Source organism: Pseudarthrobacter ribosi (assembly GCF_055412865.1).
Genome location: NZ_JBVAYZ010000006.1, coordinates 1 through 111,764 on the forward strand (window position 1 = coordinate 1; position 111,764 = coordinate 111,764).

The window sequence follows — 111,764 nt, forward strand, 5'->3', positions numbered from 1 at the left end:
CGTGGAGTTCGGACACGAGCGCCTGGAGCGGGTGGGACTGGATGGGGAGCCGGAACCCGGCCATTTCCGCGAGGACCGAGCTGTGCCCGGCGGCGCAGAGGCCGACCTTTTCGGTGTTGATGGTGCCGCGGTTGGTCTTGACCCCCACCACCTTGTTTCCGTCCTTGAGGAAGCCGGTGACTTCGCAGTTCTGGATGATATCCACGCCGAGCTCATCGCATTTGCGGGCGAACGCCCAGGCGACGTGGTCGTGCTTGGCGATGCCGGCGCGCGGCTGGTAGGTGCCGCCCATGACGGGGTAGCGGATGTTGTCGTTGATGTTCAGGATGGGGCAGAGTTCCTTGACCTGTTGCGGGTCCAGCCACTCGGCGTCGACGCCGTTGAGCTTGTTGGCCCCGACCCGGCGGACACTTTCCCGGACGTCGCCCAGGGTGTGGGCGAGGTTCATGACCCCGCGCTGGCTGAACAGGAAGTCGTACTCGAGTTCCTCCGGCAGGATCTCCCAGAGCTTCAGGGCGTGCTCGTAGATCGCCGCGCTCTCGTCCCAGAGGTAGTTGGAACGGATGATCGTGGTGTTCCGGGCCATGTTGCCGCCGGCCAGCCAGCCCTTTTCCAGGNGACGGCGTCATAGCTCTTCTTCGGGTCCGGATTGTGCCAGAGGAATTCCGGGTGTTCCGGAAGCTGTTCCGTGCTCATTGTGCTGCTCCAATCAGTTCTGCCTCAAGCGCCGGTGCCGCCGTCGTGCTGCCAAGGTGCGGGTACAGGGGGAACCTTCCCGCCAGGGCGCTGACGCGCCGGCGGAGGCCGGCGGTGGTTTCCTCGCTCAGTTCGTTGTCGATGGCCGGCGAAGTGAGGGCGGAGGCGATGATGTCCGCCACCTCCGTGAAGTCCGGGGCGCCGAAACCACGCGTGGCAAGGGCCGGGGTGCCGATCCTCAGCCCGGAGGAGACCATCGGCGGGCGGGGGTCAAACGGAACGGCGTTGCGGTTGACCGTGATGCCGATCTGGTGCAGACGGTCTTCGGCCTGCTGTCCGTCCAGCTCCGAGTGCCGCAGGTCCACCAGGACCAGGTGGACGTCCGTGCCGCCGTTGACCACCGAGATCCCGGCGGCGGCGACGTCATCCTTCAGGAGCCGGGACGCGAGAAGTCGGGCTCCTTCGAGGGTGCGTTCCTGGCGTTCCTTGAACTCGGCCGAAGCCGCGATCTTGAACGCAACGGCCTTGGCCGCGATCACGTGTTCCAGCGGGCCGCCCTGCTGGCCGGGGAAGACGGCGCTGTTGATCTTGCGGGCATACTCCTCCTTGCTCAGGATCACGCCGCCGCGCGGGCCGCCGAGGGTCTTGTGCGTGGTGGTGGTGACGACGTCGGCGAAGGGCACCGGGTTCGGGTGCAGCCCGGCGGCGACGAGGCCGGCGAAGTGTGCCATATCCACCATAAGGTAGGCGCCCACGAGGTCCGCGATCCGGCGGAATTCGGCGAAGTCCAGCTGCCGGGAGTAGGCCGACCAGCCGGCGACGATCATTTTGGGGCGGTGTTCGAGGGCCAAGGCCTCGACTTCGGCCATATCGACCAGGTGACTGTGCTCGCTCACGTGGTACGGGACCACGTTGTAGAGCTTGCCGGAAAAGTTGATGCGCATGCCGTGGGTGAGGTGTCCGCCGTGCGCCAGCGAGAGTCCCATGATCGTGTCGCCCGGTTCCAGCAGGGCAAACATCGCGGCGGCGTTGGCCTGGGCGCCAGAGTGTGGCTGCACGTTCGCGGCTTCCGCGCCGAACAGGGCCTTGACCCGGTCGATGGCCAGCTGTTCGATCACGTCAATGTGCTCGCAGCCGCCGTAGTAGCGCTTGCCCGGGTAGCCCTCGGCGTACTTGTTCGTCAGGACCGACCCCTGCGCCTCCATGACCGAAGAGGGGGCGAAATTCTCGGACGCGATCATCTCGAGCGTCGACTGCTGGCGGCCCAGCTCATTGGCGATGGCTTGGGCGACGTCGGCGTCGACGCTGGCCAGGGGTTCGTTCAGGGTGCCCGTCATGACGGCCTCTTTCGGTTCAAGGAAACTGATAGACGAATGCAACAGTGTTGCGTTGAATGCAACTATAGATCGCCGCCCGTGTTGCGTCAATCACTTTTCGCATATGACCCGAATGTCAGCGCCTTCCTCTGAATGCTAACCCCGGGACCCTTGACTGTGCTTCAGGTCACGCATAGCCTGATGCAACAGTGTTGCGCCGAACGCAACCCGGGTTCCCACCGAAGAAAGGCATCACCACCATGACGATCACCACATCAGCCAACGCCTCGTCGATTTCCGAACTGGAGCGACTGAAAATCCTGCACAACGGACAAAAGGAAAAGCTGACCTTTTCAGACGCCGAGTTTGAGCGCCGGCTGTCCGGCCTGCGCCGGATCATGGCGGAGAAGAGCCTGGACGCCGTCGTCCTGACGAGCTACCACTCCATCAAGTACTATTCCGACTTCCTGTTCACCTACTTCGGCCGCTCCTACGCCATGGTGGTCACCAAGGACGACACCGTGACCGTCACGGCCAACATCGACGCCGGCATGCCGTGGCGCCGCGGCTACGGTGACAACGTGGTCTACACGGACTGGCGCCGGGACAACTACATCTTCGCCATCCAGGAGGTGCTGCGCACCCGCGGCATTTCCCCGCGCCGGATCGGCGTGGAAGACGATTCCCTCCCGCTGGACAACCGCAACAAGATCCAGGCCGCCTTTGAATCGGCCACCCTGGTGGACGTTGCCCAGGCAGCCATGCGCCAGCGGATGATCAAGTCAGCCGAAGAGATCGAGGTCATCAAGCACGGGGCCCGCATCGGTGACCTGGGCGGCGAGGCCATCCGCAACGCCATCACCGGCGGGATCACCGAATACGAGGTCGCCCTGATCGGCACCGAAGCCATGGTCCATGAGATCGCCCGGACCTTCCCGGATTCCGAAATCCGGGACACCTGGGTGTGGTTCCAGTCCGGCATCAACACCGACGGCGCCCACAATTGGGCGACCACCCGCAAGATCCAGGAACACGACATCCTGTCCCTGAACTGCTTCCCGATGACCTCCGGGTACTACACGGCCCTGGAACGCACCCTGTTCTACGGCGAACCCGACGCCCGTTCCCTGGAGCTGTGGAACATCAACGTGGAAGTCCACAAACGCGGCCTCGAACTCATCAAGCCGGGCGCGGTTTGCAAGGACATCGCCGCTGAGCTGAACGAGATCTACGTGGGCCACGGACTGCTGGCCAACCGGACCTTCGGCTACGGGCACTCCTTCGGCGTCCTCAGCCACTACTACGGCCGGGAGGCGGGACTAGAGCTCCGCGAGGACATCGACACCGTGCTGGAACCGGGCATGGTGGTCTCCATGGAACCGATGATCACGGTCCTGGACGGACAGCCCGGCGCGGGCGGCTACCGTGAGCACGACATCCTGGTGGTCGGCGAGGACGGCGCGGAGAACATCACCAAGTTCCCGTTCGGCCCCGAATACAACATCGTGGGCGCCTGACATCCCCTGACCCGCAATGAAGCGGCGCCACGTCCGACGTGGCGCCGCTTTTCGGCCTCCGTACGGAATGATGGGAGTCACCATGAGTCCAGAAGAATCTGCTGACACCACCGGAAACGGCGACACCAAGGGCACCTCCGTCATCGTCAACGCCATCGCTGTGCTGCGGACTTTCACCGCCGACGAACCGCTGCTCGGGGTCACCGAGATCGCCAACCGCGTCGGCCTGCACAAAAGCACCGTGTCCCGGATCCTGGCCACGTTCGAACAGGAACACCTGGTCGAACGTGACCCGGAAACGCGCCGGTTCCGTCTGGGGCTGGGGCTGATCGCCGTTGCCGGTCCGTTGCTCGCGGAACTTGAGGAACGGCGCGTGGCGTACCCGGTCCTGCGGGAACTCACCGAACAGACCGGCGAAACCAGCGCCCTGATGGTCTGGAACGGGTCCGAATCGATGTGCGTGGAACAGATCGCCAGCCACCACCAGATCAAGCACACCACCCCGCTGGGCGCCCGGTACCAGGACGCCATGAGCGCCTCCGTGCAGGTTTTCCTGTCCGCCGCGCCCGCCGAGCGGGTCAAGGCTCTGCTGCGCAGCGGAGCCATCAGCTACCCGGGGCTGGACGATGCCAGCCTCGACGGTTACCAGACCAAGCTCCACGACGTCGTCCTCCGCGGGTGGGCCATCAACTACGGTGAATCATCCATCGACGAAGTCGGCGTGGCCGCGCCGGTCCATGACCACCGCGGCGACATCGTAGCCGCCGTCCTCATCCCGGCCCCCCGGTTCCGCGTGTCCCGCGAGCGGCTGCAAAGCCTGGGCGAGGCGTGCGCGGCTGCTGCAGGCCGGGTCACCACGCGCCTCGGCGGACGTCCGCCGAGGCTGCAGGAGCAGGCTGGCCCCGGGTAGGACTCAGTCCCGCCTGGCTAGCCAGTTTGACCACTCAGGCGAGCCGGGCCAGCCGGGCGGCCAAATGCAGGGCCGCCAGCCGGCCAGAATCCCGCGGGTCACCGCCGCACAGCTCGAAGATCCGCCGCAGCCGCTGGTGCATCGACTGCCGCTCCAGATGCAGCTCCCTGGCGGCTTGGGCGGTGTTGCAGCCGCAGTCCAGCCACGCGGCCAGGGTGTCGAGCAGCCGAGAATTTCGCTGCGCATCGTGGTCCAGGAGCGCGCCCAGTTGCTGGCGCACGAAGTTCCGTCTCTGGTACGGGTCCAGGGACTGAACGGCGAGACGTTCCACTGCGAAGGCCTCCGCGTCGATCACGGACCGGTGCCCGCCGCCGCTTCCCGGACGGGCCTGTTCCGGGGAGACCGCCAATTCCAGCGTGAGCTTGGCTTCGGACAGCGACCAGGGCGCGTCCGAAATTCCGGCCACCAGAGGACCCGCGGCGGCGAGCATTCTGTCCATGGCGGGCAGCTCCGAGAGGTCTGCCAGGAGCCGCTGCCGGCTCTCTTCCGTGGCATCCCCGGCCAGGCTGGCGATGGCGAGAAGCTCGGCGTTGTCGACATAGGTGGCATGGGACTGCGCCGCCCGGGACAGATGCTGCTCCAGGGATGTCCGCAGCTCCTGGGAGATATCCGAGCGCACCACCACGGCCACGAGCGGGGCGGAGACCGGAATCCCGGCGGCTGACGCCAACTGCTGCAGCCGCCAGGGCTGGCTGCCCGAATCGATCGCGCGGATCAGCGCCGCTCCGGCGACCTCCCGCAGTCCGGGCGACATCCGCTGCAGCATGGCCAGGGCCAGAATGTCCACGGAGCGTTTTCCGGCCGTCCGGGCAAGGTTCTCGTCCTCGTCCGCCGGAACGCGGAGCAACAGCCGCGCGGCAAGGATGCCGCGAACCGGAACGTCGATGTGGATCAGCCGTGCATGGTCCTGCGCTGCGGGGGCAGAGATGGTGGCATCGTCGTCGGACTCCACGTTCACGGGCGTTGCACTGGCCAGCGTCGCACCCGTCAGCGACACCAGGGTCACCTCGGAGTGGGTGATGCCGGCGAGCACGGCCAGGATCCGGTCCAGGCTGCCGCTGTGCGCCAGCTCAACGGCCATCGCGTGGCTGGCCTCATCCGCCCGCCGCAACTGGGAAACCGATTCGCTGACCAGCATCGAGTTGATCGCCTGCATGACGCCGACAAACGGCACCACCTTGCGCAGTTCGATCAGGGGGAGGCCGGCTTCCTCGGCAGCGGACACCATCGACGACGGGAGTGAGGGAAGGGCGACGCCGGTTTCGACGGCCAGCGCCGCCACGCCCCGCTCGGCCAGTTGGCGGACGTAAGTGATCCGCCGCTCCTCAGAGGCCAGAGCCAGGGCTTCGCCTCCCGTCAGCAGTAGCTCCCCGCCGTCGAGTAACGGCGCGATGTCCAGAATCTCGCTGGAGTGGATCCAGCGGAGCTGGGTCCTTGCCGCCGTGTCGGCCCCGGCCCGGACCACGGGATCAGCAGCCGCCAGCGTCGGGTGCTTGAGAACTTCGTGAAGACGTATTGGCATGACACTCCGTCGCTTGAAGCCGATATTGACTGGACACATTATATGTAGGCAGATGTGGTGTATGCCACATAGCCTTGAAGGACCAAATCTCTCACGGAGGCTCCAATGCGTGAACAATCCCCAGCGATTCCCGCCGGTCCAGTGGTCAACGACGACCATGTAGACCATGAGGCCTGGCTCCAGCCCATTCCCGAATCCCAGCGGACCCGGAAAGTCTCCGGCCAGTTCTGGATCTGGGCCGGCGCCAACCTCGCCCCGATTAACTGGGTGCTCGGCGCCCTCGGCATCCACCTCGGCCTCGGATTCTCCGATACAGTCATCGTCCTGGTTTTGGGGAACCTGATCGGGATGCTGCTCTTCGGCTGCTTTGTGCTCCTCGGCCAGAAAACCGGGGCCACCGGCATGGTCCTGGCCCGGGCCGCCTTCGGCCGGCAGGGGAACTACCTTCCGGCAGCCATCCAGGCGCTGCTGGTCATCGGCTGGTGCGCGGTCAACACCTGGATCATCCTGGACCTGGTCATGGCACTCTTCGGCACCCTCGGCTGGGTGGACCCGACAGCCCACAACTATGCTTGGAAGATCGGCGTGGCCACCGCCATTATGGCCGCGCAGGTCGCCATTGCGTGGTTCGGCTACAAGGCCATCGCGGCGTTCGAAAAGTGGACGGTCCCGCCGACCATCATCATCCTCGCGGTGATGTCCGTCGTCGCCTGGTTCGGCATGAAGATCAACTGGACCTACGCCGGCCCCGCCGGCAACATCCTCGAAGGCTCTGAGCGGATCGCCGCGATGAGCGCCGTCATGACGGCCATCGGCATCGGCTGGGGCATCACCTGGTTCACCTACGCCGCCGACTACTCCCGCTTCGTCAGCACGGAAGTCCCCAAGCGAAAGCTCTACCTGGCCTCGGTGCTGGGCCAGTTCATTCCCGTCGTCTGGCTCGGAATCCTGGGCGCCAGCCTGGCCACCAACAGCGGTGAGATCGACCCCGGCAAGCTGATCGTGCAGAACTTCGGAGTCATGGCACTCCCGGTGCTGCTCATGGTCCTGCACGGGCCCATCGCCACCAACATCCTGAACATCTACACCTTCTCCGTGGCCACGCAGGCGCTGGACATCAGCATCAGCCGCCGCAAGCTCAACCTGTTCGTGGGAGTCTTCTCCCTCGCAGCCGTCGTCTTCTTCATCTTCCAGGAGGACTTCGCCGCCGTCCTGGACGCCTGGCTGATCGGACTCGTCGCCTGGGTAGCGGCCTGGGGCGGCGTCATGCTGGTCCACTACTTCTGGCTTGACAAGCGCTGGCCCGGCGACCCGGCCCGGCTCTTCGACGCCGTGGGCACCAAGCGCCTCCCGGCCGTGAACCCCGCAGGCATCGCATCCCTGCTCCTCGGAATCTTCGCCACCTGGCTGTTCATGTACGGGTTGGTACCGGCGATGCAGGGACCCATCGCCGTCGCCCTCGGCGGATGGGACCTCTCCTGGCTCGCCGGCGGCCTGACCAGCGCCACGGCCTACGCCATCATGGGCCCGCGCTTCCACCGGCGCTACCTGAACCTCCGCAGCGACGTCGAATCCGTCCCCGAGGAATCCGCCGTCGGGACCGCCAACCTCCCCGCCGTGCTCGCTCCCCCCACCGGCCTCTGACCAGGCGATCACTCCGGTGGTGCCGAAAAACATCACCAGATTCCCCTTCGGTCAGGCCACAACATCATCAGCGCCACCGGCACCGAACTTAACGAGGAGCACCACCAGCATGGACAAGTCAGTATTTCTGGAAGACCTGGATGCCTTTGCCTACCGCGAAGTTTTGGCATCCGGGGAGGCAATCGTCCTCATTCCCGTCGGGTCCTTGGAGCAGCACGGTCCACACCTGCCGCTGGGAACGGATACCATCCTGTCCTCCCACTTCGCGGAGGGTGTCGCCCGGCGGCTGGGTGCACTGGTTGCCCAGCCGATCGCCTACGGGTACAAGTCGCAGCAGAAGTCCGGCGGCGGCAACCACCTCTCGGGTACCGTCAGCCTCGATGGCGCCACCCTCATCGGCGTGGCGCGCAACCTGGTCAAGTCCTTCCTCAACCAGGGCGTCCTGCACGTGGTATTCATCAACGGCCACTTCGAGAACTACCAGTTCCTGTACGAGGGAATCGACCTGGCCCTCGACGAGCTTGGGATCAAGCCCGGGGCAAAGCAGAGTGTGCTGCTGCTGTCCTACTGGGATTTTGTCAGCGAGGACACCCTGGGCAAGGTCTACCCCGATGGCTTCCCGGGCTGGGACATCGAGCACGGCGGGGTTCTGGAAACCTCGCTCATGCTCCACCTCGAACCGGCCCGGGTAGCCATGGGCCGCCTGGTCGACGGTCCTGCCGCGGTTCTGCCCCGCTTCGACAGGCTCCCGGTGGTGCCGGAGCGGACACCCGCCACCGGTTGCCTGTCATCGGCCGCTGGCTCCAGCGCAGCCAAGGGCGGACTGCTGTACGGACAGGTCGTCGGAGATCTGGCCGTCGACCTCGGAAGTGAACTGGTCCGTGAACCAGCGCCTGAAGTTGTTCCGGCGTAGGGGACAACGAGCCCACAGGGCAGCACGATTCACTCAGTAAACTCAGGCGCCGCGGGGAGACTTTCCCGCGGCGCCTTTGCTGCGGGCAGACACTAACTGAACGCGGTTATGTCAATCAGCATGACGGACCACCCGGTCGCGACCGGCAAGCACACCCGTCACGGCGAGAACCGCCATGAGACCCGCTGTGACGAGGAGCGGAAGCGTCCAGCCTCCGCTTGCGTCGCGAAGACCACCAAACATTACCGGCCCCACCGCACCCAGACCGTAGCCGACAGATTGCGCCATGCCGGACAATGACGCTGCCTGCGGGTAATTCACGGTCCGGAGGCTGAACAGCGACAGGGCGATGACAATGAGGCTCCCGCACCCGATTGCCCCAAGAAGGACCCACAGCAAGATGAGGTCCGGCGCAAGTGCCAGCCCGAGAAACGTCACGAACATGAGCGCGCTGCTCGTGAAAGATACAAGCCGTTGGTCCGAACCGCGGTGCAGGATTCCCCCTGCGGCCAGGCTGGCGAACACGCTGATGAGCAGGAACACGGACAGATGGACGCCCGCAGTGGTGGCGGGGACTCCGCGGCTTTGTTCGATCGTGGGCAACCAAGCCATCAGGACGTAGAAGGCGATCGATTGCAGTCCCATGAAGATCGTCACCTGCCAGCCCAAGGCTGAGGCCCAGGGAGACCGGTGGGAGACCTCCGGCGTGGTGGCGTGCGCGGTGCCCACCTCATGCCGGCGCAGCCACGGCAGGAGCACCGCCATGGCGATGAGGGCCAATCCCACCCAGATTCCGAGGGCAAGCCGCCATCCCGCCGGGGACGTTTGCGCAACCGGAACGACGACGGCTGCCCCGATCGCGGCGAAGGCGGCCTGTGTGGCGGTGTAGCTTCCGGTGACCTGACTGACCCTCATCGGAAAGTCCCGCTTAACAAGGGAGGGCACGAGGACATTGAGAAACGCAATCGCCAAGCCGATCAGTGCGGTGCCCGCGCAGATGACGCCGGGCACGGGTATGGAGCGAAGCATGATGCCCGCAGCGAGGATCAGCAGCGACACCCACAGTGCCCGGTCCAGACCCAGCCGGGAAGCGAAGCCGGGCGCCGCGGGGGAGAAAACTGCGAAAGCGATAAGCGGAAGACCTGTGAGGAAACCCGCTGCGGCACTGGATAACTCAAGGTCGCTGCTGATGTTCCCAAGTACCGGTCCCACGCTGACAAAGGACACCCGAAGGTTGACTGCGATGAGCAGAACGCCGATGAAGGCGAAGCCAAACCTGGCGGTGCGGTCCGGCGCGTTCCGGGTGGCAGCGGGCATCATGCGTTTTTCCATCCTTCGAGGGGTGGGGAGCGCTGTTGCACCCTCCGATTCCACCCCCGTCAGACAAAAGCCGGCTCTGACTGGGCATGTCAGTTTGACGATAACTTACCTCATGTCGAACGGGTTGCCTTCCTTTGCGTCCGTCTGAAACTCCAGGGCGCCCCCACCCCGCGGTGCGGCTAGGCGAAGTAGACGCCGATCCGGTTGCCGTCGATTTCCTCGATCCGGATGTCGATGTCGTAGATGTCCCGCAGCACCTCCGGCTGCATGATGTCCGCCGGGGTTCCCTGGTGCAGCATGCGGCCGTCCTTCATGGCCAGCACGGTGTCCGAGTAGCAGGAGGCGAAGTTGATGTCGTGGACCACCAGCACCACTGTCTTGTCCAGTTCATCGGCGAGCCGGCGCAGCAGCTGCATCATCTCCACCGAGTGCTTCATGTCCAGGTTGTTCAGCGGCTCGTCCAGCAGGAGGTAATCCGTGTCCTGTGCCAGCACCATTGCGATGAAAGCCCGCTGGCGCTGTCCGCCGGAGAGTTCGTCCACGAACTTGTCCGCCATCGGGGACAGGTCCAGCTGGGCCATCGCCTCCTCCACTTTGGCCTTGTCCTCCAGGGTGGGCCGGCCGCCGGTGTGCGGGAACCTGCCGAAGGCCACCAGGTCACGGACGCGCAGCCGCATGGTCACGTGGTTCTCCTGCCGCAGGATCGCCATGGTCTTGGCGAGATCGCGGCTGGCGGTCCGTTCCACATCCAGCCCGGCGACGGCAACGGACCCGGACCCGATGGGCTGAAGCCGGCTGACCAGCGAGAGCAGGGTGGATTTCCCGGCGCCGTTGGGACCGATGATGGAGGTAATGCCCCCGCGCGGAATGACGCAGCTGACGTCGTCGAGCACGGTTTGGGCCCCGTAGCTTTTGGATACGTTGCGGACCTCAATCACTGGAAGAACTCCATTACTTCAGCGAGCCTTTCAGCAGCAGGGACAGGAACAGGATGCCGCCGGTGAACTCGATGATGACGCTCAACGCCGTATCAAAGCCGAATACCCGCTCCAGGACCAGCTGACCGCCCACCAGCGCGACGACTCCCAGCAGCGAGACCATTGGCAGGAGCCAGCGGTGGCTGTAGCCGCGGCAGGCCTGGTAGCCCAGGCTGACCACAAGCAGTCCGAAGAACGTGACCGGCCCGACCAGGGCGGTGGAGACGGCCACCAGCAGCGAGCAGACCAGCAGGACGCCCATCACAGACCGGCGGTGGTCCACGCCGACGTTGATGGCCAGGTCCCGGCCAAGCGCCAGCACGTCGAGTTTATGCCGCTGCTGCCAGGCGAAGAGGCTGCCCGCGGCCACCACCAGGGCTGAGATGCCCAGGATGGCGGGTTCCACCGAGTTGAAGCTCGCGAAGAACAGGTCCTGCAGGATGATGAATTCGCTGGGTTCCATCAGCCGCTGCAGCAGCGAGGAAATGCCCCGGAATAGCGTTCCCAGCACGATCCCCACCAGCAGCAGCAGGTGCAGCGAGCGGGTCGCGCCGGTGAACATCCAGCGGTAGAGCAGCGCACTGAACGCCACCATCAGGAAAATTTCGACGCCGAACCGCAGCAGCGGCGGTGCGGTCACGAGGGTGGTGGCGCCGAGCGAGAAGGTCAGGCCGGTCTGGATCAGGATGTACAGCGAGTCGAAGCCCATGATCGCCGGCGTCAGGATGCGGTTTGCCGTGACGGTCTGAAACAGCAGGGTGGAAACTCCCACCGCCGTCGCCACCACCACCATCGCGCCGACCTTGGTGCCCCGCCGGGACAGCGCGTAGCCAGCGTTCCCTTTCAGGTCCAGGAACAGGAAGAGGGCCACAGCGGCCAGGGCTGCTGCGGCCAGGACCATCAGGACGGCCGACGGCGGCAGGCGGCGCGCGCTGAACCGCGGCTTCGCCGGGGCGGGGGCGGGAGGGCCGGCGAACGTGATGCTAGGCATTGCGTTTCCTCAGCAGCAGGACCAGGAACAGTACGGCGCCGATGACGGACATGACCATGCCGACCGGGACCTCGTACGGGTAGCGGATGGTGCGGCCAATGATGTCGCAGATCAGCACAAAAGCGGCGCCGAAGACGGCAGTCCATGGGACGGAACGCCTCAGGTTGTCGCCGAAAATCAGCGACACGATGTTCGGCACCACAAGGCCGAGGAAGGGAACGGCCCCCACGGACGTGACCACAACGGCAGAGATCAGCGAGACGATGACCAAGCCGAGGCGCATGGTGGCGGCGTAGTTGAGGCCCAAGTTGGTGGTGAAGTCCTGGCCCATGCCGGCCACGGTGAAACGGTCCGCGGCAATGAACCCGATCAAGGTCAGGAGCGCGACGATCCAGAGAAGTTCGTACGTGCCGCGCAGCACACCGGAGAAGTCACCCACCATCCAGTTGCTCAGGGTCTGCAGCAGGTCAAAGCGGTAGGCGAAGAAGGTGGTCACGGCCGCGATGACGCCGCCGAGCATGATTCCCACAAGTGGAATCAGGAGAGTGTTGCGGGTGGGCAGCTGCCGCAGAATCACCAGGAAAAGCGCCGTACCCAGCACGGCGAAGACACTCGCGACGCCCATCTTGGCCAGCAGGGGCGCTCCCGGAGCCAGGACCGTGACCACCAGGATGCCGAGGGTGGCCGATTCCGTCGTGCCCACGGTGGACGGCTCCACGAAGCGGTTCCTGGCCATGAGCTGCATGATCAGCCCGGCGACCGCCACGGCCACCCCCGCCAGCACCACGGCCACCGTGCGGGGCACGCGGGAGATCCAGAAGATGTCCCAGGCGGTCGGGTCGCCGCTGAGCAGCCGGGGGAGGGAGATGTCGCTGACGCCGACGAACATGCTGACGGCGGCGAGGACGAGGACGGCGACGGCGCCCGCGGCCAGTGCGGCGGATTCGCCGGCAAGGCCGCAGATACGGTGTGTGCGGGGCTCGGGAGCCAGTGGCGGCAGGGCGCGGGCGCGCTCCGCCGTCGGCGTCGTCATTTTTGCCTTGCCAGGTCTCAGGCTACGGAGCCGGCGACCGCGTCGATCATGGCCTGGATGTTGTTCAGCCCGTAGCCCACGAGGTACCAGCCGGCCGGGTCAAGGTTGACGATCTTGCCGTTCGTCCCTGCGTTCGTGGACTTCACCAGGTCGTTGTCCAGGACGGCGTTGGAGGCTGTGGCGTCGGATCCCGTGGCGCTGTCGCGGTTGACGACGTAGAGGATGTCCGGGTTGGTTTCCTTGATGAATTCGAAGGAGACGGCTTCGCCATGGGCGGCGTCAGCCTTGATGTCGGCGGCGGGCTTGACGCCGAGGACATCGTGGATGATGCCGAAGCGGGAACCCGCACCGTAGGCGGTCACTTCGCCTCCGGAGGTCAGTACGATCAGGCCCTTGCCGGCGTCGGCGGCCTTGGACTGGGTCTCGCTGATCTTCGACTCAATGGCGGCGAGCTTTTCGGCGACCAGGGCTTCCTTGCCGAAGATCTTGCCGAGTGTGGCCGTCTGGGACTTGAAGCTCACCATCGGCTCGGCCGCGTCCAGCGTCAGATCGATGGTGGGGGCGATTTTGCTCAGTTCCTCATAGGCTCCGGCGGTGCGGCCCGAAATGATGATGAGGTCCGGGGCTCCCGCGCTGATGGCCTCGAAGTCCGGCTCTTTCATGGAGCCGATCTTGCTGAACCGCTCTTCGGAGTACTTTTGCAGCGCCGCCGGGTAGGTGGCCTTCGGCACGCCGTCAGGCTCCACGCCCAGCGCATCCATGGTGTCCAGCACGCCGAGATCGAAGGTGAAGACAGTCTCAGGATTGACGGGGACGTCGGCAGTGGACCCTTGCGCGTGCTCCACGGTGATCGTTGCGGCCTGCTCGGCAGCCGCCGTTCCGACCGTCGCGGCCTGGCCGCACCCGGTGAGGGAAAACACCAGGGTAGCCGCGAGTGCTAGGAGGCCTGACTTGAGGCTGGTATTCACTTCTGTTCTCCGCGCTGCTAATACATCACACAAATGTTTGCTAATAGGTCAGCCTTGACTATATAGGGAAGGCTTGCCTTATTTCCAACTATGAACAGCGGGTTGGGTCAGGCCCATGAGCGAGGCACGTACCCTGGTCTGGACCGCTTCCTGGGCCAGTAACCGGGCGGGACCGCGGGATCCTCCGCTCACTCTGAGATGGTTGCCCGGCCGCCCGGCCGCCCGGTTGTCCGGCTGGCGGTCTGCCCGGGGTGGGGTGAATACTGCACTAATCTGGGGGAGTGGCAAGCATTCGAGAAGCTCAAAAGCAGATGACCCGCCGATTGTTGCTCGAGAAAGGGCTGGAGCTTTTTGAGGAGAAGGGGTTCGCCGCCACCACGGTGGATGACATCGCTGCTGCCGTAGGCACCACCAGGGCCACGTTCTATGCCCATTTCCCGTCGAAGGCCCAGCTCATGCGGTCGCTGGTCGAGCGGTCCAACGAGATGCTGACCGAGGCGGATGTCCCGCCGCTGCCTTCCGTGGTCGAATCCGGGGACCGTGAGCTGATCAGGGTCTGGCTCGCCCGCAAATTTGAGCAGTGGGCCGAAATCCGCCCCTACGTGGTGGCGGCGCACCAGGCCGCGGCCAGTGAACCGGATATCCAGGCGGCCTTGGATCAGTGGTTCGACACGGCGATCGACGACATGCAGGCCGGCCTTGACCGGGCCGGGCGGTTCGACCCGGCCAGCCGCCGCGTGCGGTGCGCGCTGGCCTTCGGGGAACTGGAGTTCTTTTCCCGGCGCTGGATGCGGCTCGGCTGGACCGTGGACCGCGAGACGTCGCTGGATCTGATGGTCGACAACTGGTGCTTCCTGCTGGCTGAGTGAGCAGGAAGCACCAGAACGCAGGCCGCGCAGAGGGGGGTCAGCCCGCCTGGTCTTCCGCCGCCTTGCGCGTGGTGAACGGCAGGACAATCCGGGACTGGTGGGCGGCGTCGCGGTAGATCTTGTGGGTGACGGGCCGGCCCACCGGCAGGTGGAAGGCGTCCGGCGGGAGCAGCGCGTTGTGCTCGTCGGCCAGCGGCTCGCCGTTGGACAGTTCCACCGTCAGGACGTGGCCAGGTTTGAAAGTGTTCGCGAACGGGTAGAGGCGCAGCACGTACTCCTCGATCTGCCCGGGCTCCACCGGCACGGCACGGGTATGGGGATGGACCGGGCTCCCCTCTGTAGTCCGCTCGTCGAGCTCGCGGTGTGAGGCCTTGAGGTAGCCGCTGGTGATGAGCTGGCGCTTGCCGTTCGGGGCGTAGTCCCAGAGGCGCAGGATGAAGTTGGTGTCCGGCTGGTCGATCTCGGCGTAGATGTGCGCGGCGCCGGTGCCGATCATCTCCGTGTCCTCTTCGAAGGCTGGGGTGGACCAGCTGATGATCTCCACCTTGTCGGTCACCGTCAGCGGCGCCTGGTAGAAGCCGTCCGGGGCGGCGTACTCCGCACCCATCAGCTCGGGCTCGGTCGACAACCTGTGGCGCGGGCGCAGGTAGAGGGACTTGTACTCGACGTCCTTCGGCGGCCATGCCGCCCCGGTCACCAGCTCGCGGGAGCCTTCCACAAAGACACTGACGGCCGGCTCGTCCATGACGCCGTTATCGATGCCCTTGATCCAGTAGTCGTACCACCGGAACATCTTGTCGTGTTCCTCGATGAAGGGGCGCGACTGCATCGGCGGGTAGGGGCCGATGTCCAGTTTCTTGGGGCCCTTCAGCGAGTCGAACAGCTCGATGGTGCCGTCCATGGTCCAGCCGCGGCCCTGGTCGATCTGCAGCCACACCGGGATGTCGATGTTCGGGGCCAGCGTGATGGGGTTGCGCTCCTCGTACCAGTCGCCGTCGAGCTCGTTCATCACGATGTCGAACCAGGCTTCGTGGTTTTTCGGGTAGTTCAGGACGTGGACCAGGTTCGGCCAGGCGGCAACGTCCGGATCCTCCAGGCGCTTGGCGACCAGCTTCTTCAGCTCTTCCGGGGGGTACTTCTCGATCATGCGGGACTTGACGCCGTCGGTGAAGGCCCAGCCGGAGTCGCCGCCGCGGCCCTCACGGGCGGCCCGTGGCATGAACCACATGATGCCGCCGTGGTAGGTGGTTTCGTAGAAGTCGTAGTGGCCGCCGCTGACGAAGATCGCCTTCAGGTGCGGCGGGCGCTCGGCCGCGGCCAGCACCTGCATGGAGCCGAAGTAGGAGATACCGACCATGCCGACATTGCCGTCGCACCAGGGCTGCTCGGCGACCCACTCGATGAAGTCGTACGCGTCCTGGCCCAGCGAGACGCCGCCGGCGTTGTAGTTGCCGATGTGCTCGCCGCCGGAGTGGCCGGAGCCGCGCAGATCACCGATGACGTGGACGTAGTCCTCCTTGACGATGCGGGCGATGTCGCCCGCCTCGATGCAGCCGTCCCACATCGGGCTGGGGCGCCGCTGCGGCGGGGTGGTCAGTGCCAGTGCCTGCAGTTCCTTGCCGTACGGGCTCAGCGCCACTAGCGCCGGGCGCGGCTTGTCCTCAGTGCCCTGGTAAGCGTCCGCAGCGAGCTCGACGCCGTCGCGCATGGGGACGCGGAGGTCCTTGCGGACGGCAATTTTCTCCCCGCCGGCGTCGATTGTCTGGTTCTTATTCATGATTGCGAAGGCTCCTCTGTGAAGGCATCAGGTTGAACTGCGTGCGGTAGCCATGCAGCGTGGTGAAGAACGGGGACGGCTCCAGCGTGGGGTCGCCCGTGTAGCCGAGCTCCTCGGCCACGGGGGCGAACGGGGAGTACACCGAGTCCGTCTCCTGCAGGCCCCCGTGCAGGTACCGGCGCGCGGCGTCAGCGATCCTGGCCTCAAGGTCCAGGCTGCCCTGCAGGGCGTTCCGGGCCGCCTCTTGGTCGAGCTCGACGCCGTACGGCACCCCGTCCGGGCCACGGTAGGGGTGGCCGAGGTACAGGTGCTCGGGCTGGACCACGTCGCGCAGGTACTGCAGGCTCGCACGGTAGGCGCCCGTATCCTCGTAGCCGGGGAAGCCGTTGGCGGCTCCGTGGATCTGCACTGCGTCGCCGACGAAGACCGACTGCTGGCCGTCCACGACGTAGGCGACGGATCCGGCGGTGTGGCCCGGGATGTGGTGCACGGAGACGGTGACGTCCCCGCCCAGCGAGAGCGTCTCGCCGCCCTTCACCAGCATGGCCGGCTCCATCTCACCGGAGATGACCTGGTTTGCTGCCTTCAACTGCTCCTCGACGGCGTTCGGATTGTCGAGGTACTGCTGGCGCACGTCCACGTACTGGTCAACGTGCGCGCGCCGGGAACGCAGCAGGGGCGCGTCGGCCACATGGATCACGACTTTGGCGCGCCGGCCCGTGAGCTCCCACAGCGCGTGCGCGCCGCCGAGGTGGTCGATGTGGCCGTGGGTCAGCAGGATCCAGCGCACGTCCTCGATGCGCCGGCCCAGCTTCTCCAGCGCGGGGACCATGCCTTCGGCGGGCGAAGAGGCGATTCCGGTGTCGACGATGGCCGGTTCGGGGGCGTCGATGAAGAAGCTGTACAGGCCGAACCGGCCCCAGGGCGAGACCAGCGGATGGACAGCGACCGGCTCCGTCATTCCGCAGCCCCTGCGTTCAGGAAGTCTGCCGTCTCCTGGAAGGCCCGGTGGAACTCCGGGATCCAGCCGAAGTTCTGGACGAAGCCGTGGTTCGCCCCCGCGTAGCGGCTGACTGTCGTCTGGACGCCGGACCCCGTCAGGCGCCGGCCGTAAAGCTCACCCTCGTCCCGCAGGGGGTCGAACTCGGCCGTGATGACCAGCGCGGGCGGCAGCCCGGCGAGGTTCTCGCGTTTGATGGGGGAGACGAGGGGATCTGTCGGGTCCGCCCCGCTCTCGAGGTAGAACGAGTTGAACGGCAGCAGGCCCGCCGTCTCCAGCCCGTAGCCTTCAGCGTTCTCCCGCAGTGAGGCGTAGCGGTCGACGTCGAAGTCCAGGTCCAGGGACGGGTAGAACAGGATCTGGTGCGTGACCGCGAAGAACTCGTCATCGTGGGCCTTCGCGGCGACTGCGGCGACGAAGTTGCCGCCGGAGCTGTCGCCGGCGGTGGCGAGGTTTTTCCCGTCCCATTTGGGGGTGTTGCCGTTCTCCGCGGCCCAGCGGACGACTCCGTAGCAGTCCTCGAGGCCGGCCGGGAAGGCTGCCTCGGGGGCCAGGCGGTAGCCGACCGAGATGACTTTGTAGCCTGTTTGCTTGGCCAGCGCGCGGGCCACGTGGTCGTGGCTGTCCAGGCTGCCCAGGAAGAACGCCCCGCCGTGGAAGTACACCAGCACGCCGTAGGTGTCCGCCTCGACCGGGGTGTAGATCCGCACGGGAACGTCCCCGGATGGCGTCGCCGCAGTCAGGTCTTCGACCTTGTGCAGCGGCAGCCGGTCCTCGAGCGGGGCGACCTGGGCGGCCTCGCCGGCGCGCATGGCTGCCGGATCCAGCGGCGAACCGTCCGGTGCCGGCAGGGTGCTGAGGATTTCGGCGATCTGCGGGTGAATAGACATCGTTAGCCTCTGCTTTACTGGTTGGCCGGGAACGCTGAGTCCACGGCGTCGGCGTGCCAGCCCTGGCGCGACACACGCTGCAGCTCATCCGTCAGCGGCTTGCGGGTGGCCTCGTAGATGGACAGGGCGTCCTTCACGGAGTCGCCCTGCAGGAGCGCGTCGGCGAGTCCGCCGGCGTCCAGGATCGCCGAGTTCGCGCCCTGACCCTGGTGGTGGAGCATCGCGTGGGCGGCATCGCCGAGCAGCGCGACCGAGCCGGTGTGCCATGAGTCGATGGAGTCGATGTCGAAGACCGAACGGCTCGTCACCTGGTTCAGGTCAAGTTCCTTGGCGACCTGGACGATCCGCTCGTCGAAGCCGTCCAGGATCTTCACCAGATACTCGGTCGTGATCTCCGGCGCCCACGAGCCGTCAGCGGACGGGGCGGTGATGTCGAATGAGAGCTGCCCGCGGTGGCGCAGCGGCAGGTTGTAGGCGATCGTGCCGTTCTCGCCCATGTAGAAGCGGGGGTTGTCGTCCGTCACGAGCCCGTGGGCGTCCTCGATCGAAATGACCGCGCGGTAGGCGTGTTCGCCGGAGAAGACCGGCTCCTTCTGTGAGAACAGCTGGCTGCGCACCGTCGAGCGGATGCCGTCGGCGCCGACGACGAGGTCGGCGGTGACGACCTCGCCGTTCTCGAAGGTCAGTGTCGCGTGGTCGCCGTTGTCCTCGATGGCTTCCAGCTTGTGGCCGAGGTGCACCATGCCCTCGGGGAGCACGCTCAGCAGGGCCTCGATGAAGTCGCCGCGGTGGATCATGCGGTTGTGGTTGACCTGCTCGTAGGCGTGCAGGAAGGGCCACTCCTCGTTCGCGAGGATGTGCTTTCCATCGGCACTGAGGATCTCGAGGTGGTCGCTGGGCGAGCTCACCGCGGCGATCGTGTCGAAGATGCCCCACTGGCGGAACAGCTCGACCGACGGCGGGCGCAGCCCGATGCCGGCGCCGACCTGGGCGAGTGCGGACGCCTGCTCGTAAACGTGGACGTTCTCTGCGCCGATGTTCTGCAGGGCCTTGGCCAGTGAGGCGCCGCCGTAGCCGCCGCCGATGATGGCAATTTTGAGGTTCTTGATCTCTGAAGTCTTCATTTGTTGGTTCGCTTTCTTGACCCAGGGCGGACCTGGAAAATTCTTGTGGGGGTGGTCGGGGGTCAGGCCTGGAGTGACAGGAAGTCGGCCGGGTTGTCCTCGAGGAGGAGTTTGATGGTGGCGTCGTCGATGCCGGCAGCGCGCATGTCGGGGATCATGTCCTCGAAGATGTAGTTGATGGTGTGGCCCTTCACCCCCGGCCAGCCCAGCGGGCTGCAGTTGGCGTCGGCCGAGACGAGGAGCTTGTCCGCGTAGCCCTTGTTGACGAGGTTGACGAAGTGCTCCATGCGTTCGGCGCGCTTGCGGCCCCAAAACGGCGGATCGGGCAGCTCGAGATCGTAGCCGAAGGTGTCGAAGCCGATGCGGCCGCCCTGGTCGTAGATCCAATCGTGCGGGGTAATGGGAGCGTTCAGGCCGTCGTCGGCGTGGCCGAAGAGTACGCGGTCCAGCGAGAGGCCCTCTTCATTGAAGATGTTCACTGCCGGTTCGGGGTCGATGGCCAGGTGGGTCAGGATCGGCGCTCCGGTGACGACGGCGGCGCGGGCCGCGGCCCGGTAGATGCGCTTGTCCAAATCGGTCATGCGTCCGCCGCGGCTCACACCAACCTTGATGATGCCGGCCTTGGCGCCCGTGTTGCCGATGCCGACGGTGATCTCGTGGATGAAGACCTTCGCGAGGTAGTCCACGGTGGCGCGGGAGAAGTGCGGCAGGGCGGTGTCGCCGCCGACGAAGCCGGTGCAGGCCACGATGTGCACGCCCGTCTTGGCGGACAGGGACTTGTAGTAGTCCACGTCGCGGCCGTTGCAGATGCCCGTGGCGTCCACGAAGGTCCCGCCGCCGTATTCTCGGAACTTCCGCAGCTTCGGCACGGTCTCCTCGTAGGCCTGTTCCGGGGTCTTCCACCACTTGGTGTCCAGTTCGGACCCAGGCATGCCGTACCCGATATGTTCGTGGACCGCCACGATTTCCAGTTCTTCGGCCGGGATGGTTCCCAGCACGGTGTTGACCTTTGTCATTCGTTCACTCACCTCAGGGGTTCGAAAGCTTGTTGTGTGTGGGCCGACGCGTGCTTAGCGCACGGTCAGCAGGTTGCGCGGGTTGTCCACGAGGATGCGCCGGGCGTCTTCTTCGCTCAGGCGGCCTTGCGCCTTGAGGAAAGGCACGAACGTGGACACGAGGTGGCTGAAAGGCAGGTCGTAGTCCGGCTGTCCCTTGGCCACGCCGATCGAGTTGCCCGACAGGATGATCTTGTCGCTGTGGCCGGCCGCGACCAGCTTGAGCACCAGTTCGGCGCGGTCGTTATCGGTGAGGTAGTCCGCATCGTCGTTCCGGCCCACGTGGTCCAGGCCGACGAACGCTCCCCGCCCGGCCACCTCGAGGGCGGCACCGCCGGCGTCCTTGCGGTCGAGGCCGCCGACGAGCACCCGGTCGCCCGGGAGCTTTTCGTCCAGCACGACGTCGAGGTCGTGCAGCGCGTCGGCTCCAAAACGGATGGACAGCGGGACACCGGTGTTCAGCGCGGTTCGCGCTGCGCCCCGGAACAGGCTCTCCTCGGTCGGCGTCATGCCCGCCCGGTCGGCCGTGGTGGTCACGAGCCCGGCGGCGCCGCGACGTTCGACGCGCGGCACGACCATGCCTTCCGTGACCTCCTTGGAGAAAAGGTCGGCGAACTTCTCGGCGGGCCACGGTGTCGGCGGGTTGGTTTGCGGGGTCAGGAAGTAGCCGCCGAGTGTCTCCTCGGGTCCCATGCCTGTGGTGGCGACGATGTGCACCCCGGTGGAGCGTGAGAGGGCTTCGTACAGTTTCAGGTCGCGGCCGTGGAACATGCCCGTGCTGTCCACGATCGTCTTTCCGCCGTGCTCGCGGAAGGCCGTCAGCTTTCCGGCCAGGACCTCGAAGATCTCCGCCCGGTCCATGTTGATGTCCGGGGCGTACTGGGCCCCGGGAATGACCGACAGCAGCGCCTCATGGACCGCAACCACGCCCAGTTCAGAGGCCGGGATGGGCCCAAGGACCGTATTGACGGTTTGTCCGGTCGGGGCAGGAAACGTATCCACGGTAACGACGGGTGCGGTGTAACTCACTGGCTTCTCCCTTGAAGATCGGTACTGAATGCAGGGGGCCGCGGAGCTTGATCGTGCCGTCGTCGCCCCGTTGCGGTGTAGCCAGCGTCACATATTTCTATACATGATGTCAAGTGAATAGTCATAACGTACATCCAAATGCCGTCAGAATGCCTACCAAGCAAACAGGTGGTTAATTCTCTTGACATCGTGTAAACCTAATGGGAACAATGTGGGGAGCGCCACACACATACCTCCGGCTTCGGCCAGTGCGTGCCCGGTAGGGGCACCAGGCCTGGCGCAACGCCGGAGGATCGACCGGAAACAAAGGAGTTTCATCGATGAGTCAAACCATTCAGGTCTCGAGCCGAGGCTCGGTACGAGCGACCTTCGTCGCCGCCTACAGCGCTGTCACCCTCGCGCAGATCACCAACGCACTGCCGGGCGCCCTGAGCGGCACCTTTGCCGCGGAATTCCATACTTCGGGGGCGGGCCTGACGTGGATTGCGGGCATGTTCTTGATGGGTATCGTGGTGTTCGAGCTGAGCTGGGGGCTCCTGGGTGACCTGTTCGGACGCAAGAAGCTGCTGTATGCCGGCGCGGCGTTAAGTGTCGTCGGCTCAGTCCTGGCTGCGCTGGCTCCGACGACCGAGATGATGATCTTCGCGCAGGCGGTCGGCGGCATCGCGGCGGGCATCCTCTTTCCCATCTCGCTGTCCATGATCGCGGCGATCACTCCGGACCACCGGGCGCGTGCCCGGGTTATCGCTACGTGGGCCGGGTTCCTGTCGCTCGGCGCGGTCATCTCACCCGTGCTCGCCGGCCTCACCGCCCAGTTATTCACGGTGCCGGGTGCTGCGGCTGGTGCGCCGAACGAGTTCAGCGGCTGGCGGGTGGCCTATCTCGTTGCGGCCGCGGTCGCCGTCGTTGTTCTCCTCGTCGCGCTCCGGGCGAAGGACTCCGCGGCCGCCCAGGGACGCACCCTCGACCTGCCCGGCCAGTTCACCCTCGCGCTCGGCCTCATCGCTGTGCTCTTCGCGACCGTTCAGGCGGTCGATGCGGGCTTTGGTGCCCGGGATGTCATCGTGAGCTACGCGATCGGCGTTGTGCTCCTGGTCGCCTTCGTGATGATCGAGACGCGCACCAGCGAGCCGCTCATCCACCTTTCGTTGTTCAAGAACAGCGCCTACTCGATCACCGGCGTCGTCGCGGTCACCGGCATGTTCGCCTTCCTTGCGATCTGCTTCAGCACCAGCGTCGCCGTCGGCGGTCTCGCTCTGGCCGAGACGTGGAAGGTCGGGGTGCTGTTCGTCTTCATCCAGGGTCCGGCGTTCGCCTTCATCCCGGTGGTGGGCTGGCTCATCCACCACGTAGCGCCGCGCTGGGTGCTGACCGCGGGCTTCGCCTTCATGGCGGTCTCGGGCTATTGGCTCTCGACGTTCTCCCTGGGCGCGCCGGAGGCCTTCGGCGGCACCCCGTGGACGGCCTTCATTCCGCCGCTTCTGCTGCTGGGTATCGGCTTCGCGCTCACCGTTGGCTCCGTCACATCGGTGGCGATCAACACCGTCCCGCCGCAGCACATCGGGATGGCCTCGGCGACGACGAACCTCCTGCGCGACCTTGGTTTCGCCCTCGGACCGGTCATCGGCTCGGCCATCGCGTTCGGCATTGGCGCCTCGATCTTCGCGGGCCCGCTCGGCGGGATCCTCGGCGGGGCGGGGCTGCCCGCCAACGCCGTCGCCGGGCTCTCCCAGGTGCCGCCCCTGGGCTATCTCTCGGGCTGGGACGGCGTCATCGCGCAATTCTCCGGGCAGGCACTGGCCGGCGGCGCGCCCGCCCCGGCTGTCGACGGCATGGTCCAGGCGCTCACCGCCGCGCAGCAGCAGATCCAGGGCGTGGCTGGGGCCTCGCTTGGCCAGGGCTTCCAAATGGTTTACCTCGTGGCTGCCATCGCGGCGACGGCCTCCGCCATCCTCACCCTCTTCATCTCCGCTCGTTCCTCGGCGCCCGCGCCCGAGGCCGTCGCGGAGACGACAGAGGATAACGCCGAAGTGGCCGTCTGAGACTGACGGCTTCACTTCACCGACCACCACCCACCATCCGCAAGGAGAGCACCGTGACTGCACCCATCGAATCAGACATCGACATCTGGGACGACGACATCCTCGTCGACCCCTACCCGGCCTACGCCGCGCTCCGCGAGCAGGCCGGCGTCGTGTACCTGCCGAAGAACGACCTATACGTGCTGACGCGTTACGACATCATCCGCGACGTGCTCGGTGATCCGGCGACGTTCTCGTCCACCACGCTCGGCTTCAACCCCATGGTGAACGAGGCGCTGCAGGGCACCTCGCTGGCCTCCGATCCGCCAGTGCACACCCAGCTGCGCGCGACGCTGTCAGAGAACCTCACGCCCCGCGCCCTGCGCGGCCTGAAGGTCACCATCGACGAGAAGGCGGACAAGCTCGTCGCCGAGCTCGTCGCCAGCGGCAGCTTCGAGGCCATCGACTCCCTGGCCCGCGCCTTCCCGCTTGAGATCGTCGCCGATCTCATCGGCTTCAGCGGACACGTCAAGGACAACATGTTGCGCTGGGGGCAGGCCGCGATGCAGGTCCTCGGGCCGCTGAACCAACGCACCCAGGAGAGCTTCCCGATCGCCGGCGAGCTCTACGGCTGGTGCTCCTCGGTCACCGGTGACGACCTCACCCCCGGCTCGATCGGCCGCGGAATCTTCGACGCCGAGACCCGTGGCGACATCCCCGAAGGCACCGCAGGGCACATCATCCACCAGTACCTCGGGGCCGGCGTCGACACAACCATCGCCTCGATCGGGAACATCGTCGCGCTGTTCGGCCGCCACCCGGAGCAGCTTCAGCTCGTCCGCGAGAACCCGGAGCTCGTCCCCGCAGCCTTCGCCGAGGTGCTGCGCTTTTGGACTCCGCTGCACATCTGGGGCCGCACGGCGACCCGGGACGTGGAGATCGACGGCGTAACGGTACCCGCCGGCGCCCAGCTGGGCATTCTCATCGGTGCCGGCAACCGCGACGCCCGCCACTACGAAAACCCCGATATCTTCGACGTGACACGCAACCCCGTGGACCACCTCTCCTTCGGCTACGGGCCGCACGGCTGCGCCGGCCAGGGCCTGGCCAAGCTCGAGGGCCACGCCATCGTCGGCGCCCTCGCGCGCCAGGTGAAGTCGATCACGGTCACCGACGAGGTCCGGGTGCCCAGCAACATGACCCGGAGCATCGACCAGCTCCAAGTTGTTAAGGTCGTGGCCGCATGAGGATCGAACTCGACCGGCCGCGCTGCGAGGGGCACGGCCTCTGCGAGGAAGCCGCGCCCAAGCTCATGCACCTCGACGACGACGGCGAACTCCTCATCGATGTCCCGGAGGTGGACGGGGCCGACCTCGACGCCGCCAAGGCGGCGGTAAGGGTCTGCCCGGTCGCCGCGCTCCGGTTGGAGGCGGCATGACGATGCGCCGGATCGTCGTCGTCGGCAACGGCATCGCCGGGCTCACGGCCTGCGATACACTGCGCTCGGCCGGCTTCGACGGCGAGCTCACGGTCGTAGGTGCCGAGCGCCACCACCCCTACAGCCGCCCGGCCCTGTCGAAGGCGCTGCTGCACGGCGACGATGGCCTGCAGGCCCACGAGCTGCCCGAGCCGACTCACGAAGCGGCCGAGCTGCTCGGCGTCAGTGTTTCAGGCCTGGACATCGACGCCCGGGTCGTACGGCTCGACGGGGGCGGCGAACTGCCGTATGACGGCCTTGTCATCGCCTCAGGTTCCCGGGCGAAGCGCCTCGCCCCCACGGAGGGAGCACGTGAGCCGCGGGACGACGGCTTTGCCCGGGAGCTCACCCTGCGCACGATCGAGGACGCGATCACGCTTAAACAGCGCGTCGCGGCGCGCCCGTCGGTCATTGTGGTCGGCGGCGGACCGCTCGGCATGGAGGTCGCGTCAGGCTGCCTGCAGGCTGGCTGCGAAGTCACGCTCGTCTCCGACGGTCAACCCCTCTCGCGCCAGCTGGGCGGGCATTTATCCGGGATATTCACCACCGCCGCCGCCCGGCGCGGACTGCGGGTCGTTGGCGGCGGGAAGGCGCGCCTCATCGACTCCGATGCCGGGACGCGGGTCGCCCTGGCCGACGGCACTCAACTGGAGGCAGACCTCGTCGTCACCGCCATCGGCGACGAGCCAAACACCAGCTGGCTGGCCGGCTCCAAACTCCTGGTCGACGGGTCGCTTCGGGTGGACACCCGCGGCCGGCTCCGGCCGGAGATTGTTGCCGCCGGTGACGTGGCGTTCTTCCCAACGAGCCGCGGGGTGCAACGTATTCCCTTGTGGACCAGCGCCATCGACCAGGCCAAGGTCGCCGCCGTCGGCCTGCTCCAAGGCGATGCGGCCCCCGAGCTCAACTTCCAGCCGTATTTCTGGACGGAGGGCTTCGGTCTGTCACTCAAGTCGGTCGGCTTCACTCCCGTGGCCGGCGCCCCCGACTACTGCGAGCCGGGCAAAGACCCGGAGTCGATGCTCCTGCGCTGGGAGAACAAGGACGGCTCTGGAACCGCCGCAGCGGTTAACTACCGGATCCCCATCCCGAAACTGCGCCGACTGGCCGACGTCGGCCCTGGGGCACTCCGCCCGGCAGCGCCCGTGAACGTCTGAGGCGAGGCCTCGCGCCGCTTACTTTGTGGCATGTCGGGCCGCTTGCCTTAGCGCAGCTTTGCTCTCCGGCCGGGTAACTACCGCACACCATGGATAGGATCGACACATGTCGTCGTTGCGAGAGGCCCAGAAGCAGCTGACCCGCGACAGGATTGTCGACCGCGCGCTCGAACTCTTCACAGCGAAGGGCTACGCTGCGACGACGATCGACGAGATCGCCGTGGCGGCCGGGACGACCCGGGCGACCTTCTACACGCACTATCCCTCGCGTGCTGACCTGATGAGGGACTTCATGGGGCGCGTCAACGCCGTGCTCGACCGCGCGGATGGCCCGGACCGGGCGACAACCGCTGCCGGACTCGTGGATGTGGTCCGGAGGGGCGGGCTCGAAGGAATCCTTGCCTGGCTCGAGTCGCGCGCTGCGCTCTGGCCGGTCTTCCGCCCCTACCTCGACGTGCTCGACGAGGCCGCCGCCGTCGATCCCGAGGTGCGGGCTTTGGTCCGGGGTTGGCATGAGGAGGTCATCTCCGACATCGTCCGCGGCATGCAACTGGCCGGCCGCTTCTCTCAAGAAACGCACAACATCCGGGGAACGCTCGCCTTCACCCAGCTCGACTACGTCGCGACGCTCTGGACGCGGCGCAAACTCGAGCCAAACCGCGACCACGCGCTCGAGGTGCTCGCCGACAGCTGGTACCACCTGCTCTGCGACGAAGGCTAGTCAGGGCGCAGGGCTTGTCGTTTCTCCCCGGGCACTTCCCAGCCCGGCGAACGCGTGATCAGTACAGGAAAACCGGCAGCCAGTCGCGGTTGTGTGCGTGCACCAGCGCGAGGAACAGCACGAAGTCGAAGGTCAGGTGCACCGTCACGACGTACGTGAGGGACTTCGTCAGCTTGAAGGTGTAGCCCTGCAGCAGGGCGAACGGGAAGGTCAAAAGCGGCCCCCAGGCCTGGTAGCCGATCTCCCACAGAAAGGACGAGAAGATCACGGCTTGCAGGATGTTGGCCAGCCAGTCCGGAAAGTGCCGCCGCAGCAGTGCGAACGTGGTGCAGATGAAAAACAGCTCGTCCCAGATGCCTACGGCGTTCACACCGAGAAAGAGCCGCCAGAAGATGGCCGGGTCGGAGGCGTCGGGCCAGTTTTGGTAGACCCCGGTCCTGGTCAGGTAGACGGGCAGAATGAAGTATCCGAGCAGGACCACGCCGATCAGGTACAACCTCGCGGTCAACGGCCATTTACGGCCGGTATTCACGGGAAATTTGATGATCTCCTCGCGGTAGACGAACCGTGACACCAGCCACGGAATCAGCACGGCCAGGGCGAGGGCGCCGCCCATGATGACCACGTGCTGGGTGCTCAAGTCAGCGTTCAGCGGAACCACGCTGATGATGACCATTCCCGCCGCGATCAGCGCGAGGTGCCGCATCAATAGGCGGTCGATGAAAGCCGCGGTGGCCAGGCCCATGGCAAGCACGCCGTAGCCAAGGTCATTCTCGGCGCCAAACAGCAACACGCCGGACACCGAGACAAGCCCCGCCGGCACCAGCTTCCAGCTGAGCGCGGTACGGTGACTTGCCGTCGAAATCGATGTCACCCCACCAGCATGCCAGTGCCATCCGTGGCGCGAAACGGTTCAGGGGCAGTCACTTTGGGGCGGGCGTCGGACAGGCTGGTCCGGCCCGACGCCTATGCTTATGGAATGGAAAGTGTTGGCGCAGAGGACGGACCGGCGAAGGCTGTGGACCACCGCGCCCTGGCCGTGTCGGTGATCGACATTTCCTCCGATATCCGCCGTAAATCGCTCAATGACACCGGCGTCCGGCCGCTGTCCAACGGCGTGCTGGAAATCCTCCGGGTCATCGAAAGCCAACCCGGCATCACGGTCGCGGAAGTCGCCTCGCGCCTCGGCCGGCAGTTCAGCAACGTCAGTGTCCAGCTCCGCGAACTGGTCGCCGCGGGCCTCGTCACGCGCACCCGTGACGCAGCGGACAAGCGCTATGTCGTCCTCCATTCCACCGCTGAATCCCAGCGGATCAAGGCGCTCCTTGAAGGGGCCTGGGCGGACGCGCTGGCCTCGGCAAGTTCCCGGCTGCTGCCCGAAGAGTGCGAGCAAATCGCGGCCAGCCTGCCCGCCCTGCAACGGCTCGCCTCGATCCTCGCGGAACCCGAGTAACCCACATCACCCCCAAAACGGTCCTGAAGCACGCCCGAATAATAGTTATACTTGCATAACTATTATTAATTCGAAGGGTGGACCTGGGGTGGCAACACAGTTAGCAGATGCGGGTATTCAACAGGGGAGCAGGCCCAAAAGCCGCTGGTGGGCGCTGGTGTTCCTGGCTCTCGCGCAATTCATGGTGGTGCTGGACGGCACCATCGTGAACCTGGCACTGCCGCGTCTCCAGATCGAGATGAGCATCAGTGACTCGACGCGTTCCTGGGTGGTCACGGCCTACGCCCTGGCCTTCGGCGCCTTCCTGTTGCTCGGCGGACGGATAGCGGACTTCTGGGGCCGCAAGCGGACCTTCATCGTGGCCGCCGTCGGCTTTGCCGTCGCGTCCCTGCTCGGCGGCACGGCGCAGCAGCCGTGGGAGCTGATCGGTGCCCGCGCCCTCCAGGGTGTCTTCGCTGCACTGCTGGCCCCCGCTGCCCTGGCCCTCCTGACCGTCGCCTTTCCGGGCGGCAAGGACCGCGGCACGGCGTTCGCAATCTTCGGCTCCATCACCGGTGTCGGTGCCGCCGTCGGCGTCCTGCTGGGCGGGTTCCTGACCGAACACGTGAGCTGGCGCTGGTGCTTCTTCGTGAACGTGCCGATCGCCATCATCGCGCTCGTCGGCGTGTGGGCGCTCGTCAGCGAAAGCAAGGCCCAAGGGTCCACCAAGTACGACTGGCCCGGTGTCATTCTGGCCGCTCTGGGCCTGGGGTCCCTCGTGTACGGCTTCACCAACGCGGAGCACGGCTGGGACGCACCGGAAGCCTGGGGTTTCATCGCCGCCGGCGCCGTGCTCCTGGTGCTATTCGTCGTCGTCGAACGGAAGGTCAAGCACCCCCTCCTGCCAATGCGTGTGGCCACCGAGCGCAACCGCGCAGCGGCCTTTCTGGCCTCGTTCCTGTCTGGAGCGGTGCTCATTGGCGGCATCCTGTTCATCAACTTCTACATCCAGATCGTGCTGCGCTTCGCCCCGTTCCTCGCCGGCCTCGCGTCGCTGCCCATGACCGCGGCGGTGATCATCATGGCAGGGCTCGTGGCGAAGAACTTGCCCAAGCTGGGGGCAAGGATCCCGACGGCCACGGGTCCGGTCTTCCTGGCGGCCGCCATGCTGTGGCTCACCCAGGTGTCCGCCGAGGGCAGCTACCTCGTCAACATGCTGCCCGCGCTGCTCCTGATGGGTGTCGGTCTGGGCATGATCTTCGTGCCGATGCAGAACCTCGCCCTGTTCGGCGTGGACACGGACGACGCCGGTGTGGCCAGCGCCTTGGTCAACGCCTCGCAGCAGATCGGCGGCTCCCTGGGTATCGCCCTGTTCAGCACCATCGCCGCGGCGGCCTCGGCCGGAGGCGCGTCGCTGGCCGCGCTCTCGAGCGGCTACTCCATGGTCTTCCTCTGGGCCGCGGGCGTGGCGATCCTGATCACCCCGATCGCCCTGCTGCTCATCAACATCGACCGCAGGAAGTTCACCGGAACCGAAGCTGACGCCCCGGTGGTCCATCTGGGCTGACCCCGGCCTTCGACGACGTGGATTCGCGGACAGCGAGCTCGGTGACCCACATGACCTATCGCGTGCAGTCCTGAACCGAAGAGCGGTGCTGCAGGTAGCCGCCTCTTTATGGCATGGCGTGCTCACGCACGCGGGCGAGCCATTCGACAACTAGGGCCCGCGTGAGGGTGGGTTGCTCGTGTAGCAGAGCGTGGCCGGCGCGATCGAGTACAGCAAAGGTAGCGCGAGGGTAGTGCTCGATCAGCTCCCATGGGCTTGAGTACCCGGCCGTGGCATCCTGTCGCCCTGCAAGAATCAACACGGGATGAGGATAGGTTTTCGCAGCTTCCGGGCGATCCGCTAGCTCCCAGTTCGAAAAGATTCGCAGCAGGCTCGAGTCGTCGACGAGTGACGCTGAGGGAGCCACAAACTCCAGGAACCGGCGTAACGTTTCTGGCGTCTGCACAACGAAGTAGCTTCGGAAGGAAGCCTCGACCTCCGGGCCCAGTTCGCCGGTCAGATCGGCCGACGAAGCGAGAACCTCGTGCTGGGGCACGTCCCGAGTGTGCGCGCCAACCGGGCAGATTAACGCCAGCCCGACAACCTGGTCAGGTCTCCGATTTGCAATCGCACGGGCTAAGTACCCACCGTACGACTGACCCACGACAAGAAACGGGTCAGCACCAATGGTGCTGTCGATCAGGCCGAGCAGAACGTCCAGGACGTCATCGTTGCTCGTGATCGACGCCGGCGCCGGAGTGCGGCCCATCCCCGGCAGGTCCGGATACAGGCGCCGAAAGCCGGGAGCGTCGTAGAATATCGGTTCCAGGGCGCCGGCCATCTCGCGATGATCCGCACCGGCGCCGTGCAGAGCCAGAACCGGCGTGCCGCTGCCGTGCTGGGCGTAATGCACAGCCACTCCGCCGACCGTAGCCTCCATCCAGACAGTGTAGATCGCGTCGGGACTTCGTGGCGGCGCTCATCGGTGCGGTTGGCTGCGGGTGGCTGCCCCGGTCTTTAGTCCATCTTCTCCGCGAAATACCTTGGGTTGTGACGGGCTCAGATCCACTTCGGTGCGGCCGGAACCGTCCCGTTGGTTGTTTCAGTGCCGGGTGCGGCGGCGGTGACGCCGCTGTGGCCGCGGCCGGCGGCCCATTCGACCACGGCGGCCAGCGGTCCGGCGACCACGGTCGGGGCCGCCGACGCGGTGTCCCCGAAGGTGAGGTCCTGGTCCGTTACCTTGACCACGAGCCCCGCGTCGGTGCCGCGGGTGTGCCAGGCGCCGGTGATGTCCCTCAGGAGCCGTTCCAGCACGGGCGCCGGGATGTCCCCAAAGACGGCGCCGTTGTCCAGGTCCACGGCGTGGATCCATACTTCGCGGGTGCGCATCCAGACCGTTTCGGTGGCGGGCACTTCCCGGCCCTGGATGGTACGGACTTTGTGGTGCCACGCGTCCCCGGGCAGGTCCCGCCATTCGACGTTCAGGTGCACGGCGGAGTGGTCGAACAGGTGCCGCAGCGCGATCGGGCTCAGCGTGGCGCCGAAGTCGATCTCGTGGTCACGGACCGCGGTGGAGGCATACATCGGGGTTTCCACCCCGGTGGCCGCCCACTCGACTAGCCGGGCGATGGCCCGGGCGTTGTAGCCGATGTGCGCGGTGATGTGGCGGCGGGTCCAGCCGGGCAGCAGCGAATCGCCGTCGAGCTCCGCGTCGGTGAGTTCGTTGAGCTTGCGGGCGAAGAACGCCGTGCCCCGGCGCGCCTGCAGCAGGGCCGCCAGCAGCTCCGGGTCCGTCGTCTGGTCGTGGCGGGCAACCATCAGGCTTCCTTGACCACGCGGTTCTTCAGCTGTCCCAGGCCCTCGATGGTGGTGACCAGGAGCTGGCCTTCCTGCAGGTAGCGCTTCGGGTCCTGGGCGTGGCCCACCCCTCCCGGCGTTCCGGTGGCGATGACGTCGCCCGGGTTCAGGGTAATGATGGTGGAGATGTAGGAGATCAGGAACTCCGGCGTGAAGACAACGTCGTTCGTCGGGGTCTGCTGCTGGATATCGCCGTCGACCGCGGTGGTCATCAGGCCGCCGCTGAACTCGTCCTTTGTGACCAGGGCAGGGCCGAACGGGGTGGACTTCTCCCAGGTCTTGCCCTGCAGCCACTGGACGGTGCGGAACTGGTAGTCGCGCATGGACACATCGTTGAGCACCGCGTACCCGGCGATGTGGTCCGCGGCGTCGGCTTCGGCGATCCGGCGGCCCTTCTTGCCGATCACGACGGCGAGTTCGGACTCCCAGTCGACCGTGTCAGATTCCTGCGGGAGGGCCAGGTCATCGTTCGGGCCGATCAGGGATTCCTGGTACTTCGCGAACAGGGTGGGGAACTCGGGGACTTCCCGGCCCATCTCCTTGATGTGGTTGCGGTAGTTGTGGCCCACGCAGATGATCTTCCCGGGGGAGGGGACGACGGCGTCGAGGTCGGCTCCCTCGAGCGGGTGCGTGGCGCCGGATGCGTTCTGCGCGGTCGTTTCCCAGTCCGCGGTGCGCAGCAGGGCTCCGACGTCGGCGAAGCCGTCGATCTCGGTCAGGGTGTCGCCGTCCTGGCGCACGGCCTTCGTGACAGTTTTTTCCCCTTGGGCGAGGCGGAGGGTGAGGAGTCTCATTATTTGTTGCGTCCTTCGATGTAGGTGCGGTTGAAGTTCAGCCGTTCGAAAATGGGGGCGTCGCTGAAGCGGAAGAGATCAAAGCCGGTCTGAGCGTGCAGGGACCATTCGGCCCAGGACGGGATGACGAACAGGTCGCCCTTCTCCAAGGTCCTGACCTCGCCGTTCAGGGTGGCGGTGCCGGAGCCTTCGAAGACCTGCCAGACGCTCGAGCCGACCTCGCGGAGGGCTTCGGTGGAGGCGCCGGCGCGGAGGCGGTGGAATTCGGCCCGGATGGTCGGCATCACGTCCCCGCCGGTGGTGGGGTTGGTGTAGCGGACGGCGGCGTGGCCCTGGGACACGGTGGCCGGATGGCCCTCGTCCTCGAGCAGCAGCTGCTCGGTGAGGGCCCGGTCCGTGTATTCCCAGCGGTACGCCGCGATCGGGGAGCTCGTGGTGTCGTCCAGGCCGGAGAGCGGGCGCAGGCCGGGGTGAGCCCAGAGCCGCTCGGAGCGGGAGATGTCCGGGGTGGCCTCGTCGGTGACGCGCTCGGTGCCGAACTCGAAGAAGCCGGCGTCGGCGTAGTGCACGAACGGGATGTCCAGGCCGTCGATCCAGGCCATCGGCTCATCGGTGTCGTTGTGGTGGCCGTGGAAGTTCCAGCCCGGGGTCAGCAGGAAATCCCCGCGCGACATCCGGACCGGATCACCGTTCACGACCGTCCAGACGCCTTCGCCCTCGACCACGAAGCGGAACGCGTTCTGCGAGTGGCGGTGTTCCGGGGCGGTCTCGCGGGCACCGAGGTACTGGATGGCCGCCCACAGGGTCGGGGTGGCGTACGGCGTCCCGGCCAGGCCCGGGTTGGCCAGGGCGATGGCGCGGCGTTCCCCGCCGCGGCCCACGGGAACCAGGTCACCGGCGCGGGCGGCCAGCGGGTACAGGTCGCTCCACCGCCACACGTGCGGCACCGCCTTCGGCGTCGGGACCATCGGCATCAGGTCCCCGATCTCGGTCCAGAGCGGGATCAGGTTCTCGCGGTCAAAATCCCGGTACAGCTCTTTCAGCTGCGCAGCTTCTTCGGGCGTCGGCTCCGCAGCGACGTGCTGCGCGGCCACTGATTCGTGAGTCGTGTTCTCGGCGCTGATGGACACGTGGGCCTCCTCGGTAGGTCAGAACAGTTCTTGGGCGTAGTTCGACTCTACGGACGCGGCTGTGTGACCCCCAACATATTCTGCCAGTCAGAATTGCTGGACTGGCACTGCCGGCGCCGGGTGCCCGACGGCGTGCCCGCCGGACGTCAGTCCGGCTCCGCCGGATTGGCCGCGATGTCGATCTGCAGCTGGCGGCAGGTTTCCCGCAGGGCGGGGACGAGCCCGGCGTCGAACACTCTGCGGAAGCGGGTCGAGGGAGTCGCGACGCTGAGCGCGCCGACGACATGCCCGTGACGGTTGTGCAGGGCCATCCCGAGGGCGCTCACGCCATCTTCGGTGCCTTCGAAATTGGCCGCGAAGCCGTTGCTGCGGATGGATTCCAGCTCGCGCAGGAACGCGGGGTAATCCGCCGCCGGAATCGTGTCCCCGCCGATTTCGGCGTTGTTGCTGCGGAAGAGCTGATCGATCATGTGGGGCTCCAGTTCGGCGAGCATGGCCTTGCCCCCGGAGGTTTTGTTTGCCGGCATCACGGTCCCCTGCCGGTCACCAACCCGCAACACATTGGTTCCCTCCACCGTGGCCAGGAAACGCACTTTTGTCCCCACCCGCACCATGAGGTTGACGGTCTCGTTGAGCTGCGCGGAGAGCAGTTCCATGTGCGGCTGGGCGAGCGAGCGGAGCAGCCTGGTCCAGCCCAGTCCGGCCGGCCCAACGCCCATGGCTGGACCGGGCACGTAGCGGCGGGTCTCGTCCTGCACAGCGAACCCCCGGTAGACCAGCATGGCGAGGAGGCGGTGCGCGGTGGACGGGGCAACCCCCAGCTCCTCGGCGGCGTCCTTGAGCCGCAACGTCCCGACGTCGCGGAGCAGCTGCAGGAGCTGCAACGCGTTGTCGACCGCCTCAATGGAATAGGTCGGCCGCTTCTGGACCGGCTTCCGGGCCGCCTTGGACGCTGGCTTGTTCTGCACATCAGAATTGTATTGTGGTTCACCTGCGACGGCTAGGACAGTGAGTGGCATGAATCACACACCTTCCGCTGCAGCGCCGCACCGGTCTGCGCCCGGGGCTCCGGCCCCCATCGCCGATGGGCCCGCGTCACGGTTCTCCAAAGGCTCGGCACTCGCCGTCTTCGTCTGCTGGCTTTTGGTGGTCTTCGATGGCTACGACCTCATTGTCTACGGCACCGTCCAGTCCTCCCTGATCTCCGAGACCGGTTGGGGCCTGACCAAGGCCACCGCCGGAACCATCGGGTCCATGGCCTTCCTCGGCATGATGATCGGGGCGATCTTCGCCGGCCGTATGGCCGACTCATGGGGCCGGCGCCGCACCATTCTGGGCTGCGCCATCGTCTTCTCAATCTTCACCGTCCTCTGCGCCTTCGCCCCCAACGCGGCCGTCTTCGGGGCCCTGCGTCTCCTCGCCGGCATCGGGCTCGGCGGACTGGTGCCCTCGGCGAACGCCCTCGTTGCCGAACTGGTCCCCACCAAATGGCGGTCCACCATCGCCACCCTGATGATGTCCGGTGTTCCGATCGGCGGATCCATTGCCGCGCTCGTCGGCATCCAGCTGATCCCCGCCTACGGCTGGAAGTCCATGTTCCTTGTGGCCGTGCTGGCCCTGGTGATCGTGGTGCCGCTCGGACTGAAGTACCTTCCCGAGACGCTGGCTCCGGTCAGCGCCACAGACAAGGCCGCCCGCAAGGCAGCCGCTAAAGCCGGCGGGATCAAGGAGCCGTCAGGCTTCTCCTCGCTGCTCCGCGCCCCGTACCTGGGGGTCAGCGTCCTGTTCGCCCTGGCGACGATCGCCACCCTGTTCGCCTGGTACGGGCTGGGAACCTGGCTGCCGAACCTCATGCAGCTGGCCGGTTACAACCTGGGGTCCGCGCTGACCTTCGCCCTGGCCCTCAACCTGGGGGCCGTGGCCGGTTCGGTCATCACGGCCTGGGCCGGGACCCGGTTCGGGCCGGTGCCGACCGCGATCGCGGCAGCCGCCGTCGCCGCCGTCGCGCTGATGGTCCTGGTGACCGGACCGTCAGTGACGGTCGTGTACCTCATGCTGGTCCTCGCCGGCGTCGGCACCCACGGCACCCAGTGCCTGATCATCGCCGCAGTCGCGAGCCACTATCCCGGACACCTGCGGGGGACCGCGCTGGGCTGGGCGCTGGGCACGGGCCGCATCGGCGCCGTCGCCGCACCCCAGGTAGGCGGCCTGCTGCTCGCCGCCGGGCTGGGCGTCAACTCGAACTTCCTCGCCTTCGCCGGTGCAGCCGCCATCGCCGCGGTCCTGCTGGCCGCCATCGGCCTCAAACTCAAGTCCAAACTCTCAACCTCCCCCACACCCTCACTCTCACCAACAGGAGCAAGCAATGTCTGAGCACGCCACGTCCACCGATGTCCTCGTCATCGGAGGGGGAATGGCCGGACTGGCCGGAGCCCTCGCGCTGCGGGAAAACGGCGCCAACGTCACCCTCGTGGAACGGGCCCCCGAATTCGGCGAGGTCGGCGCCGGGCTGCAGATGGCCCCCAACGCCTCCCGTGTCCTGAAGCGCTGGGGCCTGCTGGAAAAGGCGCTGGAAATCGGTGTCCAGCCCAAGCACCTGGTCTTCCGGGACGCCGTCACCGGTGAGGAGCTCACCCGCCAGACCCTGAACGGGGAATTCGCGGAGCGCTACGGAGCGCCGTACGTCGTGATCCACCGCAGCGACCTGCACCGGGTCTTGCTCGAAGGCTGCGAGGCGGCCGGCGTCACGCTGGTCAACGACGTCATGGTCGAAAGTGTTGAAACCGTCAACGGCCACGGCGTCGCCCACACCGCCGCCGGCGTGGACTACGAGGCCGACGTCGTGATCGGCGCAGACGGGCTGAAGTCCACCCTGCGGCCGCTCGTGGCCAACGACGAGCCCGTCCCCTCGGCCTACGTCGCCTACCGCGGTACCGTGCCGATCACCGAAAACACCCCCAAGGCGGACCTCGAGGACGTCATCGTCTACCTCGGCCCCGACTGCCACCTCGTGCAGTACCCGCTGCGCAAGGGCGAGCTGCTGAACACCGTGGCCGTCTTCAAGTCCGCCTCCTTCGAGCGCGGCGAGGAGCAGTACGGCGGAGTGGACGAGCTGGAGGCTGCGTACAAGGATTGCGTCCCGGCCGTCCGGGAAGCACTGAAGAACCTGGCCACCGGCATCCGCTGGCCCATGTACGACCGTGACCCGATCGAAAACTGGGTCGCCGGGCGGATGGTGCTGATGGGCGACGCCGCGCACCCGATGCTCCAGTACCTCGCCCAGGGCGCCTGCCAGGCCCTCGAGGACGCCGCCGCGCTGCAGGACGTCAGCAACGGCACCGTCTTCACCGCCGACGGCATCCACCCGGAGGCCTGGGACGGTGCGATCAGGGAATTCAACACCCTCCGCGCCGGCCGCACGGCCCGCGTGCAGCGCACCGCCCGCGTCTGGGGCGAATCCTGGCACGTTTCCGGCCTGGCCCGGACGCTGCGGAACCTGCTCTTCAAGAGCCGGAAGGACAACGACTTCCGGTACAACGACTGGCTGTACGGCCAGGACGGCGACGGCGTGCCGCCCGTCCGTGAGGCCCGGTCCAGCGCCCCGGAACGCGTCTCCGCCTGACCTGCTCCGGCCTTGCTTATTCAGACGAGTTCAGGCCATGAGCGTAAGCACGGCGATCCGGTACCCCTCGGCTGTTTCGATGAGCTGGTAGCAGAACCGCTCCCGCGGCCTCCCGCCGTAGGACCAGGTGACGTCGGCCCAGACGGTGCCGGGCGTCTCGCCCATGATGGCGATGCGCTTCTCAATGTCGTTTACCCCGGCGTATTGGCCGAATGCGGAGGCGAAGAACTCCTCGGTCTGCCGGGAGTCACTCACCGGGATCGACGTGCCGGGGAACAGAATGAGCGCCGGCACCGCGTACATCCCCGCGATCGCCTTGGCGTCGCGCGCCAACAGTGCCGAGGCGTAGCGTTCGAAAAACCCGTCTACCGTCCTCTTCGTCTCGTTCATGGCATCAGACTACAAATCCCTTGAATCCCGCGCACTGACTTTCTGAAACCGGGCGGGGGACGGCCATCGGGTAAATCGGCCCTACCGGCAGGACGCCCGCCGGGCCGATAATCGGGGGTATCCACCCCTTGCAGACTATGGAGGCGATCGACGTGTCAGTTTATACGCTGGGAATCTGGTTGGTGCACCCGGGCCGCGAGAATGATTTCGTGCAGGCCTGGCGGGATCTGGCCCGCAAAACCCAGGAAGACTTCCCGCACGCGAAGGCCGTGCTGATGCATGACCACGACGTCCGGAACCGGTTCATCAGCACCGGCCCGTGGGAGTCCCTGGAACAGGCCGAAGTATGGCGGGCGTCCGAGACGTTCAAGCAGAGCATGGAGGGTATGCACGACATGCTGGAGCATTTCGAGGCACGCACCCTGGACGAGGCCGCCAGCATCGGCTGGGATACCCCCTAGCCGCCCGCTTCCGCGCCGGCCAGCGCCGTGAGTACTGCCGGCAGGAGCAAGCCGTTCCGTCCCCAAACCGGGTCGAAGACCTCCACGTACCAGGACTCGGCGAGCAGCAGGGCGAGGGTGTCGTTGGCCTCCTCGGACCAGTCCCGGAGCTGCTCTTCGCCGGCCGGGCCTTCGCTGCTGCCCAGGACTGTCGCCACTTCGCCGTCCTGCAGGGTGACGGGGATGGAGGACTGGCTCGCTTCACCGGGAGCGTGGGCCACGGTCACCAGATCCGTCCCGCCGGACAGCGTCAGGAGCGCGGCCGCTGACTCCACACTGCAGAATCCCGTCACGTAGGCGCGCTGCGAGTGCCCCTCCGCGAGCACGCCGGGTTGTGATTCCCTGGTAAAGAGCCCGTTCCGGTTCAGCTCCGCGAGCTCGCCGGCGATGGCCGTCGTCTCATCGTCGAAGCCCGGGGCAAACGTTCCCGGCTGATACTCGCTCCGGCCCTCCAGCCAGCGCGCGGTCAGCTCCCCGGCCGCGGGGATGGTGCCCGCCTGCCTCCAGACCTCGCGGTCCGCCAGGAGCCGCCCGAAGGTGTCCCGTTCGGTGGTGTATCTGTCTTCTGCCATCGGATCTACGCCTCCCTGGCGTTGGTGCCGGCCGTGCTGACCGCTGAGTGCTGCCGCAGCAGCAGGGCGAGGCGCTCGCAGCTCAGGCGCAGGGCCTCCAGCTCACGCCGACTGTACTCATCAATCGTGCGGTGGACCAGCTCCGGCAGCTCGCCGACCTCCTCGTCCACCTCGAACTCGTGGTCGAGTGTGACTTCGGAGAACCCGTCCGTCCCGTGGATGGCCCAGCCGCCGGTCAGGCTCAGCAGCGGGGGTTCCAGCCCGAGCTGCCGGAACTCGGCACGGTGCCCCTGGGCGTCAAAGACGCGGTGGCAGTGGCTGGAGTTCAGGGAACCGTTCGCCACGACGGACGGCCGGATTTCGTGAGCGGAATCGTCACCGCTGACCCGCTCGGAGTAAACGGTGAGGCCATCCAGGTAAGGCCAGTGCGAGGAGTCCCGCAGCACCGTGAAGATGAGGTCGGCCGGGGCATCGATGGTGAGCCGGTGGGTTGTGCGGCGTGTGGTCAACGACAAGTCCTGCACCTCCTGTGATCTGCGGGCTTGTTAAGCAATCTAGGCCAGCCGGGCCGCGGTACGCAGATCTTTGTCCCACTGCGTCACCTCAGGCAATCTGGGGTAACACTGGGTCCCCGCGGGGGACCTCCGCGGTCGCCGGATGAAGCCCGGTGACCCCGCGTAACGACTGGTTTCACGGCGCTTTGACCGGCCTTGCACCGGCCCGGATAGTTGCTGGCACCAGCACCACATCCGAACCTTCCAAGGGGAGAACAATGTCCAGAAATACCCTCAAATCCGGCGTCACCGTGGCACTCGCGGCCGCCGCCCTGCTGGGCCTCGCGGCCTGCTCCGATCCCGGCGCCTCCGCCGCCGGCAACGCCAGCCCAACGGCGTCGTCTGCCTCGGGCCTCAAGCAGTTCAACCTCTCAGCGGAGCAGGACCGGATCAGGGTGACCGTCAACCAGGACGCCGCGGCCCTGGTCCCGGAGGCGATCAAGACTGACGGCAAGCTGACCGTCGCCGTCAGCCCGTTCGCCGCGCCGCTGGCCGTCTACGCCACCGACAACAAGACGCCGGTGGGCAACGAAGTCGACCTCGCCGTCGCGCTGGCTCAGTCCCTTGGGCTGGAGGCCGAGATCATGCCCACCGCCTGGGCCGACTGGCCCCTCGGCGTCGAGTCCGGCAAGTACGAGGCCGTGCTGTCCAACGTGACGGTGACGGAGGAGCGCAAGCTCAAGTTCGACTTTGCCAGCTACCGAGACGACAAGCTGGGCTTCTACGCCAAGGCCGACAGTGCCATCAGCGGGGTTGAGACCGCCGAGGACGTGGCCGGCAAGCGCGTGATCGTGGGCTCCGGCACCAACCAGGAATCCATCCTGCTGCGCTGGGACGAGGAGAACAAGGCAAAAGGCCTGAAGCCGGTCGAGTTCCAGTATTACGACGACGATTCCGCCTCCCAGCTGGCCCTCCAGTCCGGCCGTGCGGACCTCACCTTCGGCCCGAACGCCACGGCGGCCTTCAAGGCCGCCTCGGACGCCAAGACCAAGCTCGTGGGGCTCGTCGACGGCGGCTGGCCGCTGAAGGCGAACATCGCAGCCACCACCAAGAAGGGCAACGGCTTTGCCGTGGCCGCCGCGGCCGGCCTGAACCACCTGATCGAGGACGGCTCCTACGCCAAGATCCTGGACCGCTGGGGCCTGAGCTCCGAGGCCGTGTCCAAGTCCGAGGTCAACCCGGCGGGCCTGCCCAAGAAGTAGCCCACCCAGCCACAAGGAATCCCCGCCGGAAAGGGTCCGGCGGGGATTCTGCGTCGATTGCTCCGTAACCGCCCTTATGGGCCCTGAAAACGGCGGTTACGGAGCAACCGATGCTGATGGGCGGTGCGGATCCGTTAGAGATACTGCAGCCAGAGCGTCAGCTGCAGCCGGATGAGGCTGGTCCCGCTGCCGTCGTTGCTGCTGGTTTCGGTGTGTCCCACGGCGGTGCCGGAGTCCGGGCTGCTCATCCTCTAGGCCCGCGCCGTCACTGCCAGGGATACCGGGGAAGCCTCAGCGTCGCTGTCCTCGGGGCGGACGGGCGTGGCCAGTCCAAGGTTTTCCCGCAGCGTGGTGCCGGCATACTGCGTCGGATACACACCGCGCTCCTGCAGGGCCGGAACAAGGTGGTTGACGATGTCATCCAGCCCGCTCGGGACGAGCCAGGGCGAGATGTTGAAGCCGTCGACCGCACCGGTGCGGGCATACTCCGTGAGGCGGTCTGCGACCTCCGTGTAGGAACCGGTGAAGGTGGAGTCGCCGCGGGAGGTTTTGGCGGAGACGAACTGGCGGATGGAGAGGCCCTTTTCCCTGGCTTCCGCGCGCCACTGGTCCGCCAGTTGACGGGCCTTGGCGCCGTGGAAGCCGCTGCCGCGGGTTTCGGACGTTTCCTCCACTACCGGATCGATGGCAGGGAGCGGGCCGTCCGGATCGAACCCCTGCAGCTCGCGGCCCCAGAACTGCTCCAGGTAGGCGATGGCCTGCTGCGGGCCGATCTGCAATTCACGCACCCAGGCCTTCTTGTCCAGGGCCTCCTGCGGGGTGGCGGCCAGGATGAACTCGCTGGCCGGCATGATCTTGACATCGTTCGCGCTCCGGCCGGCCTTGAGGGTGCGTTCGACGATGTCATTGCGGAACGTCAAGGCATCCTCGAGCTGCGGGTGCGCGGAGAAGATGACGTCCGCCTGGCGGGCGGCGAAGTCGCGGCCCTCGGGTGAATCCCCGGCCTGGAACAGGACCGGCCGGTACTGGGCGCTGCGCGGCAGCCGCGGGGTGACGTCGACGGCGTAGTGCTGGCCGGTGTGCCGCACCCGACGGACGGCGTTGGGGGCAGCCCAGCGCTCTGCCGAGGCTGACGGGGCGACGGCGTCATCGGACCAGGCATCCCAGATCCGCTTGGCCGTTTCCACGAACGCTTCGGCGTGCACGTAACGGTCCGCATGGTCGAGGTAGCCCCCGCGGCGGAAATTGGCCCCGGTCCAGGCATTGTCCGTGGTGACGATATTCCAGGCCGCGCGGCCTCCGGAGATCAGGTCCAGGGACGAGAGCCGGTGGGCCAGGTCGGCGGGGTCGTTGTAGGTGGTGTTCTGGGTGGCCACCAGACCGATGTGTGTAGTCACGGCGGCCAGGGCTGCCAGGGCGGTCTGCGCATCGGGCCGGCCTGCGACGTCGAGGGCGTGGGGGCGGCCGAGGTGCTCGCGCAGCCGCAGTCCTTCGCCGAGGAAGAACGCGGAGAACAGCCCGCGTTCGGCGGTCTGGGCGATCCGCCGGAACGATTCGAAGTCCGTCTGGGAGCCGGACTCGGCCGTTTTCCAGATGGTTCCCGAATTAACGCCCTGGAAAAAGACGCCCAGGCGGAGCTGCCCGGACGGCGTGAATTCCCGGGCCGAAGTCGAAGCATGGCTCATGGTTCTCTCCCTAAATTCCTGCGGTGGCGGCGTCGGCGGCCGGTGAAACGGCCGGTGAAGTGGATGGGGTGTAGCGGCTGAGAGGTCGTGCCAGGCCCAGCTGTTCCCGGAAAGTGCCGTCCCGTTCCGCCGGAGCCAGGACGCCGCGGCGGCGGAGTTCCGGAAGGACCAGGCGGCTGAATTCCTCAAGGTCGGTGTCCAGCACCGCCGGGTGCACGCGGACGCCGTCAGCCGGGGCACGTTCCCCGGTGGCCGCGGGTGACAGCAGCCCGGCCAGCAGCTCGACCAGCTCCTCGGCGCTGCCGAGGAAACGCGCCCGCGGGCTTGCCCACAGGGTGTGCGCGTCCAGGGCGGCGAGCCTTTCGGCTGCGGCCTGCCCGCGGGAGTCGAGGACGACGTCGAGCTCCGCGATCAGCGCCGGGGTGCGCCCTGTGCCGAACGCGGCGAAGGCCTCCCGCGTTTCCGCGAGTTCGGCGGCGAGCAGCTCCGTAGTGGGAGCGGAAACCAGAAGTCCGTCGACGGAGCCGGCGGCGAGCTCCTCGGGTGCGAGCAGCCCGGCGGGTGCCAGCACGGGAAGCTGGCCCTGGAGCGGTCGCGGAATGATCGACGGACCTTTGATGGAGTAGTTCGCGCCCTCAAAATCGCTGTAATGGAGCTTGTCCACGTCCAGGTAGCGTCCGGTGGGGACATCGCGGATCACCGCGTCGTCCTCCCAGCTGTCCCAGAGCCGGCGGCCCACCTCGATGGAGTCCGCGGCCTCCTGCGCCAGGCGGCCCCCGCTGACCGTTTCGCGGCCGACGGCGGCGGCGTCAGCGGAGCTGGTCGAGGCGGCCACGAGCCAGCCGGCGCGCCCACCGGAGACGTAGTCCAGGCTGGCAAGCTGCGTGGAGATGTGGAACGGCTCCGTGTAGACCGTGTCCACCTCGGGGATCAGCGCGATGGAGTGCGTAACGGGGCCAGCGAAGGCGGCACGCTGCACGGCGTTGAGCCGTGCAGCCTCGTCCGGACCCGCACCCTCCTCTGGCAGCGGGGCGTCGCTGAACGTGGCGGCGTGGAAACCGGCACTTTCGGCTGCCAGGACCAGCTCCCGGAGCCGGCCCGGAGTCAGCACCGCGGCGGGGGCCGTCCGGGTGGCGCGCCAGGCAGCGGGGTGGCCGCCCGCGCCGTCGAGTTCAATGATCAGCACGCCGGCGCCCCGGCCTGCAGGCCGGGGGCCACGCGAAAGAGATGAAGTGCTCATGATGCGTCCTGAGGTTCGTAGGGAATCTGCTCTCCGGCTTCAACGGCCACCGGCAGGCGGTTCTCCGACGGCGGCAGCGGGCAGGTGGCGAGGTCCGTGTAAGCGCAGGGCAGGTTCACCGCCCGATTGAAATCGAGTGTGACGGTGCCGTCCGGGCCGGGGGCCGCAACGCTCAGTGAGCGGTTCGCCGCATAGGTCGTCTTGCCCGACGTCGCGTCTGTGAACAGCGCCGACAGGGTGCCCGGGATGTGGCCGTTGAAGGCCGTGAGGACGAGGTCCTCGCCGCGCAGCCGGAAGCGCAGTTCGCCGGGCGCCTCGTAGACGTGCTGGATGCCCTCGACGGCGGCGCCGACAGTGGTGCTCCGCGACTGGTCAAAAGGCACAAATATGCCTGTTACGGAATATTCAGGGTTTGGCGTGTAAACGGGCGTTCCCCGGTAGCTGGTGAGCAGTGGATTCAGGGGATGCCGCGGCCGCACGACGTAGCGGCCGCCGCGTTTGGCGAGCTCAATCACGGTATGCCCGGCAGCGGCGTCCTCCACTCGGAGGTTGAGCCCTTCCCGCTCGGGAATCGGACCGAGGAACACGGTGGCCCCGGTGACGTCGGCATTCAGTTCCTGTCCGTCGTGGAGGACGCGTTCGCCGGGCCGCAAAACCAGGCGGACGACGTCGTTCTCCACGCTCCAGGTGCCGGGGGCTCCGTCGAGACGCGTGGGCGAGGCGTCAAGCCAGTGCAGGTGGGTGACGGCGAGGAAGCCGTGCGGATCGGCGCGCTGGCGTTCGTGCGCGGCGTGCCACTCGGCCCAGTCCGCGGCGAAGGCATCTGTGCTGGCGGCAAGAGCGGCTGTTTCAGTGAACGTGGACATGGGGGCTCCTGTGGTTGGTCTGGTCGGCGAGGCGGGCCTCGGCGGCAAGTTCGGTGGCGCCTGATTTGCCGGCGGCATGGGCCTGGGGGCGGCCGGCGTAGGGATCGCCTGCGCCCCAGAGGGTGGTCGGTGCCGCGGCACGGAGGGCCGGGATGACCTGGAGCGCGAACCGTTCCAGGATGTCCAGCTGCTGCTCGAACGGCTGGGTGGTGGGCAGGGAAATGGACTGGAGGTCGTGGCCGTAGAGCTCGTGATAGCTGAGGATCTTGTCGATCACCTGTTCCGGGCTGCCGACAAGGGCCGGTCCCTCGGCGACGGCATGGTCGATGTCCCGGTACGGCGAGTTGTTCCCGGGGACGTCTCGGCCGGCGGTCAGCGCCTCATAGACCGGGCCGAACTGCCGTTTGGCCTCCTGCGTGGTGTCCGCAATGAACACCCCGCCGGCGCCCGCGCCCGAACCCAGGTACTGGTGCTTCGGGTCGTGGCCGTGGCGTTCGTACTCCGCCCGGTAGTGCTCAATCAGCACCGCGTAGTTCTCGCGTGGCTGGATCGCGTTGGCGGTGAACAGCGGGTCGCCCCACTTGGCGGCCAGCGCGGCGGAGGCCAGGCTTGTGGCCGAACCGTGCCAGACCCTCGGTGCCCCGGCGAACGGCCGTGGCGTCGTGGTGGTGGGGACGGTCAGTGCGGGGCGGAACCTCCCGGACCAGGTGACGTTCTCCTCGGTCCAGAGCCGCCGGAGGAGCCCGTATTTCTCGGCCAGCAGCTCCCATTGGTCGTCAAGGTCCAGGCCGAAGAGCGGGTACTGCAGCACCTCGTTGCCCTTGCCGATGACGAGTTCCAGCCGGCCGCGGCTGAGCTGGTCGATCGTGGCGTAGTCCTCCGCGACCCGCACCGGATCCAGCACGGACAGCACGGTCACGCCGCTCTGCAGCCGGATGGTGTTGGTCACCGCGGCGATGGCTGCCAGGACAGTCGTGGGGGAGGAGGAGATGAACTCACCGGCGTGCCGTTCGCCGACGGAGAAGCTGTCGTAGCCGAGTTCCTCGGCGCGCTGCGCCGTCCGGACCACCTGGTTGAGCCGGTCGGCGGTGGAGACAATCTCGCCGGTCACCGGATTCTTCAGGTGCGGAATGATGTCCAGGACTTGAAACTTCATTTGCCCGTCCCGAAGGTTGCCTCATTCACGGTTTTCGACTCCGGGAGAGCTTCCTCGGAGAGGCCCCAGCGCTCCAGGACCTTGTTGTAGGAGCCGTCCTTGATGGCGGAATTCAGGGCGTCGGTGATGGCGGGGGCCAGGCCGTTGCCCTTGAGGGTGGTCGCGGCCACGAGGGTCTCCGACGGCCAGCCGGCGTTGACCTTGCCGACGACCTTCAGGTCATCTCGCGTGTTTTCGCGGTAGGTCACGGAAGGGAAGGGGGCGATGTTCAGGTCGGTGCGGCCCGAGGACAGCGCGAGGATGGTGTCGGCGTCGGAGGAGTAGTACTGCAGGACCGCAGGAGCCTTCCCCTTGGCCTCCAGTTCCGTGTTCCAGGCGATCAGGATCTTCTCCTGGTTGGTGCCTGAACCCACCGAGATCTTCAGGCCGGAGATGTCGTCCGAGCCCTTGATGTCGTAGGTGGAGTCCTTCTTGGCCTCGAAGCCCATGTACGCGGCCCGGTAGCTGGAGAAATCAAACAGCTTCACGCGGGCTGCGTTGATGCCCACGTTGGAGAACACGGCCTCGAAGTCGCCGGACTGGGTTTTCAGCGGCCAGTTCTCCCACGAGGTAACCTGGACATCCAGCTCCAGGCCCAGCTTGTCCGCGACCAGCTGGGCGATGTCGAGCTCGACGCCGATCGGGGTCTTGTCGTCGCTGGCGTGGAAAGACAGCGGGATGGAGCCGGCGGTGGTGGCCACGGTCAGCTTGCCGTCCTTGTTGATCAGCTCGGGGACTTTCGCGGCCAGGGCCGGGTCCTTGTCCGCGCGGAGCCGCTGCTGGTCCGGCGAGGTGTTGTAGACGACGCCGTTCCGGGCCGCCGTCGTGCCCGGGGCTCCGGCCGCCGCGGCGCCCGGGTCGGCGCAGCCGCTCAGCGCCAGCGTCCCGGACAGGGTGCCGAGGAGGGCGACGGCGGGAAGCGCCGCGAGCTGGCGGAAACGGCGGGTGCGGGGGATTCGAGGTGCCATGAGGGGGTCCTTAGATGTTGAAGGCGGGTTCGATCACCTTGGAGAAGAAGCTGCGGGTGCGTTCTTCCTGCGGGTTGGTGAAAATGTCCTTGGGGCTGCCTTGTTCGACGATCTGGCCCTGGTCCATGAAGACCACGGTGTCCGCGACGTCGCGGGCGAAGCCCATCTCGTGGGTGACGATGATCAGCGTGGTGCCGGATGTGGCGAGCTCGCGGATGACGTCGAGGACCTCGTTGACGAGTTCCGGGTCCAGGGCCGAGGTGGGTTCGTCGAAGAGCAGGATCTTGGGGTCCAGGGCCAGGGCGCGGGCAATGGCCACGCGCTGCTGCTGGCCGCCGGAGAGCTGGCGGGGGTAGGCGCCGGCGCGGTCTTTGAGGCCAACCCGGTCCAGCAGTTCCAGGCCGCGTTCGCGCGCCTCGGCCCGGGTGAGGCGCGGTTTTCCGGAACGCGGTGCGACGACGGGCGCTTCCGTCACGTTTTCCAGCGCCGTGAGGTGCGGGAACAGGTTGAAGTTCTGGAACACCATGCCGATCTCGGTGCGCTGTTTGAGGACGTCCTTTTCGCGCAGCTCGTGGAGGGTGCTGCCGCGGACCTCGTAGCCCACCAGGGTCCCGTCGATGGCGATGAAGCCGCCGTCGACCTTTTCCAGGTGGTTGATGGTGCGCAGCAGGGTGGACTTCCCGGAACCGGAGGGCCCGACGATCACGGCCACACCGCCCGGCTCCACCGTCAGGGTGATGCCTTTGAGGACTTCGACGGCGCCGAAGGACTTGCGGACTTTGGTGATTTCCACGAGGCCGCGGGTGGTTGCGGATCCCGTGGCAGGAGCGGCTGCGGAGATTTCGGTGACAAGGGTGCTCATCGGGTGACCTTCGCTGAGTTGTCGGCGGACAGGGCGTGGGTGGACAGGAATTTGCGGGCCTTCTGCAGCGGGGTCAGGGGCAGCGTGCGGACGGCGCCCTTGGAGTAGTGCCGCTCGATGTAGTACTGGAAAACGCTCAGCACCGAGGTGATGGCGATGTACCAGAGGGTCGCGACGAGCAGCAGCGGCAGGACCTGCTGGGTCCGGTTGTAGATGACCTGGACGGTGTAGAAGAGCTCGGAATAGGCCAGCACATAGACAATCGAGGTGCCCTTGACCAGACCGATGATCTCGTTGAAGGCCGTGGGCAGGATGGCGCGCATGGCCTGCGGCAGAACGATCCGGGTGGAGCGCCGCCAGGCCGGGATGCCGAGTGCCGAGGCGGCTTCCAGCTGGCCCTGGTCGACGGAGAGGATGCCGCCGCGGATGATCTCGGCCGAGTACGCCGCCTGGTTCAGGGTCAGGCCGAGTACTGCGGCGGCGAACTGGCTGATCAGCGTGGTCGTCTGGATTTCGAAGAACCGGACATCGGTGAAGGGGATGCCGAGGCTGATCTTCTCGTACAGGTATCCCAGGTTGTACCAGAGCAGCATCTGCACCAGCAGGGGAGTGGAGCGGAAGATCCAGGAGAACGTCCAGGACACCGAGACCAGCAGCGGGGACGCGGACAGCCGCATGAGGGCCAGGATGAATCCCAGCACAAAGCCCAGGATGCCGGAGATGGCGGTCAGCTTGAGGGTTTCCAGCAGGCCGTCCACGATCGACTTCGCCGTAAACCATTGCGCCACCACAGCCCACTCCCAGCGCGGGTTGGTGGCGAGCGACCAGGCGATGCCCGCGACGCCGAGGGCCACCACTGCCGTGCCCACCCAGCGCCAGGGGTGGCTGGCCGGGACAACCCGGTATTCGGCGTAGTCGGTGGCGGGGCCGCGGTGTCCCGGGCCGGATTCGCCGTGGCCCGCCGGCGCCGCCGTGGCCGCGCCGGTCACGGCGGCCGCGTCATCGGTTGTGGTTGCGGTGCCGGCGGACGCCGGCTCCGGTGCGGACTGCGCCACCTTGGTTGTAGTCGAGCTCATGCGCCACCTCGCTTCTTCCAGTTGCTTCGTTTAGGGGGTCGGGAATCCTGCAAATCTAGGGGCGCTCCCAGGGTCCGGCAAGGCCGGAAGTTGCATTCGTTCACGGGGCTTCGCGCGGCGTCATGTGTCGGCTTCTTGCGCTTTTTGACGTGCCGTGACGCGGGGTGAACAGCCGTGACCGGCGCCTCGACCGGCACCTCGCGGCTTGCCTAGCATGAGGGCCCTGCAGTGCACGGAAACGTGCCGACCCGACAAGGAGACCCGATGCCAGCGAATGCCCCCTCCGTGGTTTTTGTCGGCGGCGGTCCCCGGACGGCCGGGATCCTGGAGCGGCTCGCGGCCAACCGGCCGGAACTCTTCGACGCCCCCTTGAACATCCACGTGGTCGAGCCGCACACCCCGGGCTCCGGGCGGATCTGGCGCTACGACCAGCATCCCGGCCTGATGCTCAACTCGGCGGCAGCGGATGTCACCATGTTCACGGACGATTCCGTGCAGTGTGACGGGCCCGTGGCAGGTGGCCCGGGCCTGGCTGACTGGGCCGCCGGCGTGCTGGAGGGCACGGTCACGGACGTCCCCGAGCTGCCGGCGGAGCTGCGGCGCCAGCTGAAGGAACTCTCCGGCACCACCTTCCCCACCCGGCAGCTCCAGAGCGCCTACCTCGAATGGTTCTTCCGCCGAGCCGCCGCGCGGCTCTCCCCGGACGCAACCGTCACGGTCCACAAGGACACTGCGGTCGGCATCGAACGCGCACCGGACCCCTCAGGGGATTTCGACGACGGCGGGTACCTCGTGCGGCTCGCCGGCGGCGCGACGCTGCCCGCCGGCGTCGTGGTTTCCGCGCTGGGACACACCGATTCGCTCCCGGACGCGGCCTCCGCGGCGTGTGCTGACTTCGCCGCCCGGCACGGCGGGTTCCATGCGGCGCCCAGCTACACCACCGACGTCGACTACTCGGGCATCGCCCCCGGCCAGGACGTGATCGTCTCCGGCATGGGCCTGGCCTTTGTCGACCTGCTGGTCCTGCTGATGGAGGGCCGGGGCGGACGCTTTGAGGAGACGCCCGGCGGCGGCCTGGCGTACCTGCCGTCCGGCGCCGAACCACGGATCTGGGCAGGATCCCGGCGGGGCGTGCCCTACCACTCGAAGATTTCCTCGAAACTGCGCGGCGAACCCGCAGGCGCCCCGCGCTTCTTCACCGCGGAGGCAGTTGATGCCCTCCTGGCCGGGCACGGCGAGCTGGATTTCCGCACGCAGCTCTGGCCCCTGATCGCCAAGGACGCCGGCTACGGCTATTACCGCGAGCTGTTCACCGGCTATCCGGAGCGGGTCACCATCGGCTGGGCGGAGTTCGCCGAGCGCTTCGCCGCCGTCGACTGGTACAGCCCGGAACGGGCCCGGCTGGTGGCCGAAACAGTCCCGGACGAGGGCCTGCACCTGGACCTCGAACGGCTGGACCGTCCGTTCGCAGGCCGCGAGTTCGCCGGGATGTCCGAGGTGCAGGCCGCTGTCACGTCCCACCTTGAGCACGACCTCCGGCTGCGCACCGGCCCGGACCACTCCGAAACCCTGGCCCTCTTCACCGCGCTGCTCCACGTCTACATGGAACTGGGCCGCCTGGTCCCGCCGGAGCGCCTCAACGCCCGATCGCAGCGGACCGTCCACGGCTGGTGGCACGGGTTTTTCAGCTTTGTCGACTCCGGGCCGCCGCCGCGCCGGCTCCGCGAGATGCTGGCCCTGCACCGTGCCGGGGTCCTGCGGTTCATCGGCCCCGGGCTGGAGGTCACCGCGGACGAGGAATCCGGCCGGTTCCGCGCCACCTCGGCCCAGTCCGGTGTCACCGTGACCGCCGCGGCGCTGATCGAGGCCCGCCTGCCGGCGCCGTCAGTGTCCCGGTCGGCCAACCCGCTGCTGCGCGAGCTGCACCGCACCGGCTTCGGCGCCGAACAGCAGCTGCTCAGCGCCGACGGCCTGCACTCAACCGGGCGGCTGCTGGTCTCGGAACACAACGAGCTGCTCAGCCCGGTCGGGGAACGGCGCCCCCGCCTGTTCGGTGTCGGACCCGGAACGTCCGGCTGGGGAGCGGGGGCGTTTGCGAGGCCCGGCACGAACGCGGCGCCGTTCCGGGAAAATGACGCCCTGGCCCGGCGTATCCTGACCGTGCTGGCCAGGCACCCACGCGATCCGGGGCTGCCGGAGCCCGCAGCGGACAACACGGCGTCAGTCATCAGCCAGGGAAGGCCCCGAAAATGAACCAGCGGACCATGCCGGCTCCGGCGCCCCTGCACCTCTCGACGCTGGCGGTGCTCGACCTGCCCATGGATGATCCCCGCGTGCGGCCGCTCCTGGACGAACTCGCCGTTGAATACGACACCCGATACGCGGACCTGTTCGGCCGCGGAGCCGCCGCCGAGGAGCTCAACCGCTACCCGGCCGGGGAATTCGCGAGTCCGGATGGCGCCCTGCTGATCGTGCAGGAAAACGGCGCGTCCGTCGCCGGCGGGGCGTTCCGCCGGCACGGGCCGGACACGGCCGAGTTCAAGCGGATCTGGACCCATTCCGCGCACCGCCGCCGCGGCCTGGCCCGCTTCGTCCTGGCCGAACTCGAGGCTCTCGCGGCCCGGCGGGGCTACCGGAAGGTCTACCTGACCACCGGGCCGCGGCAACCCGAAGCGAAACACCTCTACCTCAACACCGGGTACGAAGCCCAGTTTGACCTGTCCGTCGACCCGGAAACCATCGGCCCGCTGGCGTTCACCAAAAACCTCCCCGCGGGCTAGAGTTCACACTGGGCGTCGAGCCCCAGAGGACGTTGTCAGCAACCGCCGCGAATCCGCGGCGGAGAAGTACCCGGGAGTCATCAGTGCGGCACGGATCCAAGCCCACCATCCGCGACGTCGCGGAGGCGGCAGGCGTGTCCCTGACCACGGTCTCCTACGTGCTTTCCGGCCGCCCCGGCGGAAACACCCGGATCAGCCAGCCCACCCAGGAGCGGGTCCATGCCGCGGCCCACGAGCTCGGGTACGTGCCCAACCGGGCCGCCCGCGGGATGCGGCGCGGACGCACCGACGTCGTGGCCGTGGCGATCACCGACCTCGATGATTCCTGGGACCGCGCGCTCGCCGCGGCGGCGGCCAGGATCCTGCCCCCGCTCGGCTACCAGCCGGTCATCCTGGTGGGTGAAAGCTGGCGGCAGTTCATGCTCTCCGGCGGCGCCGACGGCGTCATCCTCGGCTCCGTGCCGGCGGACCGCACCGCCGTCGACCTCGAAGCGATGGCGGAACTCGTCGAGCGTGGCGTGGCCCTGCTGCTTTTCTCGGAGACCCTGCAGCCGCAGGGTTTCGACGTCCGGGCACCAGGGGCCGCGGGGACAGCGGACGCCGTCGTCGGGCAGGCCGTCGCGACGTTGATCGCGCGGCTTCGGGACTAACTCCCGGGCGGCGCGGGCCGGGACGCTCCAGCTAGCCGTCCTGCAGTGGACGCCGCGCCAGCCAGGCAGCAACGATGGCGCCGGAAATGTTATGCCAGAGCGAGAACACGGCCGAGGGCAGCGCGGTCAGCGGGCTGAAATGCGCCGTGGCCAGGGTGGCGGCCAGACCCGAGTTCTGCATGCCGACCTCGAAGGCCAGCGCGCGGCGGGCCTTGTCGTCCAGGCGTCCCAGCTTGCCCGCGAGGTACCCCAGGCCCAGGCCGAAACCGTTGTGCAGCACCACGGCCAGGAAGACGATTCCGCCCGCGGCGACGATCTTGCTGGCGGATCCGGCCACCACAATCGCCACGATCAGGGAAATGACGACGGCGGAGGCCCAGGGCAGCGCCGGCAGCACCCTGGCGACGAGCTTCCTGAGGAACAGGCGGGCCAGCAGGCCGGCGATCACCGGCAGGAGCACGGTTTTGACGATGTCCAGCACCATGCCGCCGGCGTCGATCTGCAGATAGGAACCGGCCAGGAACAGCACCAGCAGCGGCGTCACGACCGGGGCGATCAGGGTGGACACGGAGGCGACGGCGACCGAGAGGGCGACGTCGCCCTTGGCCAGAAACGCCATCACGTTGGACGCCGTGCCCGAAGGCGCGCAGCCGACGAGGATCAGGCCCACCGCCAGTTCCGGCGAAAGATTCAGGGCTACGGCGATCAGCCAGCCGGCACCGGGCATGATGACGTAGTGCGCCACAATGCCGAGCACCACGGCCCAGGGGCGCTTCGCCACGGAGCCGAAGTCGGGCGGCGTCAGCGTCAGGCCCATGCAGAACATGATGATGCCCAGCAGGTACGGGACGCTGGGACCCAGTGGTTTGAACGCCTCCGGCAGCAGGTACCCGGCGACGCCCGCAACGACGACCAGCAGCGGGAAAACGGTCACCGCGATGCGGGCGATCCTGGCCTCGGCGGCCAGGGCGGGGTTGGCCGGGACAGCACTGGCCTCGGTGGCGGACTGTGGGGTTTTTGTTGCCTCAAGCATCCAAAGATGGTGCCATTGCGGCCGCCGGAGGGCGAGTTCGTGACCGCAGCGCCCCCGAATATGTCAGATTTCATTGCGGCGGCCGGCTCGCGACAGGCGGCCCCCGGGGGCCCTCGCGGTAAAGTTGCACGTGCAGGACGAACCGCGGCCGCTTCCGGCCGGCGCTCCTGCCACCTGACTCATCTTCCGGCGCGGTGTGGCGCCCCATCCCTCACTGATCTGCCGACGTCGCCCAGCCGTTGCTGCATGCCGCAGCCGCCGCGGCGCGTCGTCCCGAGACTGAACGGAGCCAGCCATGGCCACCAAAACCGCCCGACCTGTCCGGGCTCTGACCCCGGAGCAGCTCCAGTCGGTGCGCGGCACCCTGCGCTCCCCGCGGCGGCTGAAGACCGAGGTTCTCGGCGGGCTCGTGGTCGCGCTGGCCCTCATTCCGGAGGCCATCGCCTTCTCGATCATCGCCGGCGTCGACCCGCGGATCGGGCTGTTCGCGTCCTTCACCATGGCCGTCACGATCGCCTTCGTCGGCGGCCGTCCGGCGATGATCTCGGCCGCCACCGGCGCCGTCGCCCTCGTCATCGCCCCGCTCGTGAAATCCCACGGCCTGGACTACCTCATCGCTGCCGTGATCCTCGCCGGCATTTTCCAGATCATTTTGGGCCTGTCCGGGGTGGCCAAGCTCATGCGGTTCATTCCGCGCTCGGTAATGGTGGGCTTCGTCAACGCCCTGGCGATCCTGATCTTCCTGTCCCAGGTCCCAGAACTCCTCGGGGTCCCCTGGCTGGTCTATCCGCTCACGGCCTTCGGGCTGCTGATCGTCTTCGGGCTGCCGAAGCTCACCAAGGCGGTGCCCGCCCCCCTCGTCGCGATCGTGGTGCTGACCCTGATCACCGTCCTCGCCGCCCTCGCCGTCCCGACGGTCGGGGACAAGGGGGCGCTGCCGAACTCGCTGCCCTCACTTCTCGTGCCCAGCGTTCCGTTCACGCTTGAGACGCTGCAGGTGATCTTCCCGTTCGCGCTGTCCATGGCCTTCGTCGGGCTGCTCGAATCCCTCATGACCGCGAAACTCGTCGACGACATCACGGACACCCGCTCCCACAAGACCCGCGAGGCCTGGGGCCAAGGCGTCGCGAACATCGTCACCGGCTTCTTCGGCGGCATGGGCGGCTGCGCAATGATCGGGCAGACCATGATCAACGTCAAGGCCTCCGGCGCCCGGACCCGGATCTCGACGTTCCTGGCCGGCGTCTTCCTGCTCATCCTGGTGGTGGCCCTCGGCGATATCGTCTCCCTGATCCCGATGGGCGCCCTGGTGGCCGTCATGATCTTCGTTTCCGTCGCCACCTTCGACTGGCACAGCATCCGGCCGTCCACGCTCAAGGCCCTGCCTAAGAGCGAAACGCTGGTGATGGTCGCCACCGTGGTCGTCACCGTCGCCACGCACAACCTCGCGATCGGAGTCGGGGTCGGTGTGCTCGTGGCAATGGTGATGTTCGCCCGGCGCGTGGCGCACTTCGTCACGGTGGACCGCAGCGTGGCAGAGGTCGACGGCGTCCCGGTCGCCACGTACGGGGTGGACGGCGAGCTGTTCTTCGCCTCGTCCAACGACCTGTACACCCAGTTCGACTACGCGCTGGATCCCGAGCGCGTAGTCATCGACATGCACGCCAGCCACCTGTGGGACGCCTCCACCATTGCCTCGCTGGACGCCATCACCGAGAAATACCGGCACCACGGCAAGAGCGTGGACGTCGTGGGCCTCAATGACGCCAGCCTCCTGATGCGCCGACGCCTCGGCGGCAAGCTCGGCGCCGGCCACTAGCCGGGCAGGAGCGCGGCCGGTGCGTGTTGCCGGCGGAAGGGCTACGCTCGGGAAGATGACGCAGACCTGGGATCCGGGCCAGTATGGAGTCCTGGAACTTCCTTCCGGCCGTCTCGTCCGCGGCCGGGGAACGCTCTTGCCGTTTCCCGCCGGGCCGCGGCCGGAGTTTGGCCTCTACCTGCTAGGAAGTCGCCCGGCCCCGGTGCCGTGGGATTCCCGGTGGGTCCGCTGGCGGGATCTTCGCCTGCCGGCCGACGACGCCGACACCCTGGACGCGCTCACGGAGGCCTGGCGCCGAGCCGAGACGGAGCGAGTTGAAGTGGCCTGCTGGGGCGGTCGCGGCCGGACCGGCACCGCCCTGGCCTGCCTCGCGATCCTGGACGGCATTCCGCCTGCGGAGGCAGTGGCCTTCGTGCGGGCGCGCTACCGCCGGGGCGCCGTTGAGACTCCCTGGCAGCGGACGTACGTCGCCCGGTTCCAGGTTCCCCGCCAATAGCCACGCCGTTCAGCTGCGGGACCCCACGTCGGGCTTTACTGCGGTGACGGGACAGCCGGCCTCGAGGATGACTCGTTGGGCGGTGCTGCCGAGGAAGAGCTTGCCCACGGGGGAGCGCCGGCGAACGCCGATGACAATCAGCTCAACCTCCTCGTCGTAGGAGGCGTCTATCATCAGATCCGCTGCATCGCTGCCGTCATTGGGGCGGAGCGCGGCGGGCACGCCCGCGGCCGCAGCGGCGTTGATGGCCTCCCTGATATCCGACTCAGCCTCGGCCGACCCGTCACCGGGGAGGGGTCCCATGATCTGCAGGGCCGTCTTTCTCAGTGCAGCTTCCCGAATGGCTGCAGTGAGCGCCGCACGCCCTTCCTGGCTCGCGACGTAACCCACCACGACACTCACGCGCGCACCGCAGTGAGCACTGCGCCGGTGGTCACGAAAGAATGCAGGTTGGCGAGGGTCAGTTCGGCCATCGCGGCGCGTGTTTCGTGCGTGCCACTGCCCAGGTGCGGCAGCAGCACCACGCTCTCCAGTGCAAGAAGATCTTCGGGCACCTTCGGCTCCTCCGCAAAGACGTCCAATCCGGCGCCGGCCAGCCGACCGGCCAGCAGAGCGGCCACGAGGGCATCCTCATCCACTACCGATCCCCGGGCGACATTGATCAGGTAGCCTTTCGGGCCGATCGCATTGATGACGTCGGCGTCGACCAGCCTGGCTGAGTCCGGCCCGCCGGCGGCGGCAACGATCAGCACGTCGCAGCCGGCAGCAAGTTCACGCGGGGACGCGGCATACCGGTAGCTGACTTCCTCCACCTGGTTGCGGCTGTGGTAGCTAATTTCACAATCGAAGCCTTCCAGCCGCCGCGCGATGACACGGCCGATCCTGCCCAGCCCGAGGATGCCGACCTTCTTGCCGCTGGCCTTGGTGGCCAAGGGAAAGTTGCCGCTGCTGAGCCAGTTCCCGCGGCGCACGTAACGGTCCGCCGCGCTGACTCCCCGCAGCACGTCCAGGTACAGCGCGATGGCGGTGTCCGCCACGCAGTCGTTGAGGACGTCGGGGGTGTTGCTGACGATGATTCCCCGCTCCGCCGCCTGGGCAACGTCCGTGGCGTCATAGCCGACGCCGAAGTTGATGACCGCGCGCAGGTTGGGAAGGGCGTGCATCAGGTCCGATCCCACGCCGACCTTTCCGGAGGTCACCGCGACTTCGAATAAGCCGCCGTGCCGTTTGAGGAAGGCCTCCCGCTCGGAAGGGGAGTCCGGGAGCCGTACGGCACCGTACTCGCTGGTCAGGGGTTCTTGGACGGCTGGCATGAGAGGCCCTACCTGGAGGACGGCAATGTTCTTCATATCTGCACCCTAGGTTTGTGATCCATACGCGTCCAACATGTAAATAGCATGGATCGATTCCCGAAGTGAATGGATCGATTTATTTCGGCGGATCGGCGCGGATTTTGGCCGCGAGTGGCAACCGTCACATGTTGCGCGCCCCCCATCTGCGGGATGGATCGCGGCCAGAGGGCCCGGCTCCAGTCTTGTGGAGCCATGGAACCTCAAACTAGCTTGAGTCCAGCGCGGCCCCTAAGCACCTTTTCCAGATGCCCGCTCTCGCCTGACGGGCACCCGCTGCCGCAAGTATCCAATCCGGAGGAATCCAATGACGTCTTCTTCAAAGCTCCCCTTTCCCGCTGCCTTGCTCAAGTGGCCGGCACTTGCGTCCGTCGCGATGCTCGGCCTCAGCGGCTGCTCAGTTGCGAATTCCGACGCCGGTGCCTCCGCCTCGGACACCGTCCGCGTGGTACTCGGCCAGGAGCCGCCCACCCTGGAGGCCTGTGAGTCGAATCTGACCTCCACCGGCGTTGTGGTGCGCTCGAACGTCACTGAGCCGCTGATTGAACGCAATCCCACCAGCGGTGAGCTGGAACCCAAGCTGGCCACGGAGTGGAAAGCCACCAGCGACACGGAGTGGACCCTCAAGCTGCGTGAAGGGGTGAAATTCCAGGACGGCACACCCTTCAACGCGGAGGCCGCCGCCTTCACCATCGAACGCGCCGTCAACTCAAAGCTCGGCTGCAACGTGGAGGGCTACGTCTTCGGCGACGCGGACCTCGCCGTGAAGGCCGTGGATGCCACCACGCTGACCGTTACCACCCTTGAGCCGGATCCCATCCTGCCGCTGCGCCTTTCGTTCCTTGAAGTGGTTCCGGTATCGACGAGTGCCACGGAGAAAGTCCGGGAGCCGATCGGCACGGGCCCTTACAAGATCGAATCCTGGGACGCCGGCCAGAAGATCACGCTGTTGAGCTGGGACGGCTACTGGGGAGACAAGCCTGCATACGCGAAGACGGAGTACCAGTGGCGTTCCGAGAGCTCGGTGCGCGCTGCCATGATCACCAGCGGTGAGGCTGACGTTGCCATGGGACTGAGCCCTGACGACAACATCGGCGATCTGGGCGTCGACTATCCCAACAACGAAACGGTGGCCCTTCGGCTCGACGCCAACGAGGCGCCGCTCAATGACATCCGCGTCCGCCAGGCCGTCAATTACGCCCTCGACAAGGAGGGAATCGTCAACTCGCTCTACCAGGGGAAGCACCAGGTGGCTGCCCAGCTGATTCCCGAAGGCATCGTGGGCCACAACGCAGGACTGAAGGGTTGGCCGTTTGACCTGGAAAAGGCGAAGTCCCTCGTTGCCGAAGCCAAGGCCGACGGCGTGGATACGTCCGCGCAGATTTCACTGGTAGTCCGCAGCGCGCAATTCCCGAAGATCACTGAACTGGGCCAGGTTCTCCAGGAACAGCTGACCCAGGCCGGCCTGAACGTCAAGCTCAAGATGCTCGAAACCAGCCAGCACCTGACCTACCAGGTCCGCCCCTTCCCTGATGATGAAGGCGCCGTGGCCTTGATGACGCAGCACGGCAACCAGGCCGGCGATGCGGCCTTTACGGTGGACCAGTACATGCTGTCCAACGGCGCCCAGAGCTACTTTGGCACCCCCGAGTTCGACGCCATGATCAAGAAGGCCGATGCGGCTTCCGGCGACGAGCGGAAGAACGAGTTCGAGGAGATCTTCGCCTACCAGAACGACAAGGTCGTCCAGTTCGCCCACGTCTCACACCAGACGGGCATCCTGGGCAAGGCCAAGTCCGTGAATTACACTCCCAACTCCTCCAGCGGCGATGAGCTTCGTATCTCGGAAATGACCCCGGCTAACTAGCCCGACATCCGGGAGAGAAGGGACTGCCATGCTGAACTACTTGAGACAGCGCATTGTGTCCAGCGCCTTGCCGCTGGTGGTGGTGATCGTCGGTGTGTTCGCACTGGCCAGGATGACCGGCAACCCGACCGCCCTGTACCTGCCGCTGAATGCCACGCAACAGATGCGCGACGACTTCACGGCGCGCAACGGACTGGACCAGCCGCTCCTGGTGCAGATGGCCGACTACTTCGGCGGAGTGCTCCGGCTTGATTTCGGGCAGTCACTGCGCACCGGGCAGGATGCGGCCGCCATGGCGCTGCGCGCTTTCCCGGCGACCCTGCAGCTGGCGGCCACCACCATGGTGCTGGCCGTGCTGCTGGCCGTGGTGGTGGGCTGCTGGGCCGCCTTGAAGCCGAACGGCATCGCGGACCGTATCTCAAGTTTTGTCTCGATGGCCGCCGCTTCGATTCCGGATTTCTGGCTGGCAATCGTGGGCATCTGGGTCTTCGCGATCACCCTGGGATGGCTCCCGACCTCCGGCGTGTCGGGAGCCGGCGCCTGGGTGCTGCCCATCGCCACGTTGTTGCTGCGGCCGTTCGGGGTGCTGGTTCAGATTGTCCGTGGCTCCATGGTCTCGGCGCTCTCCGAGCCCTACATCAAGCTGGCCCGCAGCCGTGGAGCAGGCGAACTGCGGGTGGTTACACACCACGCGCTGCGTAATGCGGCCGCTCCTGCGCTGACCGTGGCCGGTGACCTCACCGTGGGCTTGGTCAACGGAGCCGTGGTGGTGGAGACCATCTTCGGCTGGCCCGGGATCGGAAAGCTCATGATCGATTCAATCCTGCAGCGGGACTTCGCTGTGCTGCAGGCAGCAGTGCTGCTTACCGCCGTCGCGATCTTCGCCCTGAACATCCTCATCGACATGGGGTACGCGCTGCTGGACGCACGCGTCCGTCCGGTCCCGGCCAAGGCTTAGGAGTAGCCATGAAGAGTTCACTCACTGACAGTGCCGTGCCGGCGGAGTTGCCGGCGGCCCCCGCGCACCATAACGAGAAGGAGGACGGAAAGCAGGACGGAAAGCTCAGCCTGTTCCGGCTCCTCCTCAAGGACCGCTTTGCCACAGCGTCGGCCCTGATCCTGATCCTCGTCGGCCTGACAGCGCTCATCGGACCGGCGATGATGGGTGAACTGGCCACCAAGCAGAACCTGCTGTTTGCCAATAAGCCCCCCTTCACGCCCGCATACGGCTGGGAGTACTTCCTGGGCAGCGATTCCCTGGGCCGCAGCATGCTGGCCCGGCTGGTTGTGGCCAGCCGGACCACGCTGTCCGTTGCTTTGCCCGCCGTGGCCGTGGCCATGGTCGTCGGGTCGCTGTGGGGCGTGTGGGCGGGCTACCACCGCGGCTGGCGGGAGAGCGTCTCGATGCGCATTGCGGACGTGATCATGAGCTTCCCGTCCCTGCTGCTCGCCGTCGTCGTTCTTTACGTGTTCAGCCCCAGCGCCGCCAACATCGTGCTGATTCTGGCACTCACACGCATCCCCATTTACCTGCGCACGGCCCGTGCCGAATCGGCGGAACTTCAGAGCCGGACGTTCGTGGATGCCGCCCGCACGTTCGGGGCGAAGCCCAACGCGATCATCGTCCGGCACGTCATTCCCGTGGTGCTGCCGACACTGTTGACGCTGGCCACGCTCGAGTTCTGCTACGTGATGCTCGCCGAATCCTCGCTGAGCTTCCTGGGCATCGGCATCCAGCCGCCGGACGTCAGCTGGGGGCTCATGGTGTCACAAGGCCGGCAGTACCTGCAGACCGCCTGGTGGCTGTCCATTTTCCCCGGCGTCGCCATTGTGGTCACCACCATTGCCGCCAACGTCCTCGCCGCCTGGCTCCGGATCGCCACAGATCCGGCCCAGCGATGGCGGCTGGCGCTTCCCCGCAAGAGGCTGATCGCCCGCATCCCAGTCAAGGAGGCACAGCCGTGAAAACAGCTGCCGAACAAGCTCCCGCCAAACACGCCCGCCCCGCCGGACCGGCGGCCGGCAACGCGAACCCGCACGACGTCGTCCTGCAGGTCCGGGACCTCGCCGTGGACATCCGCACGCACCGCGGCACGGTGCGCGCCGTCAACAGCGTGGCCTTCGAGGCCCGGGCCGGAGAGACCCTGGCGTTGCTGGGGGAGTCGGGTTGCGGAAAGTCCATGACCGCCAAGGCTTTGGCGGGGATCATGGACCCCGTCTGCGAGCTGGCCGACGGAACGATCATCCTCAACGGCACGGACCTCGCCGCACTCACGCCCAAGCAGCGGCTCAAGTTTGCCGGTCCCGAGCTCGGCATTGTCTTCCAGGACGCCCTGACCGCGCTGAACCCCGTCTATAAGGTGGGCACCCAGCTCGGTGAGGCTTTCCGCATCCACCGCGGCATGAGCGCCAAGGAAGCCCGGGTTGAAGCGATTGACCTGATGACGCGGGTGGGCATCCCGGAGCCGGAGTCCAGGGTGGACTCATTCCCGCACCAGTTCTCCGGGGGCATGCGGCAACGCATCCTCATTGCCATGGCCGTGGCACTGAATCCGCGCCTGCTGATCGCCGACGAACCCACCACAGCCCTGGACGTCACCGTTCAGGCGCAGATCATGCAGCTTCTGCGGAAGCTGCGTGAAGAGGGCCAAATGGCCGTCATCCTCATCACCCACGACCTTGCGGTGGTGGCTGAGGAAGCAGACACCGTGGCCGTGATGTACGCCGGCAATGTGGTGGAAAGCGGACCTGTCTCCGAAGTCTTCGCCGACCCGCGCCATCCCTACACCAAGGGATTGCTGGAATCCGTCCCGGTCCACCTGGAACGCGGCGCCCAGCTCAAGTCCATTGCGGGGAGCCCCCCTGAACTTCACGACATTCCTTCCGGCTGCGTCTACCAGTCCCGCTGCCCGCTGGTGCAGGACATCTGCCGGGCCGAGCGGCCGGCGCTCCGGCCGGTGTCCGGTCCCGGCACCCCGGTGAACGATTCGTCCGGCAACGAAACCCGGCCGGCCCGTACCGCCGCGTGCCACTTCAGCGAGGAGATCAACAATGCCTGAACCGCTCCTGACAATCGACGGGTTGACGAAAACATTCCACGTGGCCAAAAGCGCCAGCGGCAACACCCGGCTCAAGGCCTTGGACGGCATCAGCCTGACCCTGGGCCGAGGGGAAACCCTCGGGCTCGTGGGTGAATCCGGCTGCGGGAAGTCCACCCTGGCCCGGACGCTGATGATGCTGGAGACACCCGATGCCGGCACCGTCACCTTTGAGGGAACCAACCCGTTTGGGCTCCGCGGCAAGGAACTGCTGAGCTGGCGCCGGCGGGTCCAGATGGTCTTCCAGGATCCCTTTGCGTCACTGAACGTGCGGATGAACGCGGGCGACATCATCGCTGAGCCCTGGGCCACTCACCGCAGCCTCTACCGGACGTCCCGGGAACGCGAAGCCAGGGTCCGGGAACTGCTGCACATGGTGGGGCTGCGGCCGTCGGACGCCCGCAAATCGCCGCAGGAGTTCTCCGGTGGCCAGCGCCAGCGCATCGGCATTGCGCGTGCGCTGGCCTTGAACCCGGATGTGATCATCCTTGATGAGCCGGTCTCGGCCCTGGACCTCTCGGTCCAGGCGCAGGTCCTGAACCTCCTCAACGAGCTCCAGCAGAACCTCGGCGTCTCCTATGTCTTTATCTCGCACGACCTGACAGTTGTCCGGCACGTGGCGGACCGCGTGGCAGTCATGTACCTCGGCCGGATTATCGAGACAGGCGCCACGGAGGAAGTCTTTGACCACCCGCGGCACCCCTACACGGCGGCCCTGATGTCCGCGTCCCCGCGGCTGGACGTCAGCGGAACCAGGCGGGACCGGATAGTCCTTCAAGGCGAGCTGCCTTCCCCCCTTGATCCGCCGTCGGGCTGCCGCTTCCGGACCCGGTGCTGGAAGGCCCAGGATATTTGCGCGGAAGTCCCGCCCGAGCCGCAGTTCCTGGCTGCACCGGACGGCACTCAGCACCTCGCCGAGTGCCACTTTCCGCTTGATTCCATCAAGGGCCTCACTGGCGCCATTGCCTCCGCCCAGTGAGCGCGGCCGAGTACGCCATTATCGCCGGCGTGATCTTCCTGGCGGCGTGCCTGCAGGCATCCAGTGGGTTCGGTATGGGCATGTTGGCAGCGCCCGTGATCGCCATGGTCGATCCGGCGCTGCTCCCGGCGACATTGATCCTCCTCGCCCTGCTCGTGACCGTCCTGGTGACAGTGCGGGAACGGCAGAGCCTGGATTTGCGGGGCACGGGCTGGGCCCTGGTGGGCCGGGTGCCCGGAAGCCTGTTGGGCGCATGGCTGGTGGCGGCTCTGAGCAAGGAGGGCATGGCCTGGGTGGTTGTGGCGGTAGTGCTGACCGGCCTGGTGCTGGCGGTGAGGGGCTGGGCACCCCGCCCCGTGAAGGTCAACCTGATCGCCGCGGGTGCGGCCTCCGGCATTATGGGCACGGCCACGTCCATCGGCGGACCACCCATGGCACTGATCTGGCAGGGGCACAAGGGCCCCCGGCTGCGCGGCACCATGAGCGCCTTCTTTATGGTGGGGTCATCGATTTCGATGGTGATGCTGTGGATCACCGGAGCCGTCACGGCAGGCATGCTGACCCTGGCGCTGTGGATGGTCCCAGCGGCAGTAGGCGGCTATGCCGCGTCCCTCTTTGTTAACCGCTTCCTCAACCCCGCGCGCCTCAAGGCCCTGGCGCTGGGGGCATCGGCGCTGGGAAGCGTGCTGCTGGTCGTGCAGTTGGTCCTGCCGTCTCTGTGGCCGTGACCCTGTGGCCGTGACCCGGTAAGGGCGTCAGGCGGCGGGAACCGGCCGCGGCACCAGATTCATGAGTTCCGCCCCGCGGGCAAGCAGCTCGATGTTGGCGGCAATGTCCCGGGCGCGCCGTTCAAAAGTGATGCGCGCATGACCGGAATGGTGCGGCGTCAGCACCGTGTTCCCCAGTGACGCGAAGGGAAATTCCGCAGGGGGGACGACGCCCTCCGCAGGAGACCCCCACCAGACGTCCAGACCGGCGCCGCCAATGCGCCCTTCTGCCAAGGCTGAGTACAGCGCGGCCTGGTCGACAACGGGCCCGCGGGCCACATTAATCAGGAATGCAGACGGTTTCATGGCGGCCAGTTCAGCGGTCCCGATCATCCCCCTAGTGCCGGAATCCAGCGGTACGGTGACAACCACGACGTCGGACGAAGCCAGCAGCGTGTGTAACTCGCCGTTTCCGCCCACCCGGTCCAGGTGGACTCCCTCCGGAAGCGGGGCCGAAGGGTTGCGACGGACAGCGCGGACCTTCATGCCCATCGCGCCGGCCACCCGCGCCACTTCGGCGCCGATGGAACCCAGGCCCACCAGCCCCAGGGTCAGGTCGGCGAGAACCGGATGGAACGGCACATCACCGTCCGTGGCGATGGTCCGCCACTGCCCTTGACGGAGCGCCCGGTCCGCTGCCGCCACGTTGCGGGACAGCATCAGGGTAAGCATCAGGACGTGCTCGGCGATGGGCCGCGCATGGTGGAAGGTATTCGCCACCAGGGCCGACGGCGCCAGGTGCGGGAAGGAAATTCGGTCGTAGCCGGCGCCGGTAACGTGCACCAGCCGCGCCCGGGAAGCCGCCTCCGCCTCGGCGGGACTGAGGGAGGAACAAACCACGACGTCGGCGCCCGCCAGGGCGTTGAGCCGGAGTTCCGGACTCCACGCCGCAGCCATGTCCCAGCGGTGGGTGCCGCCGCCGGTCCTTAACTTCTCCTCGAACCGGCTGATGATGGGATCCGTGACGACGATCCGCAGGGACTCCGCGCGGTCCCCGGGAACCGGCCCGGCCGTTACCACCGGGGGCTCTGAAGCTCGTAGCCAGGGTGGAGCCGCTGCATATAACCCGTGTCGTCGCGGCTCGTGAGTCCCGAGTCAACATACTGGCGGTGCAGGCGTCCAAGCGCGTCACGGTCCACCTCAATGCCCAGCCCGGGGCCCGTCGGCACTTTGACGGCACCGTCCGAGAACGTGAACACGCCATCGGCAATGACGTCCTCGGCCGGGTCCTTCCACGGCCAGTGCGTGTCGCAGGCGTAGTCCAGGTTGGGGGTGGCCGCCGCCAGGTGGACCATCGCGGCGAGGCTGATGCCCAGGTGGGAGTTGGAGTGCATGGACAGCCCCAGACCAAAGGTTTCCGTAATGCCGGCCAGGAACTGGGTCCGGCGGAGTCCGCCCCAGAAGTGGTGGTCCGAGAGGATGACGTCTACCGCACCTGCGGCCACGGCAGGGGCCACGTCGGCGAAGCTGACCACGCACATGTTGGTGGCCAGCGGCATGCCCACCTCACGTCTGACGGCCGCCATGCCCTCGACGCCGGGCGTGGGGTCCTCGAGGTACTCCAGAACGCCGTGCAGCTCCTTCCCCACGCGGATGGAGGTCTCCACCGTCCAAGCGCCGTTGGGGTCGATGCGGAGCGGCAGGTGGGGGAACTCCGCCCGGAGGGCCAAGACGGCTGCGATCTCCTCTTCCGGCGGGAAAACACCGGCCTTCAGCTTGAGCGCGGTGAAACCGTACCGGTCCACCATTGTTCGGGCCTGCCTCACAATCCCTGCCGGATTGAGGGCTTCGCCCCAGCTGTCGGGCTCCTGACCGGGGTGGCCCGCCCACTTATAGAAGAGGTAGCCGCTGAACTGCACGGACTCCCGGACGGCGCCGCCAAGGAGGTCGCTGACCGGCCGGCCCACGAGCTTGCCCTGGATGTCCAGGGCGGCGACGTCGAACGCTGACAGCACGCGGTCCGAAGTGCTCGAACCGGTCACCATGCCGCTCATGCCGTGGCCGCCCTGGATCGTGTCCTGCCGCAGAGCCTGGGTGATGCGGCTCCGCAGCTGGTTGATGTTGAAAACGTCGGTCCCCGGCAGGGCCGCCGCGGCGAGCTGGAGGCGGGCGAGGTGGCCGGCATCGCCGTACGTCTCGCCGAAACCCGATATGCCGGCATCGGTGTGGACTTCCACGATGGCACGGAGCGCGAAGGGTTCGTGGACGCCCACGGTGTTGAGGAGCGGCGGGTCCTTGAAGGCCACCGGCGTGATGGTGACGTCCGTGATCCTGGCCTGGTTGACGTGCTGGGCGGGATCGTGTGCCTGGTTCACTGCGCTGTGCTCCTTGCTCGGCTGAGCGGGGTTGACTAACCCGCCCTGTTGACCGACCATAAGGGAACTCATCGATCCACGTCCAAGCCAATTTATGCACCCGCCAATTCAGTAAGGGTATGAATGTTTTCGCTACCCCAGTTAGAAGCGTTCGTGGCCGTAGCTGAAGAGCTGCACTTCGGCGCCGCGGCCGAGCGGCTCAACATGACCCAGCCGCCGCTGAGCCGGCAGATCCAGATGCTCGAAAAAAAGCTCGGCACACCGCTTTTCGCCCGTACCAGCCGGAAGGTGGAGCTGACCGCCGCAGGTGCCACGCTGCTGCCGAGGGCCCGCCAGATCCTGGACATGTGCATCAAAACGGACCTGGATGTCCGGCGGGTCTCATCGGGTCTGGCAGGCGTCATTACGGTGGGTTACACGGCCATCGCCGGTCAAAGCGCGCTGCCCCTGATGCTCCGCCGTGCGGCGGAAGCGATGCCAGGGGTGTCCTTTGTCCTCCGGGAGCTCGTTTCAACCGACCAGATGGACGGCCTCGTAAAAGGAAGCGTGGACATCGGCCTGCTGCGCCCCATCGTTGCCAGGCCCGGGGTGGTGTCCCGGCCGCTGATGAAGGACCGTTTGGTGGTGGCGCTGCCCGAGGGCAGCTCGCTGCTGGGCAACATGGCGGCGCCGCACGGGGAGCCGTTGCCCCTTGGATCCCTGGACCGGCGGCCCCTGCTGATGTACTCCACCAAGGAGGCCCGCTACTTCCACGACCTGGTGCTCCGGCTGTTCGCCAGCGCCGGGGCCCACGCAAACATCACGCAATACGCCAGTCAGGTCCCGGCGCTCCTGGCCTTCGTCCAGGCCGGCCTGGGTGTGACCCTGGTTCCCGCCTCGGCCATGGGGTTCGCTCCGCCGGGCGTGGAATTCCACGAGATCGACGGCCGCCACGGCATTCAGGAACTCAACCGCGTGGACCTGGAGCTGGCCTGGAACGAGGAAACGGCGAACCCCGCGGTGCTCAGGCTCCTTGACCTGGTCCCTTCCGCGATGGAAGAGCTCAGCCCGGCCTGAGCAGGCCTGAGGCTGCGGGCCGGGGGACTCGCACCGAGGACTTCTTCCAGAATTAAGACACACAAGTTTGACGTTAAGGCTGACCTAAGTAAGGGTTGGCTAAGTCCAAGCACTCTAACGTCAAGCAAAGGATTCTCTGTGGCGCCCGTAACCCCCGTGGATGTTCACCCCGTGCCGCCCGGCCCCGAGGCCGGTCCGGGTTCCCCCGGCCTGCTGCTGCACGATGCCACCGCGCACCTCTTCAACGCCCGGAATGCGACCGGCTACATGTCACAGGTGCTCAGGGGCGTAGTGGCGGTCGCCGATAAGGTTTCCTCGTGCACGAAGCCCTTCACCGGCGCCACCCCGGGCGAACTCAAGGCCAGGGTCGACGGCGTGGACCTTGGGACCCCGCTGCGGGACACCGCCGCCGCCCTCGAGGAGTTGGAGGGGGTTTACCTCCGCGACGCTGTCTATTTCCACGACGCCAAGTACGCGGCGCATTTGAACTGCCCCGTGGTGATCCCGGCCCTCGTTGCCGAGGCCATCCTCTCCGCCGTGAACTCCTCCCTGGACACCTGGGACCAGAGTGCGGGCGCCACGATGATCGAACGGAAGCTCATCTCCTGGGCGGCCGGGCAGCTCCAGCTGGGCGACTCCGCCGACGGTGTCTTCACCTCGGGCGGGAGCCAGTCCAACTTCCAGGCCCTGCTGCTAGCCCGGAACCAGGCGGTGGAGTGGCTGAAGCTGGACCCGGAACACGACAGGCTCCGGCTGCCGTCCCTCCTGGAGAAGCTGCGGATCTTCACCTCCGCGGACAGCCACTTCAGCATCCGCAAGTCCGCGTCCATGCTGGGACTGGGCTACGACGCCGTCGTGTCCGTTCCCTGCGGAGCTGACCACCGGATGGATCCGGCGGCGCTGGCCGGCGCGATGACCCGCTCCCGGGCCGAAGGCCTGGTGCCCATGGCGGTGGTCGCGACTGCCGGAACCACTGATTTCGGGGCCATTGACCCCCTGGACGAGCTGGCCGCAGCTGCCGGCGAGCACGGGGCCTGGTTCCACGTTGACGCGGCGTACGGCGGCGGGCTGATGGTGTCCGGACGGCACCGGTCCCTGCTCGACGGTATCCACCGGGCAGACTCGGTCACCGTGGACTTCCACAAGACCTTCTTCCAGCCGGTCAGCTCCAGCGCGCTGCTGGTCCGCGACGCGGCCACGCTCCGGCACGTGACCTATCACGCCGACTACCTGAACCCGGCCTCCGCCGTCGACCGGCCCAACCAGGTGGACAAGAGCATTCAGACCACCCGTCGGTTTGACGCCCTGAAGCTGTGGCTGACGCTGCGAATCATGGGCGCGGACGCGCTCGGGGCGCTCTTCGACGCGGCCATCGATCTGGCGGCGAGGGTGGGCGAGGACCTGGCCTCGGATCCCGACTTCGAGCTGGCCGCCGCGCCGCAGCTGAGCACACTGGTGTTCCGGTACCGTCCGCTCCAGGCCGACGGCAACCGGCTGTCCGAGGACGCAGCCGACACGCTCAATCAGAACATCCGCTCCGCCGTCTTCGCGTCCGGCGAGGCGGTGGTGGCCGGGACCACGGTGGCGGGCCGGCACTACCTGAAGTTCACCCTGCTGAATGCCGAGGCCAGCGTGGGGGACATCCGCAGCATCATCGACCTGCTCCGGAGCACCGGGGCGTCCCAGCTCGCGGGGGTCTCCGCATGAGCGCCGGCACCACAAGCCCGTCACCGCGGATCCACGACTTCGCCGCCATCGGCGTCGGCCCGTTCAACCTCGGACTGGCGGCCCTGAGCGAACCCGTCGACGGGCTGGACGGCGTCTTCCTCGAACGCCGGGAATCCTTCGACTGGCACCCCGGCATGATGCTGGAACCGGCCCACCTCCAGGTCCCCTTTATGGCCGACCTCGTGACCCTGGCCGATCCGACGTCGCCGTACTCCTTCCTGAACTTCCTGAAGCAGACCGGACGGCTATACCGCTTCTACATCCGGGAAAACTTCTACCCCCTGCGCGCCGAGTACAACCAGTACTGCCAGTGGGTGGCGGGCCAGCTCGAATCCGTCCGGTTCGGCACGGACGTGCGCGGGATAACGTACGACGGCGGGGTGTACCGGCTTGCGGTGGACGGCCCCGCCGGCCCCGGGGTGCTGCACGCACGGCGGCTGGTGCTCGGCACCGGCACGGCGCCTCATGTTCCCGCCGCCTGTGACGGCATCCTGGGCGCCGGCGGGCTGGTCCTCCACAACGCCGATTACCTGTCCAGGAAAAGCGAGCTCCAGCAGCAGCGCAGCATCACCATTGTGGGCAGCGGCCAAAGCGCCGCGGAAATCTACTACGAGCTGCTGCAGGAGATCGACGTCCACGGCTACCAGCTGAACTGGGTCACCCGCTCCGGCCGGTTCTTCCCGCTCGAATACACCAAGCTGACGCTGGAAATGACGTCCCCGGAGTACGTGGACTACTTCCACGGCCTCCCGCAGGACCAGCGCGACGGCCTCATCAAGAGCCAGAAGAACCTGTACAAGGGCATCAACTCCGAGCTGATCGACGCGATCTACGACCTCCTGTACACCAAGAGCCTCTCCGGGATCGTGGACACCCGGCTCCTGCCGCACTCGGCGCTCACCGGTGCGGTGTGGGACCCGGCGTCCGGGTCGCACACCCTGCAGCTCCGGCACGAGGAGCAGGGGGCCGACTACTCGCTGGACACGGAAGCCGTGGTGCTTGCCACCGGCTACGGGTACGTCGAGCCGGGATTCCTCGCCGGAGTGCAGGACCGCATCGCCCGGGACAGCCGCGGCAGGTTCGCTGTGGAGCGCAACTACAGCACCGGCGTCGAACCCGGCGAGATCTTCGTCCAGAACGCCGAACTTCACACCCACGGTTTCGTCACGCCGGACCTGGGCATGGCCGCGTACCGCAACTCCTGCATCCTGCGCGAGATCACCGGCCGCGAGGTCTATCCCGTGGAACGCAGCATCGCGTTCCAGCAGTTCGGGACGCAGGAACGCGCCGGTGTCCCGGACGTCCGCCGGGCTGCTGCCCCGGAGCCGGCGGTCCGCGCATGAGTTTCACCTTCCGCTGCCTTGATCCGGAAGCCGACGCACCGCTCCTGCACGGCTGGGTCACCCAGCCCTACGCCTCGTTCTGGGGGATGCAGAACGCCAGCGTGGAGGACGTTGTGGAGGAGTACTCGAAAATCCAGTCCAGCGGGCATCACCACGCGCTGCTGGGGCTCGACGACGGCGTCCCCGCCTTCCTGATGGAGGAGTACCTTCCGTCGTTGTCGCCGCTCGCCGTTTTGTACTCGGTCCAACCCGGGGACCTCGGGATGCACCTCCTGGTGGCGCCGCCGGCCGGCCCGCCAAGGCCCGGCTTTACCGCCGCCGTCATGGAAGCCGTTCTGGAACGGCTCTTCGCCGCCGTGGACGTGGAGCGCGTTGTGGTGGAACCCGACGCCCGCAACACGAAAATCCAGGTCCTCAACGCACGGCTCGGCTTTGAGCCGGCCGGGCTCGTGCAGCTGCCGGACAAGCAGGCGCTGCTCAGTTTCTGTACCCGGGAAGCCTTCCACGCCGCCCGCCTTGACCTTCATTCGTCCCCGACCCGCCAGGGAGCACCGCTATGACCATCGCTGACCTCGAATCCGTCCTGACCGCCGGCACCGCCACCGCCCACCTGACCCCGGACCGCTGGGCCGCCGCCAACCGGCACGTCATCCGCAAGGCGCTCGCCGAGTTCTCGCACGAACGGATCCTCACGCCGGAACTGCTTACCCCGGAAGTCCCCGGGGCTGAACCCGCCCACTACCGCGTCACCAGCGACGACGGTTCCGCGGAGTACCGGTTCGCGGCCCGGCGGCTGGAGCTGGACCACTGGTCCATCGCGGACATGTCCATCCGCCGCGTCCCAGCGCGGGCATATCCCGACATGCCCACGCCAGGGGCTGCAGAAGGGGCATGTCCCGCGGGGCAGGGGACGGTGCTTGATGCCCTGCGCTTCATCACCGAGTTCCGGGACACCCTGGGAATCCGCGAGGAGATGCTCCCGGTCTACCTCGAGGAGATCAGCAGCACACTCTCCAGCCACGCGTACAAGCAGTGGCGGGGCCAGCCCTCGGCCGCGGAACTGGCAGCGGGCGTGACCGGCGGGGCCGACGCCGCCATCGATTTCCAGACCATAGAACGGAGCATGACCGAGGGCCATCCCAGTTTCGTGGCCAACAACGGCCGGCTGGGCTTCGGGATCGCGGACTACCGCGCGTTCGCCCCGGAGGCGGGCGCCCCGGTGCAGCTGGAGTGGATCGCGGTGCACCGGACCAAGGCTGTCTTCACCTCCGCCGAGGGCCTGAGTTACCGGAACCACCTCGACGCCGAACTGGGGACCTCCGCCGTCGGGTACTTTAACGCCGAGCTCGGCGCCCTGGGCCTGGACCCGGCGGACTACTTCCTGATGCCGGTCCACCCGTGGCAATGGGACAACAAGCTCTCCGTGACGTTCGCCGCGGAACTGGCGCACCAGCACGTCGTGCATCTCGGGATCGGGGCGGACAGCTACCAGGCCCAGCAGTCCATCCGGACGTTCTTCAACACGGTCTCGCCGGAGAAGTGCTACGTCAAGACGGCCATGTCCGTCCTGAACATGGGCTTCATGCGCGGATTGTCGCCGCAGTACATGAAAGCCACCCCCGCCACTAACGACTGGCTCCAGGAACTGATCGCCAGGGACGCCACCCTGCAGGGCCGCGGACTGAAACTCATCCGCGAGGTCGCCGCCATTGGCTACCACAACGGCTACTACGAGGCCGCAGCGCCGAAGGAGTCGCCGTACCGGAAGATGCTGTCAGCGCTGTGGCGGGAAAGCCCGCTGCCGCTGCTGGCTGACGGGCAGCAGCTGGCCACCATGGCGTCCCTGCTGCACGTCGACGCCGCGGGAAAACCGATGGTGTCCGCGCTGATCGAGCGTTCCGGACTGGAGCCTGCGGAGTGGCTGCGCCGGTACTTCGAGGCCTACCTTGTCCCTCTGGTCCACTGTCTCTATGCCTACGAGCTGGCCTTTATGCCGCACGGCGAGAACGTCATTCTGATCCTGGAGAATGGCGTCCCGGTCAGTGCCGTGATGAAGGACATTGCCGAGGAGATCATCGTCATGGGTGACCGCCTGGAGCTGCCCGAGGAGGTGGCCAGGATCAAGGCCGAGATCCCCGACGAGGAGAAAGTCCTGGCCATCTTCACCGACGTCTTCGACTGCATCTTTCGGTTCCTCAGTGCGCTGCTGGAGGAAGACGGCCAGATCAGCGGCGAGGAATTCTGGCGGACCGCCGCGGACGTCCTCCGGACCTACCAGGGCGAGCACCCCGGGCTCGCGGACCAGTTTGCCCGGCATGACCTGTTTGCCGAGGACTTCCCGCGGTCCTGTCTGAACCGGCTGCAGCTGCGCAACAACCAGCAGATGCTGGACTTGACCGACCCGTCCGGCGGGCTGCAGATGGCCGGCCGGCTGCAGAACCCCCTGGCACGGTTCGCCTGACCCGGAGGCGCCCGGGCGGCGCGGGAGCCGGAACGCCGCGGCGATGCTTCGGTACGCTCAACTCCAAGACCGCATGTCCCCGACCCAGGAGAACCTCGCCATGGCTGCCGAAAGTCCGACCATCCTTGCGACCTCCGGGGGCTACAAGCCGGGGGCGCGGACACGCCTGGAGTTCAACAAGCTGGTCCATCACGCCGTGGACTTGTCCGGGGTCACCGGGCGGGCGCCCCGGGTCGCCCAGGTCGGCACCGCCAGCGGCGACCAGCGGTGGTTCAACAACGAGGTCAGCGAAGCGGGGAACGCTGCCGGCTTCCAGCTCACGCATCTGAACCTGTTCACCATGCCCAACGTGGCCAACGTGGAGGAATACCTGCTCGGCCAGGACGTCGTCTGGGTGAACGGCGGCTCCGTGGTCAACCTCCTCGCTGTCTGGCGCGCCCATGGGCTGGACTCGATCTTCCGGCGCGTCTGGGAAGCCGGGGTGGTGCTCGCCGGCGTCTCGGCCGGGTCGATCTGCTGGTTCAACGGCGGGACGACGGATTCGTTCGGTCCCGCATTGCGCGCCGTGGGCAACGGACTGGGACTGCTGCCCTACGACAACGGGGTCCACTACGACTCCGAAGCCGCGCGCCGCCCGCTCGTGCACCGCCTGGTGGCGGACGGAACCCTGGGGGAGACCCACTGCACCGACGACGGCGTGGGCCTGCTCTACCGCGGGACCGAACTGGTCGAGGCGGTCACCGAAACGCCCGGCAAAGCCGCCTACCGGGTGCGGCTGGACCACTCCGGGAACTCAACCGCTGACGTGCTCGAAGAACGCCTGGACCCAACCGAACTGTAGGGCCGGCGTTCCCCTACCCCTGCGTCAGCCGGTAGCGCTCGATCTGCTTGAGCCGGCGCAGGAGGCTGTCGCGCCGCGGGTGCGGGACGGCGTCGGCCGGTTCGGCGGTGAGATCGATGTGCTTGGTGCCGTACTGCCAGAGCAGCAGGTCATCGAGGAGCCGGTCCGGGCCCGGGGAGTAGCGGTGGTCCAGGGCCCTGCGGACCTCGGTGATCCGGTTGGCGCTGAGCAGCCCGGCCAGCTGCATCGTCTGGTTGAGGCCATGGGCGGCCATCAGCTCGGCGGCCCAGCCCCAGTCGTCGTCGACCTTCCGGTCCACGTGCGGCAGCAGCGTGCGCCAGACATCGCGGATCCGGTTCGGGGTGAGCTGCGCGGCGCCTTCGCCGTCCATATCCCAGTAGCTGCGGACCTCCTCGTAGCGTTCGTGCAGGTCAGCGAACGCCCCCTCCACCGTTTCCAGCATGGCCGCCGTGGCGGTGAACTGGCGGTCGAAGTGCGGGGTCCAGGCGCGCGGATCCTCGGCCTTGAAGCGGATGTCGTGCTCGATCTCGCTCCAGGCGTGCGCGAACACGGTGCGGATCTGGCATTCGAAGAAATAGCTGCCGTTCGGCTGGATCTCCGGGTTGAACGCCTGCTGGTACTCCTTGACGGCCTCGTTCTGGATGGTCCGCAGGATCAGGTGGCGGCTGGAATAGCCGTAGGTCCCCGACTCGATGGAGCCGATGTCCTTCTCGCGGTCACCGCGGCAGTCAAAGAGCTGGCGCTGGCGCTTGATCAGATTGGCGACCACCGCATTTTCCGCCGGCAGCTTCGTGATCACCCGGATGCCCACCATGTCATTCAGGGTCCGGAACGGATCAGGGAACTTCAGTACCGGCGGGCCGCCCGGTTCCAGCGGCTCCTCAATGCGGGAGATCTTCTCGCGGAAGGACTCGACCGTCTTGGTGCGACCGGTAACGAACAGCGGCGTCACCTCGGTGCCCTTAAGCATGCTCCGCAGCGTCAGCAGGACCTCGCGGGTGACCAGCTTCAGGGCAGGGCGCACCCGCTCGTAGAGTTCCACGTTCTCCTGCACGGACTCGCGCAGTTTCGGGTCCAGTCGATCCCAGTTGCTCGCCATGCCTCCAGCTTACGGCCGGGGTACGACGCCGGAGGGGGTGACACCCCCGCGCGGACCGGGCCGGCAACCCGGGCCGGTGCCGCCTTACGCCGTGCCGCGCAGCGGTCAAGGTAGGCTCCTCACATGGCTGATGTGCGGCGTCGGGCTTTGATCGCGGCCGCAGCGACGGTGACTCTGGGGGCAGTCACCGCCGCCTGTTCACCGGGCCCCAAGGAGGACACTGTGAAGCGGCATAGGTACAGCTACGGCGACGACCCCAGCCAGTGGGGGAGCTCTTCCTGCCGGAGACCGCCGCCACCAAGGGCGTGGTGGTGGTCATCCACGGCGGCTACTGGCGCTCGCAGTACGGCGCGGAACTCGGCGAACCCCTGGCCAAGGACCTCGCGGCGCACGGCATGGCCGCCTGGAACCTGGAGTACCGCCGGGCCGGCAACGGCGGCGGCTGGCCCCATACCTTCTCCGACGTGCTCGCCGGAATCGACAAGCTCGGCGACATCGCCGCTGAACATGGTCTCGGGCTGGACCGGGTCGTGGCGCTGGGTCACTCCGCGGGCGGGCACCTAGCGGTCTGGGCTGCGGGACGGGACCGCCTCGCCCAGCTCGGTGCCCCGGACGCGGACCGCCAGCTGCTGCGCAGGGACGACGACAGCGCGGTGCACCTGACCGGCGTCGTCAGCCAGTCAGGGGTGCTCAACCTCGCGGAAGCCGAACGCCTGAACCTCAGCAACGGCGCGGTCAGCAACCTGCTGGGCGGCTCCTCCGAGAAATACCCGAAACGGCATAGGTACGCGGATCCGATGAGCGCAGTGCCGCTGAACGTACCCGTCTATGCCGTCCACGGCACGGACGACGACGATGTCCCCGCCAGCCTGTCCGACTCCTACGCGGCGGCGGCCAAGTCCGCCGGCGCCCCGGTCCAGCTCTTGAAAGTCCCGGGCGACCATTTCGCCCTGATCGATCCGAAGGCCGCCGCCTACCGGAAATGCCGCGAACTCGTGCAGCTTCTGCTCGGCTGACTCCCGTCTGTCGCGGCCGCCGCCCGGTGGTAGCGTGGCGCCTATGCAAGTCGAAGTTCCCGCGGTTCCGCGCGCCCTGGCTGCGGGCCTCACCCGGTTCGTCCGCGTGTTCGCGCCGCGCCACCCGGCCCAGGTGATCGTGATGGGCTTCGCCGCTGCCGTCGCCGTCGGGACCGGGCTGCTCTTGCTGCCGGTGGCCAAGGCCGGCGGGGGCGGGGCCAGCCTGCTGGAGGCGCTGTTTACCGCCACCTCCGCCGTCTGCGTCACCGGCCTGATCACCGTGGACACCCCCGTCTTCTGGAGCGGCTTCGGCCAGGTGGTCATCCTGGTCCTCATCCAGATCGGCGGCTTCGGCGTGATGTCCTTCGGCACGCTGCTCGGGGTCCTGACCGCCCGCCGGCTGGGACTGAAAACCCGGATATCCGCCGCCGCCGAGACGAAGAGCACCGGGTTCGGTGACGTCCGCCGCGTGCTGGTCGGCGTGCTGCTCATCAGCGTGATCGTGGAAGCTGTGCTGGCGCTGATCCTGACGGTCCGCTTTATGGCCGGGTACGGCTACTCGCTGGGCGAGGCGGCCTGGCATGGCGTGTTCCACTCAATCTCGTCCTTTAACAACGCCGGCTTCGCCCTGTACTCGGACAACCTGATGGGGTTCGTCGGCGACCCCTGGATCTGCCTGCCGATCGCCGCCGCCGTGATCATCGGCGGACTCGGATTCCCGGTCCTCTTCGAACTGGGCCGGCAGTACCGGCGTCCGATCCACTGGAGCATGAACACCAAACTCGTCCTTGTCGGCTCGGGCATTCTCCTGGCCGGCGGGACCGTCTTCCTCACCGCCGTCGAGTGGGCCAACCCGGCAACCCTGGGCGGCCTCCATCCGGCCGAGCGCCTGCTGGCCGGCTTTTTCCAGTCCGTCATTACCCGCACCGCAGGCTTCAACAGCATCGACATCGCCCAGATGAATCCCGTGTCCTGGCTGGGCATGGACATCATGATGTTCATCGGCGGCGGCCCGGCCGGTACGGCCGGCGGCCTGAAAATCACCACGTTCGCCGTGCTGTTCTTCATTCTCAGCACCGAGCTGCAGGGCGGAACGGCCGTAAACATCTTCGGCAAGCGCCTGTCCCGCGCCGTGCACCGCCAGGCCATTACCGTGGTGCTGCTGGCGATCGCCCTCGTCGCCGGCTCCACGATGTTCCTGATGCTGATCACCGACTTCGGGCAGGAACGGATCCTGTTCGAGGTCATCTCGGCCTTCGCCACGGTCGGGCTGTCCGCCGGTATCACCGCCGGCATGCCGCCCGCCGGTCAGCTCGTGCTGATCCTGCTCATGTTCGTCGGGAGGCTGGGTCCGGTCACGCTGGGCGCAGCGCTGGCGCTGCGCGAACGACCCCTGCTCTACGAGTACCCCAAGGAAAGGCCCCTCATTGGCTAGGAATATCTTCTCGTCCCACTCCGCTGCCGCCAGTGACAAGGCGTCCTCCGTGGTGGTCATCGGCCTGGGCCGCTTCGGCGGCTCGCTGGCCCTGGAACTGGAGGCGCAGGGTACCGAGGTGCTCGGCATCGACGCTAACGACGAAATCGTCCAGTCCTACAACGGGCGCCTCACCCACGTGGTCAGGGCCGACTCCACCAAAGAAGAGGCGTTGCGCCAGCTCTCGGTCCACGAATTTGACCGGGCAGTGGTCGGCATCGGCTCGGACATCGAAGCCAGCATCCTGACCACCTCCCGGATCCTAAAATTCCAGCGCCCCCAGATCTGGGCGAAGGCCATCAGCGAACCGCACGCCGAGATCCTGGGCCAGCTCGGCGTCGAGCACGTCATCCGGCCGGAACACGACATGGGCAAGCGCGTCGCGCACCTGGTCCTGGGCTCGATTCTTGACTATGTGGAATTCGAGGACGACTTCGTCATGATCCGCACCGGCCCGCCCTCCGCCGTCCGCGACCGGCCCCTGGGCGTGCTCGGGCTCCGGGACAAGTTCGGCGTCACCATCGTGGCCGTCAAACGTCCCGGCGGCACCTGGGGCCACACGACCGCGCAAACGGTGCTCTACGACGACGACCAGATCATTGTCCAGGGCAGCAAGGCCAAGGCCGAACGGTTCAGTACCATGCAGTGACCCTCTAGACTGGGTTGCAGGTGCGCCGGGAAGTCTGGTCGGCATAGTTCTGTCGACCCAACTTTTAGGACTCCCACATGAGCCCCACGCCCCCTCCCACCCGGCCGCGGTTGACCATCTTCGGCCGTGGCAGCTACGCCGAATCCCTCCGGATTGGCGAGATCCTCCGCAAGGAAACCGTCGGCGGCGCCCTCCTGGTGGCCGCAGCCGTGATCGCCCTGATCTGGGCCAACTCGCCGGTTTCCGAGAGTTACTTCGCGCTGCGGGACTTCAAGTTCGGCTACGAACCGTGGCACCTGGAACTGAGCCTGGGTGCCTGGGCGGCAGACGGGCTGTTGGCGATCTTCTTCTTCCTGGTCGGTCTCGAACTCAAACGCGAGTTCATCGCCGGGGACCTGCGTCAGCTGGACAAATCGATCGTTCCGGTCGCCGCAGCCGTTGGTGGCGTCGCCATCCCGGCCGTGATCTACGCGGCCGTCAACCTCGCCAGCCCGGAAACCCTGCGCGGCTGGGCCATTCCCACGGCCACCGACATCGCCTTCGCCGTCGCCGTGCTGGCCATCATCGGCTCGCACCTGCCCAGCGCCCTGCGGATTTTCCTGCTGACCCTGGCCGTTGTGGATGACCTGATCGCCATCACCATCATCGCCGTCTTCTACAGCAGTGACCTCCAGCCGGTGCCACTGCTGCTGGCACTGATTCCCCTGGGCCTTTACACCTACCTGGCGCACAGGTACCGGCGCTTCTTCAAGATCCAGGCCTCGGCCGCGTGGCTGATCCTGCTGCCGCTGGGTGTCCTCACGTGGGCCCTTGTCCATGCCTCGGGGATCCACGCCACCGTGGCCGGCGTGCTGCTCGGCTTCGCCATCCCGGTCAAGCGCTCCCAGGCCAGTGGCGGACCGACAGCCGGTCCCGGCCTCGCGGAGGTCTTCGAACACCGGTTCCGCCCGATCTCGGCCGGCGTCGCCGTCCCGATCTTCGCGTTCTTCTCCGCGGGTGTGGCCGTGGGCGGCTGGGAGGGACTCGGATCGGCGCTGACCGACCCGGTGGCTGTCGGCATCATCATGGCGCTGGTCCTCGGCAAACCGATCGGCATCATGGGCACCACCTGGCTGCTCACGAAGGTGACGAAGGCCCGGCTGGACACCAGTTTCAAGTGGATCGACGTCTTCGGCGTTTCCCTGCTGGCCGGCATTGGATTCACCGTCTCGCTCCTGGTCGCCGAGCTGAGCTTCGGCCACGGCAGCCTCCACGATGACCACGCCAAGGTGGGCATTCTCGCGGCGTCCGTGTTGGCAGCCCTGCTGGCAACGGTGGTGCTGCGGACCCGGAACCGGCAGTACCGCCAGGCCGAAGAGGCGGAGAAGGTCGATGCGGACAGGGACGGGATTCCCGATGTCTACCAGCAGGACGATCCTGCCTAGTAGAGCCGCTTCGACCCGCCGCGGATCCGGGCTTGCGGTCATACCCCAGGGGGTTTGATGATGGAGTGTGCGCAGCCGGCGGCCTCGCGGCCGGTCGTGTCGTTCCAGACCAGCCAGGAGTGAATCATGGACGTCATTGTCATTGAGACCACCCAACTCGGGGACCGGAGCTACCTCGTCCATGACGGCTCGGTGGCCCTGGTCATAGACCCGCAGCGGGACACGGACCGCGTCGATGCGGCCGCCCGCGACGCCGGCGTCACCATCACCCACGTTGCCGAGACGCACATCCACAACGATTACCTCACCGGCGGCCTGGAACTGGCACGCGCGCACGGCGCGAGCTACCTGGTGAACGCCGCTGACGCGGTGGACTTCGAGCGGCAGCCGATCACGGACGGGCAGACCGTGCGGGTCGGTACGCTGACGGTCAAGGCCGTCGCCACCCCGGGCCACACCCACACCCACCTGTCCTTCATCGTGCACGACGGCGGGCAGCAGGCCGTTTTCTCCGGCGGAAGCCTGCTCTACGGCTCGGTCGGCCGCACGGACCTTGTCGGCGCGCAAGACACCCTTGGCCTGACGCATGACCAGTACAGCTCGGTGCACCGGCTGGTTGACGAGGCCGCGCCCGAAGCCGCCCTGTTCCCGACCCACGGGTTCGGTTCCTTTTGCTCCTCCGGCCCGGCCAGCGGCGCCGGATCCTCCACCATCGGCGAACAGCTCACCAGCAACCACGCCCTGACGGACCCGGACGAGGACCACTTCGTCCAGGAACTCATCGCGAACCTCACCGCCTATCCCTCCTACTATGCCCACATGGGGGTCACCAACACCGCCGGCCCCGGCCCGGCGGACCTGACCGTGCCGGAGTCCCTCGATGCCGTCGAGCTGATGCGCCGGCTGGAGGACGGCGAGTGGGTCGTGGACCTGCGCCGCCGCGTGGCCTTCGCCAGCAACCACCTGCGGGGCAGCGTGAGCTTCGAATACGGCACCAGCTTCAGCACGTACCTGGGCTGGATCCTGCCCTGGGGCGCGCAGCTGACCCTCGTGGGATCCCGCGACAACGTGGAGAAGGCGATCCGCGACCTTTCACGGATCGGCATCGACTCCCCGGATGCCGCCCTCGGAACGGACCCGCACACCCTGGCGCCCCGCGCCGCCCTCGCCTCGTACCCTCGCGTGGGCTGGGACGGTGTGCTCGCCGGGAAGGGGCACGGGGACACCGTCGTCGACGTGCGGCGGGCCGACGAATACGCTGTCTCGCGGGTGGCCGGAGCGGTGAACGTCCCGCTGCATGAACTGCTGCGGCGGCTGGATTCCGTGCCCGCCGGGAAGCTGTGGGTACACTGCACATCCGGCTACCGGGCGGGCATCGCGGCGAGCCTGCTGCAGCGCGCCGGCAGGGAGGTGGTCCACATCGACGCGAAGTTCGCCGACGCCGGGAACGTCGGAATTCCGGTGGACACCGCACGGGACCCCTCGGCGTCCCCGGTCTGAACGAAACACCGGCGCACCGAAACACTGGGGCGCCGGCCCGCGTTCTCTGGCAGAGTATGAGCATGCTCACAGTTATTGGCGAGGGCCTGGTTGATGTCGTCCAGCGTTCCTCCGGTATCCAGGCCCATGTCGGCGGCAGTCCCCTGAACGTCGCCGTGGGGCTGGCCCGGCTGGACCATCCGGTGCAGTTCATCGGCCGCTACGGACGCGACGCCTACGGCGAATCGGTGGCCGCCCACCTGAAATCCAGCTCGGTGCTGCTTCCGCTGGCCCCGGACGAGCTCCCCACATCCGTGGCCACCGCCCTGATCGACGACGACGGCGCCGCCAGCTACACCTTCGAGCTCGCCTGGGAACTGCCCGGGCTCGCGGACCGGTTGCCGTTCATGCTGCAGGCAACGACGCTCCTGCACACCGGCTCGATCGCCACCATGCTGGCTCCCGGCGCCGCCGAGGTGCTTGCCGCCGTCGTGCATGCCCATCCCTCGGCGACCATCAGCTTCGACCCCAACTGCCGGCCCAGCATCATCACCGATGTGGACTACGCGCGGCGGCAGGCGGAGAAATTCGTCACCCTGTCGGACGTGGTCAAGGCCTCCGACGAGGATCTCGAATGGCTCTACCCCGGCGAGGATCCGCTGGATTCGGCCCGGCGCTGGCTGAAACTCGGCGACTCGGAGGGCCCGGCGATGGTGGTGGTCACCCGCGGCGCCGACGGGCCCTGGGGCGTGAATGCCGCCGGCGCGGTGCACTTCCCGGCGCCGTCCGTGAAGGTCGCGGACACCGTCGGCGCCGGGGACTCCTTCATGGCCGCGCTGCTCTCCGGGGTGGTGGACCTGGGCCTGGCGGGGGCGCAGAACCGCAAAGACCTGCGGGAGCTCTCGTCCGAAAGCCTCCGTGACCTCCTCGCCCACGCCGCGTGGGCCGCCGCCGTCACCGTGTCCCGGGCCGGCGCCAACCCGCCCACCCGGGCGGAACTGACCGGAATGGAACTGCGCGACCAGGCTCCCCGCCCCACGGCAACCGCGCGCATCGACCCTGAGAGTGCAGAAATCCCCAGCAACTGAAAGGTAGCCATGGCACACCACGATGCCCCGTCCTTCCGCGTCAGCAGTGAGTCATTCCAGGACGGCCAAACCCTGCCGCCGGCCCAGCGCGGAGCCTCAACCGGGGCCGGGGCCATGGACGAGTCCCCGCAGCTGACCTGGAGCGGTGCGCCGGCCGGGACCCGGGGTTACGCCGTCACCGTGTTCGACCCCGACGCCCCCGGCCACGGCGGCTTCTGGCACTGGGCGGTGCTCGACCTCCCCGCGGACGTCACGTCCCTGCCGGCCGGGGCAGGATCGCGTCAGGGCGGACACCTGCCGCCCGGCGCCTTCCAGCTCAAGAACGACGGGGGCGGCGCCGGTTACATGGGGGCTGCCCCGCCCAGGGGCCACGGCCCGCACCGGTACGTCGTCACGGTCCACGCCCTCGGCGTCGCGCACTCCGGGCTCGACGCCGGCGCCCGCCCCGCGAAGCTGGAAGCGAAGCTCGCCCCGCACACCCTGGCCCGGGCAAGCCTGACCGGCATCTACGAACGCCACTAGGCCCGCCCCGCAGCCGCCCGCCCGCCCGCCGCTCGCGAGTCGCAGGTGCCCGCCCGGCCGCCGAATTCGCCGGAGACCTGCCCGCTCGCCGTAACCATCCGGCGACCCGGCACCGGTCCCGCGATTTCGACGTCGGCGCGGCACGTTTCCCACGCATTCGACGCCGGCGCGCGGGTCGGTGCGGGCCGCTGCCACCGACGCCGGCCGCACGGGAAAACCCTCCCGGCACCGCCAACGTAGACTGGCTGTATGCGGCTGGTAGCGAGTGACATTGACGGAACGATCCTCGGCCACGACGGCAAAATCAGTGACCGGACCGTCCGCGCATTCCACGCGTGCCGGGAAGCCGGCATCGAGCTGGTCTTCGTCACGGGCCGCCCGCCACGCTGGCTGCATCCCCTGCAGGACCGGCTGGGCCACGCCGGAACCGTCATTTGCTCCAACGGCGCCGTTGTCTGGGACCTTGAGGCGGACCGCCTTGTTTCCGCCCGGGGCCTGCAGCTCGACGCTGTGTTCGAAGCGCGCCGCATCATCCAGCGGCTGCGCCCCTCCGCACTCTTTGCCGCCGAGACCCTGACCGGATTCCACCTGGAACCGGGGTTCATTGAGAACGGCTCCAGCGAACTGCTGGCCGAGGTCACCCCGGCTCCGCTGCACACCACGCTCAGCGCCTCGGACGCCGTCGTGAAGTTCCTCGCCATTGTCCGGGAGGGCACGGCCGACGAGTTCCTCGCCGAGGTCATGCCCGCCGTCGCGCACCTGGCCGCCGCGACGCATTCGGCGCCGAACATCGCGCTCCTGGAACTGTCCCTGCCCGGGGTCAACAAGGCCGTCACGCTTGCCGAATACGCGGCCGCCCTGGGCATCGACTCGGCCGACGTCGTGGCGTTCGGGGACATGCCCAACGACATCGAGATGCTGCGCTGGGCCGGCGACGGCTACGCGATGGCCAGCGGCCACCCGGAAGCCATCCTCGCCGCCGGGCAGCAGGCACCGCACTTCGACGACGACGGCGTCGCCCAGATCCTCGAGGCCAAGCTCGCAGCCCTGGGCGTCCGACTTCCCTGATCCGGAGTTCGGGATCCGGCGCTGCTGACCGGCACCGTACTCCCAGCTGGCGGTCAACTGGCGTTCACCTTGGCGTCCTACGCTGGAATCTCACGACGGATCAGCTGACTGACGGTGGGAAATCATGGCCAGGTACCGCACAAAGAACATGGACGACACGCCCCTGCGCCCGGCGGCGCCGGACGCGCACTGGAAGAGCCTGCAGCAGGGCGACCGTGTCAGCGTCCGGCTGGCGCCCGGCTACGAAACGGGAGGCCGGGTGGACGCCGTCACGGCGGACCGCACCGCCGTCTGGGTGGACCTCGACGGCGGCCGGGGCCGCACGCTCCTGCACTGCAGCGACGGTGTGGAGATCCTCCCGCCCGCCAACTGATCCACCCCCGCCAACTGACCCCGCCCCTCGCGCAGCACTGCGCACAGCTCCGCCGCGCAGTGCTGCGCCTCTCCGGGCCCTGCTCCGCGGCGCTCCGATAGGCTTCAGGAGTGAGCACCCCGCACCCGTTCTTTGCCTCCGGTGACAGTCCGGAGCGTCCCGTCGCCATGGCGCACCGGGGCTTCTCCCGGGACGGCCTGGAGAACTCCATGGCGGCGTTCCGCGCGGCCGTCGAACTGGGCTTCCGGCACCTGGAGACGGACGTGCACACCACGGCCGACGGCGTCCTGCTGCTCTTTCACGACGAAACCCTGGACCGGATCACGGACGGTCACGGCCGGATCTCGGAACTCCCGGCCGAAGCCGTGGCGCGGGCGAGGATCGGCGGCGCGGAGCCCATCCCGCTTTTTGAGGAACTCGCCACGGCCTTCCCGGACGTCCGGTTCAACCTCGACGTCAAGGACTGGAATTCGGTGGACACCCTGGCCGCGGCGATCGAACAGTTCGGCCTGCATGACCGCGTCCTGATCGCCAGCTTCTCGGACCGCCGGCGCCGGGCCGTGCTGAAGCAGCTGAGCCGGCCCGCCGCGAGCTCGGCCGGCATCGTCTCCAGCGCCCTCTTCGTCCTGCTCGGACCGGTTCTGCCCGCACCCCTGCTGCGCCGCACGGCCGGACGTGCCCTCCGCGGCGTCAACGCCCTGCAGGTTCCGGTCCGCTACGGTGCCGTGACCGTGGTGACCCCCGGCTTTGTCCGGCGCGCCCACCGGCACGGGCTGCAGGTGCATGTCTGGACCGTCAACGATCCCGCGGAGATGCAGCGGCTACTGGACCTCGGCGTGGACGGGATCGTCACTGACCGCGCGGACCTGCTCAAGGCAGTCCTGCAGGAACGCGGCGGCTGGGGCGGCTGAACCGGGACAGGCCTGGTCAGGAACCGAGCTCCATCATCAGCGGCGGCAGTTCCCCCGTGAGTTCGCGGGCGAGGTAGCCGAGACCGCCCAGCCGGCTCGCGAGCCGGTCGCCGGCCGCCGCATGCAGATGCGTGCCCCAGCAGGCGGCCTGCGCGTCCGTGGTTCCCCGCGCCCGCAGCCCGGCAATGGTCCCCGACAGCACGTCGCCGGATCCCGACGTGCCCAGGCCGCTGTGTCCGGTGGTGATCTCCCACAGCGAGGCGTCGCCCCCGCTGCCCTCAGCCCCACCCCCGCCGCCCTCAGCGTCGCCAGTCCCGCCGCCAGCCCCCACCGGCCGCGCGATCACACCCTGGCAGCTCACCACGGCGCCGTACCTCTCCGCGAGCTCGGGCACGTCCCGGGCCAGCTCACCGGCGTCGTGCCCCAGCAGGATGCCCGCCTCGGTGACATTCGGGGTCAGGATCAGCCGGCCCGCCCAGGGGCCCAGCTCCCCGACCAGCTCGGGCAGGCTGCCCAGGGCGAAGGCGTCGAGGATGATGGCCGGCGGATGCTTCCCCGCCGGCACCTTGAGCAGTCCACGGAGCAACGCGGTCGCCTCGTCCTTGTCATCCAGGCCCGGGCCGACCAGGACCGCATCCGCAGCTTCGACCGGTGCTGCGAGGACGGCGGCGGCCGAGGAGCCCTTGACCGTGCCAGACGCGGTTTCGGGCAACCTGAGCACGCCCGCTTCGGGCAGCGCGACCGCCAGGTGCACGGCCACGGACTCCGCCACGGCCAGGGTGAGCCGTCCGGCGCCGGAGCGCAGTGCGGCCACCCCGGCGAGCAGCGCGGCGCCCGGCGTCATCCGCGCCCCGCCGATCACCAGCACCGATCCGCGGTCGTCCTTGCCGGAGCCCCCGCCGGGCAGCGGCCAGTCCCGCAACAAGGTGGGAGTGACGGGCTCAGGACGGACCGGCGCCCGCCCAGTCCCGGGGGCGGCCTTACCGCGGGTGGACATTGGCATCTCCGGCATGTTCGGTCACGGGGACTCCTTCGCTCGTCAGGTGGTCTGCCATGTTGAAGCTCTCCAGCTGCCACGGGCCGGTGCCGCCCGGCCGGACGAAACGGCTCACGGAGGCATTGAGGATGGCGGTCGTGGCGGCGATGTCAAGCAGTTCGCGCTCCGTCAGCCCTTCCAGGATGTAGCGGATCAGCAGGATGACAGCGTCGTGGCAGACCAGCAGCACCCGCTGGCAGGGGTACAGGCGGTCCAGGTCGGCCAGCAGGGAGCGCAACCGGAGGACGACGTCGGCCCACGACTCGCCGCCTGGCGGGCGGTAGTAGAACTTGCCCAGCCACCGCCGCCGCTCGGCTTCCTGGGGGAGCCTGGCCTCCACCCCGGCCGAGGTGAGCATGTCCAGGATTCCGAGCTCCCGGTCACGCAGCCGCTCGTCGAGCAGCACCTGCGTCCTCCAGCCCCCGGTATGGACGGCCAGGTCCGCCGTCTGGCGCGCCCGGAGATACGGGGAGGACCACACGGCCGCACGCCCGTCCTCCGGGAATCCGGCGAGCAGGCCGCCCAGCGCCAGCGCCTGCTCGCGCCCGGTTGCGGACAGCTCGACGTCGGCATCGCGCGCCGGAACCTTGATGACGTGCGCCCCGGACTCGTGCGCCAGCGTCGCGGCGACGTTCCCCTGGCTTTCGCCGTGCCGGACGAGCAGAAGCTCGGCTATCCCCGGCAGGCCGGTCATGCGCTCGCGGGCCTTTCCGTTGCCATTCACTGCTACCTCCTGGATCCGGGCTTGTTCTGTGTGGCTGCCACGTTACTCCCGGCGCCACGGCCTGTCGCGGTTGTCGGGCGCTGCGTCGTGCCCAGGGCCGGGACTGGCAGGATGGGACCATGCGCATTCTGATCGCCCCGGACAAATTCAAGGGCTCCCTTACCGCCGCCGAAGCCGCCTCCGCCATCGCCCAAGGCGCCCTGCGCGTCTATCCCGAGGCCGAAGCCATCCAGTTTCCGGTGGCCGACGGCGGCGAGGGAACCCTTGAGGCGGCCGTCGCCGCCGGATACGAGGAGCGGCTGAACGCCGTCGTGGGTCCGATCCTGGCGCCGGTGGGCGCCGCCTGGGCGATCCGGAAGGACGCCTTCGGCGGGGCCACCGCCGTAATTGAAACCGCGCAGGCCTCCGGGCTGGCGCACATGGAGCCCACGCCGGCCAACGCCCTGCGCGCGCACAGCTACGGCTGCGGCCAGCTGATCGCCGCCGCCCTCGACGCCGGCGCGACGGAGATCGTGCTGGGTCTGGGCGGCTCGGCAATGAGCGACGGCGGCAGCGGCGCCCTGCGCGCGCTGGGCCTCAAGCCGCTCGACTCCGCGGGTAACGTGGTGCCGCTGGGCGGCGGCTCGCTCACCGAGGTGGCACAGCTCGATGTCAGCGGCCTCGACCCGCGGCTGGGCTCGGTCACGTTCCGGATCGCCGTCGACGTGCAGAACCCGCTCATTGGCGGCGACGGCGCAGCTCACGTGTTCGGCCCGCAGAAGGGCGCCGACGAGGACGCCGTGGAACTGCTCGACGCCGGACTCCGCAACTGGGCCTCGGTGCTGCGTCAATCCACCGGCCGGGACGTCAATGTCCCCGGGGCCGGGGCTGCCGGTGGCTTCCCGGCGTCGTTCCTGGCCTTCAGCAACGCGGCGCTGGAAGGCGGCTTCGAGCTGGTGGCCGGACTCACCGGACTCGCCGACAAACTCGCACAGGCGGATCTGGTGATCACCGGTGAGGGCTCGCTGGATTCGCAGTCGCTGACCGGCAAGGCGCCGATTGCTCTCGCCGATGCCGCCCAGAGCCTCGGCATACCCGTGATTGTGGTCGCGGGACGGATCCTGGTCACCCCGGAGGACCTCGCCAAGCACGGTGTGGTCGCCGCGGCGCAGCTGCTGGACCTGGCCGGGAGTCCGGATGACGCCATCGCCAACGCCGCCAAGTACCTCGCCTGGGCCACCAGCCAGGTGCTCGAGGGCGCCTGAACGCCCAGGCGCCAGTCCCTCAGGCGCCCGTCTCATAGTGCGGCTCCGCGACGGGTTTGGATTCGGGGGAGCCCCGCTCGCGCAGGTAGACCGAGGCGCCGACAAGGACGGCGACGGCCAGGAACTCACTTTGCCAGTTCTGGAACGACTCAAACCAGAAGCGGCTCGTTGCCAGGTACGCCAGGACCGTCACGGGCGGCTGCCCGTGGCTCTGCTGCTCGGAACTGTAGTCCTCGCTGCCGCCGACAGCGTGGAGGGCAAAGGAAGCCAGGAACAGCAGCAGGAACATCATCGACAGCGAATGTTCATAGAGCTTGAGGACCCATCCTCCGCGCCGCACAGGCCACGGCGTGGCTGCCTTCAGGGGCGCGTCCCGGGGGTCCTCGTCCTGCGGGGCACCCCGGTCCACCGGCTTCGACTCCGAGGATCCTTTCTGGAAGAGGAACACCGTCAGGATGACGTACATGCCCATCTGCAGGAACTCGGACTCCCAGTTTTCAAAGGTCGCCTCGAGAAACGCCCCGGTGCCGAGGTACTCCAGCACCGTCGCGCCGGACCCGCCGTGGGCCAGCTGATCCTCGCTGTAGTCGGCGGCCCCGCTGACGACCATGCCGCCGAAGAACGCCAGGAACAGGCCGATATTGGCCAGCAGCAGGCCGTGGTCCTTCACCCACCCGCCCACGGTCCGTCCCGGCCGTGCGCTGCGCTGATGGCTTGCGGTGTCGGCCATGTCAGTTCCCTTGTTCGGCCTGCCGGCGGAGCCTGCTCGGCACGTAGACCAGCAGGATCAGCAGCACCGCCAGCAGCACCGCGCCGGCAGTCAGCCCCGCCGCCCGGCCCGCCGTGACGTCGAAGACCAGGGCGGAGGTGCCGACGCTGAGCAGGCCGATGCCGGCCAGGGCCACCTTCGCGATCCTGTCCGCGCTGGACACGAGGGCGGCCCTGAGATGCAGGCGGAACAGGCGGCGGTGCACGCTCACGGGCAGCAGGATCAGGGATGTGGTGAGGGCGGCCAACGCCACGTTGGCCAGGTAGAGGGTGGTCTGGAAATTATCCAGCGTCTCGAACCTCGCCTGGAAAGGCAGGGTCAGCAGGAACCCCGCCAGGATCTGCACGCCGGTCTGCAGCACCCGCAGCTCCTGCAGCAGTTCCATCCAGTTCCGGTCCAGTTTTTGGATTGCGGACTCGTTCCGCGAATCCGCCGCGGCCCGCCTAGGAGAGGACTCTTGTGGATCTGACTCTTGTGGAGCGGACCCGGACTTTGGATCGGACACTCGAACGCCTCCGGGTGAATGAGAATCAGGCTGCGGTGGCAGTCAACACTCAACCTAGGCTTGAGCTTTGCGAAATTCAAGCCGGTACTAAGGTTGCTGATGAATTTCCGGGTAGGGTGGAACTGTTTACTTCGTGGGGACAGCTTCGCCGGTCCGGGTCACCGCCCGCGGCCCGGGGAGCAGCCCTGGAAAACCGACACGTTGGGTAGGTGGACTATGAGTGATTCAAGCAAACAGCAGGACCAGCCGCGCGACCCCCGGGCCGGCTACTACTCCGGATCCTTCCCGGAGCAGGTGCAGGAACAGCCGGGCCTCACCGCGCCCATGGACCCCCAGCCGGACCACGGCGAGGAAAGCTACCAGGGCAGCGGCGCCCTCGAGGGCAAGGCCGCGCTGATCACCGGCGGAGACTCCGGGATCGGCAAGGCGGTGGCCATCGCCTTCGCCCGCGAGGGGGCCGACGTCGCCATCTCCTACCTGCCGGAAGAGGAAGCCGACGCCCAGGACACCGCTGCGTGGATCCGTAAAGCAGGCCGCAAGGCGCTGCTGATCGCCGGCGACGGACGCCATGAGGATTTCGCCACCAGGATCGTGGACGACACCCTCTCCGAGTTCGGCCGCCTGGACGTCGTCGTGCTGAACGCCGCGTACCAGAAGAACCGCGACAGTTTCGAGTCCCTCCCCACCGAGGAGTTCGAGCGCGTCTTCCAGACCAACCTCTACTCGCTGATCTGGACCGCGCGGGCGGCAGTGCCGCATCTGAAAGCAGGCGCGTCGATCATCACGACAGCGTCGATCCAGGCGTTCAACCCCTCGCCCGAGCTCATCGACTACGCCATGACCAAGGCCGCCCAGGTCGCCTTCACCAAGGCCCTGGCCCAGGAGCTCGGCCCGAAGGGGATCCGCGTCAACGCCGTGGCACCGGGCCCCATCTGGACGCCCCTAATCCCCGCGACCGAGTGGCCGGAGAAGCTGCCGTCCTTCGGCCAGGACACCCCGCTGCAGCGGGCGGGTCAGCCGGCGGAACTCGCGCCGGCCTATGTTCTCCTGGCCTCCGACCACGGCTCCTACATATCCGGCGCCGTCCTGCCCGTCACGGGCGGCAAGGGTCTCTGAGAGGCAGCAAGGTCTTTCGGGAGATCCAAGAATCCCCGCAGTTCACGATTCCACACGGAAGGAACAGCATGTCCCAGGAGAACCAGCAGGAGCCGACCGAGGAAGCCGGCGGCTACGGAACCCCCACCGCGGAGCAGGAGCTGCCCGGCGGAGACACGAAGAAGTTTGCCCAGCCCCGCGAAGAAGAAGCTTTCGACGCCGCGGGGCTCAGCCAGGACAGCCCGGACGGGGAAACCTACCCGGCCGGCGCCCCGGACCTGAGCCAGTTCGGCGCCGAAGACCAAGACAGTGCAGGAGAACCCGGAGCAGGACGCTTCGGAGGAACGGAGGAACAAATGAGTTCGGAAAACGCCAGCACAACCCCCGGCTACGATGCCGACGCCTCGGAGAATTCCGAGCCAGCGGTGCCGTCCTCGGAGGCCGAGATGGATGCGTCCAACACCGAAGAGCCCGACGCCGGTCGGCCGTTCTCCTCGGAGCCCGGTCAGGACGCGGCCGGCCTGCCGGACGGATCGGGAACGGACCTGCCGGATGACAAATCCCCCAGGGACCGCGACGACGAGGAAGCCTTCGACGCCGGCTAAAGCCCGCCACCCGGCCAGCGAAGGCCGGGACCCGAACACCCATGTGGTGTTTGGGCCCCGGCCTTTCGGCTTTAAAGCGGCGGTCAGCGGGCGGTTAGCGGCGCTTCTTCGGAGGGCGCTTCGCGGCGGCGGTGGCAGCGGCCGTGACGTCTTCCGTTTCCGGTTCGGCGACAGTGCCGCGGACCTTCGCGATCGCCGTCATGCCGTGGTAGATCACCAGGGCCGCCGCGGAGCCCAGGGCGATGCCGGTGAACACCAGATCGCCGATGGTCCAGGTGTAGTCGGCGATGCCGACGATGAGTGCGACGGCGGCGGTGGTCAGGTTGATCGGGTTGGAGAAGTTGACCTTGTTCTGCACCCAGATCTTGACGCCCAGGACACCGATCATGCCGTAAAGCATGGTCGCGGCGCCGCCCAGCACGCCGGCCGGGACGGTGGCGATGAGTTCGCCGAATTTCGGCGAGAAGCTCAGCACCACGGCGAAGACACCGGCCACCCAGTAGGCCGCCGTCGAATAGACCTTGGTCGCGGCCATCACGCCGATGTTTTCCGCGTAGGTGGTGGTGCCGGAGCCGCCGCCCATGCCCGCGAGCACGGTGGCGGCGCCGTCGGCCATCAGCGCGCGCCCGGAGACGCCGTCGAGGTTCTGGCCGGTCATGGCGGACACCGACTTCACGTGGCCGATGTTCTCCGCCACGAGCACCAGCACCACCGGCACGAACAGGCCAACGACGCCGAGGTGGAATTCGGGAGTCTGGAAGAACGGCAGCCCCACCCAGGCGGCGGCGTCCATCTTGGAGAAGTCCACTTCGCCGCGGATCATCGCCACGAAGTAGCCGACCACGACGCCGACCAGGATGCTCAGCCGGCCCAGGATGCCGCGGAAGAAGACGCTGACCACGATGATCGTGGCCAGGGTGATGAGGGCCGTGATCGGGGCCGCGTCGAAGTTGTTCTTCGCCGCGGGCGCGAGGTTGAGGCCGATCAGCCCGACGATGGCGCCGGTGACGATCGGCGGCATCAGGCGGTTGATCCACCCGGCACCGAATTTCTGCACCACCGCGCCAATGATCGCCAGCCCGACGCCGGCAAGCACCACGCCGCCGAGCGCACCGGCGACGCCGTACTGCTGCTGCGAGGCCATGATCGGCGCGATGAACGCGAAGCTGGACCCGAGGTAGCTCGGCACCTGGCCCTTGGTGATGACCAGGAACAGCAGCGTTCCGATGCCCGAGAAGAAGAGTGTGGTGGCCGGCGGCATGCCGGTGAGGATCGGAACCAGGAAGGTGGCGCCGAACATGGCGACGACGTGCTGCATCCCGACGCCAATGGTCAGCGGCCACGCAAGGCGCTCATGCGGCTTCACGACCTCGCCCGGGCGGATGGACTTGCCGTTGCCGTGGAGCTTCCATTTGGTACCGAGCATGCTCATTGCCGGGGCCTTTCAGAGAATGTGTGGCGGGGCGGGAAGGAATCTTCCGGGGCAACTTTACCGCGCCGGTGTTTCCGGTATGCGTCGCCGGCGGCGCCGCTGTGCCGGACGTCACGGGACGAGACGGGAAGTATGAGGGACAAGGTGAAGTTGCAACTATGGATAGGAACAGTGCCCGCCGCCCCCGGCGGGCACCCCCAGCGAAAGGGACGCTCATGACCATCGCCCATGACGAAGCAGTAATCGACGCCGCCGCAGTGGACGCCATCTTTGCCGAGGCCCGCACCCCCAACACCTTCACCGGCGAGGTTACCGACGGGCAGGCCCGGGCCATCTACGAGCTCACCAAGTTCGGGCCCACCGCGTTCAACTCTCAGCCGCTGCGCGTGACCTACGTCCGGTCCGCGGAGGCCCGCGCCACCCTGGTCGGGACCCTCGCCAACGGCAACCGCGCCAAGACCGCGTCCGCGCCCCTCGTCGCCGTCCTCAGCTACGACACGTCTTGGCAGGACCAGTGGGACGACTTCCTGCCCGGCTACAACGCGCCCAAGGCCATGTACGACGCCGCGCCGGACCTCGCCGCGGCCACCGGCAACAACAACGCCCACCTGCAGGCCGGCTACTTCATCCTCGCCGTCCGGTCCCTGGGCCTGTCCGCCGGACCCATGACGGGCGCGGACTTCACCGCGATCGATGCGGCGTTCTTCCCCGACGGCGGCCAGAAGAGCTTCCTCGTGGTCAACATCGGACAGCCCGCAGCCGACGCCTGGGGTGCGGCGAAGCCGAAGTTCGCGTACGACGACGTCGTCCGCACGGTCTGACCGAGCTGTTGGCGCTCAGGTGCCTGCCGGGCTGAGTTGGCTACGGAGGTGCCCGCGGCGCTGAGTTGGCGCGGAGGTGCCTCCGGCACCATGGGGGACAGGCCGGAGGCACTCGGGACGCTATTCTGCGGTTGAGCGCAAGGCCGCATCCGGGGCCGCTTCCCAGTTTAGTCCGCTTCGGGGCCGATAACACAGAGCCGTTGGGCCCTTTCAGCGGGTCCGTCCGGCCGTCCCGCGTCGCATCCGAGTCCGAGGTCACATTTCCTGGCCGCGGGGTGCAATACTTGGGTCACCTGCGGCGCGGAGTCGGCGCAAATCGGGCAATTGCGAGCGGACCGGGGGGCCACTACATGATGCTTGACATCGCAACCTTGCGTGTCGCCCTGGCGGTGGTCGATCTGACCCTGCTGCTGCTGTTCTACTTCATCACCTTCCGCCGGACGCGGTCGGCCTACAGCGGCTGGTGGTGCCTGGCGCTGCTGCTGTTTCTGTCCGGCAATGCGGCTTACCTGCTGGACGGCACGCCACACCAGGTCTGGACCAACCCGCTCGGGAACGTGCTCCTCGTGGCCGGCGCGGCCAGCATCTGGGCGGGGGCCCGTTCGCTGCGGACCACGGTTCCGAAGATCTGGTATCTCGCCGCCGGGCCTGCCATCACCGCCGTGGCCTCGGTGCTGGACCAGCCGGCCACCAACGTGTGGTCAGGCGGCCCGGCCTATCTGGGATTCATGGCCCTGCTGATCGGCCTGGGCTGCCGGGAACTGTTCCTGCTGGACCGGAACTTTTCGCGCGTGCACCTCACCCTGGCCGTGGGTTCCGGCCTCCTGGCCGCGTTCTATCTGGGCCGCTTTGTCACGTTTCTGCTCGAGGGGCGTGACGGGGCAGTGTTCCTGACCGTCTTTGGATCCGTCCCGATGACGGTCTGTTCGGCCGTGATTATGGTGGTGGCGTCCTTCACCATGGCGGAACTGAGCTACGAGCAACAGACCCAGGACCTCCGCGCCCGCGCCACAGTGGACGGGCTCACCGGACTGTTGAACCGCACGGCGTTCCTGGATCTCGCCGAGAACGAACTGCGCCGCCTCAACCGGGCCAGGACCACGGCGTCGCTGATCCTGGCGGACCTGGACCATTTCAAGGGAATCAACGACGAGTACGGCCACTCGGCCGGCGACGCCGCGCTGCAGGCGTTCGCGGACGCCTGCACGTCCACGGTCCGCTCCTCCGACCTCGTGGGCCGCTACGGCGGCGAGGAATTCATCATCCTCCTGCCCGGCGTGGCGCCCGAAAGGGCCGGGGAAATCGCCTCGGACGTCAGCGCCCGGATGCAGGCCTCGACGTCGCCGGTGATCCCGCGCCTGCCGACTGCCAGCTATGGCATCGCCTGGACCGCGCCAGGCCGCGTGGATCTGAACGCAATGATCGCCTCCGCGGACGCCGCCCTCTACCAAGCCAAGACCCTGGGCCGGGACCGCTCCGTTCTCGCTAGCGGTCTCGAGGAAGAGTCGGCCTGAACCGGCGGCGCTAACGGCCGGCGGCTTGAACAGGACAGTCCGCGGGCTGAACGAGTCAGCCCGCGGGCGGGTGCCTGAAAGAGCCAGCGGGGTGGCTAGGAAATGACCCCGTCCACCAGCGCCTTGGCCTCGGCCTGGACCTGCTTGAGGTGCTCGGCTCCCTTGAAGGACTCGGCGTAGATCTTGTAGACATCCTCGGTGCCGGAGGGGCGGGCCGCGAACCAGGCATTCTCGGTAACGACCTTCAGCCCGCCGATCGCCGCCCCGTTGCCGGGTGCCTCGGTCAGCTTGGCGGTGATGGTTTCACCCGCAAGTTCGGTGGCGGTGACGTCCGACGGCGCGAGCTTCCCCAGCGCCGCCTTCTGTTCGCGCGTGGCCGCGGCGTCGATCCGTGCGTAGACCGGGTCGCCGAACTGGTCGGTGAGGCCCTTGTACAGTTGCGACGGCGACTTGCCCGTGACGGCCGTGATCTCCGAAGCCAGCAGCGCCAGCAGGATGCCGTCCTTGTCCGTGGTCCACACGCTGCCGTCCATCTTGTTGAACGAGGCGCCCGCGGACTCCTCGCCGCCGAACGCCCCCTCGCCGGACAGCAGCCCGGGAACGAACCACTTGAAACCCACCGGCACCTCCACGAGCTTGCGGCCCAGGCTTTCGGCCACACGGTCGATGATCGAGGACGAGACGAGGGTCTTGCCGATCACGGACTGCGGGTTCCACCCGGTGCGGTGCCGGTACAGGTAGTCAATCGCGACGGCGAGGTAGTGGTTCGGGTTCATCAGCCCGCCGTCAGGGGTCACGATGCCGTGCCGGTCGGCGTCGGCATCGTTGCCGGTGGCGACGTCGAACGCCGTTTTGCCGGAACCGGCCTCCGACATCCGGTTGATTAGCGAGGCCATCGCCGACGGCGAGGAGCAGTCCATCCGGATCTTCTCGTCCCAGTCGAGGGTCATGAAGGCCCACTGCGGATCGACCGTGGGGTTGACCACCGTGAGGTTCAGGTGGTGGCGTTCGCCGATCTCGCCCCAGTAGTCCACCGACGCGCCGCCCATCGGGTCGGCGCCGATCCGGACGCCGGCCTCGCGGATGGAATTGAGGTCCAGGACGGACGGGAGGTCGTCCACGTAGCTGCTGAGGAAGTCGAACTTGCCCGTGCTGCCGGCGCTGAGGGCCTCGGCGATGGGAATCCGCTTGACCCCGCGCAGGCCGTTTTCCAGCAGCTCGTTCGCGCGGTTGGCAATCCAGCCGGTGGCGTCCGAGTCGGCGGGTCCGCCGTGCGGGGGGTTGTATTTGAAACCGCCGTCGCCGGGCGGGTTGTGGCTGGGGGTTACCACTATCCCGTCTGCCTGCGGAGCCCCGGCGGGGGAGTTGTTGTTGTGCGTCAGGATGGCGTGGCTCAGCGACGGAGTGGGGGTGTAGCCGTGGCGGGCGTCGATCAGCACGTTGACGCCGTTGGCCGCGAGGACTTCCAGGGCGGAATTCTGGGCCGGTTCGCTCAGCGCGTGGGTGTCCTTGGCGAGATACAGCGGCCCGGTGATGCCCTGGCCCGCCCGGTACTCCACGATCGCCTGGGTGATGGCGAGGATGTGGGGTTCGTTGAAGGACGCTTTCAGGCTCGAGCCCCGGTGACCGGAGGTGCCGAAGGCGACCCGTTGGCCGGGGTCGCCAAGATCCGGGGAAACGTCGTAGTACGCATCCAGGAGCGCAGTGAGATCAACAAGGTCTTGGGATTGGGCAACAGTGCCCGCGCGGCTAGCCATTGCACCAGCATGCCAGACGGGCGTGGCCGGCAACATGATTTCCGCGCATTACGGCCCCTGTGACGCAAGAATTATCCTGCTCTTCGCAACGGGACGGCGGTAGGCTGAACCCAGCGACGTTAAAAAGGGGAAAACCATGACTGACCAGCCGAAACCGGAGAAGGACGGGACGCCGGAGGGCTACCAGCCGCCGTCGTACATTCCCGGCCAGGAGTCCGGCGAGCAGTACGGCCGGCCCGCCGCCGGCTACAGCCAGCGCACCGAGCCATACGGCACGCCGGACGGGGCGCCAACGCAGCAGCCCTTCGGACAGCAGGCGTACGACCAGCAGCCCTACGGCGGTCAGGCCCAGCAGCCCTACGGGCAGCCGCAGTACGGCGCGCCGGTTCAGTATGGCCAGCCGGGCACCCCGTTCGACGCCTATGGCCAGCCAGCGTATTACGGCGTACCTCCGGAGCCCAAGGGCCTGAGCATCGCCAGCCTGTGCTGCGGCATCGCCGCTTTCATCGGGCTGGGCTTCTTCCTCCTGCCGCAGCTCGCGGCAGTCATCCTCGGGCATATGGCCCTCAAGCGCGAGCCGTCGGGCAAAGGCATGGCCATTGCCGGTCTGGTGCTTGGTTACGTGGGGATCGCGCTGGCGCTGCTGGTCTTCGTGCTCATCGCAGTGGGGCTGGCCATCAGCAGCTCAAGCTACCGGGGCATCGGGGCCTAGGCTCAGCCGTCAGGGCCGCCAGCAGCCGCCCGGCGTTGGCCTCGAGCCAGTCGCCGCGGCGGCGGATCAAGCCGCCGACCCCGTCGTCCCACATCCGGGCCCAGCCGCCGCCGAGGACCCCGGCGTTGTGTTCCATCCGCTCGTAGCTGAGCGCCGTCGCCTCGACCCCGAACACCGGCAGCCGCCGCCGTTCCTCCTGGCTCCAGCCGTAGGCGTCGGCGAAGATCCGGAGCCGCCCGAACGCATCGGTCGTCTCCCAGCCCGGCCAGGCATCGGCCGGGTCGCGGAGCGGGACCCAGTGCATCGCGCTGTTGAAGGAGTCCTTGAGCGCCGTGGTGGGGCCGGCGAGGTCGAAGTCCACCAGGCCGGCGGCGCGGCCGTCGCGGACCACGACGTTCTGCGGGGTCACGTCCAGGTGGCAGACGAGTTCCGCCGGGTCCTGGCGGACCGGGCGGGGCGGGAAAGGATGCGCGTCCGGCGCGAACCCGGCCGAGGCCGTGTGGATCCGGCGCAGCAGTTCCGCCACGGAAACCAGGAGTTCCTCGGACTGCGCCCAGGCCTCAGGTTCGCGCCCGGCGCACCGGCCGGGCAGGAACGTCAGCACGTCCCGGCCCTCGGCGTCCCGGCCCAGGAACCGCGGAGACCCGTCGAAACCGGCGTCTTCCAGCCAGTCGAGGTACGCGGCGACGGCCAGTGATTGCGGCTGATGCGGGCGGCGGATGGTCGCGCCGACCCGCACCACACCGTCGGTGACATCGCCCGCCGGCATGAGTTCGACGTCGGACGCCTCGCCTGCGGCGGGGACGTACACACGGGACTCAAGCGGCGCGCGGTGCCTGGAGCTCATCGGCTCAGCGTACGCCGCCCATGAGCTTCTTGATCGCCGGCGAGGCCGCGGCCAGCCCCACGGCCAGCAGCATGGCGGTGCCGCCGATGCCGATGAAGTACGGCAGCTCGTCCGCCGGGTTGTACAGGCCGGACAAGATGCCCGCCAGTGTGGTGCCCAGCGACACCGAGAGGAAGAACAACGCCACCATCTGCGTGCGGAAGGCCTCCGGAGCCAGCTTCGTGGTTACGGACAGGCCGATCGGGGACAGGAACAGCTCCGCGAGCGTGAACAGGAACAGGATCCCGACCAATGCCAGCAGCGGGGTCTTGCCGTCCCCCGCCAGCGGGATGAACGCCAGGAACGCCAGGCCCATGACAAAGAGCCCGATCGAGAACTTCAGCGCCGAGCCGGGCTGCTTGCGGCCCAGCCGGGTCCACAGCGCAGCCATGACGCCGGCGAAGATGATGATGAACACCGGGTTGATGGACTGGACCCAGGCGGCCGGCATTTCCCAGCCGAACAGGTTCCGGTCCAGCTTCTCCTCCGAGTACACGGCGATGAAGGTGAACTGCTGCTGGAACAAGGCCCAGAACGCGGCCGAGGCGAGGTACAGCGGGATGAATGCCGCCACCCGGCGGCGTTCGGTCCCGTTGACCTTCTTGCTGCTGAAGATCAGGGCGAAGTAGAGCACGGACGCGCCGATGGCCGCGTAGGCCATGGACATGGCCAGATTCTCTGCATTGACGATGCCCGTCGCCAGCAGCACGGCGATGACCGCGGCGATGGCGGCGAAGCGCAGGCCGTACCTGGTGCGCTCGGCGGCGGGCAGCGGGTTGTGCACCCGGTGCGCCTCCTCCGGCAGGTTCTTGCGGCCCAGCGCGTAGATGACCAGACCCGCGGCCATGCCGACGGCGGCGGCGCCGAAGCCCCAGTGGAACCCGTGGCTTTGCTGCAGCCAGCCGGTGACCAGCGGGCCGATCAGCGCGCCCGCGTTGATGCCCATGTAGAAGATGGAGAAACCGGCGTCGCGGCGTTCGTCCTTCTCCCGGTAGAGGCTTCCCACCAGGGCGGTGGCGTTGGCCTTCAGTCCGCCGGAGCCGACGCCGACCAGCACCAGTCCCGCGATCAGGCCGGGAATGCCCGGCACGAAGGCGAGGGCGATGTGTCCGGCCATGATCAGGATGGCGGAGCCGAACAGCACCTTTTCGGAACCGAGGAGCCGGTCCGCGAGCCAGGCGCCCAGGATGGTGGAGAGGTAGACGCCGCCGCCGTAGGCGCCGACGAGACCGGCGGCCAGGCCCTGCTCAATTCCCAGACCGCCCTCGGCGGCCGTGAAGTACATGTAGTAGAGCAGGATGCCCTGCATTCCGTAGAACGAGAAGCGCTCCCACATCTCCACGGAGAAGAGGCTGGCCAGCATCTTTGGGTGGCCGAAAAAGGACGTGTCGCCCGGCGTTGTCGCGGTGGGCTGGGATAAATGAGTAGTGCTCATTTACTTAATGCTGACAGTGTGACGCGGGATTGTCACATTCGCGGCGGCCCGACGCAAGCCACCCGCCCGGTTTTTTGTCCCCGGTTTCCGCCCGTTGCCCTGTCAGATAATGCGGCTATACAGCCGGAATGGCAGCATTATCTGACAGCGCAACCGGAAGTCGGGGCACGGACGGGGTCCGCGGCTAGCCGGCGTCGAACATGATGACCTGGCGCACCGCTTTCCCGTCGGCGAGCTGGTCCATGGCCTGGTTGATGTCCGCCAGGGCGATGCGCGCCGAGATCAGCTCCTCGACCGGCAGTTTTCCTTCCCGCCAGAGCTGGGCGTACTTGGGAATGTCCCGGGACGGCACCGCGGAGCCAAGGTAGCTGCCGATAATGGTCCGGGCCTCGGCCGTGATGGTCAGCGGCGAGATCTGCGCGCGGGCGTCCGGGTGCGGCAGCCCCGCGGTGATCGTGGTTCCGCCGGCGGCGGTCGCGGCGAAGGCGGTTTCGAAAGCGCGCGGGTTCCCGGCGCACTCGATCACGTACCTGGCCTTGACGCCCTCCTCGAGGACCTGCTGCGGGGTGTACGTTTCGTGGGCGCCCAGGCGGCGGGCGTGGTCGAGTTTTTCGTCCAGCGTGTCCACGGCGACGATCCGCGACACATCCTGGGAAACCGCCGTGATCAGCGCGGCCATGCCGACGCCGCCGAGCCCCACAATCATGATGCTGTCCTGCGGCCGGGGCCGGGCCGCGTTGAGGACGGCACCGCCTCCGGTCAGCACGGCGCAGCCCAGGACGGCGGCGACGTCCGTGGGGACGTCATCGCCGACCGGCACGGCCGAGGCGCGGTCCACCACGGCGTGGGTGGCGAAGCCGGACACGCCCAGATGGTGGAAGATCTTTTCGCCGGCGCGGTCCAGGTGGATCGACCCGTGCAGCAGGGTTCCGTCGCCGTTGCTCTTCGACCCGGCCGTGCAGGGGAGCCGGCCGTCCTCGGCGCAGTTGGCGCACTGTTCGCAGCGGGGCAGGAAGGACATCACCACGCGCTGGCCCGGCACCAGGTCCGTGACGTCCGCGCCGACCTCGACGACGCGGCCGGCAGCCTCGTGCCCCAGCAGCATCGGCACCGGGCGGACCCGGTTGCCGTCCACCACACTCAGGTCCGAGTGGCAGATGCCGGCGGCCTCGATCCGCACCAGGATCTCGGTGGGTCCGGGGCCCTCCAGCTCCAGCTCGGAGATGGTGATGGGCCGGGAGTCCGCGAACGGGCGGGGACGGCCGATTTCCTCAAGTACTGCACCGGTGATCTTCATCGATCCCTCTCAGGTCGTTTCCAGCTCGTGTGGTTTTGGGGCGGTGGCGCTGCCCGGCTGGACATGTCCACCGTACAACTGCACCCCATGTTAGAACCCTAGCTGCGCGGCCAGCTGCAGCAGCAGCGCCTCGGAACCCATCGGCCCGATCAGCTGGATGCCCATCGGCAGTCCAGCACCTGGGGCCCCGCCGGTCCAGTGCACCGGAATGCTGATCGCGGGCAGCCCGCACACGTTCACCATGGACGACCACGGCGCGTACTCGCACTGCTTGCGGTAGTCGCCGTCGGCATCCCCCGTCCAGTTGGCCGCCGGCCAGTAGCCGTCCCCGTGGGCCGCTCCGGTGAACCAGCCCACCGGGCGGGGTGTCTGGGCCAGTGCCGGCATGAGCATCAGGTCCCACTCGGCGTACTGGGCGATGGTGTCCCGCTGGAACTGGCGCAGGAACCCGATGGATTCGGCGAGTTTCGCGGGCCCGCGCTGCTGCGCGCGGCGCCGGAACGTGCGTGTCAGCGGGGTCAGGAGCGCCTCGCGCTGGGGAACGATCCGGGCATCCCCGACGGCGGCGGTCCAGGCCGTAGTGAAGGCGGCCGGGTAGCGGTTGTCGTAGCGGATGGAGGCCTCCGAGGTTTCGTGGCCGGCCGCCTCCAGCAGCCGGATGCCTTCGGCGAGGGCGTCGAGCGCCTCGGGGTCCGGGGTGAAGGGGAAGATCGTCTGCCAGGGGCTGTCCAGGCTCACGCCGATCCGCAGCCGGGGCGGGTCCTGGGCGGCGCGGTCCAGGTAGCCGGGAGCCGGCTGGGCGGACGGATCCGCGGGGCCGGGCACCATCGCATCCAGCAGCAGGGCCGCGTCCGCGGCGGAGCGGGCCAGCGGCCCGGACACGACCAGGCCGGCAGGATCACCGGTGCTTTCACCGGCCGGAACCAGCCCGCGGCCGGGCTTCAGGCCCACGAGCCCGCACGCGGCGGCCGGGATGCGGACCGAACCGCCGCCGTCGGAGCCGGGAGCAAAGGGAACCAGCCCGGCGGCCACCGCCGCGGCGCTGCCGCCGGTGGATCCCCCCGAGCCGCGGCTGAGCGCGTGCGGGTTCCGCGAGGGAGGAGCGATCCGGTTCTCGCTGTACGCCGTCAGTCCGAATTCCGGGACCTGTGTTTTGCCCAGCGAGACCATACCTGCGCTCCTGAGCCTCGCGACCAGGGCGCCGTCGGCCAGCGCCGGCTTGCGGTCCAGGGCGGCGCTGCCGTGGGTCGTGACAACTCCGGCGACGTCCGTCAGGTCTTTGAACGCCACCGGCATGCCGTGCAGCAGCGCCAGTTCGGTCCCGTCCCGGGCGGCCCGGGCATGGGACTCGTCCGCTGCGGTTGCATCTCGCAGGGCCTGCTCCGCGGTGACGGTGATGAACGCGCCGAGGTGCCGGTTTTCCGCGGCGATGCGGTCCAGGAAATGCCTGGTGACCTGCAGCGAGGACAGCTCGCCCGAGCGGAGGGTGTCGCGGAGGTCCACGGCGGAGAGCTCGTGGATCTCAGCCACGGTGGCACGGATCCGGGTTTCCCGCCCGCGTTTCCGGGGGACATGTCCAGTGCTGGCGCGGGCGGGTGGACATGGTGGCATTATGCCCGGTGTTACTGGCCAGGGGAGGGCATGTCCCGAAATGCCGGGGGCGGGCAGCCGGAATCGTGCGACGGTGAGCTGCCGGGGATCTCCTGTGCGCCATCCCAGAAGCGTAACCTGCAGGCGGGTAGGGGTGCGGCACTGGTGGCTGGCGATACGCTGGAGGCAGACCATGCATTCTTCGGAAGGACGACCATGAGCGACTTTGACACCGTAACCGTGTCCGGCATCCCCGAAGGGGCCAGGATCCTTGACGTCCGCGAGGACTACGAGTGGGTCGCGGGCCACGCCCCTGGGGCGCTGCACATCCCCCTGGACCAGCTGCCGGCCCGGCTCGAGGACCTCGATCCCGACGAGGACCTCTACGTTATCTGCCGCACCGGGGGACGCTCCTTCCGGGCGGCCCAGTGGCTCAGCGGTCAGGGGTATTCCGCCCTGAACGTGGCCGGTGGCATGGACCAGTGGCTGGAAACCGGAATGCCACTGGTGTCCGACAACGGACTCAAGCCGGTCATCCTGTAGTTGAAGAAAGAAGCACCGATGCCCGCATCACCCCTCACGTACACCTTCCTCGGACCCGCGGGCACCTTTACCGAGGCAGCCCTGATGCAGGTTCCCGGTGCGGCGGACGCGAACCGCGTTCCGTCGACGAACGTCAACACGGCGCTGGACAAGGTCCGCGACGGCTCGGCGGACGCGGCAATGGTGCCGATCGAGAACTCCGTGGAGGGCGGCGTCACCGCCACCCTGGACGCCATCGCTACCGGCCAGGAGCTGCGGATCCTGCGCGAGGCCCTCGTGCCGATCAGCTTCGTGCTGGTGGCACGGCCAGGGACCCGGATCGAGGACATCCGCCGGATCTCCACCCACGGCCACGCCTGGGCGCAATGCCGGCTGTGGGCCGAGAAGAACATTCCGAAGGCGGAATATATCCCGGGCTCATCCACGGCCGCCGCGGCCATGGGGCTCCTCGAGGGCGACACGCACTACGACGCGGCGATCTGCGCCCCGATCGTGGCCACCGAACAACCCCGGCTCGCCGTGCTCGCGGAGAACATCGGAGACAACCCCGGCGCGGTCACACGGTTTGTGCTGGTGGGCCGGCCCGGCGCGCTGCCGGAGCCCACCGGTGCGGACAAGACCACCGTCGTCGTTCCGCTGCCGGAAGACCGCCCCGGCGCCCTGATGGAGATTCTTGACCAGTTCGCGACCCGCGGCGTGAACCTCAGCAGGATCGAGTCACGGCCCACCGGCCAGTACCTGGGCCATTACTTCTTCAGCATCGACGCCGACGGCCACGTGGCCGACGCGCGCGTGGCGGATGCCCTGGCGGGCCTGCACCGGATCAGCCCGGCCACCCGCTTCCTGGGTTCCTACGGCCGCGCCGACGGGAACCGGACACTCGTGGAGCCGCACACCTCGGACCAGGCCTTCCGCGCCGCGCATGCCTGGGTAAAAGCCATACTGTCGGGGGCATCTGTGGTGCCGGAATATATGTCCAAGGCTTCGCCCACAGCGTAGACAAATGCCACATCCGGCACTTCCGCCCCTCGGGAACTGTGCGTATGCTTGCCTGATCCATATTGGGGAAGTCCTCTACCGAGGGAGCAGGTCATGGCAGACACCAGCCTTGAAAATGACGGCCAGGGAATGATCGTGAATCCCAAGCCGACCGCGGAAAACCAGGACTGGGATGGCGACGACGCCGACCGTGCCGACCGGCTCCGCTTTGAAGAGGAGCAGGCCATGATCCGCGAGCAGTCCGAGGCACGCGCCGCCAGGGCCGCCGCGGAAGCGAAAAAGACCGCGGACGCGCACAAGGAAGCCGCCGCGAAGGAAGCCAGCGCCTAATCTCCTTCGGTGCCGTCCTTGACCCGGACGAGCAGCGAGCCGGGGGCAACCTGCACGGTGACCTTCGTGGCCGCACCGCTCGGATCGCCGTCGACCTGCGTGGGCACCGGCTCAGCGCAGCTGATGACGATCTTCCCGGAGCGGTAGTACGTCATCACCGGCAGGTGTCTCTTGTGCTTCATCACGATCTTCCAATACATCGCCAGCCAGCCGATCGCGCTGCGCGGACTCATCACCACAACGTCGAGCATCCCGTCGTCGATCATGGCCTGGGGGATGAAGTCGATCCCGCCCGGGATCAGGCCGCAGTTTGCGAACAGGACGCTGCGGATCTTCCGGCTCTGTTCGGGCTGGTCGTCCAGCGAAATGGACACCTTCTTGCGCCGGCCGGGGAGGTGCCGCACGCCCGCCTCGGTGTAGGCCAGCCAGCCCACAGCCTTCTTGAGCCCGTCGCTGGTGTCGCCCACTACCTCTGCGTCCATGCCGATGCCGGCAATGACCAGGAAGGTGTGCTCCGAGGACTCTTTGGTTCGTGAGTTCTCCACCCGCATCCGGGCCGTGTCGATGAAGCGCTGGTGACCGAACAGGGCGGTCTGGACGTTGCCGTGCAGGTCGCCCACGTCGAGGTGGATATTGCGGGCCAGCAGGTTGCCGGTGCCGAGCGGGATCAGGCCCATGGCGATGTCCGTGCCCGCGAGAACGTCCGCCACCACCCGCACCGTGCCGTCACCGCCGCCCACGAGGACGACGTCGGCGCCGTACTCGACGACTGCCCGCGCCTGCGAGAATCCGGGGTCCTCGGCGGTGGTGTCGAAAAACCGCGGCGGTACCCAGCCGGCCGCGGCGCACGCGCCTTCAATCAGGGTGCGGGCCTCGTCCGACCGGGCCTTGATCGGGTTCATCACGACGGCGACCTTCTGCTGGCCCGAGCCCGGACTGTGCGTTTCCTCCCACACGGCGCTGCGCGTGTGCCGGGCCTTGAGCTTGCGTACTCCCCACCAACTGGAGACGGCAAAGGCCAGGACTCCAGCGATGATGAGGTAGAGCAGCCAGTCTCGCATAGTGCTCCAACACTATCCCGCCGGTGGCGGGCGGCTTGATTGCCCGGGAACGGCGGCCTGATTGGATACTCTTGTCAGGTGATCGACGTAAAAGACCTCAGCGAAAATCCGGACAAGTTCCGGGCCAGCCAGCGCGCCCGCGGCGCCGACGAATCCGTGGTGGACGCGATCATCGCCGCGGACTCGGCCCGGCGCGCCGCCCTGATCCGCTTCGAAAACCTCAGGGCCGAGCAGAATGCCTTCGGCAAGAAGGTGGCACAGGCCAAGGGCGAGGAAAAGCAGGCCCTGCTGGCCGAGGTCAAGGTCCTCGCCGGCGAGGTCAAGGCCGCTTCCGCCGAGGCCGACGTCGCCCAGACCGCCCAGGAGGAACTGCTGCGCGCCATCCCCAACCTCATCGAGGACGGCGTTCCCGCGGGCGGCGAAGACGACTACATCGTGGTCAAGACCGTCGGCGCCCCCCGCGAATTCACCGACTTCGAGCCCAGGGACCACCTGGAAATCGGTGAGCTGATCGGCGCCATCGACATGGAGCGCGGCGCCAAGGTTTCCGGGTCCCGGTTCTACTTCCTGCGCGGAGCCGGCGCCCGGCTGGAAATGGCACTGCTGCAGATGGCCATGGAGCAGGCGATCGACGCCGGCTTCGTGCCGATGATCACCCCGACCCTGGTGCGTCCGGAGACCATGCAGGGCACCGGGTTCGACGTCAAGCACGACGCCGAGATCTACCGGCTCGCCGAGGACGACCTTTACCTCGTGGGCACCTCGGAAGTGGCCCTGGCCGGCTACCACGCGGACGAGATCCTGGACCTCTCCGCCGGCCCGGTCCGCTACGCCGGGCAGAGCTCCTGCTACCGCCGCGAGGCCGGCTCGCACGGCAAGGACACCCGCGGCATCATCCGTGTCCACCAGTTCAACAAGGTGGAGATGTTTATCTACACCACGGTTGAGGAGGCCGCGGCCGAGCACGCCCGGCTGCTGGCCTGGGAAGAGGAGATGCTGGCCAAGTGTGAACTGCCCTACCGGGTCATTGACACCGCCGCCGGGGACCTCGGCAACTCCGCGGCCCGCAAGTTCGACTGCGAGGCCTGGGTTCCGACCCAGGGCGCCTACCGCGAGCTGACCTCGACCTCCAACTGCACCACGTTCCAGGCGCGCCGGCTCAACATCCGTGAACGCGTGCTCAACGAGGACGGGGCCCCCAAGGGCACCCGGGCCGTCGCCACGCTCAACGGCACCCTGGCCACCACCCGCTGGATCGTCGCCATCCTGGAGCACCACCAGAACCCGGACGGCTCCGTCAACATCCCGCCGGCCCTGCAGAAGTACCTTGGCGGCATGACGGTCTTCCCCGTCATCTGAGCCGCCGTTTCCCGGCCCTTGACCCCGCGGAATGCCGCGGGGCCAAGGGCGTCAACAGCTGTTCACCCCGGGTTCACCGGACGCTGTGGCCTGCGTCCTAGCGGCTGTCCGGGGTGTCTGCTCTACTTGTGAGATGACAACATTGACTGAATCCTCAGTCGCCGGCAACGATGACCGGCGAGACAACAACCGGAACAACGGGAACAACCAGAACACCGCAGCCCACAAGCTGATGGTGGCGCTCGACGTCGACGGCACCCTCGTGGACCACGACGGCCACATGTCCGTTCCCGTCCGCGAAGCCGCCCGGGACGTCGTGGCCGCCGGCCACCACGTCACCATCGCGACCGGCCGCTCACTGAACGCGACCCTGCCGATCATTGAGCACATCGGCATCGACAACGGCTATGCCGTGTGCTCCAACGGCGGGGTCACCCTGCGGCTGGATTCCGGCCTGCCGGACGGCTACGAGATTGTGCACAAGGCCACCTTTGACCCGGGCCCCGCGCTCCGGGCACTGCGCAAGCGGCTGCCCTCGGCCAAGTACGCGCTCGAGGACGAGGACGGAAACTTCCTCTCCACCGAGCGCTTCCAGGACATGAGCTTCGGGGTGGAGGCCATCGGCGTCGACTTCCAGACCATGCTGGAAGCCACCGCGGTCCGCGTCGTGGTCTTCAGCGCCGAGAACACGCCCGAGGAGTTCAACACCGCCATCCGGCACATCGGACTGGCCGGCGTGACCTACTCGGTGGGGTGGACGGCGTGGCTGGACATCGCCGCGGCCGGAGTGACCAAGGCCAGCGCCCTGGAGCACCTCCGCGGCCGGCTGGAGATCGAGGCGCACCGCACCGTCGCCGTCGGCGACGGCCGCAATGACATCGAGATGCTCACCTGGGCCGCCCGCGGTGTGGCCATGGGACAGGCGCCCGAGGAAGTCATCGCCGCCGCGAACGAGGTCACCCACTCCGTGTTCGACGACGGCGCCGCCCACGTGCTGCGCAGCCTGCTGCTCTAGGCTCGGACGACGCCGGGGGCCTGCCTGCGGTGTGTGCGTGCGTTCAGCGCACCTCGAGGATGAGGCCCAGGAGCCTGGCCGCGGCGGGCCGCGCCGCGTGTTCCTCATTCCACTGCGCCCGCGCCACGGCCTTGCTGACGGCCTGGGTGGTGATCCCGAGTTCCTCGGCGACTGCCTTCTGCTGTCCGCGGACCCCGGGGGTTAGCAGGTCCAGGACCCGCCATTCCGCGGGGCTGCGGTCGTGCACGATGTGGCCCAGCAGCCGCAGCACGGCCTCGGACTCCGCGGCGAGGTCGGCCAGCGGGCCCTCCACGGCCACCGGGATCCGGTCCTTGCCGTTGCGCAGCCGGTCGACGGCGCGGCGGGCGTAGATCAGCCCGTGGCCGGAGGCGTCCTTGATTTGGTTCGGCAGGGGTTCGTTAACGGGCCCGACGCCGATACCGACGTACCAGCTGCCGGTCCGCAGCGCGATCATCGCTGCTTCGACGGCCTGCTGCGGAGAGTCCACAATGCCCTGGACCTCGTCCTCCACCGAACGGTCAAAATCCAGGCGCGCCGGGATGTGCCGCAGGTCCTTGAGGAGCTGCGGCACGCAGTCGCCGTCGCGCCGGCTGTCGGTTTGGTTGATCGTCAGCGTGAACATTCTGGATCCACACTACCCGGTGGTAAGGGGCTGGCAAGAGCGGCCCCTGGACACGCCCGCGCGGGCTTGTATCCGGTCCGGGGACGTGTTGCGATGGAGCCTGCGTACCGCCCCAGGCCCCTGTAAAGCGAGGAATCCATTGACCAGCGAGTTGACCAGCGACCTGAACACCGACGCCGATCCGTCCGGCCGCAGCACACCGGGCAGGGCGCCCGACGCGCAGCCGGAAAGCGCCTCCCGGGAGCCCGGCGGCGCCGAACTGGAGCTCGTGGACCGCTGGTGGCGGGCCGCCAACTATCTGTCCGTCGGGCAGATCTATCTCCGCTCCAACCCGCTGCTGCGCGAACCCCTAAGCGCCGGCGACACCAAGTCCAGGCTGCTGGGCCACTGGGGCACCACCCCGGGACTGAACTTCGTCTACGCCCACCTGAACCGGGTCATCCGCCGGGACAGCCAGAGCATGCTGTTTATTGCCGGACCCGGCCACGGCGGCCCCGCCGTCGTGGCGAACGCCTGGCTTGAAGGCACCTACTCTGAGATTTACAGCAATGTCGGCGACGACGAGCAGGGCATGGCTGAGCTCTTCCGGCAGTTCTCCTACCCGGGCGGAATCCCCAGCCACGCCGCCCCGGAAACCCCGGGCTCCATCAGCGAGGGTGGCGAGCTCGGCTATTCCCTGGCGCACGCCTACGGCTCCGTCTTCGACAACCCGGACCTGATCACCGCCGTCGTGATCGGCGACGGCGAGGCCGAAACCGGGCCGCTGGCGGCGAGCTGGCACTCCCACAATTTCCTGGACCCGGTCCATGACGGTGCGGTGCTGCCCATCCTGCACCTGAACGGCTACAAGATCGCCAACCCCACCATCCTGGCCCGCATGCCCGAAGCCCAGCTGGAACAGCTGCTGCGCGGCTACGGGCACGAGCCGCACTTCGTGACCGTGGGCCGTCCGGACGACACGGCGGCCGCCCACCGGGACTTCGCCGCCGTACTGGACGACTGCCTCACGGAGATCCGGGCGATCCAGTCGACCCGCAGGAGCGGAACTGCAGGCGGCGGTGCGGCGCGACCCGCCGAAGGCGATGCAACAGCCGGCGCGTCAGCCGGGGATGATGCAACAGCCGGCGCCCCGGCCGCGCGCTGGCCCATGATCGTGCTGCGTTCGCCGAAGGGCTGGACCGGGCCCAAAGTCGTCGACGGGCTGCAGGTGGAAGGAACGTGGCGGAGCCATCAGGTGCCGCTGTCCGAAGTGCGCACCAACCCGGAGCACCTGGCGCAGCTGGGGGAGTGGCTCGAATCGTACCGGCCGGCTGGGCTCTTCGACGACGCCGGGAACCTGCGGCCGGAGGTCGCGGCGAACGCGCCCGGGGGCGCACTCCGGATGAGTGCCTCCCCGTACGCGAACGGCGGCGTGCTGCTGCGGGACCTCAAACTGCCGAAGTACCAGGATCATGCCGTCCCGGTGGCGCAACCCGGTGTCGAGCGGGTCAGCGCCATGATCACCCTCGGGTCCTGGCTGCGCGACGTGATCAGCCAGAACCCCGAGACGTTCCGGCTGTTCGGCCCGGACGAGACCGCATCCAACCGCCTGCAGGACGTCTATGAGGTCACGGACAAGGTGTGGCAGTACCGGATCGAGGAACTCGATGAGCACCTGGCCCGCGCCGGACGGGTCATGGAGGTCCTCAGCGAACACCTCTGCCAGGGCTGGCTGGAGGGGTACCTGCTGACCGGCCGGCACGGCGTGTTCAGCTGCTATGAGGCGTTCATCCACATCGTGGATTCCATGTTCAACCAGCACGCCAAGTGGCTCAAGGTGCACCGTGAACTTCCCTGGCGCCGGCCGGTCGCCTCGCTCAACTACCTGCTGTCCTCGCATGTCTGGCAGCAGGACCACAACGGCTTCTCCCACCAGGATCCCGGCTTCATCGACCACGCCGTGAACAAAAAAGCCGAGGTCATCCGCGTCTACCTGCCGCCGGACGCGAACACGCTGCTCTCCGTGATGGAGCACTGCCTCGATTCACGGGACTACGTGAACATCGTGGTCAGCGGCAAACAGCCCTCGCCGACCTGGCTAGGCCCCGCCGATGCCGCGCACCACTGCCAGCGCGGCCTGGGAATCTGGGAGTTCGCCGGCTCCGAAGTCCCCGGCGAGGAACCCGACGTCGTGCTGGCCTGTGCCGGCGACGTGCCCACGGTAGAGACGGTCGCCGCCGCGGAACTGCTGAAGGCCGGTGCCCCCGGACTGAAGATCCGGGTGGTCAACGTGGTGGACCTGATGCGGCTCCAGGACGCCAGCGAACACCCGCACGGCCTGACGTCCCGGGACTTCGACGGGATCTTCACGACGGATAAGCCCATCATCTTCGCCTACCACGGGTATCCGTCCCTGATCCACCGGCTGGCGTACCGGAGGACCAACCAGGACGGGCTGCACGTTCGCGGGTATAAGGAGGAGGGCACCACCACCACGGCCTTCGACATGGCCATGCTCAACGGGATTGACCGCTTCCAGCTCGCCATCGACGCGATCGACCGGGTCCCGGGCCTGGCGGAGAAGCACTCGCTGCTGCGGCAGGCGCTGCAGGACAGCCGGATCCGGGCGCACAACCACACCCGGGACCACGGCGAGGACTCGGAGGAAATCAGCGGCTGGACCCTCGGCCGGAAGTAGCCCCGCTGCCGGCAGCCGCCCACGCTACCGCGCGGTGCCGGCAGCCGCCCACGCTACCGCGCGGTGCCGGCGAGCCCGTCCAGCCCGCCGGCGGGCAGGTGGATCCAGCCTTCGGTCAAAGCGGCCCTGGCGTGGGCGGCATCCGGGCGGAGTGTCAGGCCGAGGGCCACGGCCCGCGCGGTGAGGGCGGCGATAACCGCGTCGAACATGTCATCGGAGCCGGCCAGCCGGTCCTCGTGGCCGGCCAGGTCCAGCCAGGGTGCTGCCTGCTGCAGCGCGTCGACGACCCCGGCCAGCTGTTGCGTTTCCGCCCCGCCGCGGCCCTTGTAGCCGCGGGCCAGCAGGCCCCAGGATTTCAGCGACGCCGCCGGGTAGACCTCGGCGAGCATGCCGCTGCCGTCCCGGGCCTGCGGGCCGTGGTCCCGGGAGATTTTGGCCTGGATAACGGCGCAGCGCATCGCCGGGTGGGCCAGCCGGTCGGCGGAGACGCTGAGCGGGATCAGCCCCGTTTGGGCGGTGATGAAGCGGTCGGTGTCCCGGTAGGCCAGGAGCCGGCGTCCCTCGATGCCGTCATAGTCCAGCACGGGGTGTGGCTCGAAGGCCAGGTGTCCGGCCAGGAAAGGCAGGAAGGCGTCCGGCCAGCCCACCGGGCAGTCGATCCCGGTCATGTCGCTGGCGCCGAAGAGCCGCACGATCTCCTCGTCGCCGACGTCGAGGGCCAGGTGCGCCAGGCGGGCAGTGCCGTTGCCCCAGTCGATGACGGCGGCCGCGGTCTTCCGGGTGGCCGCGGCGAGGTCGACGCCGAGGGTCCTCACCGCGGCCCGCCCGGGACGGCAGGCCCTAGGGTCCGGTTCATCCCGCGCTGACCGAGCGGTACCGCAGGGCGCCGGGCAGCCCGCCCCGGCTGTCCAGGCCCTCCCCGGCGGCAAAGCGGGCCCACACCGCGCGGAGGGCCCGGCCCTGGGCGTTGATGTCCTCCCAGCTGGCGCCCGCGAGCAGCCCGGCGCCTGCCCAGATCTGTTCGTTGCCGAACAGCAGCGGCAGGTCGACGGTGTGGGCGGCCCCGTAGAAGTTGCCCGGCGCCGCCCAGGAGAGCACGTAGCTGTAGGCGGTGCCGCCGGCCCGGGCGTGCCGGCGGGCGAACTTCCTGGCGGCCCGGCCGTACACGGCCTCGGTCACGGCCCAGTTGATGGCCTTGACGACGGCGGTCCCCAGCACCGGGACCTTGGCGAGGCGGCCAACGACGGGGTTGCGCGGCAGGAACAGCCGGGCTTCCTCGGAGGTGTGACCGATCAGGACCTCAATCCCGGGAGCCGTGGCGTTCCAGGCGGCCTCAATGCCGGACTCCGGCGGCAAGGGGGAGTGCCCGTACTGGGTGCCGAACGGCATGGCCGCGATCAGCCCGAACTTCCGGGCCACCTGCGACACGTGCCCTTCGACCTCCACGACGTCCATCGCGGGGGTGTCTTCGGTGACGTGCTCCGCCGCGATGCCCATGGCGGTGCTCATCTTTTCCCGGCCCCGGGTGATG

103 protein-coding genes and 2 pseudogenes (1 of these 105 running past the window's edge) are annotated in these 111,764 nt (G+C 67.7%); 55 read left to right on the forward strand and 50 right to left on the reverse strand.

Going from position 1 to position 111,764, the window contains the following annotated elements; all coding sequences use genetic code 11:
* Together ACZYZ5_RS07880 and glyA are read right to left on the reverse strand one after the other, a co-directional pair.
* Positions 1–696, reverse strand: a pseudogene (locus tag ACZYZ5_RS07880) (FAD-dependent oxidoreductase); the annotation flags it as partial.
* Positions 693–2,033 (reverse strand): serine hydroxymethyltransferase, encoded by a 1,341-nt coding sequence (glyA, locus tag ACZYZ5_RS07885; RefSeq protein ID WP_463900702.1) that lies wholly within the window; start codon positions 2,031–2,033, stop codon positions 693–695. The gene glyA and the pseudogene ACZYZ5_RS07880, both read right to left, overlap by 4 nt.
* A 239-nt stretch (positions 2,034–2,272) precedes the next feature.
* On the opposite strand from glyA, the gene ACZYZ5_RS07890 reads away from it, so the two are divergent.
* A complete protein-coding gene (locus ACZYZ5_RS07890; RefSeq protein WP_463900703.1) occupies positions 2,273–3,529 on the forward strand; it encodes an aminopeptidase P family protein in 1,257 nt (418 codons plus the stop codon).
* Positions 3,530–3,611: 82 nt separating this feature from the next.
* The gene (locus ACZYZ5_RS07895; RefSeq protein ID WP_463900705.1) at positions 3,612–4,439 is read left to right on the forward strand and encodes an IclR family transcriptional regulator; all 828 of its coding nucleotides are present in this window, start codon (positions 3,612–3,614) and stop codon (positions 4,437–4,439) included.
* Between the two features lie 34 nt (positions 4,440–4,473).
* Here the strand turns inward: ACZYZ5_RS07895 and ACZYZ5_RS07900 are convergent, their stop codons facing one another.
* Positions 4,474–6,021, reverse strand: coding sequence for a PucR family transcriptional regulator (locus tag ACZYZ5_RS07900; protein ID WP_463900707.1), 1,548 nt, complete (start codon positions 6,019–6,021; stop codon positions 4,474–4,476).
* A gap of 105 nt (positions 6,022–6,126) precedes the next feature.
* On the opposite strand from ACZYZ5_RS07900, the gene ACZYZ5_RS07905 reads away from it, so the two are divergent.
* Positions 6,127–7,665: a purine-cytosine permease family protein gene (locus ACZYZ5_RS07905; protein WP_463900709.1), complete on the forward strand. Its 1,539-nt coding sequence runs from the start codon at positions 6,127–6,129 to the stop codon at positions 7,663–7,665.
* Between the two features lie 109 nt (positions 7,666–7,774).
* Entirely contained in the window at positions 7,775–8,578 is an 804-nt protein-coding gene (locus ACZYZ5_RS07910) for a creatininase (RefSeq protein WP_463900711.1), read from the forward strand.
* A 111-nt stretch (positions 8,579–8,689) separates the two neighbouring features.
* Here ACZYZ5_RS07910 and ACZYZ5_RS07915 read toward each other — a convergent pair whose 3' ends face one another.
* The 5 genes from ACZYZ5_RS07915 to ACZYZ5_RS07935 all read right to left on the reverse strand — a co-directional run bounded on the left by ACZYZ5_RS07915 (position 8,690) and on the right by ACZYZ5_RS07935 (position 13,867).
* Positions 8,690–9,898 carry an MFS transporter gene (locus tag ACZYZ5_RS07915; RefSeq protein ID WP_463900713.1) on the reverse strand — a complete coding sequence of 403 codons (1,209 nt, stop codon included), beginning with the start codon at positions 9,896–9,898 and terminating at the stop codon, positions 8,690–8,692.
* Between the two features lie 179 nt (positions 9,899–10,077).
* Positions 10,078–10,836 carry an iron ABC transporter ATP-binding protein gene (locus ACZYZ5_RS07920; protein WP_463900716.1) on the reverse strand — a complete coding sequence of 253 codons (759 nt, stop codon included), beginning with the start codon at positions 10,834–10,836 and terminating at the stop codon, positions 10,078–10,080.
* Positions 10,837–10,849: 13 nt separating this feature from the next.
* Entirely contained in the window at positions 10,850–11,866 is a 1,017-nt protein-coding gene (locus ACZYZ5_RS07925) for an iron chelate uptake ABC transporter family permease subunit (protein ID WP_463900719.1), read from the reverse strand.
* The gene (locus ACZYZ5_RS07930; protein ID WP_463900721.1) at positions 11,859–12,899 is read right to left on the reverse strand and encodes an ABC transporter permease; all 1,041 of its coding nucleotides are present in this window, start codon (positions 12,897–12,899) and stop codon (positions 11,859–11,861) included. Before ACZYZ5_RS07930 ends, ACZYZ5_RS07925 begins: the two co-directional genes overlap by 8 nt.
* A 17-nt stretch (positions 12,900–12,916) precedes the next feature.
* On the reverse strand, positions 12,917–13,867 hold the full coding sequence (locus tag ACZYZ5_RS07935; protein WP_463900723.1) for a siderophore ABC transporter substrate-binding protein: 951 nt from the start codon (positions 13,865–13,867) through the stop codon (positions 12,917–12,919).
* Between the two features lie 281 nt (positions 13,868–14,148).
* Between ACZYZ5_RS07935 and ACZYZ5_RS07940 the strand changes: the two genes are divergently transcribed.
* Positions 14,149–14,736, forward strand: a complete 588-nt coding sequence (locus tag ACZYZ5_RS07940) for a TetR/AcrR family transcriptional regulator (protein WP_463900725.1) — start codon at positions 14,149–14,151, stop codon at positions 14,734–14,736.
* Between the two features lie 37 nt (positions 14,737–14,773).
* Here ACZYZ5_RS07940 and ACZYZ5_RS07945 read toward each other — a convergent pair whose 3' ends face one another.
* The 6 genes from ACZYZ5_RS07945 to ACZYZ5_RS07970 all read right to left on the reverse strand — a co-directional run bounded on the left by ACZYZ5_RS07945 (position 14,774) and on the right by ACZYZ5_RS07970 (position 21,611).
* Positions 14,774–16,513, reverse strand: coding sequence for a CocE/NonD family hydrolase (locus ACZYZ5_RS07945; RefSeq protein WP_463900727.1), 1,740 nt, complete (start codon positions 16,511–16,513; stop codon positions 14,774–14,776).
* Complete coding sequence (locus ACZYZ5_RS07950) at positions 16,506–17,474, reverse strand: MBL fold metallo-hydrolase (RefSeq protein WP_463900729.1); 969 nt, start codon at positions 17,472–17,474, stop codon at positions 16,506–16,508. The genes ACZYZ5_RS07945 and ACZYZ5_RS07950 overlap by 8 nt, the downstream gene beginning before the upstream one ends.
* Entirely contained in the window at positions 17,471–18,403 is a 933-nt protein-coding gene (locus ACZYZ5_RS07955; protein WP_463900731.1) for an alpha/beta hydrolase, read from the reverse strand. Before ACZYZ5_RS07955 ends, ACZYZ5_RS07950 begins: the two co-directional genes overlap by 4 nt.
* Before the next feature lie 14 nt (positions 18,404–18,417).
* Positions 18,418–19,527 (reverse strand): FAD-dependent oxidoreductase, encoded by a 1,110-nt coding sequence (locus ACZYZ5_RS07960; protein WP_463900733.1) that lies wholly within the window; start codon positions 19,525–19,527, stop codon positions 18,418–18,420.
* A gap of 62 nt (positions 19,528–19,589) precedes the next feature.
* Positions 19,590–20,543 carry a phosphotriesterase family protein gene (locus ACZYZ5_RS07965; protein ID WP_463900735.1) on the reverse strand — a complete coding sequence of 318 codons (954 nt, stop codon included), beginning with the start codon at positions 20,541–20,543 and terminating at the stop codon, positions 19,590–19,592.
* Between the two features lie 54 nt (positions 20,544–20,597).
* Positions 20,598–21,611, reverse strand: a complete 1,014-nt coding sequence (locus tag ACZYZ5_RS07970; RefSeq protein ID WP_463900736.1) for a phosphotriesterase family protein — start codon at positions 21,609–21,611, stop codon at positions 20,598–20,600.
* A gap of 320 nt (positions 21,612–21,931) precedes the next feature.
* On the opposite strand from ACZYZ5_RS07970, the gene ACZYZ5_RS07975 reads away from it, so the two are divergent.
* The 5 genes from ACZYZ5_RS07975 to ACZYZ5_RS07995 all read left to right on the forward strand — a co-directional run bounded on the left by ACZYZ5_RS07975 (position 21,932) and on the right by ACZYZ5_RS07995 (position 26,987).
* The gene (locus ACZYZ5_RS07975) at positions 21,932–23,653 is read left to right on the forward strand and encodes an MFS transporter (RefSeq protein WP_463900737.1); all 1,722 of its coding nucleotides are present in this window, start codon (positions 21,932–21,934) and stop codon (positions 23,651–23,653) included.
* 53 nt (positions 23,654–23,706) lie between these two features.
* Entirely contained in the window at positions 23,707–24,879 is a 1,173-nt protein-coding gene (locus ACZYZ5_RS07980) for a cytochrome P450 (protein ID WP_463900740.1), read from the forward strand.
* Entirely contained in the window at positions 24,876–25,070 is a 195-nt protein-coding gene (locus ACZYZ5_RS07985; RefSeq protein WP_463900741.1) for a ferredoxin, read from the forward strand. Before ACZYZ5_RS07980 ends, ACZYZ5_RS07985 begins: the two co-directional genes overlap by 4 nt.
* Positions 25,067–26,266, forward strand: coding sequence for an NAD(P)/FAD-dependent oxidoreductase (locus ACZYZ5_RS07990; RefSeq protein ID WP_463900742.1), 1,200 nt, complete (start codon positions 25,067–25,069; stop codon positions 26,264–26,266). Before ACZYZ5_RS07985 ends, ACZYZ5_RS07990 begins: the two co-directional genes overlap by 4 nt.
* Positions 26,267–26,372: 106 nt before the next feature.
* Positions 26,373–26,987, forward strand: a complete 615-nt coding sequence (locus tag ACZYZ5_RS07995; RefSeq protein WP_463900743.1) for a TetR/AcrR family transcriptional regulator — start codon at positions 26,373–26,375, stop codon at positions 26,985–26,987.
* A 58-nt stretch (positions 26,988–27,045) separates the two neighbouring features.
* On the opposite strand, the gene ACZYZ5_RS08000 is transcribed toward ACZYZ5_RS07995, so the two are convergent.
* On the reverse strand, positions 27,046–27,861 hold the full coding sequence (locus ACZYZ5_RS08000) for a CPBP family glutamic-type intramembrane protease (RefSeq protein ID WP_463900746.1): 816 nt from the start codon (positions 27,859–27,861) through the stop codon (positions 27,046–27,048).
* 105 nt (positions 27,862–27,966) lie between these two features.
* Here ACZYZ5_RS08000 and ACZYZ5_RS08005 point away from each other — a divergent pair, with 105 nt between their 5' ends.
* On the forward strand, positions 27,967–28,440 hold the full coding sequence (locus tag ACZYZ5_RS08005; protein WP_463900747.1) for a MarR family winged helix-turn-helix transcriptional regulator: 474 nt from the start codon (positions 27,967–27,969) through the stop codon (positions 28,438–28,440).
* Positions 28,441–28,528: 88 nt separating this feature from the next.
* Complete coding sequence (locus ACZYZ5_RS08010; RefSeq protein ID WP_463900749.1) at positions 28,529–29,986, forward strand: MFS transporter; 1,458 nt, start codon at positions 28,529–28,531, stop codon at positions 29,984–29,986.
* A gap of 106 nt (positions 29,987–30,092) precedes the next feature.
* Here ACZYZ5_RS08010 and ACZYZ5_RS08015 read toward each other — a convergent pair whose 3' ends face one another.
* The 5 genes from ACZYZ5_RS08015 to ACZYZ5_RS08035 all read right to left on the reverse strand — a co-directional run bounded on the left by ACZYZ5_RS08015 (position 30,093) and on the right by ACZYZ5_RS08035 (position 34,714).
* Positions 30,093–30,905 carry an alpha/beta fold hydrolase gene (locus tag ACZYZ5_RS08015; protein ID WP_463900751.1) on the reverse strand — a complete coding sequence of 271 codons (813 nt, stop codon included), beginning with the start codon at positions 30,903–30,905 and terminating at the stop codon, positions 30,093–30,095.
* Between the two features lie 119 nt (positions 30,906–31,024).
* Positions 31,025–31,783 (reverse strand): maleylpyruvate isomerase family mycothiol-dependent enzyme, encoded by a 759-nt coding sequence (locus ACZYZ5_RS08020; protein WP_463900753.1) that lies wholly within the window; start codon positions 31,781–31,783, stop codon positions 31,025–31,027.
* Positions 31,783–32,616 carry a fumarylacetoacetate hydrolase family protein gene (locus tag ACZYZ5_RS08025; protein WP_463900755.1) on the reverse strand — a complete coding sequence of 278 codons (834 nt, stop codon included), beginning with the start codon at positions 32,614–32,616 and terminating at the stop codon, positions 31,783–31,785. The genes ACZYZ5_RS08020 and ACZYZ5_RS08025 overlap by 1 nt, the downstream gene beginning before the upstream one ends.
* On the reverse strand, positions 32,616–33,746 hold the full coding sequence (locus tag ACZYZ5_RS08030; protein ID WP_463900758.1) for a cupin domain-containing protein: 1,131 nt from the start codon (positions 33,744–33,746) through the stop codon (positions 32,616–32,618). The genes ACZYZ5_RS08025 and ACZYZ5_RS08030 overlap by 1 nt, the downstream gene beginning before the upstream one ends.
* Positions 33,747–33,892: 146 nt before the next feature.
* On the reverse strand, positions 33,893–34,714 hold the full coding sequence (locus tag ACZYZ5_RS08035) for an IclR family transcriptional regulator (protein WP_463900760.1): 822 nt from the start codon (positions 34,712–34,714) through the stop codon (positions 33,893–33,895).
* A gap of 49 nt (positions 34,715–34,763) precedes the next feature.
* Here ACZYZ5_RS08035 and ACZYZ5_RS08040 point away from each other — a divergent pair, with 49 nt between their 5' ends.
* Both ACZYZ5_RS08040 and ACZYZ5_RS08045 read left to right on the forward strand, forming a co-directional pair.
* Positions 34,764–36,119 (forward strand): MFS transporter, encoded by a 1,356-nt coding sequence (locus tag ACZYZ5_RS08040; protein WP_463900762.1) that lies wholly within the window; start codon positions 34,764–34,766, stop codon positions 36,117–36,119.
* Positions 36,112–37,368, forward strand: coding sequence for an FAD-dependent oxidoreductase (locus ACZYZ5_RS08045; protein ID WP_463900764.1), 1,257 nt, complete (start codon positions 36,112–36,114; stop codon positions 37,366–37,368). Before ACZYZ5_RS08040 ends, ACZYZ5_RS08045 begins: the two co-directional genes overlap by 8 nt.
* Positions 37,369–37,398: 30 nt before the next feature.
* On the opposite strand, the gene ACZYZ5_RS08050 is transcribed toward ACZYZ5_RS08045, so the two are convergent.
* Positions 37,399–37,758 carry a DUF6841 family protein gene (locus ACZYZ5_RS08050; protein WP_463900766.1) on the reverse strand — a complete coding sequence of 120 codons (360 nt, stop codon included), beginning with the start codon at positions 37,756–37,758 and terminating at the stop codon, positions 37,399–37,401.
* Positions 37,759–37,910: 152 nt separating this feature from the next.
* Here ACZYZ5_RS08050 and ACZYZ5_RS08055 point away from each other — a divergent pair, with 152 nt between their 5' ends.
* On the forward strand, positions 37,911–38,219 hold the full coding sequence (locus ACZYZ5_RS08055; RefSeq protein WP_463900768.1) for an antibiotic biosynthesis monooxygenase family protein: 309 nt from the start codon (positions 37,911–37,913) through the stop codon (positions 38,217–38,219).
* On the opposite strand, the gene ACZYZ5_RS08060 is transcribed toward ACZYZ5_RS08055, so the two are convergent.
* A complete protein-coding gene (locus ACZYZ5_RS08060; protein ID WP_463900771.1) occupies positions 38,216–38,830 on the reverse strand; it encodes a DUF6919 domain-containing protein in 615 nt (204 codons plus the stop codon). The genes ACZYZ5_RS08055 and ACZYZ5_RS08060 overlap by 4 nt on opposite strands.
* Before the next feature lie 5 nt (positions 38,831–38,835).
* The gene (locus tag ACZYZ5_RS08065; protein ID WP_463900774.1) at positions 38,836–39,345 is read right to left on the reverse strand and encodes an SRPBCC family protein; all 510 of its coding nucleotides are present in this window, start codon (positions 39,343–39,345) and stop codon (positions 38,836–38,838) included.
* Positions 39,346–39,602: 257 nt separating this feature from the next.
* On the opposite strand from ACZYZ5_RS08065, the gene ACZYZ5_RS08070 reads away from it, so the two are divergent.
* Positions 39,603–40,586 carry an ABC transporter substrate-binding protein gene (locus ACZYZ5_RS08070; RefSeq protein ID WP_463900776.1) on the forward strand — a complete coding sequence of 328 codons (984 nt, stop codon included), beginning with the start codon at positions 39,603–39,605 and terminating at the stop codon, positions 40,584–40,586.
* Positions 40,587–40,837: 251 nt separating this feature from the next.
* Here the strand turns inward: ACZYZ5_RS08070 and ACZYZ5_RS08075 are convergent, their stop codons facing one another.
* The 7 genes from ACZYZ5_RS08075 to ACZYZ5_RS08105 are packed head-to-tail and all read right to left on the reverse strand — an operon-like array spanning position 40,838 to position 48,478.
* Positions 40,838–42,271 carry an NtaA/DmoA family FMN-dependent monooxygenase gene (locus ACZYZ5_RS08075; RefSeq protein ID WP_463900779.1) on the reverse strand — a complete coding sequence of 478 codons (1,434 nt, stop codon included), beginning with the start codon at positions 42,269–42,271 and terminating at the stop codon, positions 40,838–40,840.
* Positions 42,272–42,281: 10 nt separating this feature from the next.
* Entirely contained in the window at positions 42,282–43,511 is a 1,230-nt protein-coding gene (locus tag ACZYZ5_RS08080; protein WP_463900781.1) for an LLM class flavin-dependent oxidoreductase, read from the reverse strand.
* Entirely contained in the window at positions 43,508–44,377 is an 870-nt protein-coding gene (locus ACZYZ5_RS08085) for a DUF1684 domain-containing protein (protein ID WP_463900782.1), read from the reverse strand. Before ACZYZ5_RS08085 ends, ACZYZ5_RS08080 begins: the two co-directional genes overlap by 4 nt.
* Positions 44,361–45,533 carry an LLM class flavin-dependent oxidoreductase gene (locus ACZYZ5_RS08090; RefSeq protein ID WP_463900784.1) on the reverse strand — a complete coding sequence of 391 codons (1,173 nt, stop codon included), beginning with the start codon at positions 45,531–45,533 and terminating at the stop codon, positions 44,361–44,363. Before ACZYZ5_RS08090 ends, ACZYZ5_RS08085 begins: the two co-directional genes overlap by 17 nt.
* Positions 45,530–46,540 (reverse strand): ABC transporter substrate-binding protein, encoded by a 1,011-nt coding sequence (locus ACZYZ5_RS08095; RefSeq protein ID WP_463900786.1) that lies wholly within the window; start codon positions 46,538–46,540, stop codon positions 45,530–45,532. Before ACZYZ5_RS08095 ends, ACZYZ5_RS08090 begins: the two co-directional genes overlap by 4 nt.
* A gap of 10 nt (positions 46,541–46,550) precedes the next feature.
* A complete protein-coding gene (locus tag ACZYZ5_RS08100) occupies positions 46,551–47,402 on the reverse strand; it encodes an amino acid ABC transporter ATP-binding protein (protein WP_463900788.1) in 852 nt (283 codons plus the stop codon).
* Positions 47,399–48,478: an amino acid ABC transporter permease gene (locus ACZYZ5_RS08105; RefSeq protein WP_463900790.1), complete on the reverse strand. Its 1,080-nt coding sequence runs from the start codon at positions 48,476–48,478 to the stop codon at positions 47,399–47,401. Before ACZYZ5_RS08105 ends, ACZYZ5_RS08100 begins: the two co-directional genes overlap by 4 nt.
* A 264-nt stretch (positions 48,479–48,742) precedes the next feature.
* Here ACZYZ5_RS08105 and ACZYZ5_RS08110 point away from each other — a divergent pair, with 264 nt between their 5' ends.
* The 3 genes from ACZYZ5_RS08110 to ACZYZ5_RS08120 all read left to right on the forward strand — a co-directional run bounded on the left by ACZYZ5_RS08110 (position 48,743) and on the right by ACZYZ5_RS08120 (position 51,908).
* Complete coding sequence (locus ACZYZ5_RS08110; protein WP_463900791.1) at positions 48,743–50,731, forward strand: FAD/NAD(P)-binding protein; 1,989 nt, start codon at positions 48,743–48,745, stop codon at positions 50,729–50,731.
* The gene (locus ACZYZ5_RS08115; protein ID WP_463900793.1) at positions 50,728–51,258 is read left to right on the forward strand and encodes a GNAT family N-acetyltransferase; all 531 of its coding nucleotides are present in this window, start codon (positions 50,728–50,730) and stop codon (positions 51,256–51,258) included. Before ACZYZ5_RS08110 ends, ACZYZ5_RS08115 begins: the two co-directional genes overlap by 4 nt.
* Positions 51,259–51,341: 83 nt before the next feature.
* Positions 51,342–51,908 (forward strand): LacI family DNA-binding transcriptional regulator, encoded by a 567-nt coding sequence (locus ACZYZ5_RS08120; RefSeq protein ID WP_463900794.1) that lies wholly within the window; start codon positions 51,342–51,344, stop codon positions 51,906–51,908.
* Between the two features lie 31 nt (positions 51,909–51,939).
* On the opposite strand, the gene ACZYZ5_RS08125 is transcribed toward ACZYZ5_RS08120, so the two are convergent.
* Entirely contained in the window at positions 51,940–52,941 is a 1,002-nt protein-coding gene (locus ACZYZ5_RS08125) for a bile acid:sodium symporter family protein (protein ID WP_463900795.1), read from the reverse strand.
* A gap of 295 nt (positions 52,942–53,236) precedes the next feature.
* On the opposite strand from ACZYZ5_RS08125, the gene ACZYZ5_RS08130 reads away from it, so the two are divergent.
* Together ACZYZ5_RS08130 and ACZYZ5_RS08135 are read left to right on the forward strand one after the other, a co-directional pair.
* Positions 53,237–54,760: a SulP family inorganic anion transporter gene (locus ACZYZ5_RS08130; protein WP_463900797.1), complete on the forward strand. Its 1,524-nt coding sequence runs from the start codon at positions 53,237–53,239 to the stop codon at positions 54,758–54,760.
* 55 nt (positions 54,761–54,815) lie between these two features.
* Complete coding sequence (locus ACZYZ5_RS08135; RefSeq protein WP_463900799.1) at positions 54,816–55,256, forward strand: protein-tyrosine phosphatase family protein; 441 nt, start codon at positions 54,816–54,818, stop codon at positions 55,254–55,256.
* A gap of 9 nt (positions 55,257–55,265) precedes the next feature.
* On the opposite strand, the gene ACZYZ5_RS08140 is transcribed toward ACZYZ5_RS08135, so the two are convergent.
* Together ACZYZ5_RS08140 and ACZYZ5_RS08145 are read right to left on the reverse strand one after the other, a co-directional pair.
* Positions 55,266–55,646: a universal stress protein gene (locus tag ACZYZ5_RS08140; RefSeq protein ID WP_463900801.1), complete on the reverse strand. Its 381-nt coding sequence runs from the start codon at positions 55,644–55,646 to the stop codon at positions 55,266–55,268.
* A gap of 8 nt (positions 55,647–55,654) precedes the next feature.
* Positions 55,655–56,605, reverse strand: coding sequence for a 2-hydroxyacid dehydrogenase (locus ACZYZ5_RS08145; protein ID WP_463900803.1), 951 nt, complete (start codon positions 56,603–56,605; stop codon positions 55,655–55,657).
* Between the two features lie 307 nt (positions 56,606–56,912).
* Between ACZYZ5_RS08145 and ACZYZ5_RS08150 the strand changes: the two genes are divergently transcribed.
* The 6 genes from ACZYZ5_RS08150 to ACZYZ5_RS08175 are packed head-to-tail and all read left to right on the forward strand — an operon-like array spanning position 56,913 to position 63,277.
* A complete protein-coding gene (locus tag ACZYZ5_RS08150; protein WP_463900805.1) occupies positions 56,913–58,472 on the forward strand; it encodes an ABC transporter substrate-binding protein in 1,560 nt (519 codons plus the stop codon).
* Between the two features lie 40 nt (positions 58,473–58,512).
* Positions 58,513–59,430 (forward strand): ABC transporter permease, encoded by a 918-nt coding sequence (locus tag ACZYZ5_RS08155; protein WP_463900808.1) that lies wholly within the window; start codon positions 58,513–58,515, stop codon positions 59,428–59,430.
* 8 nt (positions 59,431–59,438) lie between these two features.
* A complete protein-coding gene (locus ACZYZ5_RS08160) occupies positions 59,439–60,437 on the forward strand; it encodes an ABC transporter permease (RefSeq protein ID WP_463900810.1) in 999 nt (332 codons plus the stop codon).
* Complete coding sequence (locus tag ACZYZ5_RS08165) at positions 60,434–61,531, forward strand: ABC transporter ATP-binding protein (RefSeq protein WP_463900811.1); 1,098 nt, start codon at positions 60,434–60,436, stop codon at positions 61,529–61,531. Before ACZYZ5_RS08160 ends, ACZYZ5_RS08165 begins: the two co-directional genes overlap by 4 nt.
* Positions 61,524–62,549 (forward strand): ABC transporter ATP-binding protein, encoded by a 1,026-nt coding sequence (locus ACZYZ5_RS08170; RefSeq protein WP_463900813.1) that lies wholly within the window; start codon positions 61,524–61,526, stop codon positions 62,547–62,549. Before ACZYZ5_RS08165 ends, ACZYZ5_RS08170 begins: the two co-directional genes overlap by 8 nt.
* A complete protein-coding gene (locus ACZYZ5_RS08175; RefSeq protein WP_463900815.1) occupies positions 62,546–63,277 on the forward strand; it encodes a sulfite exporter TauE/SafE family protein in 732 nt (243 codons plus the stop codon). The genes ACZYZ5_RS08170 and ACZYZ5_RS08175 overlap by 4 nt, the downstream gene beginning before the upstream one ends.
* A gap of 27 nt (positions 63,278–63,304) precedes the next feature.
* Here ACZYZ5_RS08175 and ACZYZ5_RS08180 read toward each other — a convergent pair whose 3' ends face one another.
* The gene (locus ACZYZ5_RS08180) at positions 63,305–64,336 is read right to left on the reverse strand and encodes a 2-hydroxyacid dehydrogenase (protein ID WP_463900817.1); all 1,032 of its coding nucleotides are present in this window, start codon (positions 64,334–64,336) and stop codon (positions 63,305–63,307) included.
* A complete protein-coding gene (locus ACZYZ5_RS08185) occupies positions 64,330–65,631 on the reverse strand; it encodes a glucarate dehydratase family protein (RefSeq protein WP_463900820.1) in 1,302 nt (433 codons plus the stop codon). The genes ACZYZ5_RS08180 and ACZYZ5_RS08185 overlap by 7 nt, the downstream gene beginning before the upstream one ends.
* 123 nt (positions 65,632–65,754) lie before the next feature.
* Here ACZYZ5_RS08185 and ACZYZ5_RS08190 point away from each other — a divergent pair, with 123 nt between their 5' ends.
* From ACZYZ5_RS08190 to ACZYZ5_RS08215, 6 genes are all read left to right on the forward strand, one after another.
* Positions 65,755–66,687: a LysR family transcriptional regulator gene (locus ACZYZ5_RS08190; protein WP_463900822.1), complete on the forward strand. Its 933-nt coding sequence runs from the start codon at positions 65,755–65,757 to the stop codon at positions 66,685–66,687.
* 267 nt (positions 66,688–66,954) lie between these two features.
* Positions 66,955–68,394, forward strand: a complete 1,440-nt coding sequence (locus ACZYZ5_RS08195; protein WP_463901094.1) for a pyridoxal phosphate-dependent decarboxylase family protein — start codon at positions 66,955–66,957, stop codon at positions 68,392–68,394.
* On the forward strand, positions 68,391–69,758 hold the full coding sequence (locus tag ACZYZ5_RS08200; protein ID WP_463900823.1) for a lysine N(6)-hydroxylase/L-ornithine N(5)-oxygenase family protein: 1,368 nt from the start codon (positions 68,391–68,393) through the stop codon (positions 69,756–69,758). Before ACZYZ5_RS08195 ends, ACZYZ5_RS08200 begins: the two co-directional genes overlap by 4 nt.
* Positions 69,755–70,318: a GNAT family N-acetyltransferase gene (locus ACZYZ5_RS08205; RefSeq protein WP_463900826.1), complete on the forward strand. Its 564-nt coding sequence runs from the start codon at positions 69,755–69,757 to the stop codon at positions 70,316–70,318. The genes ACZYZ5_RS08200 and ACZYZ5_RS08205 overlap by 4 nt, the downstream gene beginning before the upstream one ends.
* Entirely contained in the window at positions 70,315–72,219 is a 1,905-nt protein-coding gene (locus ACZYZ5_RS08210; protein WP_463900829.1) for an IucA/IucC family protein, read from the forward strand. Before ACZYZ5_RS08205 ends, ACZYZ5_RS08210 begins: the two co-directional genes overlap by 4 nt.
* Positions 72,220–72,319: 100 nt before the next feature.
* Positions 72,320–73,060: a Type 1 glutamine amidotransferase-like domain-containing protein gene (locus ACZYZ5_RS08215; protein ID WP_463901096.1), complete on the forward strand. Its 741-nt coding sequence runs from the start codon at positions 72,320–72,322 to the stop codon at positions 73,058–73,060.
* 13 nt (positions 73,061–73,073) lie between these two features.
* On the opposite strand, the gene ACZYZ5_RS08220 is transcribed toward ACZYZ5_RS08215, so the two are convergent.
* Entirely contained in the window at positions 73,074–74,180 is a 1,107-nt protein-coding gene (locus tag ACZYZ5_RS08220) for a GTP pyrophosphokinase (RefSeq protein ID WP_463900831.1), read from the reverse strand.
* Between the two features lie 222 nt (positions 74,181–74,402).
* Here ACZYZ5_RS08220 and ACZYZ5_RS08225 point away from each other — a divergent pair.
* The 10 genes and pseudogenes from ACZYZ5_RS08225 to ACZYZ5_RS08270 all read left to right on the forward strand — a co-directional run bounded on the left by ACZYZ5_RS08225 (position 74,403) and on the right by ACZYZ5_RS08270 (position 84,184).
* Positions 74,403–75,196 (forward strand): annotated as a pseudogene (locus tag ACZYZ5_RS08225) (alpha/beta hydrolase fold domain-containing protein).
* A gap of 43 nt (positions 75,197–75,239) precedes the next feature.
* A complete protein-coding gene (locus ACZYZ5_RS08230; protein ID WP_463900833.1) occupies positions 75,240–76,631 on the forward strand; it encodes a TrkH family potassium uptake protein in 1,392 nt (463 codons plus the stop codon).
* Complete coding sequence (locus ACZYZ5_RS08235; protein WP_463900834.1) at positions 76,624–77,319, forward strand: potassium channel family protein; 696 nt, start codon at positions 76,624–76,626, stop codon at positions 77,317–77,319. Before ACZYZ5_RS08230 ends, ACZYZ5_RS08235 begins: the two co-directional genes overlap by 8 nt.
* A gap of 77 nt (positions 77,320–77,396) precedes the next feature.
* The gene (gene nhaA / locus ACZYZ5_RS08240) at positions 77,397–78,743 is read left to right on the forward strand and encodes a Na+/H+ antiporter NhaA (protein ID WP_463900836.1); all 1,347 of its coding nucleotides are present in this window, start codon (positions 77,397–77,399) and stop codon (positions 78,741–78,743) included.
* Positions 78,744–78,869: 126 nt separating this feature from the next.
* Positions 78,870–80,243, forward strand: coding sequence for an MBL fold metallo-hydrolase (locus ACZYZ5_RS08245; RefSeq protein ID WP_463900837.1), 1,374 nt, complete (start codon positions 78,870–78,872; stop codon positions 80,241–80,243).
* 62 nt (positions 80,244–80,305) lie between these two features.
* The gene (locus ACZYZ5_RS08250; protein ID WP_463900839.1) at positions 80,306–81,310 is read left to right on the forward strand and encodes a carbohydrate kinase family protein; all 1,005 of its coding nucleotides are present in this window, start codon (positions 80,306–80,308) and stop codon (positions 81,308–81,310) included.
* A gap of 9 nt (positions 81,311–81,319) precedes the next feature.
* Positions 81,320–81,832, forward strand: a complete 513-nt coding sequence (locus tag ACZYZ5_RS08255; protein WP_463900841.1) for a YbhB/YbcL family Raf kinase inhibitor-like protein — start codon at positions 81,320–81,322, stop codon at positions 81,830–81,832.
* A gap of 249 nt (positions 81,833–82,081) precedes the next feature.
* Positions 82,082–82,900 (forward strand): HAD family hydrolase, encoded by an 819-nt coding sequence (locus tag ACZYZ5_RS08260; protein ID WP_463900843.1) that lies wholly within the window; start codon positions 82,082–82,084, stop codon positions 82,898–82,900.
* A gap of 124 nt (positions 82,901–83,024) precedes the next feature.
* Complete coding sequence (locus tag ACZYZ5_RS08265; protein ID WP_463900845.1) at positions 83,025–83,273, forward strand: hypothetical protein; 249 nt, start codon at positions 83,025–83,027, stop codon at positions 83,271–83,273.
* A gap of 167 nt (positions 83,274–83,440) precedes the next feature.
* A complete protein-coding gene (locus tag ACZYZ5_RS08270; protein WP_463901098.1) occupies positions 83,441–84,184 on the forward strand; it encodes a glycerophosphodiester phosphodiesterase family protein in 744 nt (247 codons plus the stop codon).
* A 16-nt stretch (positions 84,185–84,200) separates the two neighbouring features.
* On the opposite strand, the gene ACZYZ5_RS08275 is transcribed toward ACZYZ5_RS08270, so the two are convergent.
* Positions 84,201–85,181 (reverse strand): ADP-dependent NAD(P)H-hydrate dehydratase, encoded by a 981-nt coding sequence (locus ACZYZ5_RS08275; RefSeq protein WP_463901100.1) that lies wholly within the window; start codon positions 85,179–85,181, stop codon positions 84,201–84,203.
* Entirely contained in the window at positions 85,165–85,914 is a 750-nt protein-coding gene (locus tag ACZYZ5_RS08280; protein ID WP_463901102.1) for a histidine phosphatase family protein, read from the reverse strand. The genes ACZYZ5_RS08275 and ACZYZ5_RS08280 overlap by 17 nt, the downstream gene beginning before the upstream one ends.
* Positions 85,915–86,063: 149 nt before the next feature.
* Here ACZYZ5_RS08280 and ACZYZ5_RS08285 point away from each other — a divergent pair, with 149 nt between their 5' ends.
* Complete coding sequence (locus ACZYZ5_RS08285) at positions 86,064–87,188, forward strand: glycerate kinase (RefSeq protein WP_463900847.1); 1,125 nt, start codon at positions 86,064–86,066, stop codon at positions 87,186–87,188.
* Between the two features lie 19 nt (positions 87,189–87,207).
* On the opposite strand, the gene ACZYZ5_RS08290 is transcribed toward ACZYZ5_RS08285, so the two are convergent.
* Together ACZYZ5_RS08290 and ACZYZ5_RS08295 are read right to left on the reverse strand one after the other, a co-directional pair.
* The gene (locus tag ACZYZ5_RS08290) at positions 87,208–87,918 is read right to left on the reverse strand and encodes a DUF6766 family protein (RefSeq protein WP_463900849.1); all 711 of its coding nucleotides are present in this window, start codon (positions 87,916–87,918) and stop codon (positions 87,208–87,210) included.
* A gap of 1 nt (position 87,919) precedes the next feature.
* Positions 87,920–88,366 carry a DUF6328 family protein gene (locus tag ACZYZ5_RS08295; protein WP_463901104.1) on the reverse strand — a complete coding sequence of 149 codons (447 nt, stop codon included), beginning with the start codon at positions 88,364–88,366 and terminating at the stop codon, positions 87,920–87,922.
* Between the two features lie 312 nt (positions 88,367–88,678).
* On the opposite strand from ACZYZ5_RS08295, the gene ACZYZ5_RS08300 reads away from it, so the two are divergent.
* The gene (locus tag ACZYZ5_RS08300; RefSeq protein ID WP_463900851.1) at positions 88,679–89,578 is read left to right on the forward strand and encodes an SDR family oxidoreductase; all 900 of its coding nucleotides are present in this window, start codon (positions 88,679–88,681) and stop codon (positions 89,576–89,578) included.
* Positions 89,579–89,646: 68 nt separating this feature from the next.
* The gene (locus ACZYZ5_RS08305) at positions 89,647–90,162 is read left to right on the forward strand and encodes a hypothetical protein (RefSeq protein WP_463900853.1); all 516 of its coding nucleotides are present in this window, start codon (positions 89,647–89,649) and stop codon (positions 90,160–90,162) included.
* A gap of 94 nt (positions 90,163–90,256) precedes the next feature.
* On the opposite strand, the gene ACZYZ5_RS08310 is transcribed toward ACZYZ5_RS08305, so the two are convergent.
* A complete protein-coding gene (locus ACZYZ5_RS08310; protein ID WP_463900854.1) occupies positions 90,257–91,594 on the reverse strand; it encodes a uracil-xanthine permease family protein in 1,338 nt (445 codons plus the stop codon).
* A 215-nt stretch (positions 91,595–91,809) separates the two neighbouring features.
* Here ACZYZ5_RS08310 and ACZYZ5_RS08315 point away from each other — a divergent pair, with 215 nt between their 5' ends.
* Together ACZYZ5_RS08315 and ACZYZ5_RS08320 are read left to right on the forward strand one after the other, a co-directional pair.
* Positions 91,810–92,415 (forward strand): malonic semialdehyde reductase, encoded by a 606-nt coding sequence (locus ACZYZ5_RS08315; protein WP_463900856.1) that lies wholly within the window; start codon positions 91,810–91,812, stop codon positions 92,413–92,415.
* A 350-nt stretch (positions 92,416–92,765) separates the two neighbouring features.
* Positions 92,766–93,929, forward strand: a complete 1,164-nt coding sequence (locus ACZYZ5_RS08320; RefSeq protein WP_463900858.1) for a GGDEF domain-containing protein — start codon at positions 92,766–92,768, stop codon at positions 93,927–93,929.
* A gap of 95 nt (positions 93,930–94,024) precedes the next feature.
* Here ACZYZ5_RS08320 and pgm read toward each other — a convergent pair whose 3' ends face one another.
* Positions 94,025–95,686: a phosphoglucomutase (alpha-D-glucose-1,6-bisphosphate-dependent) gene (pgm, locus tag ACZYZ5_RS08325; protein WP_463900860.1), complete on the reverse strand. Its 1,662-nt coding sequence runs from the start codon at positions 95,684–95,686 to the stop codon at positions 94,025–94,027.
* Positions 95,687–95,822: 136 nt separating this feature from the next.
* Here pgm and ACZYZ5_RS08330 point away from each other — a divergent pair, with 136 nt between their 5' ends.
* Positions 95,823–96,398: a DUF4190 domain-containing protein gene (locus ACZYZ5_RS08330; RefSeq protein WP_463900862.1), complete on the forward strand. Its 576-nt coding sequence runs from the start codon at positions 95,823–95,825 to the stop codon at positions 96,396–96,398.
* Here ACZYZ5_RS08330 and ACZYZ5_RS08335 read toward each other — a convergent pair.
* The 4 genes from ACZYZ5_RS08335 to ACZYZ5_RS08350 form a co-directional block, all read right to left on the reverse strand.
* A complete protein-coding gene (locus tag ACZYZ5_RS08335) occupies positions 96,364–97,245 on the reverse strand; it encodes a phosphotransferase (protein ID WP_463900863.1) in 882 nt (293 codons plus the stop codon). The two genes, ACZYZ5_RS08330 and ACZYZ5_RS08335, sit on opposite strands and share 35 nt — an antisense overlap.
* A gap of 4 nt (positions 97,246–97,249) precedes the next feature.
* Positions 97,250–98,719 (reverse strand): peptide MFS transporter, encoded by a 1,470-nt coding sequence (locus ACZYZ5_RS08340; protein WP_463900865.1) that lies wholly within the window; start codon positions 98,717–98,719, stop codon positions 97,250–97,252.
* A gap of 184 nt (positions 98,720–98,903) precedes the next feature.
* Positions 98,904–100,016, reverse strand: coding sequence for an alcohol dehydrogenase catalytic domain-containing protein (locus tag ACZYZ5_RS08345; RefSeq protein WP_463900867.1), 1,113 nt, complete (start codon positions 100,014–100,016; stop codon positions 98,904–98,906).
* A 90-nt stretch (positions 100,017–100,106) separates the two neighbouring features.
* On the reverse strand, positions 100,107–101,546 hold the full coding sequence (locus ACZYZ5_RS08350; protein WP_463900869.1) for an amidase: 1,440 nt from the start codon (positions 101,544–101,546) through the stop codon (positions 100,107–100,109).
* Between the two features lie 276 nt (positions 101,547–101,822).
* Between ACZYZ5_RS08350 and ACZYZ5_RS08355 the strand changes: the two genes are divergently transcribed.
* The 3 genes from ACZYZ5_RS08355 to ACZYZ5_RS08365 all read left to right on the forward strand — a co-directional run bounded on the left by ACZYZ5_RS08355 (position 101,823) and on the right by ACZYZ5_RS08365 (position 103,478).
* Positions 101,823–102,149 carry a rhodanese-like domain-containing protein gene (locus tag ACZYZ5_RS08355; RefSeq protein ID WP_463900870.1) on the forward strand — a complete coding sequence of 109 codons (327 nt, stop codon included), beginning with the start codon at positions 101,823–101,825 and terminating at the stop codon, positions 102,147–102,149.
* Between the two features lie 18 nt (positions 102,150–102,167).
* Positions 102,168–103,148 carry a prephenate dehydratase gene (gene pheA, locus ACZYZ5_RS08360; RefSeq protein ID WP_463900872.1) on the forward strand — a complete coding sequence of 327 codons (981 nt, stop codon included), beginning with the start codon at positions 102,168–102,170 and terminating at the stop codon, positions 103,146–103,148.
* 93 nt (positions 103,149–103,241) lie between these two features.
* A complete protein-coding gene (locus ACZYZ5_RS08365; RefSeq protein WP_463900873.1) occupies positions 103,242–103,478 on the forward strand; it encodes a hypothetical protein in 237 nt (78 codons plus the stop codon).
* On the opposite strand, the gene ACZYZ5_RS08370 is transcribed toward ACZYZ5_RS08365, so the two are convergent.
* Positions 103,475–104,539 carry a diacylglycerol/lipid kinase family protein gene (locus ACZYZ5_RS08370; RefSeq protein ID WP_463900875.1) on the reverse strand — a complete coding sequence of 355 codons (1,065 nt, stop codon included), beginning with the start codon at positions 104,537–104,539 and terminating at the stop codon, positions 103,475–103,477. The genes ACZYZ5_RS08365 and ACZYZ5_RS08370 overlap by 4 nt on opposite strands.
* A 78-nt stretch (positions 104,540–104,617) precedes the next feature.
* Here ACZYZ5_RS08370 and serS point away from each other — a divergent pair, with 78 nt between their 5' ends.
* Complete coding sequence (gene serS / locus ACZYZ5_RS08375; RefSeq protein WP_463900876.1) at positions 104,618–105,898, forward strand: serine--tRNA ligase; 1,281 nt, start codon at positions 104,618–104,620, stop codon at positions 105,896–105,898.
* Between the two features lie 133 nt (positions 105,899–106,031).
* Positions 106,032–106,913, forward strand: coding sequence for an HAD family hydrolase (locus ACZYZ5_RS08380; protein ID WP_463900877.1), 882 nt, complete (start codon positions 106,032–106,034; stop codon positions 106,911–106,913).
* Positions 106,914–106,956: 43 nt separating this feature from the next.
* Here the strand turns inward: ACZYZ5_RS08380 and ACZYZ5_RS08385 are convergent, their stop codons facing one another.
* A complete protein-coding gene (locus tag ACZYZ5_RS08385; protein WP_069950283.1) occupies positions 106,957–107,556 on the reverse strand; it encodes a MarR family transcriptional regulator in 600 nt (199 codons plus the stop codon).
* A 259-nt stretch (positions 107,557–107,815) separates the two neighbouring features.
* On the opposite strand from ACZYZ5_RS08385, the gene ACZYZ5_RS08390 reads away from it, so the two are divergent.
* Positions 107,816–110,233: a phosphoketolase family protein gene (locus ACZYZ5_RS08390; RefSeq protein ID WP_463901106.1), complete on the forward strand. Its 2,418-nt coding sequence runs from the start codon at positions 107,816–107,818 to the stop codon at positions 110,231–110,233.
* A gap of 53 nt (positions 110,234–110,286) precedes the next feature.
* On the opposite strand, the gene ACZYZ5_RS08395 is transcribed toward ACZYZ5_RS08390, so the two are convergent.
* A complete protein-coding gene (locus ACZYZ5_RS08395; protein ID WP_463900879.1) occupies positions 110,287–111,048 on the reverse strand; it encodes a DUF429 domain-containing protein in 762 nt (253 codons plus the stop codon).
* A gap of 37 nt (positions 111,049–111,085) precedes the next feature.
* Positions 111,086–111,764, reverse strand: partial view of a carboxylesterase family protein gene (locus ACZYZ5_RS08400; RefSeq protein ID WP_463900881.1) — the 3' portion only. 656 nt of this gene lie beyond the right edge of the window; 679 of the gene's 1,335 nt are visible here — the last part of the coding sequence; the start codon falls outside the window, past its right edge; it ends in the stop codon at positions 111,086–111,088.

Excerpts from the sequence above, each read along its gene's own strand:
- ACZYZ5_RS08195 (WP_463901094.1), top strand. The coding sequence starts at position 66,955 with ATGTCACAGGTGCTCAGGGGCGTAGTGGCGGTCGCCGATAAGGTTTCC.
- ACZYZ5_RS08245 (WP_463900837.1), top strand. The coding sequence starts at position 78,870 with ATGGACGTCATTGTCATTGAGACCACCCAACTCGGGGACCGGAGCTAC.
- ACZYZ5_RS07895 (WP_463900705.1), top strand. The coding sequence starts at position 3,612 with ATGAGTCCAGAAGAATCTGCTGACACCACCGGAAACGGCGACACCAAG.
- ACZYZ5_RS08340 (WP_463900865.1), bottom strand. The coding sequence starts at position 98,719 with ATGAGCACTACTCATTTATCCCAGCCCACCGCGACAACGCCGGGCGAC.
- ACZYZ5_RS07915 (WP_463900713.1), bottom strand. The coding sequence starts at position 9,898 with ATGATGCCCGCTGCCACCCGGAACGCGCCGGACCGCACCGCCAGGTTT.
- ACZYZ5_RS08215 (WP_463901096.1), top strand. The coding sequence starts at position 72,320 with ATGGCTGCCGAAAGTCCGACCATCCTTGCGACCTCCGGGGGCTACAAG.
- ACZYZ5_RS08125 (WP_463900795.1), bottom strand. The coding sequence starts at position 52,941 with ATGCTTGAGGCAACAAAAACCCCACAGTCCGCCACCGAGGCCAGTGCT.
- ACZYZ5_RS08315 (WP_463900856.1), top strand. The coding sequence starts at position 91,810 with ATGACCATCGCCCATGACGAAGCAGTAATCGACGCCGCCGCAGTGGAC.
- ACZYZ5_RS08345 (WP_463900867.1), bottom strand. The coding sequence starts at position 100,016 with ATGAAGATCACCGGTGCAGTACTTGAGGAAATCGGCCGTCCCCGCCCG.
- ACZYZ5_RS08285 (WP_463900847.1), top strand. The coding sequence starts at position 86,064 with ATGCGCATTCTGATCGCCCCGGACAAATTCAAGGGCTCCCTTACCGCC.
- ACZYZ5_RS08275 (WP_463901100.1), bottom strand. The coding sequence starts at position 85,181 with ATGTCCACCCGCGGTAAGGCCGCCCCCGGGACTGGGCGGGCGCCGGTC.
- ACZYZ5_RS08335 (WP_463900863.1), bottom strand. The coding sequence starts at position 97,245 with ATGAGCTCCAGGCACCGCGCGCCGCTTGAGTCCCGTGTGTACGTCCCC.
- ACZYZ5_RS07930 (WP_463900721.1), bottom strand. The coding sequence starts at position 12,899 with ATGACGACGCCGACGGCGGAGCGCGCCCGCGCCCTGCCGCCACTGGCT.
- ACZYZ5_RS08130 (WP_463900797.1), top strand. The coding sequence starts at position 53,237 with ATGGCCACCAAAACCGCCCGACCTGTCCGGGCTCTGACCCCGGAGCAG.
- ACZYZ5_RS08355 (WP_463900870.1), top strand. The coding sequence starts at position 101,823 with ATGAGCGACTTTGACACCGTAACCGTGTCCGGCATCCCCGAAGGGGCC.
- ACZYZ5_RS07945 (WP_463900727.1), bottom strand. The coding sequence starts at position 16,513 with ATGAATAAGAACCAGACAATCGACGCCGGCGGGGAGAAAATTGCCGTC.
- ACZYZ5_RS08210 (WP_463900829.1), top strand. The coding sequence starts at position 70,315 with ATGACCATCGCTGACCTCGAATCCGTCCTGACCGCCGGCACCGCCACC.
- ACZYZ5_RS08170 (WP_463900813.1), top strand. The coding sequence starts at position 61,524 with ATGCCTGAACCGCTCCTGACAATCGACGGGTTGACGAAAACATTCCAC.
- ACZYZ5_RS07950 (WP_463900729.1), bottom strand. The coding sequence starts at position 17,474 with ATGACGGAGCCGGTCGCTGTCCATCCGCTGGTCTCGCCCTGGGGCCGG.
- ACZYZ5_RS08205 (WP_463900826.1), top strand. The coding sequence starts at position 69,755 with ATGAGTTTCACCTTCCGCTGCCTTGATCCGGAAGCCGACGCACCGCTC.
- ACZYZ5_RS08190 (WP_463900822.1), top strand. The coding sequence starts at position 65,755 with ATGTTTTCGCTACCCCAGTTAGAAGCGTTCGTGGCCGTAGCTGAAGAG.
- ACZYZ5_RS08110 (WP_463900791.1), top strand. The coding sequence starts at position 48,743 with ATGCCAGCGAATGCCCCCTCCGTGGTTTTTGTCGGCGGCGGTCCCCGG.
- glyA (WP_463900702.1), bottom strand. The coding sequence starts at position 2,033 with ATGACGGGCACCCTGAACGAACCCCTGGCCAGCGTCGACGCCGACGTC.
- ACZYZ5_RS07890 (WP_463900703.1), top strand. The coding sequence starts at position 2,273 with ATGACGATCACCACATCAGCCAACGCCTCGTCGATTTCCGAACTGGAG.
- ACZYZ5_RS08290 (WP_463900849.1), bottom strand. The coding sequence starts at position 87,918 with ATGGCCGACACCGCAAGCCATCAGCGCAGCGCACGGCCGGGACGGACC.
- ACZYZ5_RS07910 (WP_463900711.1), top strand. The coding sequence starts at position 7,775 with ATGGACAAGTCAGTATTTCTGGAAGACCTGGATGCCTTTGCCTACCGC.
- ACZYZ5_RS08250 (WP_463900839.1), top strand. The coding sequence starts at position 80,306 with ATGCTCACAGTTATTGGCGAGGGCCTGGTTGATGTCGTCCAGCGTTCC.
- ACZYZ5_RS08020 (WP_463900753.1), bottom strand. The coding sequence starts at position 31,783 with ATGGTTGCCCGCCACGACCAGACGACGGACCCGGAGCTGCTGGCGGCC.
- nhaA (WP_463900836.1), top strand. The coding sequence starts at position 77,397 with ATGAGCCCCACGCCCCCTCCCACCCGGCCGCGGTTGACCATCTTCGGC.
- ACZYZ5_RS08060 (WP_463900771.1), bottom strand. The coding sequence starts at position 38,830 with ATGGCAGAAGACAGATACACCACCGAACGGGACACCTTCGGGCGGCTC.
- ACZYZ5_RS08045 (WP_463900764.1), top strand. The coding sequence starts at position 36,112 with ATGTCTGAGCACGCCACGTCCACCGATGTCCTCGTCATCGGAGGGGGA.
- ACZYZ5_RS08150 (WP_463900805.1), top strand. The coding sequence starts at position 56,913 with ATGACGTCTTCTTCAAAGCTCCCCTTTCCCGCTGCCTTGCTCAAGTGG.
- ACZYZ5_RS08075 (WP_463900779.1), bottom strand. The coding sequence starts at position 42,271 with ATGAGCCATGCTTCGACTTCGGCCCGGGAATTCACGCCGTCCGGGCAG.
- ACZYZ5_RS08025 (WP_463900755.1), bottom strand. The coding sequence starts at position 32,616 with ATGAGACTCCTCACCCTCCGCCTCGCCCAAGGGGAAAAAACTGTCACG.
- ACZYZ5_RS08160 (WP_463900810.1), top strand. The coding sequence starts at position 59,439 with ATGAAGAGTTCACTCACTGACAGTGCCGTGCCGGCGGAGTTGCCGGCG.
- ACZYZ5_RS07960 (WP_463900733.1), bottom strand. The coding sequence starts at position 19,527 with ATGAAGACTTCAGAGATCAAGAACCTCAAAATTGCCATCATCGGCGGC.
- pgm (WP_463900860.1), bottom strand. The coding sequence starts at position 95,686 with ATGGCTAGCCGCGCGGGCACTGTTGCCCAATCCCAAGACCTTGTTGAT.
- ACZYZ5_RS08365 (WP_463900873.1), top strand. The coding sequence starts at position 103,242 with ATGGCAGACACCAGCCTTGAAAATGACGGCCAGGGAATGATCGTGAAT.
- ACZYZ5_RS08220 (WP_463900831.1), bottom strand. The coding sequence starts at position 74,180 with ATGGCGAGCAACTGGGATCGACTGGACCCGAAACTGCGCGAGTCCGTG.
- ACZYZ5_RS08095 (WP_463900786.1), bottom strand. The coding sequence starts at position 46,540 with ATGGCACCTCGAATCCCCCGCACCCGCCGTTTCCGCCAGCTCGCGGCG.
- ACZYZ5_RS08370 (WP_463900875.1), bottom strand. The coding sequence starts at position 104,539 with ATGCGAGACTGGCTGCTCTACCTCATCATCGCTGGAGTCCTGGCCTTT.
- ACZYZ5_RS08320 (WP_463900858.1), top strand. The coding sequence starts at position 92,766 with ATGATGCTTGACATCGCAACCTTGCGTGTCGCCCTGGCGGTGGTCGAT.
- ACZYZ5_RS08230 (WP_463900833.1), top strand. The coding sequence starts at position 75,240 with ATGCAAGTCGAAGTTCCCGCGGTTCCGCGCGCCCTGGCTGCGGGCCTC.
- ACZYZ5_RS08005 (WP_463900747.1), top strand. The coding sequence starts at position 27,967 with ATGGAAAGTGTTGGCGCAGAGGACGGACCGGCGAAGGCTGTGGACCAC.
- ACZYZ5_RS08265 (WP_463900845.1), top strand. The coding sequence starts at position 83,025 with ATGGCCAGGTACCGCACAAAGAACATGGACGACACGCCCCTGCGCCCG.
- ACZYZ5_RS07925 (WP_463900719.1), bottom strand. The coding sequence starts at position 11,866 with ATGCCTAGCATCACGTTCGCCGGCCCTCCCGCCCCCGCCCCGGCGAAG.
- ACZYZ5_RS08260 (WP_463900843.1), top strand. The coding sequence starts at position 82,082 with ATGCGGCTGGTAGCGAGTGACATTGACGGAACGATCCTCGGCCACGAC.
- ACZYZ5_RS08330 (WP_463900862.1), top strand. The coding sequence starts at position 95,823 with ATGACTGACCAGCCGAAACCGGAGAAGGACGGGACGCCGGAGGGCTAC.
- ACZYZ5_RS08255 (WP_463900841.1), top strand. The coding sequence starts at position 81,320 with ATGGCACACCACGATGCCCCGTCCTTCCGCGTCAGCAGTGAGTCATTC.
- ACZYZ5_RS08305 (WP_463900853.1), top strand. The coding sequence starts at position 89,647 with ATGTCCCAGGAGAACCAGCAGGAGCCGACCGAGGAAGCCGGCGGCTAC.
- ACZYZ5_RS08080 (WP_463900781.1), bottom strand. The coding sequence starts at position 43,511 with ATGAGCACTTCATCTCTTTCGCGTGGCCCCCGGCCTGCAGGCCGGGGC.
- ACZYZ5_RS08100 (WP_463900788.1), bottom strand. The coding sequence starts at position 47,402 with ATGAGCACCCTTGTCACCGAAATCTCCGCAGCCGCTCCTGCCACGGGA.
- ACZYZ5_RS07985 (WP_463900741.1), top strand. The coding sequence starts at position 24,876 with ATGAGGATCGAACTCGACCGGCCGCGCTGCGAGGGGCACGGCCTCTGC.
- ACZYZ5_RS07900 (WP_463900707.1), bottom strand. The coding sequence starts at position 6,021 with ATGCCAATACGTCTTCACGAAGTTCTCAAGCACCCGACGCTGGCGGCT.
- ACZYZ5_RS08310 (WP_463900854.1), bottom strand. The coding sequence starts at position 91,594 with ATGAGCATGCTCGGTACCAAATGGAAGCTCCACGGCAACGGCAAGTCC.
- ACZYZ5_RS07955 (WP_463900731.1), bottom strand. The coding sequence starts at position 18,403 with ATGTCTATTCACCCGCAGATCGCCGAAATCCTCAGCACCCTGCCGGCA.
- ACZYZ5_RS07990 (WP_463900742.1), top strand. The coding sequence starts at position 25,067 with ATGACGATGCGCCGGATCGTCGTCGTCGGCAACGGCATCGCCGGGCTC.
- ACZYZ5_RS08380 (WP_463900877.1), top strand. The coding sequence starts at position 106,032 with ATGACAACATTGACTGAATCCTCAGTCGCCGGCAACGATGACCGGCGA.
- ACZYZ5_RS07975 (WP_463900737.1), top strand. The coding sequence starts at position 21,932 with ATGAGTCAAACCATTCAGGTCTCGAGCCGAGGCTCGGTACGAGCGACC.
- ACZYZ5_RS08105 (WP_463900790.1), bottom strand. The coding sequence starts at position 48,478 with ATGAGCTCGACTACAACCAAGGTGGCGCAGTCCGCACCGGAGCCGGCG.
- ACZYZ5_RS08135 (WP_463900799.1), top strand. The coding sequence starts at position 54,816 with ATGACGCAGACCTGGGATCCGGGCCAGTATGGAGTCCTGGAACTTCCT.
- ACZYZ5_RS08050 (WP_463900766.1), bottom strand. The coding sequence starts at position 37,758 with ATGAACGAGACGAAGAGGACGGTAGACGGGTTTTTCGAACGCTACGCC.
- ACZYZ5_RS08070 (WP_463900776.1), top strand. The coding sequence starts at position 39,603 with ATGTCCAGAAATACCCTCAAATCCGGCGTCACCGTGGCACTCGCGGCC.
- ACZYZ5_RS08145 (WP_463900803.1), bottom strand. The coding sequence starts at position 56,605 with ATGAAGAACATTGCCGTCCTCCAGGTAGGGCCTCTCATGCCAGCCGTC.
- ACZYZ5_RS08040 (WP_463900762.1), top strand. The coding sequence starts at position 34,764 with ATGAATCACACACCTTCCGCTGCAGCGCCGCACCGGTCTGCGCCCGGG.
- ACZYZ5_RS08270 (WP_463901098.1), top strand. The coding sequence starts at position 83,441 with ATGGCGCACCGGGGCTTCTCCCGGGACGGCCTGGAGAACTCCATGGCG.
- ACZYZ5_RS07905 (WP_463900709.1), top strand. The coding sequence starts at position 6,127 with ATGCGTGAACAATCCCCAGCGATTCCCGCCGGTCCAGTGGTCAACGAC.
- pheA (WP_463900872.1), top strand. The coding sequence starts at position 102,168 with ATGCCCGCATCACCCCTCACGTACACCTTCCTCGGACCCGCGGGCACC.
- ACZYZ5_RS08200 (WP_463900823.1), top strand. The coding sequence starts at position 68,391 with ATGAGCGCCGGCACCACAAGCCCGTCACCGCGGATCCACGACTTCGCC.
- ACZYZ5_RS07965 (WP_463900735.1), bottom strand. The coding sequence starts at position 20,543 with ATGACAAAGGTCAACACCGTGCTGGGAACCATCCCGGCCGAAGAACTG.
- ACZYZ5_RS08280 (WP_463901102.1), bottom strand. The coding sequence starts at position 85,914 with ATGACCGGCCTGCCGGGGATAGCCGAGCTTCTGCTCGTCCGGCACGGC.
- ACZYZ5_RS08115 (WP_463900793.1), top strand. The coding sequence starts at position 50,728 with ATGAACCAGCGGACCATGCCGGCTCCGGCGCCCCTGCACCTCTCGACG.
- ACZYZ5_RS08385 (WP_069950283.1), bottom strand. The coding sequence starts at position 107,556 with ATGTTCACGCTGACGATCAACCAAACCGACAGCCGGCGCGACGGCGAC.
- ACZYZ5_RS08015 (WP_463900751.1), bottom strand. The coding sequence starts at position 30,905 with ATGGAGGCTACGGTCGGCGGAGTGGCTGTGCATTACGCCCAGCACGGC.
- ACZYZ5_RS07995 (WP_463900743.1), top strand. The coding sequence starts at position 26,373 with ATGTCGTCGTTGCGAGAGGCCCAGAAGCAGCTGACCCGCGACAGGATT.
- ACZYZ5_RS08085 (WP_463900782.1), bottom strand. The coding sequence starts at position 44,377 with ATGTCCACGTTCACTGAAACAGCCGCTCTTGCCGCCAGCACAGATGCC.
- ACZYZ5_RS08090 (WP_463900784.1), bottom strand. The coding sequence starts at position 45,533 with ATGAAGTTTCAAGTCCTGGACATCATTCCGCACCTGAAGAATCCGGTG.
- ACZYZ5_RS08300 (WP_463900851.1), top strand. The coding sequence starts at position 88,679 with ATGAGTGATTCAAGCAAACAGCAGGACCAGCCGCGCGACCCCCGGGCC.